The organism is Vibrio sp. F13, from assembly GCF_020806305.2.
Lineage (GTDB): Bacteria > Pseudomonadota > Gammaproteobacteria > Enterobacterales > Vibrionaceae > Vibrio > Vibrio crassostreae_C.
This window is the reverse complement of record NZ_CP170176.1, coordinates 230,686-346,028: the sequence shown is the minus strand read 5'-3', so window position 1 is coordinate 346,028 and position 115,343 is coordinate 230,686. Positions and strand designations below refer to the sequence as shown.

Here is a 115,343-nt window from a genome sequence, read left to right as displayed (position 1 = left end):
CGTAAAGCGCGTATTGAAATACAAGCTGACCATGGTTGGTTCTGATGGTTTACCAAATGACCCGCATCCACATCCAAGATTGTGGGGCACTTTCCCGAAAGTCTTAGGCCACTACTGCCGAGATGAAAAACTGTTTGCGCTGCCAGAAGCGATTCACAAAATGACCGGAATGTCTGCGAAGCGCTACAACCTCGCGGGAAGAGGTGAGATTCGCCAAGACGCATTTGCCGATTTAGTTTTATTTGATCCAAAGAATATTAAAGACACAGCAACATTTGAAAACCCTATTTCAGTTGCTGAGGGAATCGAAAGTGTATTTGTAAATGGTGAGTTAACTTACCAAAAAGGAAAAGTAAAAAATAATCGTTCAGGCGTTTTTATTTACCGTAATTAGAATTTAATTATTTTATTAAATATACAGTAATAAGAAAACGACGAATTAATTTAAATATATTGGAACAGAACCAATATTATCTATAAAGAAGTGGAGTTAAAAAATGACTATTAAACGTTACGGTGTTGAAGGCGGTACAGGTACAGGCGGACAACATTTACCATTTGCACGCGCAACTGAAGCGGGTGGTTTCCTATACGTTTCTGGCCAGACACCGATGACAGGTGGTGAAGTGGTAGAGGGTGGCATTGTTGACCAGTCTCGCCTAGCGATCCAAAACTGTGTCGATATCATGACTGAAGCGGGCTACGGCCTAGAAGACGTAATGCACGTAAAGGTTGTGCTAACGGATTCTCGTTACTTCCAATCTTTTAATAAGGTATTCAAAGAGTTCTTCGGTGCTAACCCACCGGCTCGTATCTGCATGGTCTGTGACCTAGTGGTAGACGTGAAGGTTGAAGTAGATGTGACTTGCTACCGCGCGGATCGCGTTTAGTAATAACCTAATCACAATTACCTACTTAGAGAGTATTAGGGGTTAGTCATCACTGTTATTATCCTTTAATACTCTCACCCTACATTTATAAAAATTACTTTAATTAAAATAGATAAAATCAATAAAGTAATTATATGAAATATAAAAATGAATGAATCATAAATAAAGTTCAAGAATGAACTCAATATTTCACTGAGAGGTGTCAAATGAACAGCACACTTTTTCTTACAGGCTTCGGCGTGTACGTATGTTTTCTAATTTGGTTAGGCTGGTTTGTCTCGCGTAATCAAAAATCTGGCGAAGATTTCTTATTAGGCGGCCGTGGCCTGCCATTATTCTTAGTACTTGGTACAACGGTTGCGACTATGGTCGGCACGGGTTCAAGTATGGGCGCGGTTGGCTTCGGCTACGCAAATGGCTGGGCAGGTGCTCTGTACGGAATTGGCGGTGCTGTGGGCATCCTATTGCTTGCACTTTGGTTTGCTCCGGTTCGTAAACTGAACTTCATGACCATGAGTGAAGAGCTGGCTTATTACGTTGGCGCTAACCGAATCGTAAAAAACGTGGTTGGCCTACTTATCTTTATCGCGTCAATCGGTTGGTTAGGTGCGCACATTCTAGGTGGCGGCATGTACCTAGCGTGGATTGCAGACATCGACCTTAACCTTGCGAAAATTATTATTGCTGCAGCTTTCACTATCTACGTTGTTATCGGTGGTTACACAGCAGTTGTATGGACCGATACGATTCAAGCAATCATCCTTTTTGCTGGCTTCATCCTAATGGCGGTAATGTCTGTTGATCACATTGGTGGCATGGACAACCTTTACGCTGCGATGGACCCTGCTGCTACAAGCTTTTTAGCAATCGATAAACTGGGCATTCTGCCTGCTGTTTCTCTGGCTGTGGTTATCGGTGTGGGCGTACTTGCAACACCTTCATTCCGCCAGCGTATCTACTCTGGTAAAGATGTTTCAACTATCCGTCGCTCATTTGTCGCTTCTGGTGTGTTGTACCTTTTCTTCTCTATTATTCCAGCAATCATTGGTATGGCTGCGCACGCAATCGACCCATCATTGGATAACCCGAACTACTCGTTCCCATACGTAGCTGCAACGGTTCTTCCAGTTGGCGTAGGCATGATTGTTCTTATCGCAGGTCTATCTGCAACCATGTCGAGTGCAAGCTCAGATGCGATTGCCGGTGTATCTATCCTACTGCGTGACGTGTACGTGATGTTCACAGGCCGCGTACCAAACAAAGAATCAATGTTGAACTACTCTCGTCTAGCTTTGGTTGTGGTGATTGGCTTCGCACTACTGTTCGCACTGACGTCAAACGACATCATTGGCTACATCACTAAGATGATTTCAACGGTTATGTCGGGCATGTTTGTGTGCGGTATGTTGGGTAAATTCTGGAAACGCTACAACTGGCAAGGTGCGCTTGCAACACTAGCGGGTGCTTCTGTAGCTTCATTCGTAGTAATGTTAAACGCTGACTACACAGCCTTCTGGGGCAACCCAGTTATCCCATCATGTCTGTTTGCTCTAACGGCAGGTGTGGTTGTGAGCCTAGTGACTCCGGCTAACCAAGTAACACCTGAAATGGCAAAAGCGATTCTTGATGACGAGCGTGCTCTGATGGAGATGGAAATGTCTGAGACTGGCGTACTTGAAGAAGAAGCGGCACCTCAACGTCCTGCAAATCAAACAAGCTAAACCTAGTCTCCACAACTGGTTTGCTTAATTCAGGCCCTGCTTAACGGTAGGGCCTTTTCTAAAGTCAATTATCTCTATTTTTAGGAGCGGCTATGTCGGCATCTTCTCTGTTCAATATTGCTTTCTTCGGCGAATGTATGGTCGAAATCAGCGGCTCTCCATTAACCAAAAAGTTTGGCGGTGACACACTTAATACCGCACTTTACCTTTCTCGCTTAACTCAACATCAAAACCTCTCTGTGCACTATGCGACAGGGCTTGGCAGTGATGAGCTGTCTCAAAATATGATTGATAGCTGGCAACTAGAAGGCATTCAAACCAATTTCGTCGAACGCATTGCGAACAAGCTTCCTGGACTCTACATGGTTGAAACCGACGAGACAGGCGAGCGACACTTTCATTACTGGCGCAACGACGCGGCAGTCAAATCTTACTTTCAAGCTAGTGATCTGAATAAGCTTGAAATCGCCCTGACCGAGAAACAAGTCGATGCGGTTTACATCAGCGGTATCAGTATCGCGATTTTAGATGACGCCTATCGTGAGCGCTTATTCAAAGCTATTAGCGTGTTCTCAAATCAAGGCGGCAAGCTGATTTTTGATAACAACTATCGCCCGCAACTTTGGACGACTGAACAAGCTCAGCATTGGTACGCCAAGTTACTACCATTGGTCGACATTGCACTGATTACCGAAGACGACGACCTGCTGGTTTGGGGCAATGGCGAGAGCGTTCAACAACGCTGCCTTCGCTTAGGCTGCCAAGAGATCGTCATCAAACGTGGCTGTGAGCCATGCAAGATTGTTCAAGTTGAACAAGGCGATGTTGTTGAGAGTTATGTATCCGCGACTCGTGTTTCTAACGTGGTCGACACCTGCGCAGCAGGTGACTCCTTCGCTGCGGGTTATCTGGCGGCGCGTCTTACAGGTGAGAGCACCAATGATGCAGCTGAACTGGGTCACCAACTGGCTTCTACCGTTATTCAATACTCAGGCGCGATCATCCCGGTAAGTGCTATGAATCACTTAATTAAAAAATAGAAAAACAAAGCGAATTTATTATGTCTCAAGAAATGATCAACACACTTAAGCAGTTCAAAGTTATCCCTGTTATTCAAATCAACAAGGTGGAACATGCGATTCCACTAGCAAAAGTGTTAGTAGAAAACGGCCTGCCAGTCGCAGAAGTGACGTTCCGTACCGAAGCGGCAGCGGATTCGATTCGTGCGATGCGTGATGCCTACCCAGAGATGTGTATCGGTGCTGGTACAGTATTAACGCCAGCGCAGATCGACCTTGCGAAAGAGGCGGGCAGCGAATTCATCGTAGCACCGGGCCTGAATCCAAACACCGTAAAACGCTGCCAAGAGATCGGCATGCCAATCGTTCCGGGCGTAAACAACCCAAGCCAAGTAGAGCAAGCGCTAGAGCTTGGTCTTAACTTCTTGAAGTTCTTCCCTGCAGAAGCGTCTGGCGGCATCAACATGGTGAAATCTTTACTCGCACCTTACGTTGATGTGTCGCTAATGCCTACTGGTGGTATCGGCAAACACAACGTTAATGACTATCTAGCTGTGGATCGCGTGGTGTGCTGTGGCGGTACTTGGATGGTATCTCCGAAGATGATCGAGAACGAACAGTGGGACGAGATCGCGGAGTTAGTCCGAGAAGCGGTCGCTCTTGTGAACTAACGAGAAGCGTTTGGAATAAAGATAAGTGTTTTAAATAAAGATAAACAACAGCAGTGGTTGATGGTTCTGTTTTGTGAATTGCCTCCGATAAACAAAACAGAACGCCCGTTATATAGGAAAACTAATAATGAAAAAAACTATATTGTCTCTATTGATTTCAAGTTCAGTAGTGTCCCCAATGGCGTTAGCAATGGCTCCGAATACCGATCTAAATTTAATGCCGTATCCACAAACAGTCGAGCTGCAAGCTGGGCAAGTTAAGGTCGACGGTAACTTCAAGGTTTACATCAAAGGCTTTAACTCTGATCGCGTTGAATACACCGCGAAACGCTTTATCGATCGCCTAGAGCGCCAAACTGGCGTGCCGATTCTAAACTGGCAGGTTGATAGCGCAGACGAAGCGAACCTGATCATTGATATCGACGCGGCGCCAAAGTCTGAAGTACAGAACATCGACTCTGTAGAGTCTTACAAAATTACGACTCAGGGTGAGCAAATCACGCTGAGCGCACCAAGCCCATATGGCGCTATTCACGGCATCGAAACCCTTTTACAGCTCGTTGAAACCACAGCAACTGGCTACCATATTCCTGCCGTAACCATTGTTGATGAGCCCCGCTTTCGTTGGCGTGGAGTCTCTTACGATACCTCGCGTCACTTCATTGAATTTGATGTGTTGATTCGTCAGCTAGATGCGATGGCTTCTGCGAAAATGAACGTGTTCCATTGGCACTTCTGGGACGATCAAGGTATCCGCATTCAAACGGAATCTTGGCCACGTTTGTGGTCTGAAACCGCTGATGGTAACTACTACACCAAAGACCAAGTCCGTTACTTAGTGGAATACGCTCGTAATCTTGGTATTCGTGTTATTCCAGAAGTTTCACTGCCGGGACACTCTTCTGCTGTGGCGCACGCTTACCCACGCTTGATGTCGGGTGGTGAAGGTCAAAGCTACGAACAAGAACGTGGCTGGGGTGTATTTGAGCCATTGATGGACCCACTTAACCCAGAGCTCTATGAAATGCTGGGCGACGTGTTTGATGAAGTGACAGAACTGTTCCCAGACGAGTACTTCCACATTGGTGGCGATGAGCCGAACTATGCGCAATGGAAAAACAGCGAAAAGCACCAACAGTTCATCGAAGAGAACAATATCGATGGCGAGCGCGGCTTACAGTCTTACCTCAACGTAAAAGTTGAAAAGATGCTGGAAGAGCGTGGCAAGAAGATGACGGGTTGGGATGAGATTTGGCATAAAGATCTGCCAACTTCTATCGTGATTCAAAGCTGGCAAGGACACGACAGTATCGGTCGTGCGGCGAAAGAGGGCTACCCAGGTATTCTGTCTACGGGTTACTACCTAGACCAACCTCAGCCAACCAGTTACCACTATCGCAATGATCCAATGCCAAGTGGCATCACGGTTGACGATAAGCTGCACAGTGGTGAGAAGTTTGTGACTTACCAATGGCAAAAGCCTCGCTCTAAAGGCAGCCCACGTAAGGGAACACTGACTATCATTGAAGCGCAAGACGGTACTTTCCGCGCGTTCAGTGATTACAACGGTAAGTCTCGTGAAGAGATCTACATCCTTGATTATGTGCCGGGTAAAACCTTTGTCGGCCACTTCGATAACTTCATGTCGTATACCGAATTCAACCTGAACTTGAATCCAAATGGGTTTGCGGAAGGCAGCTATCAGTTAATTGGTAACGTGCGCTGGCCAACCACAGGCGAAGTGATTGCGAGCAGCGATGTAGAAGGCAGCGTGATCCCTGAGCCAAACGGAGGCTACCCCGCGGAGCTAACCGACAAAGAAAAAGAGCTGATTTTAGGCGGCGAGATCACCATGTGGCTAGAAAACAAAGGCAGCCTCACGGTCGAAAACTACCTATGGCCTCGCAGTTATGCAATTGCAGAACGTTTCTGGTCGGATGCAGAACTGACAGACGAACGCAGTATGTATAAGCGCATGAAAGCAATGGATACATGGTCGGAAGTATCGGTAGGGCTACGTCATCACGCAGATGCTGATATGCTGTTGAAGCGCATTGCCAAAGGCCAAGATATTCACGACCTGCGCGTGCTAGCGAAATACACCGAGCCGGCTCAATACTATGCTCGCAACTGGGAAAAGTGGAACTCCACTGAACCTAAGGGCACCTTGTACAGCCAATACGAGCGCCTAAATCGCTTCGTGGATGCTTTGCCAGTAGAAAGCTACGCGGTGTATGAGATGCAAGACTTGGTCAATGAAGTGGCGACAGGCAATCAGCAGGCGCTAGAGCAACTTGCAGAGCATTATCAGCAAGCAAAATCAGCTGCACTAGCGGCGGAAACTGTCTTCGCTGGTAACGTGTCTTCGGTAGAGACTGTGGTGGTTGCAGAGAAAACCGTTGAAGTTGCAGATTTAGCATTAACTTTGATTGCTAAAGCGCAAGCTGGCGAGAAGGTAAGAGAAGCTGACGTGAATGCCTACCAAGCGATACTGTCTGATTCAGCGAAAATCTACGATGAATCGATCATCGCGATTGTGCGCCCAACAGAACTGTTGTTGAAGCAGTTAGCTGAGTAAGTCGTTAACGGATTAGTGAATAAGTCACACGCCAATAAGTGAATCAAAATCGCCCTCTGTGGGCGGTTTTTTAGTTCTAGCGCTTCAATAGAATGTGGAGTTCAAGGTCTGTGTAAGTAACTACTCACTATCGCTATTGTTTAGTGTTAACGTAAATGTCATGCCTTGGTCTGAATTGTTCTTCGCTATTAATGTGCCTTGCATATCGCGCACGTTGTTCGCTGTGATAGCCAACCCGAGCCCCAAGCCTTCGCCCATCTTTTTGTTGGTATGAAATGGTTCGAAAATGGTTTCGAGTTGATCTTCAGACACACCACAACCGTTATCTTGAACCTTGATGATCACGCGTTGTTGCTCGGTATGAGCGCTGATCACAATGGTTGCTGGTTTCTGATTCTGCGTGGCATCGACAGCGTTTCTAAGCAGGTTACCAAGCACTTGACGAAGTCGCGCCTCTTCTCCCATTACCATCGAAATATTGGAAGCGACACGCACGCGAATATCGACGTTTTCCAGTTCGGCTTGATGAATTCGCAAGGTTTCTTGCAGTGCGTCTGTCAGTGAAACTGGGTAAGGCTTTTCAAGTCTTTGGAAGGCGAACGACTTCAATTGGCTGGTCATGTTAGCCATTCTGTCGATCAGGCTCATGACTAAGTCCATGTTCGCTTTCAACATCTTGGTCTCGCCTCTTTCCATCAGCAACTGGTTACTCGAAAGTAGGGTTTTTAGGCCAGTAAGCGGCTGATTGAGTTCATGAGTAATCGCACTCGACATCCGCCCTAGTGCAGCCAGTTTGCTAGATTCGACAAGTTCTTGCTGCGCATCTTTTAGATCTTGAGTTCGCTCTTCGACCCGCAGTTGTAGCGTTTTATTGGCGTTTTGCACCGCAATTTCGGCTTTCTTACGTTTGCTGATATCGATTACGGTACACAGGTAGTAAGTCGTCGCATGCCAAGGAAAGGCGCTAATAGAGAATAAAACAGGGAAGTAGCTGCCATCGCTGCGTCTTGCCATGGTTTCGACGCTAGTTATCTCGGCCAGCTCTTGATGCTGCTCTAAGTTTTTGAGCAGTTGCAAGGTGGTTGAATTCGGGTTACCTGCCTCAAATAACTGCCACGCCTTGATGTTATTGATCATTGAATCAGATAGTGAAAAGTAGTTCTTCGCCATCAGGTTGATATCGTGAATGCGTCCGTGTTTATCGATCAGTATTAACCCAACATGGGTTTTATTGATCATCCCAGACAGTCGTTTCTCAGACTCTTCGATAAGCTTTTGGATTCTCAGATTGCTGAGCTTTTTCTGGCGTCTTTGGTAAAGAATAACCAACAGTAACAGAATGAAAAGACAGCCAACCGCCACACTCCAGCTGATCCAGTTCGTGGTCTGGTTGAGGCTGGTTAATGGCGTTAGGTAGGTTAAACGCCAATTCAGATCGTCTAACTTGATGGACTGAATTAGGTAATCTTTATCTTGCAATCGCCACACGCGAATATGGGTTTGGTCATACAGCTCACGTTTTGTCGCTGTGGGCTGAGAATTGAAGGTGTCATTGAACCAATCGGCACTCAACCTGTTGTCACTGGAGAGAAAGAACTGATCGCGAGGGTTCTGAAACAGTATCGCCTCACCATCGGCAAACCATTGATCGGTTAACAATGACAAATCGATTTGCACCGCGACAATGCCAACCACATCAGAGGCTCGATATACGGGTGCCGCTATGAAGTAATCGGGTGTCACGCCTTTGTTTTTTGTCACCACTGAAATCGCACCACCTTGTTGGTGGATCTTCGAAACAATTGTACTGGCGTTCTTATTGCTCAGTTTGCTTCTTTCAACACTCGATACCAACAAGTCCCCTTCGCCAGAAAGCAGATACCAGCCCTTGGTGTTGGCGGCTTTATCCAATTGAATCAGCTGCTTCTTAATGCGTTTTTCTAGGCGGGCTTCACCATCAATGAAGCGCACACTGGTTTCATCATTGGTTACTAGGTAGGGCAGATAATAGAAACGCTTAAGGGTTCGCCTTGCTTCGGCAATGTAGCCAAGGAAGCGCTGTTCGGCATAGCGTTGGGCTTGTTCAAGCTTCCACTGGCTGATGCCATTCTTGGTGGTGACCTGCACCAAACCAATCAATAAACAGGTACACAGGAATAACCAATATCGATTGTTATTCATCATTTCTGATCAAATCCCTTTAAAATTAGTGGCTTGCCTCTTTGAGCTAGTGGTTTGACAAGGTTTTATGTTTGCTTTTTAAGCGAATGGAGAATGAGACAAATCGAAGCTAACAAACATTATTAAACTGTTAAAGGAGTGTTATTCAAAGTGGGAGCTAGCTCCTTTTCGTCTGAGGTTTTTTTACATACCGTGGACGATATTAATCAGATGTAGAGTGGCGGAACCAAACTATGCAGCGTATTGCTTTAATTGAAGATGACGCGATTGTGCGTCAAGCAACCAGCCAATGGTTGCAGCTGGCGGGCTTCGATGTCACCGCATTTGAAGTAGGACAAGATGCGTTAAACGCCGTAGAGCAGGGTGATTTTCAAACCATTATCACCGATGTTCGTTTACCTGATATTGATGGTGTTGATCTGCTAGGGCGTTTCAAAGGTCTTGTGCCAGATGTGCCTGTTATTTTGATTACTGGGCATGGTGATGTCGATATGGCGGTGAAAGCCTTACAGCGAGGTGCCTATGACTTCATTGAGAAGCCATTCGACCCAGAGCGTCTGTCTCAAACGGTATCGGAAGCGGTAGATAAACATCAAAGTGGCCAAGACAGAAACAGTCGTCAGAACTATCTGGATAACCTTAAGGGCATTGAACAGGTGCTGATCGGTCGCAGTAAAGTGATGTGTGAACTGCGCGAGCAAATCCAGAAAGTCGCTTCCATAGACACCAACGTGATCATCTATGGTGAAACGGGTTGTGGTAAAGAGCTGGTCGCCTCTTGCTTACATGAATTCAGCCAACGTAAAACCCATCCGTTTGTTCCGCTCAACTGTGGCGCAATCCCAGAAAATCTCTTTGAAAGCGAGCTGTTTGGACACGAAGCCGGAGCGTTTACTGGTGCGGCCAAACGACGCATTGGTAAGCTGGAATTTGCCGACAAAGGCACAGTGTTCCTTGATGAAATAGAGAGTATGCCGCTGTCGATGCAGGTAAAAGTGCTGCGCACCTTGCAAGATAATGTCGTCGAACGCGTGGGGGGGAATCAGCAACAACATGTTGATCTACGAGTGGTCTCTGCCTCGAAAAGCGATCTACTGAATCACCCCGACTTTCGCCAAGATCTATTCTATCGTTTGAATGTTGCCCAGCTGCATTTGCCTCCACTCAGTGAGCGTGAAGAAGATGCCTTACTTTTGTTTGAACACTTCACCCAAGAAGCCAATTCCGAAACACGTATAGCCAGTGAGGCTGATCGCTATGCACTGCTCTCGTATGCGTGGCCGGGCAATGTGCGTGAACTGCGTAATGTTGCGATTCGTTTTGCATTGGATGAAAGCTTGACCGTTGGGGATATTTTGGCGTGTCGTCCCAATTCTGTCACAGAGTCCACAACGGCGGGCATCCCTTTGGCGGTTCAAGTACAGAGCTTTGAAAGGAAAGTGATTCATGATGCCTTAGTTCGTTATAAAGGGCGTATCAATGACGTGATGCAAGATTTGGATTTACCTCGTCGAACATTGAACCAAAAGATGGTGCGTTATGGGTTAAATCGAAGTGACTATGTTGACCCTTAGAGAGCGGCTTCATCGCAGTGCTTGTTGATTTTTAATGAGCAATAAATGGCTCATTGCATATTTATCAATTTACATACATTGATCACACAACTGCAACATGGTGTGACTTGCTTCCCGATCTACAGGTGTTAATTCCGGTAGCCGATAAGCCAAAAATGGCTTACTTAATAACAGGGGAATAAGCAAAAAACGGCTTATTTTGAATAGGCTTTAAAATAAAAATAAATTAAAACAAATAGTTAAAAACTGGCATTACGCTTGCTATCTATTGTTGTTAACAAAAATATAACGTGAATAACCCTACATGGAGAGTAACAATGAAATACAACAAGCTGGTTAAAACTTTAGCGCTAGCAATGGCTTCTCTTGGCCTTATCAGTAATGCGTCAGCTGAAGAAGATCGCAGCTATATTTTAGCGACGGCTTCAACGGGTGGTACCTATTATCCAGTGGGTGTGGCCTTAGCGACATTGAGTAAAGTTAAGCTTGCGCCTAAGCAGCATTTTTCTTTAGCGGCTATCAGCTCTGCGGGCTCGGGTGAGAACGTAAAGTTGTTGAACGAGAACGAAGCTCAGTTCGCAATTCTACAAGGTTTGTATGGTGCTTGGGCTTGGCAGGGTTTGGGGCCATATGAGAAATCTGGCAGACAAACTCAACTGCGTTCAGTTTCCATGTTATGGCAAAATGTAGAACACTTTATTGTGCGTTCAGATCTAGCAAAAACAGGTACGGTAAGCGATCTAGAGAACCTAAACGGTAAGAAATTCTCTATCGGTAAGAAGAACTCAGGCACTGAGAATTCAGGACGCCAGATCATGCAGGGCCTATCGGTTAACCCAGAACAATTTAAACTCGCCTTTATGGGTTACGGTGGCAGTGCTAGTGCACTACAAAACGGCACGATTGATGGCATGAATACGCCTGCTGGTGTGCCTGTTGGTGCGGTAACACAAGCCTTTGCTGCCTTGGGTGAAGATATTCAAATCCTGTCGTTTACCGATGCGCAGATCAAACAAGCGAATGGCGATTACAATATCTGGACCAAGTACGAGATCCCAGCAAACACTTATCCAGGTGTCGACAAACCAATTACTACGATTGCCCAACCTAACTTCCTAGCAGTTCGCGAAGACATTTCTGAAGACGATGTGTATCAACTGACCAAAGCTATCTATGAAAACCTACCTTTCCTACAAGGTATCCATAAAGCAACCAAAGCAATGGCACTTGAGAAAGGGATCGCAGGTCTGCCTGTTCCTCTTCACCCAGGCGCTGCACGTTATTATCGAGAGATGGGCATCGAGATCCCTTCTGAGTTGATCGTTAACTAGCTTATCTTTTGTCAGGTAACTATTGGTTCGTGAGCTAATGATTTGTCGCGAACTAGCTGTTTGTCATCAACTAACCCCTTCGTGACTTAATTGCTTGGTGCACGTTCGCTCAAGAATGTGTTCGTGCACCTCCTCACTTTATGGATTTTCTCTTCGTGTTTGCTGCGGAGAGCAGGAGTTTTCTATGAGCGATTCGCTGCAGCAGGAACTGAAAAAATTTGAACTGCCGACCCGAACGGATTTTCCGTGGGTGGGCAAAGCAATAACGACAATGGGAGTGCTCCTCTCGTTGTTACACATTTGGTTTAACACCTTATCTACCTTGCCTGAGCTTTGGATCTCGGCGACCCACTTCGCTGGCTTTGCGATCATTTGTGCACTCTGGTATCCCGCTCATATCTCGCTGAAAAATAGCAAGATAGCGCTGGCTGTCGACATCGGAATTGCCTTGGCGGCTCTGGCTTGTCTTATCTATATCCCCTTCGCAGAAGACGCCCTTTATGACCGAGGCGTAAAATTTATCGCCAGTGATTGGTTTTTCTCTATCTTGGCGATTGCCATCGTCATCGAGCTGATTAGACGCACTATGGGCTGGTTCATTCCAGTGCTTATCTTAGTGTGTTTAAGCTATGTAGTGCTTTGGGGACAATGGACCAGCGGTATTTTTCATTTTCCGGGTTTAAGCCTTGAGACGTTACTTTATCGAAGCTTTTATTCATCAGAAGGGATGTTTGGTTCGATCTCAAGAATCAGTTGGACCTTCGTGTTCATGTTCATCTTATTTGGCGCATTTTTAGTTCGATCTGGTGTCGGCGACTACATTATTGATGTATCCCGTGCCGCGGCGGGCAAAGTGATTGGTGGCCCTGGTTTCATTGCCGTTATTGGCTCCGGCTTGATGGGCTCAGTCTCCGGGTCGAGCGTAGCAAACACAGTATCGACGGGCGTGATCAGTATTCCCTTGATGCAAAAGGCAGGTTTCCCTTCGCGCTTCGCGGCAGGTGTTGAAGCGGCTGCATCTACTGGCGGGCAGCTGATGCCACCTGTGATGGGTGCGGGCGCGTTCATCATGGCCTCTTACACGCAAATTCCTTATGTCGATATTATTGCGGTTTCCTTCGTTCCTGCGCTTATCTACTTTTTGTCTGTGGCATTCTTCGTGCGCATCGAAGCAAAACGCAGTGGTGTGCAAAAGGTGACTTCTGGCTGTGAGCCTCTATTGAAAGTATTGCTGTCGGGTTGGCACAACCTGATCCCATTAGCGGTGTTAGTGACTCTGTTGGTGAAGGGCTTTACGCCGACTTACGCTGCGGGCATCTCGATTCTGTCTGTCGTGGTGGCTTCATGGTTCTCTAAAAATCACAAAATGGGTCCAAAGGCGATCATCGAAGCGCTTTCTCAAGGCGCAAAAAACATGGCGACCACGGCTGTGTTGCTAGTGGGTATTGGTCTAGTTGTTAATGTCATTAGCACTACGGGAATTGGTAACACCTTCTCTTTGATGATCAACAGCTGGGCGAATGGCGAGTTACTGGTGATGATCGCCTTAATTGCACTGGCGTCTTTGATTCTGGGCATGGGCTTACCAGTAACCGCGGCTTATATCGTGTTGGGTACTCTGTCTGCACCAGCTTTGTATAAACTGATTGCTGAAAGTCAGTTGCTCGACCTGTTGGTTTCGGGACAGTTACCGGAACAGGCGAAAGCTATCTTCATGTTGGCTGCGCCAGATAAGCTTGATTTGCTGAACGCGCCAATGGCACTTGAAACAGCCAAAGAGATGATTGCGTTAGTCCCTGCTGATTTTGTGGAAACTCTGCTTGAACAGAGCCTTGGCTTAGAAGCGATCAGCCTTGCACTGCTTTCTGCCCACTTGATCATTTTCTGGCTATCGCAAGACAGCAACGTGACTCCGCCTGTTTGTTTAACTGCATTTGCGGCTGCAACCATTGCTAAAACACCCCCGATGAGAACGGGATTAATGGCATGGAAGATAGCCAAAGGCTTGTATTTAGTACCATTGTTGATTGCCTACACTAACTTGGTAAGTTGGGATGTGATCTCCGTGTTAGTCACGGGTGGCTTTGCTGTTATTGGTACTTACGCGTTTATCGCGGCGATTGAAGGTTATCTAGAGAGCGAAGTTAATATTATTACTCGAGTAGCGTTGGTTGCGGTAGGTATAGCTCTAGTATGGCCTGATGTTTCAGTCGTGATCCGTTTGGTATGTGTTGCCATTTTTGTTGGCATCTTTATCTACAGCGGTCGTAAATACGATGCTAATCAAGTGAAAATGGAATCAGAAAGTGAGGAAAAAAAGTTACCTCAAACCGGGTCTAACACTGTCGCGTCTTCCCTATAATTAAAAGGATTGAATGTAGGAATATTATGAACTCAATATACGACTATATTATCGTTGGTGGCGGCATTGTTGGCGTGTCGACGGCTTGGCAATTACAGCAAGCTCACCCTGATAAAAGTATCCTTTTAGTCGAGAAGGAACGTGGTTTCGCGCAGCACCAAACTGGCCATAATAGCGGGGTGATTCATGCTGGTGTTTACTACGTTCCGGGCAGTTTAAAGGCGGATTTTTGTAAACGCGGCGTAGAGCGCACCATCGCCTTTTGTAGCCAACACGATATCCCCGTCGAAAACTGCGGTAAGTTGTTGGTCGCGACCAATGAGCAAGAAGTGGAGCGAATGAATGCGCTCTATCAGCGTTGCCACGATAACGATATTGATGTTGATTTGTTGGATCAAGCTCAGCTCAAACTTGCCGAGCCAAATATCACGGGTTTGGGTGCGATTTATGTCAAAACCACCAGTATCGTCGACTACAAAAAAGTCACCGAAGTGATGGCTCAAGAGTTTGTTGAGGCGGGTGGTAAGCTTAGCCTTGGTACGGAAGTGATCATGGCCGATGAGCAAGAAGATGAAGTGCAGTTAACGTGCAAAGTAGATGGTCAGACTCTTCAACTGAACAGTCGATTCTTGATCACGTGTTCTGGCTTGATGGCCGATAGAATGACCAAGATGTTAGACATCGAAACCGACTTCCAAATCGTGCCTTATCGCGGTGAGTATTATCAGTTAGACGCTAAGCACAACCAAGTGGTGAATCATCTTATCTATCCGATCCCTGACCCAGAACTGCCTTTCTTGGGCGTGCATTTAACACGCATGATTGATGGCTCCGTAACAGTAGGGCCAAATGCAGTTCAAGGCTGGAAGCGAGAAGGTTATGGCAAGCTTAACTTTAGCTTCAAGGACACTTGGCAGATGCTGAGCTTTGTGGGTTTTTGGAAAGTGACTGCGAATCACTTGAAAACGGGTTTGGTCGAGTTTAAGAACTCGTGGTGGAAACCGGGATATCTAAAGCTAGTGAACAAATACTGCCCGAGTATTACGGTTGATGATTTTAAGCCTTATCCTGCTGGGATTCGTGCTCAAGCGGTACTGAAGGATGGCACCTTGGTCCATGATTTCCTGTTTGCCGAAAGCCCAAGAAGCTTACATGTATGTAACGCGCCATCACCGGCTGCGACCTCTGCAATGCCGATTGGTGAGTACATCTGTGGCAAGGTAATGAAAAAGACGGCTTGATGATAACTAAAGGTTATTAAGTTGAGATGCTCTCCGAAGACAATAAAAAATCCGCAAGCTCCAATCTATTTATGATCGTGGGCTTGCGGATTTTTAGTTTTAGCCGTGTTTGCTAGGTTTAATTGTTAGTCAATTAACCAACCTTAAAGCCAATCAGGAACGAAGTTAGCGACGATGGTGACATCACTAAAGTTACGGTAACCGCGCACCATGATGCTGAATTCACCCGCTGGCTTGTTCAATACACACTGTTCGTTGCTGCTGTTCTGGTATGGGCGGCAGTCGTAGTTCGCTTTCGATACGGTGCCGTTGTGTTTCACATATAAGTCGGCATCGCCACTTCGAGGGCCGGTTAATGTTACCGTTAACTGACCTGCACTTTGAGTCGTAAATGTGAAGAACTGCTCTTCACCATATCCTGCAGTAAGTCCTTTAACAGGCAAGCCATTTTGCAGCTCTTTAGGGCCTGCAACGGGTGAATCAAGGCTGGTTTCGACAAGGTAAGCAATGGCTAGTTTGGCGAACTTGGTCGCGTGTGTCGCCGTAGGATCGGAGTTCTCAAGCGTGTCGTGCTCAGTGTGAATACTTGGGTTGTAATCATTGAACATGCTTTCGAATGGCATGGCAGCTGGGTAGCCAACATTGTGCCAAGAGGCGTGGTCAGAACAGGCATAGCCACAATCATCGAAACCGTAACTGATGTCGCTCGCGTAAGTGTCGATCAGCTCGCTTAAATAGGCGGTGAGGTTGCTGTCGGTGTAGTCCGTGATGAAGGTGATATCGTGCGCTGAACCGTTGTAGTTGGTCATGTCTAATTGCAATACCGATACAACGTTGGCTTGCTCATCTTTTAAAGCGTTGGCGACATCTTGTGAGCCTCTCAATCCCACTTCTTCGGCTGCATAACCATAAAATTTAATGGTCTTGTCTGGCTGAATACCACTGGCGATCATCAGGCGAAGCGACTCTGTTACCGTTGCAATGCCTGACGCATCATCATCGGCTCCTGGTGAGATGGTGCCTTCGCTTGTCCAAGAACCAACCGTTGAATCAAGGTGTCCGCCAACCACGACGATCTCTGCAGGATATTTCGCGCCAAGCAGTGTCACTTCAACAGATTTTTGCGGATATTCAGCATGTGTGATTTGGCGTGCAGACGCATACGGCACGTCTTTAATTTCTGTTTCCCAACGCTCTAAAAGCCAATCCGAAGCAGCAACACCAGTAGAAGTAGTATAAAAACGGTTGGTGAAGTTGGTTAGATTTTCGATGGTCGTGACCATGTTGTTCGGCTCGACCTGAGCGAGTAGGTCGTTCACCGTATCTTGATGGCTGATAACTGGCTTTTCGAAGTTGCTCATGGTCAGTGGCATAGCTGCCGCTTTGAGTGCGCTTGCTTTGTCTTCGTGCACCATGTAGCCACCACAACGGTGGGTTTCTTCGTGCATGTGGCTAGATAGTTTCGCCAGCTCTTTCTGGTTGATTTTCGCGACGATGGAATGCTTGTTTCCGGTCACGCTTGGATAAACCGTTGCGCCATGCTGAGTCATTATATGCTGTGCGTCAGCATCGGTGGTGATCCAAACTTCTTCGTTCGCTGGTGGTGTGATGCCTAGGGATGCGTAAGCCGAAGTACTGTTGATTAAGGCTAAAGAACCTCCGAGTACAGCCAAAGCTAGCATGCTTTTTTGAATAGCCATTTGTAGTCCTTTTTATGGTGAGTATTGTTATGTTGATGGGGGTGATTTTTGTGTAATACGTGGATGTTTTTGTGTAGATGTTTCATTTTCTGAACAGTTAACCGCGAAAAGGGCCCCTTTCGGAGCCCTGAATTTACTATCGATTATTGTGTTTTAATGAAACGGTAATGCTTGGTTTCTGAACAGATATCGCTTGAGGTACATACTTGGTACTCAACATCTACTGTGCCGTTGTGACGGAACTTGTCGACGTATGAGTTGAAGTCTGTAGCGCCAACATTTTTGCCATTACGCTTAATCACAAAGTAGTCATTGGTGTCGTAATCCCATGCCAGCTTAACGCGCGCCTTACCGTTCGGATTTTTGTTACCAAACTTCAGTTTTAGTGGGAAGCCTTCCGCAGAGTCACCTTCAATCGTGATCGACTTGCTTGTTGATGTTGCAACGCCTGCATCGTCAGTCACGGTCAGAGTCACCACGTAGTCGCCAGCTTCAGCGTAGGTATAACGAGCCACTTCACCGGTTTGTGTGTTGCCATCGCCAAGGTTCCATTGGTAAGAAACGATTTGACCATCGCTGTCTGAACTTGTGCTGCGTAGCTCGACTTCTTTACCGACAATCGTGTGTTCGAAAGAAGAGACGGGCGGCACGTTAGCGCTGCCTGATTCGTACGACGCTTTCAGATTTGCACCTGCGTAATCTGAGTAACCTAGAACGTTAACCGTGTAACGACCTGCGGTTGGGTTTTCAATCACACACACTTCATCGGTCACGGTTTCGCTCTTACAGATATTCTCCTGAGAGCTTGGCGCATAATCTAGGCCGACATAAATATCTGGGTCACCCGTAGACACAGCAAGATCAATCGTCAGTTTCTCTTGGCCTGATGGTACTTCGATATCAAAGTAAGTTTTCGAACCTGTTTCACCAGCAACTGCGGCTTCAACACCATTTTCAAGGCGTTGATATTCCGGTTCTGGTGGCAGTGGTGGCTCTGCACATGGGGTAACACCCACAAGACCGAACGCAGAAACAACGTCATCGGCATTGTAGCCAAGGTCTGTTGCCGAGTTTTTCACGCCACAAGCACCCTGCCAGAAGTCACTGTTTTCTGACCAGTAGATTTGGTTGGATAGCACGAAAAGCTCGAACGCTTTTTTAGTATCCCAGCCTTGCGTGGTTGCAAGGTGGTAGAAGGCCTTGTTGAACACGCCCGAACTGTAGTGCACATTCAAGCCATCGTAGTACTCGGATGCATTATTGATTGAAGAACCATCTCGTGATGGATCGTCCATGTAACGTAGAGCTCCGTCGCCTTTAAAGATATTACGGCCGACCATCCAGTCGTTGGTGCCTTTCATATAGTATTCTGCGGCTTCACCGGCCATGTCAGAGAAGGCTTCGTTCATACCGCCCGATTGGTTTGCGTAGATCAAACCTGAGTTTTGCTCAGTGAAACCGTGGCTCACTTCATGGGCTGATACATCTAGGCTAACAAGCGGGTAAAAGAAGCTCTCCCCATCACCAAAGGTCATGGCTCTGCCGTCCCAAAATGCATTCTCGTAGTTTTCACCGTAGTGAACACGCATCATGAGCTTGAAGGAGAGTGGCGCTGTGTCGAACCAGTTTTTATACATATCGAACACGATGTTGCCAAAGTAATGGGCATCGTTGAGTGGTGAGAATGCGCCGTTCACGGCTTTATATTCGTTACGAGGACATTCATAGCTGTAAGTGGTGTCGCCGTCTGTCGCACCATTTAGGTCAACGGTAACGACATTTTCAGACTCCATCACACACTCTGTGCCATTTTCTGCCACATCAAGGTAGTGGTAGTCGGTGCCGTATTCGTACATGCCGGTTTTTTCGTTGCCGCCAGGGCCAGTACCGATCTGAGCATGGGCAATACCTTCCCAGCGGTCGATGACTTCGCCTGTGTGCGCGTCTAGCATGGTGAACGGTCGAGTCGGCTGTTCACTGCCTTCTACTAGGTAAGAGACAACGTACACTAGTCGTGTTTTATCTACGCTTTGCTGTCCGATGCCTTGCTTCACAGAGCCTTGATAGATAAATAGCTGATGTTGAACGTTGTCTAGAGATTTGCTGGTTAAGCCTTGAGTCTTTAGATCTTTACTTGCGAGTTCAACCGCTTGAGCGCTGTTGATTGATGGCTTAACAAAAGATCGCTCTAAGGTCGTTGTTTTAAGGTAGCGACCTTGAACGGACTTAAGTGCGCCACCTTGGACACTTTGGGTGGCATTTAGGTAATGTCCCCATACCGGTGTTCCCCAGATGTTCTGCTGGATCTTAACTTTATAGATACCACGCTTTTTCAGGTTTACTTCTTTCACCATCTTGAAGCTAGAGGCGTTACTGACTCCTAACTGAGCGTTTAACCCAGAGAAGCTAGTAAAGTTGATCGGTTGATCGATTTGAACGGATTCACTTGCATGCACTGACAAAGACATAGCACTGGCTATAGCAACGGCAACTAAACGTTTTCTTATTTTCATTGTTGTTTTCTCTTTCCATGTAAAATCCAAGAAAACGTAACAAATTAATCACAGCGAATTTACATCATTCGATCTGATTAATTAGTAGCATGGCAATGATCTCTTTTATTCATGAAACTTATATTTCTCGTATTTACAGATAGTTATCATTTCTGTTTATTTTTGAACGCACCTATATGTTTATTTATAAAATCGTGACACTTTTATTAAGTGTTTATTTCTCTTGGAAATTAAGATTTTCGAGTAAATTGATCTGTGCCTCAATTAACGGATTCTGGGTTGATAGAAGGATCAACGATTTGAAAGTGTCACTTTAAACAGAAGGCCATTTAGCGAATTTAGGGGCAATTTTGATAAGAAATCGAAGACTTTTCGGCTTATTTTTCGAATTGTTAGTTAAAAGAGGGAAGGGGAATCGGGCACTTGTTTGGCACAGAGCACAAAATCTGCTGGATGAAAAAAGCCAGCGACGGGTCACTGGCTTAGACTAACTTAGTTTGTGCAGGCTACTGAATATAGGTAGGCAACTGCGACACTTAATTATGGTACGTGGCTAACGTCACTATAGCGAATTACTGCTTTTTACCGCCAACTTGTACGTAGTCGATACCGATAATACGGTTGATGATACCCAGAACAGAGCTCGTATCAGAGTTTGTTGAGCGAATCGTATCAACCGTTGCACCTTCAGGTACTAATTCCATTGCGCGGTCTTGAGTGTTACCTGGCACTTGGAAACCGACAATGTTGAAGCTCTCTGCGTGCGCTGTGTACACTTCTTCGTTGTGGCTGATACCAGAACAACCCGCTAGAGAAACAATGCCTAAAACAACTAATAACTTTTTCATACAAACACCTTAAGAAAGATTGGAATTTAGATTCAATAGGTTCATTGGGAGACAGCATCTCCCGACCGATGTTGAACATTATTCCAGAGGTGTTTTGTAGTTACTGTATGGGTTTGTCAGCTGAATCATTACACAGCTGAATGGTAATTGTGAATACCGCACCCTTTAAGGCTTGGCTCTGACCTACCTCCACGGTAGCGCCGTGTTGAGCACAGATCTTCTCGACGATAGACAGCCCTAAACCATGGCCGCTCTTGGCTTTGTTACGCGCTTTGTCGCCAACGTAAAAGGGTTCGAACAAGCGAGCTTGATGTTCTTGAGCCACACCATCACCGTCATCGTGTACCGCAATCTGTAGCTGATCTTGATGCACGGTCGCTGCAATCGACACTTGTGAGCGTGCGAATTTCATTGCGTTACGCACTAGGTTATCTAGTGCTCGGTTAAATAGCGTTTCATCCGCCATTATTGAGCTAGGTTGCTCTGGTAGCGATAGGTCGATGTTGAGCTGAGTGTCTTTGTTCCAACGCGCCATTGCGTGGTCGAGAAAGTCTCGAATCTCTAATGGCTTTTTTAAGTTTTCTAGGTCAGTGCTATCGAGTTTGGCGTAATACAATAGTTCATCGACCATCTTTTCCATCTCTTCCGTGTCTTCGACAATACTCTCAATCGTGCTTTCTTGCTCTGCGTTTAGCTGGGTGTCTTTCAACATTTCAGCTTGCCACTGAATACGGAATATTGGCGTGCGCAGTTCATGAGCGACAGCATTAGTGAGTGAGCGATTACTTTCTACCAAGCGATGAATTCGGTCGGCCATTAGGTTGAAGGATTTGTTCAGTGAACCAATCGCAATACCACTTGAAGTCTCGGCTCGTGTCGAGAGATCGCCCTCCGCAAAACGCAGAGTGGCAGCCTCAAGCTTTTTAACTCGGCGGAAGATAATAAATAGATGACATAACCCATATAAGATAAAGCTCGCTAAAAAGAACAACCAAATGAGGTCATCCTCCAACTCTATTTTTTGCCTAACGAACGCTTCACTGTTGGGGAGGTAGTGATAGGTATTGTCACTGCTTGCTAAGCGAAACCATAGGTCCCGTTCATCATCGTGAAAAACAAAGGTATTCGGATTCGTGCTGAAGAACTCTGAAACGGGGCTGGGTATTTCATCGTCTGGGCTGAATGTAACCAATTTATTTCGTGTGGTTTCTACAAACTGGTTTATCGCTTGATGAGCCGCTTCAAGGCCTTGATTTTTAGCGATGTTCTCGATCAATTGCTGGTGGGCAGCCGCTTCGTAATCTTCCAGTACGTATTCGTAGTCGGTATTGAGCTGATAGACGCTAATCTCGTAGGCGACAAGGCCGGCCATAAAGCAAACTAACAGCCCTATTAAGGACTCCAAAAAGATACGTCGCATAATCGCTCTCTTTTATTACGCTCGTATTGAGCGAGGTTAACGCCAGGCGGTCGAAACAAATAAGTAACCCTTCCCGCGAATGGTCTGAATTTTCTCTGCTGGTGTGTGGTCGTCGCCCAAAATCTTCCTTAGACGTACAACCTTGTTGTCAATCGTCCGGTCTATTCCGTCGTACTCAATCCCGCGCAATGTTTGCGTCAAGTAGTCACGAGATAACGGCGTGTCTGGGTTGCTTGCCAATAACCAAAGTAGGTCAAACTCGCTGTCAGTGAGTGATAAAACCGCACCATAAAGTTCACACTTCTTATAAGTGTTTTTCAGAACGAGTTGATCGAACTGAAGGGTGTCTGAGTCATCGACTGAAGCGGTATTGGTGTCTTGGCGGCGTAATAGCGAACGAACTCTGGCCAGCAGAACTCTTGGTTTGATTGGCTTGGTGACATAGTCATCAGCCCCTGTCTCTAAACCAGCGACGTGGTCAAAGTCGTCATCGCTAGCAGTGAGCATCAAGATTTTACCTTTATAGTGCGTACGCGTCTGTCGGCAGATTGTAAGTCCATCAGTTACAGGAAGCATCAAATCCAGCAGTACGATGTCAGGTTGCTCCGTGAGGATGGTGTGTGCGGCATCACTGCCATCGTCCAACACCGTGACATCAAAATCTTGCGCGACGAAGTAGTCCTGCAACATTTTCTGAAGTTTCAAATCGTCTTCCACGATGATCATTTTAGGTTTTGTCATTCCATTATCAGCCTTGTCGTTCGTTTCACTTATTGAGATTAGGTGAGCGAGTCTTCGTCGTGATGAACCATTACGATTATACGCTATTGCATATAAGTTCAGATGCTTCGCCAAATACCTAAAGCGAATGATTAAACACTTTATAAGTTAGTTCAATGATGAATTGGCATTTATAGGAAAATAAAAAACATCGTTCAAATAGGCTCGACATTCTCATACATTTCCACGACAGATAAATTCAGCGCTAAACAATAGAATTTTCTCATCAAACATTTTGGGAATAACGGTATGAACGACTATAGAAATGCATTACTGGCGTTACCTTTGATTCTGTTAGCGGGCTGTAATTCAAGCTCTAACTCAGGTAAAGCTGCCACCAAAGTGCAAGCAAAACCTCAAGCAGATTACGTATTTTCATCAGCGAAACTGGGTGAGTTGTATAAAGAGCGACAAGAGGTCCAAGAATCCATAAAACTTGATTACAACGGTGTGCAGTATGAAATCGTTCTGTTTGCGGAAGATATTAGTGATAAGCAAAAAGTGGTTAGGCTTGCGGATAGTTTAGGTCAGAGTGTGGATCTGTATCTCCCTGATGCAGGGGCTGACGATTGTGCGATTTACAGTGAGGGTAAGTTTTTTGATTCATTTGATTGTGGTGTTGCTCAACGTTCAATCGGCAATGACACCACGTTAATTAACACGACGACGAATACTCATAAACCCGTCGAGCTTGAGTATCACAATGAACTGGTTCAATACGTGACTAGCCTTGGGTCTACCATTCTGAGTAACACTAAAAGTGGGAACAAGGTAACGATAACCACCTCGTTTGCTTTCAACGCTTTTTACCGTGATGTGCTCAACGAGACTGGCGCTGTTGATCGCATTACTTCCACTCTAGGCGCATCAACCTATTCTCAGCTTTTTGATATCGTGAAATTGTATCAAGGCAGTGAGATGACGTTGAAGTTTACCAACCATATTGGTGGAAGTGCCGACGATGATATCAATATGTACACCGGTCGCATGATCCACAGTAACAACATGACGACGATCGTAACGCCTACGGGGTCGGTGTTCTCTGGCGGCACGGATCTTTTCGCTGCGGGTAACCCACGAGTTTTGCAACGAGCAGATACCACTAAAGCCATTGAGCTTAATAAGCAGGTTGGTGTGCACAGTTGGGCTGAGGATGATAAAACAGCCAAAGACTTCCCATACACGAACGAAAGCCATCGCAAGCAAGCGACCTACTTTAAAAAGGTAATGGGAGACAAAGGAATCGACTTCTATATCTTCACGTTGGATTCTGCTCCGGCTTCTGGCGAACACTGGGTGACTAAGGCTGAGTCAGATAAATACGACTTCATCACTCGCATTGAGTAGTTTAGGCTTGCAATAACATTAGAAACGACTGAGAAGGTTGGTGATGACGCTGTTGTCGCCAACCTTTTTTGTTCATTTTTTGATTCGTTACCTGTGTTGATTGTGGATTTCCTTGTCTTAAATTTCAGTATGAAAATTCCTTGATACTTCCTTTCCACTCCCTCCCCAAAAAGTTTCTACAAGGACTCTCACTGATTGATTCTTGAACTTTCTAAGCAAAAACATTTGACCAATAACTATCACACCTCAAATCTTTAATTGTTTTCGTTAGTGCTCTAAATGATATTTAATTTATTGTTTTATAATGGTTTTTTTTGATTTGAATGCTGTATTGTTACGAGTTTGTTTTAAATAATCATTTGAACCCTAACTAAATTTCTGTCATTTTATATTTAACTGAACGTTCAATATAAAATAAAAGGACTAAGAAATGCCGAAGGTTGGGATGCCTGATATACGTAAACCACAGCTTGTTCAAGCCACCATGACGGTGATTGATCGAGTGGGTTTGCATGCCGCGAGTATTGCGTTGATCAGCAAAGAAGCGGGAGTCTCCACTGGCATTATTAATCACTATTTTGGTGGAAAGCATGGGCTGCTAGAAGAGACCATGCGTGAAATCCTTCGCCAACTTTCCAATACCATCACCACGTCACTAAAAGCACTTCCTGTTGATGCTCACCAACAGAGAATTAACGCGATCATCGATGGTAACTTCGAAGGTTACCAAGCAGAAAATAAGGTCGCGAAGGCGTGGTTGGCATTTTGGTCATATTCAATGCATGACGAGCAGCTGAAAAGACTGCAACGTGTGAATGAAAAACGTTTGATTTCACACTTACGTCTTGAGTTGAAAGGTATTTTGAATCATGAACAAGCGGATCTCGTTGCTCACGGGATTGCGTCTCTGATTGATGGTTTGTGGCTGAGAGGCACATTAAACCCAGATGGTATCGATGCTCAAAAGGCGCGTGCCATCATCAATGATTATCTAGATAAACAACTTACGTTCTACTCGTGTCACAGCAAATAGATCGCAGTGGTAGCGCTAGACGTTGAGCTAGAGCAAGAGCAAGAGCTAGAACGACCACTATTCGCACCTAATACTCACATATAGACCAGTAGAGTCTAATAACAATAATTAAGTCAGAATCTCAAATGGAAATGAACTCGTTATACATCGATGGCGCAGCGGTTAAAGCAACCTCTGGTGAAACCTTTGATAGCATTAACCCTGCAAACGGTGAACCTATCGCGACGTTAGGCCAAGCATCTTCTGCGGATGTCGACAGTGCTATTGAATCTGCGAAACGCGGATTTGCGGTATGGTCAGCAATGACCGCTGTGGAACGCAGCCGCATTCTTTTGAAGGCAGTGGAAATACTTAGAGCTCGAAATAATGACCTTGCAAATCTTGAGGTTGTTGATACGGGCAAGCCTCTGCAAGAAGCGATTGAAGTGGATGTGGCGTCTGGCGCTGATGTTATTGAATACTTTGCTGGCTTGGCTCCAACGCTACAAGGCGACCAACAGCCGCTGAGCGAATCTCAATTTTTCTACACTCGCCGCGAGCCGCTAGGCATTTGTGCGGGCATTGGCGCGTGGAACTACCCAATTCAAATCGCGATGTGGAAATCGGCTCCGGCATTGGCCGCGGGTAACGCGATGATTTTCAAACCTTCAGAAGAAACGCCGCTAACGGCGCTCAAGCTTGCAGAGATCTTTACCGAAGCTGGTCTTCCTGATGGCGTGTTCAACGTGGTTCAGGGCGATTACCGTGTAGGTCAAATGCTAACGGCGCACCCAGATATCGCGAAAGTGTCGTTCACGGGCGAAACCGGTACCGGTAAAGCGGTAATGGCAGACAGCGCTAAGACGCTGAAATCAGTCACCATGGAACTTGGCGGCAAGTCACCAATGATCGTGTTTGATGATGCGAAATTGGATGATGCAGTTTCCGCTTCGATGGTGGCTAACTTCTACACCCAAGGCGAAGTGTGTACTAACGGTACCCGTGTTTATGTACACGAAAACATCTACAACGCATTCATCGATCAACTTAAAACACGCACTGAGAAGCTGATCATTGGTGATCCAATGGACATGGAGACTCAGATCGGCGCGTTGATTTCTAAAGAACACCTTTCAAAAGTTCTCGAAGCGATTGAGCTGGCAAAACAGTCAGGGGCAACTCTGCTGACGGGCGGCTATCGAGTGACAGACAACGGCTTAGCGAACGGCAACTTTGTTATCCCAACCGTGTTTGTAGATTGCGAAGACAACATGCCTCACGTTCAACAAGAGATCTTCGGCCCTGTAATGTCAGTGTTGAAGTTTACGGACGAAGACGATGTGATTCGCCGTGCAAACGACACCAAATATGGCCTTGCGGCTGGTGTGTTCACGCAAAACCTTTCTCGTGCGCACCGTGTTATTCATCAAATGCAGGCAGGTATTTGTTGGGTGAACACGTGGGGTGACTCACCAGCAGAAATGCCGGTTGGCGGTTACAAGCTTTCGGGTATTGGCCGTGAAAATGGACCAGAAACCCTACTTCATTATACGCAGACTAAGAGCATTCTTATTGAACTTGGCGACTACGCCAGCCCTTATGCCTAACGCGTAACACTCAATTTTATGGGTTAGCTTAACAGAGCTAGCCCCACTGACTTATCTCAGGGAAATCAAAACATGGAACAACGCTACGATTATATTATCGTCGGCGCGGGTTCGGCCGGCTGTGTGTTAGCGGATAGGCTAACGGAAAGCGGTGAACATAGCGTTTTATTACTGGAAGCTGGTGGTACGGACAAGAGTATTTTTATCCAAATGCCAACCGCGCTTTCTTACCCAATGAATACTGAAAAGTACGCTTGGCAATTTGAAACAGAGAAAGAGCCGGGCCTTGATGGACGTGAACTGCACTGCCCACGTGGCAAAGTGTTAGGCGGCAGCTCATCGATCAACGGTATGGTTTATGTTCGTGGCCACGCGTGTGATTTTGACCAATGGGAAGAAGAGGGCGCTGCGGGTTGGAACTATCAAGCATGTCTGCCTTATTTTCGCCGTGCTGAATCATGGAACAAAGGTGGTGATGAATACCGTGGAGACAATGGCCCTGTCGGCACTTGTAATGGTAACGATATGGAGCTCAACCCGCTTTACCAAGCGTTCATCGATGCAGGTAAAGACGCCGGTTACCCAGAAACACAAGACTACAACGGCTACCAGCAAGAAGGCTTCGGCACTATGCATATGACGGTAGACAAGGGTGTTAGAGCCTCAACCTCTAACGCTTATTTACGTCGAGCATTGAAGCGTTCAAACCTGACCTTGAAGAAAGGTATCGTGGCGCGTCGTTTCTTACTTGAAGCACAAGACTTAGAAGGTCAATCAGGCTTGAAAGCGGTTGGTGTCGAGTTTGAAAAGTCAGGCAATACCCAGGTGGCTGTGGCGAACAAAGAAGTGATCTCTTCTGCGGGTTCTATTGGCTCGGTTCAACTGCTGCAGCTTTCTGGTATCGGCCCGAAAGCCGTGCTTGAAAAGGCCGGCGTTGAAGTTAAACACGAACTAAGCGGTGTCGGTGAAAACCTTCAAGATCACCTAGAAGTGTACTTCCAATATCACTGCAACGAACCGATCACACTCAACAGCAAGCTTGGCTTGGTGAGCAAAGGCATGATTGGCGCGGAATGGATTCTGACTCGCAAAGGTCTGGGTGCTACTAACCACTTTGAATCGTGTGCGTTCATTCGCTCTCGTAAAGGATTGAAGTGGCCAAACATTCAATATCACTTCCTGCCAGCAGCGATGCGTTACGACGGACAAGCGGCCTTTGATGGTCACGGTTTCCAAGTACACGTTGGGCCTAATAAGCCAGAAAGTCGCGGTACGGTTGCGATCACTTCTGCTGATCCGCATGCCAAGCCAGAGATCATTTTCAACTACATCTCGACTGAGCAAGACCGCCAAGATTGGCGCGATTGTATTCGTCTAACGCGTGAGATTTTGTCTCAACCAGCAATGGATGCTTACCGAGGTGAAGAGATTCAGCCGGGTCTAAGTGTGACTTCCGATGAAGCAATCGACGAATGGGTTAAACAGAACGTGGAAAGTGCGTACCACCCTTCATGTGGCTGCAAAATGGGCGCTGATGATGATCCAATGGCAGTGCTTGATGAAGAGTGTCGCGTTCGCGGCATTGATAATTTACGCGTTGTCGATTCGTCTGTTTTCCCTGTTATTCCAAACGGCAACCTTAACGCCCCGACCATTATGGTGGCTGAGCGTGCTTCCGATTTGATTTTGGGTAAGCCAATGCTCAAAGAGCAGGACGTTCCAGTGTGGATTGCACCTGAGTGGCAAGAGAAGCAAAGAATAAATAAACCAGTAAGAGAAGCGTAAGTCTCTGTTATTAGTTAAAAAATAGAAAATATTTCAAAAATAGAAAAAGCAAAAAGTAACAACAAAAATTAGTCAAAAGTCAGAAGAACTGCTCTCTATCGGTGTTGATATCGAGCAGAAAAAGGAAAGATAAAAAGGAACCATTATGACGACTCTAAATATTCAGAACATGACCACGAAAACGTTAACAGCACTAGCCATTAGTTCATTTGCATTTGGTGCTAACGCTTCTATTGAACCACAGCAATGTGAAAACGTTCGCTTCGCTGATGTCGGCTGGACTGACATTACCGCAACAACCGCCGTTACTTCTGAACTATTAAAAGGCCTTGGTTACCAAACCAAAACCGACCTACTTTCAGTACCGGTGACTTACTCTTCAATGGCGAACGGCGATATTGATGTATTCCTAGGTAACTGGATGCCAACCATGGAAGGCGATATTGCTAAGTACCGTGAAGCGGGCACGGTTGAAACCGTTCGTGCCAACCTTGAAGGCGCAAAATACACGCTAGCCGTACCAAAATACGTGTACGACTCTGGCGTAAAAAGCTTCGCCGACCTAGCAAAACATGCCGACAAATTTAAAGACCGCATCTATGGCATCGAGCCGGGTAACGACGGTAACCGCCTAATACAATCAATGATTGATTCAGACGCGTTTGGCTTGAAAGATTTCAGCCTAGTGGAATCAAGCGAAGCGGGCATGGTGTCGCAAGTATCTCGCGCTGCTCGTCGTAGCCAGTGGATCGTTTATCTAGGTTGGGCGCCGCACCCAATGAACAGCAATGTTGAGATGGAATACCTATCAGGTGGTGACGACTTCTTCGGCCCTAACTACGGCGGCGCGAATGTTTACACCAATGTTCGTTCAAACTACCTGTCTGAATGTGCAAACGTCGGTCAACTTCTGCAAAACCTAGAGTTCACACTAGAGATGGAAAACCAGTTGATGGAAGAGATTCTTAACCAAAAAGTGAAGCCAGAAAAAGCGGCTCAACAATGGTTGAACAATAACCCTCAACAAGTTGAAGCTTGGTTAGACAACGTAAAAACGCATAAAGGTGAATCAGCGACTCAAGCGGTTACTGAATACCTAAAACAAGTTAAAGCTTAGTTTTACCTACCTATCGTTCTATTTATCAAAGCTCTATAAATAAAAAAGGTGGGCTTGCCAATTGTCTATTGGTTTGAAGTAGCCCACCCATAATAAAAGGCAATATTGTGAATTTTATTACGGAAAACAAAGTCCCTGTTGGTCAATGGATGGAAGCGGGTGTTGATTGGCTAACAATCAATGCAGCAGGACTCTTTGACGCTATTTCGATTTTTCTAGAAACCGTCATTATGTTTTTAGTCGATGTATTTAAGTGGATGCCACCGGCTTTACCAATCGTGATGACCGCGGCGATTGCATGGTATTTACACCGTAAACCCTCGCTTGTGATTTTCGTGGTTGCAGCTTTGCTGACTATTTTAAACCTTGGCTACTGGCAAGAAATGCTGGAAACCTTTGTCCTCGTGTTTGCAGCGACAACGATTTCCGTATTAATTGGCGTACCAGTTGGCATTATGGCCGCGCATCGCCCTTGGTTGTATACGGTGCTTAGACCCATTCTTGATTTAATGCAGACGGTTCCAACGTTTGTGTATCTGATTCCGACTTTGGTTTTATTCGGCTTGGGCATCGTTCCTGGCTTAATCTCGACCATCATATTTGCCATTGCCGCGCCAATTCGTTTGACCTACTTAGGTGTAACCAAAGTGCCTGAAGAGTTGATTGAAGCGGGTAAAGCGTTTGGTGCAAGCCGCATGAAATTGCTGATGAAGGTCGAATTACCGGCGGCTCTACCAAGCATCATGGCGGGTGTAACTCAATGTATTATGTTGTCGCTTTCGATGGTGGTTATCGCCGCCCTTGTCGGAGCTGACGGACTTGGTAAACCTGTTGTTCGTGCATTGAACACAGTGAACATCTCACAAGGTTTTGAAGCCGGGTTGGCGATTGTATTAGTCGCTATCATTCTTGATCGCTTGTGCAAAACACCAAACCAGAAGGAAGCTTAATCATGTCTTTAGTAAATAACGCTATGTCTCAAGAAAGCAAAGCCGTACCTCAAGAACATAAAGCGAATTCTCAAGAGCAGACTGCAGTGGACGCGATTACCATCAAAAACCTTGATGTCGTGTTCGGTAATAAAGCCAATCAAGCACTTGAACTTCTAGACCAAGGTAAAACTCGCCAAGAGATTATCGATGAGACTGGTCAAGTTGTTGGTGTGGATAATGTGTCGTTGACGGTTAAAGAGGGCGAGATATGTGTATTGATGGGTTTGTCGGGCTCGGGTAAATCTTCACTGCTTCGCGCTGTAAACGGTTTGAATGAAATTAGCCGAGGTTCTTTAGCAATCAAAGATGGCGATAAACTGGTGGACTTAGGCGAGCAATGTGACGAAGCGACTCTTCGTCACTTACGTACTCACCGCGTATCAATGGTATTTCAAAAGTTTGCACTGATGCCTTGGTTAACCGTGTTAGATAACGTGGCATTTGGTCTAGAAATGCAAGGCGTAGCCAAAGATGTTCGTCGTGCTAAAGCGCGTGAACAACTTGAAATGGTGGGTTTGGCAGAATGGGAAACCAAATTTCCACATGAGCTTTCTGGCGGCATGCAGCAACGTGTTGGTTTGGCGCGCGCGTTTGCAATGGACACCGACATTCTGTTGATGGATGAACCGTTTTCGGCGCTTGATCCACTGATTCGAGCTCAGTTGCAAGATGAACTGATCACACTGCAAAGCAAACTCAACAAAACGATTTTGTTCGTGAGTCACGACCTAGATGAAGCACTGAAGATTGGTAACAACATCGCGATCATGGAGTCAGGAAAGCTGATTCAACACGGTAAGCCTGAAGAGATCGTATTGACGCCAAAAACAGAATACGTAAAAGACTTCGTTGCTCATACCAATCCATTGAATGTGCTTAAAGGTCGCTCTTTGATGCAGCCTCTTGATTCACTAACGCAAGAGAATGAAAGCTGGAAGATTTGCGATTCTAAAGATCTCTGGATTGAACAGAGCGAAGGTGCTTTATCTGTGAAAGGTGAATCTGCTTTGGCGCTTGTTGAGTGGAGTGAGTCTGACGACTTAACTGCGATCAACGAGTCGAGTGTAGTTGTGGCAAGCCCGGAAATTGGCATGCGTGATGCGATTAAACTGAAACAGCTAAGTAATCACCCGATTTTGCTGGTGGAAGACAATCAACTGGTCGGTATTCTGGATAACAGCGAGTTTTACAACGCACTAACGGGTAATTTTCAGATGAATACAGCCGCGTAAAATTTCGTTTTCCAGCTTGGCGATTAGGGCTGGTTTTTTATTAGGTGGAGAGGGTTAAGTCTCTCTACCTCTATGATTATTAAAATATATTATTCTTTGAACTTGTATTCTCTGACTCGTTATTTTTGCCTTCATTGAAGCTTTCATTTCCCCTTCATTAAGTAAAAGTGCCGTACCACGCAAGTTTAGTGGTATAGAAAAGATTGAGAATAGTATGAACATCAGTACAATGCGGAAAAATCAATGAAGTAATTTATCAATTTACAGTGTAATTCGAGCTCACCTGACGTAAATAATCAGGACATATCATCGCTTCGACGCTGTAAAACCATTCACAGTATATTAGTACAAAGGTCTGCATCTTGGACAAACATGACGAAATCCTGGTCGCTATTCGCCAAATTATTCGCGCTATCGATTTACATTCGAAAAAGCTGAGTAAAGAGTATGGTTTGACTGGCCCTCAATTAATCTTAATGAGAGCAATCCAAGAAATGGGTAATGTGACGATCAAAGAATTGTCTAATCACACCAATGTAAGCCAAGCCACCACAACCACGATCATCGATCGCTTGGAACTGAATGGCTATGTACAACGTGTTCGCAGCTCGTCAGATCGCCGCAAAGTACACGCAAACCTGACTGAAAAAGGTCAAGAGTTGCTAAACAATGCGCCACCACCGCTGCAAGATAACTTCGTTAAAAAATTCCAAAACCTAGAGCCGTGGGAGCAAAGCTTACTGCTTTCTTCAATGCAGCGAGTATCATCAATGATGAACGCAGAAGACATCGACGCCGCTCCAGTACTTCAACTTGAAGGCATTGCAAACGTAGCCAAGAGCTAACCTTATTTATAAATTGTTTATTTAGAACAACAACTTAAATAATTTTCAAATGGTCGAACTAAGCGGCCATTTTTGATCCTGCCATTTAAAATTCTCTATTTGCCTTGCGTGTTAGCTACGCCTTCTTATTTTAAATTCCCCTGACTTTTTGCCCCGTTTGTAGCCGCCTCATTGGATTGTAATCAAAACTCCATTGACGATTCTTTGACAATAAAATTCCAGACCGACCGGTCTGTTGTGTATTATTGTGTGTTCATCTTAACCACGAGGTGATGTATGAAACACGAATTGACGCCAACACAAATGACCATGACGTTGAACAGCATGCAGGGAGCTTTTGCACAGAAACCGATGCCAGCGATATCGGAGAGAATTGAGCAGCTGCTCGCACTTAAATCTGCGCTAATCGATTACACAGATCGTTTGTGTGTAGCCGTGAGTGAGGACTATGGTCACCGCAGCCGACAAGACACTTTGATGGCTGACATATTGCCTTGTATCGGAAATATTGATCACAGCATTGAGTGTTTACCTCATTGGTCGACATCTTCGATTCGTCATTCCGGCCCATTGCTTTCAACCTCTCGTGTTGAAGTGGTTTATCAACCCAAAGGCGTCGTCGGGATTATTGCTCCGTGGAATTTCCCTATCATGTTATCCGTCGGCCCACTTATTTCGGCGCTGGCTGCGGGAAATCGCGCCATGATCAAGATGAGCGAATTTACCCCAGCGACGAACCAAGTATTAACAGCGCTATTGGCGGAAGTTTTCCATGCCGATGAGGTGTGCTTGGTTGAAGGTGAGGTAGAAATCGCAGCCGCATTTTCGGCGTTGCCGTTTGATCATCTTCTATTTACAGGGTCAACCCAAGTGGGTCGCCAAGTGATGAAGTCAGCGGCTGATACGCTAACCCCAGTCACGCTAGAGCTGGGTGGAAAGTCGCCGGTTATCGTGGCAGAAGACATGCCGATTGATATTGCGGTAGAGCGAATTATTTATGGTAAAAGCCTAAACAACGGCCAAGTATGTGTCGCTCCAGATTACGTGCTACTCCCTGAAGATAAGCTCGAAGCCTTCATTTTGGAGTACAAAAAACAATATCAACAGCTATTTGATGAAGGGATCTACTCTGAGAGTTTAACCTCGCTCATTAACCCTCGCCAATGTGATCGTATTGCTGGTCTGTTGAATGAAGAGCAGGAAGCTGGGACACGAATCGTTGCTTGCCATGACGAATCGATGGACCTAAATACTCATCGGTTGGTGACACATTTGATCGTTGAACCAAGCCTGTCATCCAAGGTGATGAACGAAGAAATTTTCGGCCCATTATTACCTTTGATTACGTATCGCAATGTCGAAGAGGCGTTCCAAGTCATCAATAGCAAACCAAGGCCGTTAGCACTCTACCTGATGAGCTTTGATTTGAGTTTACAGGCTCAGGTTAAGCACCAAGTTCATTCCGGTGGAATGTGTATCAATGACTGTGTTTTTCATTTAGCGGTTGATGACGCGCCGTTTGGTGGCATTGGTGAATCAGGGCAGGGCAATTATCACGGTAAAGAAGGTTTCCTTACTTTCTCCCATGCCAAAACAGTCTTGGAAACGGGCTTAGATCATCGAGTTAAGCATCTGTTTTCAAAAGAAGACAACGAATTAAAGACCGCAGTGATGAGCATGCTTGGCAAGTAAATCATTTCTGTCATTACCCAATTTATCTACAAGAAGTTATTTATAAGAAATTATTTTTACGGCGTTATTTTAAGAGGTTATTTTTATGTTGGAACGATTTTTTGAACGAACGATGAAAGCGTATTTGATGGTTACAGGATTCTTAACCGCAACCGCTTTCTCTACTTTCCTTGCGCCTGATTGGAGTATGCAAACGCTGTTCTCGTACAACGATACGATGATGGTGAACAAAGAGTATCTTATGGGTACCTATCAACACTGGGGAGTCATGGTTGGCTGTATTGGTGTGTTGTTGATGTTCTCGGCGAAGTACAAATCGCTGCGTACTTCGACCATGATTTACAGTGCATTTGAGAAGTCGATGTTTGTGGGCATATTCTTATACAACGTGTGTATCAACGATTATGAGTGGTTTTATGGTTGGAGCGGTGTATTTGCGCTCGATGGATTTGTGACTGTCTACTCTTTAGTTTACCTGTATTACTACCTCACTAGAGACAAAAGCAAGGTGCCAGCTCATCTTCGTTAATAGTTAATAGTTAATAGTTAATAGTTAATAAGTTGCTCATGGTGAGTCAATGACACTTATTTAATGATCACTCACTTATTACTACAGCCCGCATTTGCGGGCTTTTTTCGTTTTGGGGCAATGATCCATAAAGATCTTAATTGACATATCTTTGACATTAACACTCTAGACCGACCGGTTTGTATTGGTTGTTGTTTAGTCATCAACTAGAAATGAGGTAAATACCATGACAACCAATAATTTTAACTTTCAACTTAAAACCATTGTTCATGCTCAAGAGAATGGCATTGAAAATATCCCTTCTCTTTTTGGTCGCTTAGGTGCGCAAAGAGTCGTGCTCTTTTCTGATAAAGGCTTGGAGTCTCTTGGCTTTGTTGAGCAGTTCTCGGCGTTGTTTGTAAACCAGAATGCGAATCAGGAAGCGAACCAACAAGCGGTTCAGCTTGTTGGTGTGTACACCGATATCGCGCCAGACGCGACTTGCGACAACATCAACGCCGCAATTGAGTTTGCAAACAGCGTCAATGCTGATGCGATCTTGTCTGTTGGCGGCGGCAGCGTGATTGATGCTTCTAAAGGTGTGAAATACGCATTTCATAAGAAGATAGATGACATTCGCACCGTAATTGCAGGTGGTGGTCATATGGATGTATGGCCAAACAATGAAGATATTCGAGTGCCCCACATTGCGGTTCCGACAACGGCTGGTACTGGCGCAGAAGCTTCTCCTATTGCTGTTTTTTACAACGAACATGAAAACATTAAGGCAAGCCTAGTCGCATCGGGGTTGGAAGCTGATATCGCAATTCTTGATCCAACGGTGACCACTAAGCTGCCTGCTCACCTGACTCGTTCTACAGCCATGGATGCGCTAACACACGCTGTTGAAGCGATTGTTTCGCCAATGAGTAATGCATTCACCGACGCTTACGGCATTCAGGCTGCAAAACTGATTGTTGAAAACTTACCCTTGGCATTGAAAGAGCCAGAAAACCTAACGGCACGTGGCAATCTTCTTCAAGCAAGTACCATGGCGATCTCTGCATTTTATTCGTCTTTAGGCGGTATTCCGATTCACAACTGCGCTCACGCTTTTGGTGCGATTAGCCACATTCCACATGGTGATGCCAACACGGTATTAATGCCGGTTGTGATTGAAGCACTGCCAGAGTTCTACATGCCGAATGCGGCGAAGTTAGCTCAAGCATTCTCTGTCGACAGCACGGGAGCCGATGAAATGATTTACCTACGCGTGTTGGATTTCTTAAATAACTTCCAAACCGGTGTCGGTGCGATGAAGCGTTTCAGCAGCTGGAAGTTTGATGAGCAAGAGAAGAGCAACATTGCAGAAGCGATTGAAAAAGACATCTGTTTTCAGTTCTACCCAATCTCGAAACAGACGATTGAAACCATCATAGAGAAAGCGATTTAAGTCTCTGTCTTAATCGACTGAATGTTATGACCATTTAATTCAGTCGATGATTCAGTCCCTGATTCACTCAACAATCATTACTCGAGAGCCAATTATGAAAATCGAAAACGTATTGCTATCAAGCTTGTGCATCATCGCGCCATTCCTACTTTTCACCTAATTCATTCAACAGGGACGTCGAGACCTTTATTCCCGAGGAGGAAATAAATGCTCAATAAACGTTTAACTACCGTGATTTTGGCGGGTGTTTTGGTTGTTCTGTTTTTTGCCAAGGCAAGCTTTGGAAGCGAGAGCTTTGAGAATGAAGCCACCATGGATCAATCGCAGCAGCATCAAGACGTCGTGCAATTGTTGGATGAAGCTTATCAAGGGCAATTGGATGCCCAGCTCTCTGTCGCTTACTTATATCTGAGCGGAGAGGGCGTAGAACAGGATGATGAAAAAGCCGCGGAGTGGTTCGTCACCGCAGCCAATAATGGTAGCCCTGAAGCTCAAACACAGCTTGGGTTGATGTATATCTCTGGAAGTGGCGTTCAAGCCAGCCAAGCGGAGGCTGTCACCTGGATTGGCATGGCAGCAGCTCAAGAGTATGACCCTGCGCTCGACTTATTACATTGGATGTCGCAAGCCGCGCATTAATTCAAATCTTAACTCAGGTTACTCACAGAAAAAGTTACTCGCAGAAAAGTTAATTACTGAAACAAGTTAATCACAGAAATTGGAGAACGTCTTATGCAGACATTCAAGAAATCTTTAGTGTTCACGGCAATGGCGGCGGCAAGCAGTGCTGCTCTGGCGGCTGAATCAGAAAAACCGAATATTGTTGTAATTGTTGGCGATGATGTGGGCTTTGCCGATACACAGCCTTATGGTTCAGAAGCGGATACCCCAAACCTAATGGCGCTGGCTGAAGAGGGGTTAAGTTTACTAACTTTCACGCGTGCCCAACGTCATCGGTAACGCGCTCTATGATGCTAACCGGAGCAAACAGCCATGAGGTTGGGCTAGGCACCTTCGACTATGCCGTCTATCCGGGCGCGATTGGTAAGCCGGGTTATGAAGGTTATCTCACCAAGAAAGGTGTTACGGTCGCAACGCTGCTTGAAGAGAGCAGCTATAACACTTACCTCTCTGGTAAATGGCATTTAGGACACGAGGATGGCTTCTTACCTGATGATCGAGGTTTTGGTGAGAGTTACGGTATTTTAGCGGGCGGTTCGAATCACTTTAACCGAGATATGATGTTCCCGGCCAAAAACGCTGCGACAGCGGATGCGCTGCAAAAAGGCGATATTCCCGGCGTCGAAGTTGAGCCAACTTACCGCAACGGTGAAGTGGTTGAGGATAAATACAAAGGCGAATACTCAGACCAAGTTTACACCAACGAGATCATCAAGATGATCGACAGCAAAAAAGACGACGGTAAGCCTTTCTTCGCTTACGTCCCATTCACCGGTATTCACCTGCCACTGCAAGCGCCTGAGTCTGCTTATCAAGATAAAGTCGATTACTACGTTGAACATGGTTGGGACTCGGTTCGAGAAGATCGTTTCGAACGCATGAAACAGATGGGCGTGATTCCTAAAGAGGCCGAGATTTCAGGACGCAATTCATTAAGCCGCCCTTGGGACTCGCTCTCAGAGAAAGAACAAAAGTGGTACGGCAAGAAAATGGCTGTGGCGATGGGCATGATGGAAATGCAGGACCAACAAGTCGGTCAGATAGTCGATTATCTGAAAGAAATCGGGGAATACGATAATACCTACATCATGTATCTAGCGGATAACGGCCCAGAAGCGGAGGATATTACCGGTGAAAACATCAGTGACCTGATCCGAACGTGGACCGCTCATCACTTCGATAATTCGACCGAAAACTTAGGTAAGGCGAACTCCAGTGTGTCACTTGGTCCTGAGTGGGCAAGCGCTTCAACCGGCGGCCTATCTTGGTACAAAGCTTACACAGCAGAGGGCGGTATCCGTGTGCCGTTTATCGTTAAGCCAGCCAAAGCGCTTTTAGAAGGTGAAGATGCGTTACAGCCGGGAACTCAAACAGATGACTTATCCCAAGTGAAAGACATTGCAGCCACGATTCTTGAAATTGCAGAGGTAGAGCATCCAGGAACGGAATATCAAGGTCGAGAAGTCGCGCCGATGAGTGGTGTGAGCTTGTTGCCTTACTTCAAAGGGGAAACGGCAGAGGTGCACAGTGCCGATAATGCGATTCCATTTGAATTGTTTGGTAGCGGGATTTTGCTAAAAGGTGATCATAAGATCATTCGAATCTCTACGGGAATGGGTGGCGACAGTGAGTGGCACTTATACAACACTAAGAAAGACCCAGCCGAGCAACATGACTTGAGAAATGAAATGCCAGATCTGTTCCTTGAAATGGTCGCTGAATATCAAGAGTACGAAAAAGCGCAAAACATCGTCCCGGTTGACGAAGCGTGGAACCCGTTTGAAAACGTGAAATAGAGGAAAAAATCACTCGGCCAACCTAATGCCATCAAGCTTGGTTGGCCGATGAACACCGTGTAAAGGAATTGCGAATTGTTTTGGCTAATACAATAACTTTTACATCGAGGCACTCTTCATGACGACATTATCGCAATCAAATTTGAGTTCAGTTCCGCAGTTCAATGGCAAAGCACACAGCAAACTTCAGGCGTTAGCAAAACCGATTGGGGCGGTGTGTAATATCAGTTGCACCTACTGTTATTATTTAGAAAAACAACAGCTGCTTGATTACCCAAAAGGCTCTCAATATACGATGGATGAAGTTCTATTAGAGCGTTATATCAAGCAGTACATAGAAGGGCAGAATACGCCTGAAATCATCTTTTCTTGGCATGGTGGAGAACCTACTTTGTTGGGGCTTGAGTACTTTCAAAAGGTCGTCGAGCTGCAGAAAAAATATTGTCCTAGCTACAGTAAGATCAGCAATGACCTTCAAACCAACGGCACGTTACTGAATGATGCGTGGTGTGAGTTCTTCAAGAACAATGACTTTATCATTGGCGTGAGTATTGATGGACCAGAGCACCTACATAATCACTACCGAACTAACCGTGCAGGCAAAGGCACTTTTTCTCAAACAATGCGTGGCATTCGCTACTTGAAACAACATAACGTCGAGTTCGCGACTCTAAGCTGCGTGAATGATGTGACAGGTAAGTATCCATTAGAGGTCTATCGCTTTCTACGCGATGAAGTGGGTTCGAAGCAATTGCAGTTTATTCCTGTCGTCGATAAGCGCGAAGCTCACACCAACAATAAATGGTTGAGCAACCAACAAGCGGTCATTCCCGTATCAGGCGAGGTTGAACCGTGGAGTGTCGGCTCTGCGCAATGGGGACAATTCCTCACTACCGTTTTTGATGAGTGGTTTGAACACGATTTTGGTCGAGTGTTAGTGCCGTACTTTGAAAATTTTGTCGGTGTATGGATGGGCAGAGAAAGCACCATGTGTACGCTGAGTGAGATCTGCGGAAAAGGGTTAGCAGTTGAACCTAATGGCGATGTGTACTCATGTGACCATTATGTCTTTCCTGAATTTCAGTTAGGTAATATTCAGGAACAAGCACTTTCAACTTTAGCCTTTTCGCCAAAGCAGCAGAGTTTTGGGTTCGCCAAACAGAAGTCTCTGCCGAAACAATGCCAAGCCTGTGAGTTTTAATTTGCATGTCATGGCGAATGCCCCCAAAACCGTATCATCACAAGCCGAGATGGTGAGGCGGGGTTAAATTATCTCTGTGAAGGTTGGCTGAGCTTCTTCAAGCATATCGACCCTGTTATTAAGGACTTATTCAAAGCCAATAATATCCCGTCTCGTCTGGGGTAACGGAGTAAGCGTGAATGGATTCAATCTAGATTTAAAGTTAGATAAAAGGCTCGCTAAATTGTGCGAGCCTCTTGGTATTTGGTATTTGGTATTTGGTATTTGGTAACGGGTATCTAGTCAGCCGATTCTTGGGCTGGGCTCATGGCGAGAAGAGTCTCTTCCATGGCATTGTTTAGAATCGAACGGTTACGCTGCATGGCGGCCATGAGCGTTGAGCCAAGCCATAAACCATAAAGCGTTCGAGATAGCGATTCGGGCTCTGCGATAGTGAAATCACCGGCCTCATTGCCTTCTTCAAACAGCTTTGCCATACGCAGGATTATCTTTTCTGCGCCTTCTGCCATGGTCGATTGCAACGGGTTTGCAGACCCAGATACTTCTCCCGCCAGTTTTACGACAAGACATTGGATATTGAAGTCTTCAGTCAGTTTCGACGCACACCAAAACTCGAAATAGGCTTTAACGCGGTCACGACGAGAAAGCGATTCATCACTTAAAAAGTCATCCAGCTTAGCGAGATGCTCATCAAAGTAGTTAGTAAGAAGGATCTCACCAAAGTGCTCTTTGGATTTAAAGTAGTGGTAAAAAGAACCCTTCGTGCCTTCCGCTTGGTTGATGATCTTCATCAGGCCAACACCAGCAAACCCGTGTTCATTAATAAGGCTAAATCCTGCATCGAGCATAGCTTGTCGCATGTCTTTCATTGCTCTTACTCTTTATGCTGAGAATGAGGAATAGTGTAACGAGCAACATACCAACCGTCCAGTCTAGCGCGTTAGGACGCGGTCTATAATTGACTCGTTTCGTCAAAGTAACTTTTTCTCTTATTGGCACTTCTAAGCGACAAAACTTTTTTCAAGATAAGCACATCCTATAAATCGAAAATAACAACCTTAAAGGGCCTGTTTGGTGCCTTAAAATGGCTAAATTTGGGTGTTTTAAGTTGCTGTTTTTGTTCGTTTTTAATTTGGTGTTTTCTTAAGATCGCAATGGTAGTCTTAGCTTAATTTCTTTAGGGGGCTAAATGGACACCAATAACAGCACTTATCATCACCACAATTTTGCTCAGCAAGACTTATCAGAGCTTACATTTACAGCCTGTACGTTTATCCGTTGTGATTTCAGACGTTCGAACTTACGTGATGCAACGTTTATTAACTGTAAGTTTATCGAACAAGGCGATATTGAGGGATGCCACTTCGATGTTGCAGATTTGCGTGATGCAAGTTTTCAGAACTGTCAGTTGGCGATGGCGAATTTTAGCAACGCGAATTGCTACGGTATTGAGTTACGTGATTGTGACCTGAAAGGGGCGAACTTTACTCGTGCTAACTTTGCCAACCAGGTAAGCAATAGAATGTATTTTTGCTCCGCGTATATTACGGGCTGTAACCTGTCATACGCCAACTTGGAGCAAGCTTGTTTAGAGAAGTGTGAGTTATTTGAAAACCGCTGGATAGGTACTTACCTTGGGGGAGCGTCACTAAAAGAGTCTGATCTCAGCCGAGGCGTGTTCTCGGAAGATGTATGGGGGCAATTTAGTATGCAAGGGGCGAATTTATGCCATGCTGAATTAGAAGGGTTAGATCCTCGCAAAGTAGATACAACAGGAATCAAAATTGTCGCGTGGCAACAAGAACAACTGCTTGAAACCATGGGTATTGTGGTAATGCCTGATTGATAGCTGTAATTTCTAACTACAGGCTATTTGGAATATGTAAGAATTCGCTATAGAAGAAAAGCCCAAAGCTAATAACTTTGGGCTTTTCCGTATTTGGTAACCAGCATTTTATAATGAATTTTTAAAAAGAGAATGCTTGGTGATAGAGAACTGATTGGTTGATTAATGCATGCCTGAGCGCATTTTGTCGGCGAGCGCAAAGAAGACAAAAACGACGAAACAGACTAGAGCAGCACACAGTGAAGTTAAGATGGTTGTGGCGTCTTTTGAAATCAATGGAATGGTGATAGAAGCTAGCGCTATCAACATAACAAGGATATGAACAATTCGACCCGGAATTGGATTTTTATGACAGAATGAAGCCCAGAGGTAACGCATTTTCAACACCAGTATAAAATTAGTGGTTTTATTCTATTTTCTTAGTGAGTATTTTGTAAATAACAATTGGTTACAATTGGTTGTAAATATGATCTAAGTCGAATTAGTATTAAACCAGTTAAATAACAGAAGTTTATTGATCTTTTATTGAATTTTAACTTTCAAAATGAACATCATAATATTCCGTATTCTTTGGAATGCTAAGTCAAATATTATTCGAATTTTTGTTTTTTGACTTAAGATCTCATTTATTGAGTGTTCTGTTAAGAGACGCGTTTGCGTACAGGTATTGGTGGCGTAACTATCAAGCGAATTAGAGTCATCCTAGAGCCTGTTATTCGTTTTATGTTATTTATCAAAGTGACTCCTCAAATTGAGAGCGAAGTAATCTTGTGAATTTTTCGGTTTGATATACTCAATATTCATTCGATAAAGATGATGGAGATGATATGTCGAAAACCGCGAAGATCATTAATGAAGATAAGCTGGTAAAAAAAGCAGTTGAAGTCGGTTTTAAGATGGCTAAGCTACAAGGTTTTGATTTGCCAAATTCATCCCAACCGATAAAGGTTAAAGCGGTGTACTTGTTCCTTGTTGAAGTCAATCAGATCACACCGTTACCGGACGATAAGCTTGATGGCGCGAACATCAAGAAGCGTTTAGCACTCTGGCTTCATAAGGCACTGCCGGACAATGACCCGCTGAAGTAAACCTTTTCCAAGTTGATATTTCTGGACTCGTTTCCTCTGAGTTCATTATTCATCGATATGTTAGATAAGAAACCTAGCGAGCTCTCGCTAGGTTTTTTTGTTTTTGAGGCCGATATTTTAATAGTGGATAGCGAGTCACTGCCATTCGAAGCGTTGTTATCTACTCGATAGAATGTTCAACACTGAGAGTGTTGGTGATTTATGCCGCTTGATTGGCAATCTGAGCACATAATTTACTAATGACTCTAACCTTCTTTTGACGCTTATTCGGTTAAAGACATTTTCTTAAGATCTCCACCAATCAAATACATTAGAACTCAAAGTATTATTTAATTCATGTTGACCGCTATTAAATGTGATACAGATCACTAATTTTTGTTTTTTAAAGTTAAGGTGTTGATCTTAGTAGGGGGTAAATGCTCATAATAAAAAGGAATTTAATTAGAGTTCAAAGGAATTTCTCCGTATGATTACATCAGCGCCTTGGGTGTTGTGTCCAGAAGTGATAGAAAAAACGAGTGAAGAATGGAGTTTTCGCGAGCCCAAAGCTTCAGATGGCAACGACATTTATCGACTGATTTCAGAATGTCCGCCACTAGACACCAACTCGTCATATTGCAATTTTTTGCAATCCACTCACTTTAGTAAAACTTGTATTTTGGTTGAGAACAAAGGTGAGCTTGCGGGCTTTATCTCGAGTTATCAAAAACCGAGTGAGCCTAATGTTCTCTTTATTTGGCAAGTTGCAGTTGCCCCTCGATTTAGAGGTCACTCTTTAGCTTACAAGATGTTGAACAGCTTACTTCGTCGAGAGTGGCTGAAGAGTATAGAAGCTATTGAAACAACCATTACTAAGTCAAATCAAGCGTCTTGGGCACTCTTTAAAAAGCTAGACGCAAAAAATAGTAGCACTGGAAAAGTGACCACTTTCTTAGATGAAAATGTTCATTTTAAAGGGCTGCACGATACTGAGTATTTGTATCGAATACCCCTTAAATAATCATTAACTTATAGGAATCAAATAACGGCCTTATCATGGATATTTTTAAAAAGCAGGAATCTAACGTACGTTCATACTCGAATAGTTTTCCAGTCACTTTTGCTAAATCAAAAGGCTGCTGGCTTGAAACAAAACAAGGTGATCGTTACCTCGATTTTCTTGCTGGAGCAGGATCTCTCAATTACGGTCATAACAATCCAATACTTAAGCAAGCTTTACTTGAGTATATTGAAATGGATGGAATTACACATGGCTTGGATATGCATTCAGAAGCCAAAGCTGAATTCCTAGAAGCTCTTAGTCGCTTTATTTTGGAACCTCGAGCATTAGATTACAAAGTTCAATTTACCGGCCCGACAGGAACAAATGCGGTTGAGGCAGCGATTAAGTTGGCGAAAAAAGTAAAAAGTCGAAGCAGTATTGTTGCATTTACCAATGGTTTTCATGGTTGTACGGCGGGTGCATTGGCTGCTACAGGCAACCAACACCACAGGCAAGGTGCGGGCTCAAATCTCAACAACGTTACGCGTTTGCCATTTGAAGGTTACGCTGGAATCGATGGTTTAAAATTATTTGAAACGATGTTAACCGATAATTCCGCTGGTATGGATAAACCTGCTGCCGTTTTATTGGAAACGGTTCAGGGTGAAGGTGGGTTAAATGTCGCTTCAAATGAGTGGCTACAGAAGTTAAGCAAAATCTGTAAAGCCCACGATATCCTACTTATTGTGGATGATATTCAAGCCGGTTGTGGTCGAACAGGAACGTTTTTTAGCTTTGAACCTTCAGGTATAAAACCAGATATCGTTACGCTATCTAAGTCGATAAGTGGTTATGGCTTACCGATGGCTGTGGTTTTATTAAAGCCTGAACTAGACAAGTGGGAGCCGGGAGAACACAACGGCACCTTCCGTGGTAACAACCATGCGTTCATTACTGCTGCTAAAGCGTTAGAAATGTATTGGTCAAATGATGATTTTGAAAATCATATTCAACGTAGCTCAAGCATGGTCGATGATGTCATTCAACGCAATCTCAAGCGTTTCCCTGAGCTATTTGTTCAACGCAAGGGACGCGGAATGATGATTGGCATTGAATGTAAAGATGGGAACACAGCTGATGAGATTGCAAAAGTGTGTTTTGACAAGGGCATGGTAATTGAGACCGCAGGTCCAAACGATGAAATCTTGAAGTTCTTTTGTCCATTAACCATTTCAGAATCGGAATTGATGCAAGGTTTAACTATTTTCGAAGACTCAGTTGAAGTGGTAGCAACCAAGCATTTCAAGAAAGCATCGTAATAGGGAGAGTAAAATGATTGTTAGAACACTTGATGAATGTCGTAATAGTGAAAGACGTATTGTATCGGATAACTGGGAAAGCACTCGCATGTTATTGAAAGATGACAATATGGGATTTTCTTTTCATATCACAACAATTTACGAAGCGACAGAAACACATATCCATTACCAAAACCACTTGGAGTCTGTGTTTTGTATGAGTGGTGAAGGGGAGATTGAAGTCGTTGGTGGTAAAACTTACCCAATCAAACCCGGTACGTTGTACATCCTAGATAAGAATGATGAGCATTATTTACGCGCATATAAAAACAAAGAAATGACAATGGCTTGTGTGTTTAACCCACCAATTACTGGCGCTGAAGTACACGATGAAAACGGCGTTTATCCACTCGTTGATTAACCCATATATTCAGGGGTGATATCTCACCCCGCTCCCTATTATTTAGTCTTTAATCTCTTCAAGAACAAAAGGTCTTTTATGACATTTACCGTAGAAAAAATCGGCGGTACATCAATGACAGCATTTGATGCTGTGCTCGACAATATTATTCTCCGCCCTCAAAATCCTTATAACCGAATCTTTGTTGTGTCCGCTTACAGCGGTATGACGGATGCATTGTTGGAATGTAAAAAAACAGGTAAGCCTGGTGTCTATCAATTGATAGCGATGCGTGACGATTCGTGGAAGGATGCTCTATCTTATATTGAACGCCGCATGCTATTGACCAATGAGCATATTTTTGCGGATCCAATGAATCGTATGAGAGCAGATAAGTTCATCCGGTCTCGTATTTCAGAAGCCAAAAACTGTATTACTAACATTCTTGAAACGTGCCAATACGGACAGTTTTCACTGAGACATTATTTACCACAGATTAGAGAGTTTCTTTCTTCAATTGGAGAGTCACATAGTGCATACAACACGGCTCTTAAATTAAAAAACATTGGTATAAATTCGACCTTTGTTGACCTTTCTGGTTGGGACAACAAAACCCCTCAAAGTTTGGACGATACGATTAGAGAGGCTTTCTCTGACATTGATGTTACTGAGGAGCTTCCCATAGTAACTGGTTATGCGTATTGCAAAGAAGGTTTGATGCATACTTATGATCGTGGTTACAGTGAGATGACGTTTAGTCGTATCGCTACTATTACTGAGGCATCATTGGCGATCATCCATAAGGAGTATCACTTTAGTTCGGCTGACCCAAAAGTCGTTGGTGTAGGTTCGGTTAAACCGATTGGGGCAACTAATTATGATGTTGCCGATCAACTGGCTAACCTTGGTATGGAAGCTATTCACTCTAATGCGGCTGCTGGGTTACGAGAAAGTGGCATAGAACTGCAAATCAAAAACACCTTCGAGCCAGAACATGAGGGAACACTGATTTCTTCTGATTACCGACCAGACACGAATCACATTGAGATCATTGCCGGAAAACAGAAGGTATATGCGTTACATGTTTTTGACCAGGGAATGGTCGGTAAGGCGGACAATGTTAGTTATGAGTTAATGGAGATTATCGCAGATGCTAGAGTGAACCTTATTGGTAAAGAGATGAACGCCAATTCTATTACCTATTATCTAGGTGGTAGCACCGAGAGTTTAAACAAGGTGTCTTATAAGGCTGAGAAACGTTACCCTCAGGCATCTATTTCAGGTCGAATGGTCGCTATAATCTCAGCGATCGGTTCTCAAATTGATACCAATAAAACGCTCGCTAATGGTGTATTGGCTTTGATGAACCATAGTGTTACGCCTATTGCATTACATTCGTCTATGAGAAACGTAAATGTGCAATTTGTTGTGAGTGATGACAAGTATCAACAAGCGATTTGCGCGTTGCATGAAGAATTCTTTGACCAAGATAAAAGAACCGAGACATCGGTGAATGCAGCATAAAATTTAACAGTGGAGGGCTCACCCTCCACTGTTAAATTTTCATGGAAAAGCAAAACATCAACTGCAAATTAACGATCGCCTGTATCTATTTTGATCACACAGCAACATCAGATATGAGTATTACTACTCTTGATACTTATCGAGCTTGTTATAAAGCGTTTTGATGCTGATTCCCAAGTCTTGTGCTGTTTCCTTTTTGTTGCCTTCATTTTCTTCGAGCGTATTGATAATCGCCGCTTTCTCAATCTTCTCAAGAGAAACACCCGCCGGAACCATATCCTCAACGGTAGTCCCTGTTTCTAAAGGAGGAGTATCAAAAATTAGGTGTTCATCTTTAATCGTCTCATCTGCCAATATAAAAGCTCTTTCAATACAGTGTTTTAATTCCCTGACATTCCCTGGCCATGCATGGGCTGATATTTTTTGAAGCGCTGATGTGAAAATGGTCTTCGCAGTGGTTTCATTTGCGTTGCGATGAGCAATAAAATGTTTTGCTAAGCCGACGATGTCGTCGCCTCTTTCACGCAATGGAGGGACATGTATGGGGAAGTGAGCCAACCTGAAATAGAGATCCTCTCTCAAAAACTGTTCTTCAATAGCGACTTGTGGATCTCGGTTTGTCGCTGCAATGACTCGAGTATTAGCGATACTCGTTGCATTACTGCCTACAGGGCGATATTCACCTGTTTCTAAAACTCGTAGTAATTTGACCTGGTGTTCAAGTGGCATTTCGGTGATTTCGTCGAGAAACAATGTGCCACCTTCTGCTTGCCTAAACACCCCTTGGTGTGTGCGATTCGCCCCTGTAAAAGCGCCTTTTTCATGACCAAATAATTCACTATCAACTAACTCAGGGCTGATAGCACCGCAGTTGATCGCAATAAAAGGTTGGTTTTTACGATCACTGGCAAGGTGAATCGTTTGTGCGACTAATTCTTTACCTGCCCCACTTTCGCCGACAATCAAAACATTGGTGTCAGTCTTCGCGACTCTTCTTAAAGTTCGATACAGCTTATGCATGGGCTTAGAAGAACCGACTAACATACCGAACTGGTCTAAATCGCTGGTGGACACTTTACGCCCTTCTTCCTGCTTCTGGAGGAAGTATTGACTGAAGTCTGCAAGGGTATCTTCCAATATTTGCATGTCGACGGGCTTTCTATAATGGAAGATTGCGCCATGGTTCATCATCATGTCTAAATTTTTGTTTGGCGTACCTGTACTGATAATAATCAAGTCCATTTCGTCCAACCCTGTTGCACTCGATAAGGACTTAAAATCATCGTTAGTAAATCGAGAGACTTCAACAATAGCAGTATCTGGTTGCAGTTGTTGTAGCTTGTCAATCCAATGAACATCCATAGTACTTTGAATTATTTCAAAGCTTGATAATTCATCTAGAGAGTTTATTTTAGACCGCAATAATTCATCTTTTAACTCTATAAAAAGTGTCGGTAATGACATGATTTAACTCTCTTTTTGTACGACAGAAAACGACCTTGATAATAACATAATGTCCTTCAAATACGAATCTATCATTTACTATACGCCACCTTTTAAATGTAGTTACAATATTACTGATAGTAGAAGTGGCTAATTAACAGTATTGATATTAATTATTCTAGGATCTCCATTGATGATAATTTTTACAAAATACTCGTGTAATTAATACACCTCCGATTATTTTACCAATGGTAAATTTTCAAAATTAAAGTGTAAATCCTTTATTTTCAGTCAGTTAAAAAGTTGGCATGCTGGTTGCAATTGTACAAGTGTCAGTTAACTAGAGGAGATAATTAATGAGAAATACTGCAAGTAAAATATTATTAGCTACTTTGATTGCAACTTCTTCATCAACTGTTTTTGCTAATAGCATGTGGGAAAAAGAAACTTTCGATGCGTGGATTGATGGAAAAGCAGAAACGACTTTATTACTGAATACTAATTTAAACTCATTTGACATCAACACCTACGTTAAAAATCGAGTGGTTACTTTAACTGGCTCGGTTAAAAATGAAACAGAGAAAGATTTGGCAGAAGAGTTAGTGCTAAGCCTAGATGACGTTAAGTCTGTAAAAAACGAACTTACAGTGATTGATGAAGACAAAGAAAAAACACCCGCAGCCGTACAAGCTTTGACTGATGCTCACATAAAGACACTGGTAATCACTCGTTTATTAATGAATACCAATGTTAGTGGTAGCGATATTCAAGTTGAAACCGAAAACAGTGTGGTTATCTTGAAAGGTTCAGTTTCATCAAGCAGTGAACACGACTTAGCTTTATCTATAGCAAATAATACCCCGAATGTAGAGAGAGTGGTGGATAAATTAAATATTATTTAACCTCTCTACAATTGGTAATTTATTAAAAATTGGGGAATAACGATGATTCGCTGGTCGCTAATATTTTTTATTGTCGCAATTATTGCCGCCCTATTGGGATTTAGTGGTATCGCTGGGGCTGCTGCGACAGTAGCAAAGATCATATTTTATATATTTGCAATATCACTACTGGTTTCAGTGGTAATTATGTTGCTGAATAAAAACAAACATTAGGAGTTTATATGAACATCAAATCGAACGCTTACCGTTTTTTAACTATTGTGGGTATTACATTTGCACTTGCGGCATGTAGTGATGAAGGTCCGATGGAACAAGCCGGGGAAAATGTAGATGAGGCTGTAGAGGATACTCAAAACGCAATAGAAGATAGCTGTGAAAATATTAAAGAGCATTTAGATGCGAAAGATGAAGATTGCTAGAACTGTCATCTAGAGTGCAATGAGATGCCAAAATCCTCATAAAAATAAACCAATGAAGTAGGAATTAGACATGAAAAATATATTTGATGTGCTCAAAGACAGTCATGAAAAGCAACGACTTTTGATGGATGCGTTACTCCAAACTTCGGGAGACACACAAGCTAGGCAAGAACTCTATGTTAACCTTAAGGATGAGTTAACCAAGCATGCGATTGCAGAAGAGCGCCATTTTTATGCACCTTTGATCGAGAGTGATCAATCCATTGACATGACTAGACATGGAATCGCTGAACATCATGGAATCGACAAAATACTCGCTCAACTCGATGATACAGAGATGTCTTCACCAGCTTGGCTTGTTTTAATGAAAACATTAAAAGATAAGGTTGAACATCATTTAGAAGAAGAAGAGCAGCGTTTTTTTCAAACCGCAGGTCGAGTCTTAGATACTGAACAAAAAGAAACATTAGCTCGTAAATATGAAAAAGAGGTTGCTTGAATCACGAAGTAATCAAATTCTTTAAATAAGTATAAAACTGCTTTGTTATCAAGCTAAGGGCTCATTCTTGAGCCCTTCTTTTATTTAATTTAGAGATAGATAAATTTACGGATAAATATATTTAAATTCACGGATAAATTAAGGCGTAACATGTTTATTATTAAATATTATATGCTTCTTGCTATAGCTTGTTTTTTTGCTGCTGCTCTTATACCACAGCTAATAATCCGTGGTGTTTTTGCCTGGTGTAGTTTGTCGATGTTCATCGTTAGTGTTGCCTACATCTTCGATATGCCGTCAATATTTAGGAAGACTAGCGATGGGAAAATAGTGTGGTGGATTAGATGGATCTTCATTCCATTCTTCTTAGGTGTTCGACTGTACAATGCATGGGCAATTAAAAGAGATAAAGTTGAACCAATACAGAAGGTTGGAAAAGGTTTATATGTATCTCGTCGTTTGTTCCCTTCAGATTTATCGTTCTTAGAATCTCAAAACATCCATTGTATTGTAGATGTTACAGCTGAGTTTTCTGGTTTAGAAAGTGCAATGACCGGTGATCAATTTCGCTATTTAAACACCCCGGTTCTTGATCATAAAGTCCCTAAAATGCATAAGCTTAAACATGCTATAAATTGGATCGATACCCAAATCCATCAATCTAGATCGGTTGTTGTGCATTGTGCTCTCGGTCGAGGACGTTCTGTCTTTGTCGTAGCTGCCTATCTTTTAGCAAAAAATCCGTCACTTACTGTAGAGCAGGTCTTGAAAAGTATTAACGACGTGCGAAGTACAGCCCAATTGAACCATCTACAACTAAAAACACTTCAAGCAATCAGTGATAAAGGTTTGCTCACTCTTGGCCATAAAGCTTGCCTTATTGCCAACCCTGTTGCAGGTGGTGGTAAATGGTTGGCGAATGAACAACAGGTTATTCGTGAACTTACGAGAAAGTATAGTTTAGATATTTTTCTTACTAGCCAAGAAGTATCAGCAGAAATATTAGCTAAGCAGGCCAAAGACCGGAATACTGCGCATATTATCGTTGCAGGTGGCGATGGGACGGTTAGTGAAGTCGCAAGGCAAGTTAGGAAGACTGATACACAACTCGGGATTATACCTTTGGGTACCGCGAACGCTCTATGTCATATGCTTTATGGATTGACCTCGAAAATATCGCCTGTTGAAAAAGCGTGTGAGGCTATTTTATCTGGCAACTCAAAAAGAATCGATCTGGCGTTCTGTAATCAACAACCAATATTACTGCTTCTTGGTATTGGGTTTGAAGAACAGATGATCGATTACGCACATCGAGAACAAAAAAATGAAAAAGGGCAATTCGCGTATTTGACTGGGTTCTTCAATGCAGTAATCACCGACGATAATCAACACTTTCAAATTTCAATCGATGACCAACCATCACAAAGTATGAAACTACAAAGTTTGGTCGTGGCGAACTCTTCCCCTTTTAGTACTGTGCTTGCTCAAGGGGGACAGCCTCCTAGGCCGGATGATGGGAAGCTGCATATTACCTATTTGGAAAACACAAATTCACTTAGTAAACGAGCTATCGCTCTATCTGATCTGTTGTTATCGAGTCTCGGAGCGAAAGAACAAGCTAGTTACTTTACTTATGCTTCGGCACAGCTCGTTAAAATTGATTCTGACCGACCTATTTCATACGTGATTGATGGAGAGACGTATTTGGCTGATTCACTGGAGATAAGTATTGATAAGCAAGCCTTAACGGTTTGTATTCCATGAATGTATTGAATAATCCGCATATTGAATAAGAAGGAGACACCATGGAAATGAATCTCTCTTTTAACTTAGAGAAGTTTCAGCATCTGATAGAGGGTAAGTTAGAGCATTGGTTAGTTGAAGCAATTAAACTTATCCCTAACCTGATTGTTGCTTTTGTTACGTTTCTTATTTTTATCTTTGTTGCCAACATAAGCGGCAAGTTGTTTAAAAGATTGAGCAATAGAGTTGTCGACTCTCAAGAAGTCATTAACTTACTGGCTTCTATTGTTAAGGTTACCATTGTTACTATTGGATTTTTTGTCGCGTTAGATTTTGTTGGGCTCCAAGGTACGGTTACATCGTTGCTTGCCGGTGCCGGTATTCTAGGTTTAGCTATCGGTTTTGCTTTTCAAGATATGACTGAGAACCTCATTTCAGGTATTACAATGAGTATTCGTAAACCTTTTAAAATTGGCGATGTTGTTGGTTCCAACGATGTCATGGGTACCATAGTCAAAATAAACTTACGAAATACACTGGTTGAAACGTTCTCTGGTCAACACGTCATGATTCCCAATAAGATGGTTTTCCGAAATATTTTGACGAACTACAGTCGAAAAGGACGAAGAAGGGTCGAGATCCCTGTGGGGATTTCCTACGCAGACTGTCCCAAAAGAGCCGCTGAGGTGATAACCAAAGCGATAAACCAAAAGTCTTATGTTAGTCGGAAAGAAGATACGACGGTTTACGCTTCAAGCTTTTCTGATAGTAGCGTTAACTTATTGGTTTGGTTTTGGATTGAGTACCCAGGAGGTTTTGGTTATATGGACGCAAAGCACGACGGTATTATAGCGGTTAAAGAGTCATTATCAGAGGCTGGAATGACAATACCGTTTCCGATTAGAACACTTGATTTTGATCCCAAAGGCGGTAAAAGTCTGTCTAGAATGATGACTGGGGCTGTCGATGACGCTTCCTAGAATAACATAGCGGTCCCTCTCGTAAAAAAGCGTCAAGGCAATATGCCTCGACGCTTTTTATTTTGAGTGATGTCAGAATTAGATCAGAATTAAACCTAGATTATTCCCACTGTTTAATGATTGTGTTGTAGGCTTTGATTCTCTTCTCAAGTTAATTAATCGTATCTATTTTAGATGGGTTATATCTGTTACAAATGCTTTGCTATCTCATCATTTTCAACTTGCAACGCCGCAACCCAATAGGAGAAAAAAGCAGACATATGTTGATTGTTAAACTTTCTAATAGTGTTTTTGAGGTAAGAAATTAGGCTTAAATTACTCTGGTACATATCGTTATAACTAACAATTAACGCAGGGGGCTGACTCAATATGTCATTGTCATTAACTTCATTGTTAATGCAGAACTTGGTGTTTACTTCGTTTATTAATGAACGTTCAACTTTTATAAATCGATTTGCAGCTCTTGCAATGTTCCCATGTGCTTTCTGTTCAATTAGGTCAACACATGAGAAGTAGTGATCTTTCAATGTACATAGTATTTTTTCTATGCCTTTATAGTGAATTACCTCAAGGGGATCATTGTCCTTTTTAAACAACATATCATTACTCCTTTTTATCTCAGTAGTATTTATAATTTCAGTTGATTTATAATAATTAAAATAAGCCTTTTCTTTGATTCTGATTTCCAACCATCATTCGCTAATAACTAATTCTGACGCATGTTGTGTATTTGGTCTCGACATGATTCCATTTCATTTTTTACCACTTTTAATCTTCTTCTCCCTTCTAAATCAGGGTTAGTTTCTAGCAGTGATTCAATGTCGGAAATGATCTTTGTCTCGACACCTTCTAGGTGCTTTAAATAGAGCTCTTGATTGTTTTTACCTTTTGTATCTTCCGCTTCAATACAGCGCTCTCTGGCATTTATCGTATAACTAGCGGGTATCTGTTCTTGATGTATTTTTGAGTAGTAAGTTAAAGATTGTAACTTTAACTCTACACATTTCTTTACCGTGTAGATATCAAAAAGATTTTTTGCCATCTTTTCACTTCTTATGTTGGATATCGCTTTTTCGTAAATAATATTTCCACTTTTTATCAGGTTAACAATAGATAATATACTTTGGTTTCTCATGAATCCTCATTTGGTTCTAAGCTGTATTTGGTTTATTGCATTTTTTATGCCAATTAATAACCCTATATTCAGCTTGTTTCGTCTAAGGTTTTACTTTGTTTTTGTAAAAAATACATTAATAGATGTTTTCTAGTGAAATTATTACATTGATTAATGCCATTTATTAATGATATGGGAGCTTATCTTCAATTATTCTGGTACTTGTGAAAGTTGGCACGATGCTAGCATTGATTATTAAAGTAGCTAGAGATTAATAGTATTAATATTATTCTCTGGCTTATGATAATCAAATAAGGAGAAAACTTATGCCAAAGTCAAACGCTAAAAATTCAGAAGCCAAACAACAAATTGAAGAAACTTATGAAAAAGCTGAAGAGGCCGCAGTAGAAGTTATCGAAAATGTGAAAGAGGCGGTCCATGAAACTCTCGAGGCCAGCTCTGAAAGTGTGAAGAACACGTCTGAGAAAGCGGAAAACATCATTAAAGAGCGTCCATTATTGAGTGTTGGCTGTGCGTTTCTCGCTGGTTGGGCTGTCTCGAAGTTAATCAAATAGCCATATATCAACATCGCAATTGAGAGAGCACCGTTATGCAGGTAAATAGTCAAAATGATCCAGTAAACTCTGCCAATGATAAATCGAGCGATCGTAAGGTGGATGATCTTAAACGTTCTGCTTCTGAGTTAAATGGATTGTGGAAAGACTTAGCTATATTACAGACACATACCCAGCAATGGTCTCAATCGACCTTAGAGCTTTTCTTATTGGAGTTTCGCAATAGTGTTGATGCATTTAAAAAGCGTCTTGTGTTTCAGCTCCTCTTTGTTGCGTTGTTACCGCTGTTTCTTTTTAGTATCGCCGTCGGTGCTGGAGTAGTGATCTACTACTTCACTTTGAATCTGTTAGCGGGTTACGGCGCGTTTATATTCACACTCGGTTTGATTCTAATATGCTTGGTACTTCGTTCTAGTTACTTAAAGCAATTTATAGGTTTTGAATGTACGAAAGAGCAATTGAAGGAGGGGTTACATGTCAGCACTCAAGAATCGACAAAGACAGATTCAAATGAAAAGACTTGAGGGGAGAAGTAGAGCTCGTCAAGTTGCACTTTGTATGGGACTTATTCGTCACAAAGGAAAAGAGTTTGTTCACAAGTACCCCTTGTATGCTCTTGGCATCACAGGCCTTGGTGTTGTAATTTTGAATCGAACTCATCGTTTTAAATCGTCTGTTTTTGGTTATAAACAGCTATCGCTAATACTTAATTTACTTAAGTAACCATCATTTTTAATTCAAGTTAGTGTTGGCTGACGGTATCGAGTGCCTGATTCAAATTGACGAAGCCTCAAAAACAAAACCTCCTACTCATAGGAATAAAATGACATCAAAAAAATACAGTATTCTTAGACAACGAAGTGTGTTGCAAACTAGTTTTATGCTCCTTGCTGTTCTCATGATGTCTATTTTTACATTACATATCGCCAAGCCATTTTTGTTGCCAATCATCTTTGGTGCTTTTATTTCTTTGCTATGTAGCCCTCTAGTTAACTACCTTACTCGCTTCGGTATCCCTCGAGTCATTAACGTAATGGCTGTACTTATTGGTTTTATTGGCTTTGTTGTGATTAGTTTGAATATGTTGAGTGAGCCCGCTCAGCAATGGTGGTCAAAATTACCAATGTTGGTTGAGAATGTATCTAATGAAGTGAGTGAGGTTACTCAAAACAGTCGCTTAACTGACGCCACCGGGTTCTCCATGAGTAGTACTGTTACCAATGATGGGCTTACCAATAACACGGCTTTTTCCATTATAGAATCAGTGCTTACGACAACACCAACCATTGTTACTCAGTTGTTGGTTGCGTTTCTTATGGCGTATTTCATGATGAATTACGGTCGAAAAATTTATTCTCAAAGCTTATCTCTTTTTGAATGCTTTTCAGATAAGCGTAGGGCTGTTGAATTGGTTAAAGTTGTTCAAAAGGATTTGTCTCGTTACATAGGCGCCATCACCATCATTAATGTTTGCTTAGGACTCACTGTTGGCTTTGCTTTTTATATGATGGGATTGCAAGACCCTTTCCTTTGGGGCGCTTTTGCAGGCTTAATGAATTTTATCCCCTATCTTGGCCCGATGGTTTCAGTTACGTGCTTTGCTTTAGTCTCTTTTATACAGTTTGAGTCGTTTAGCTACGCATTGACGGTCGCTGCGATCTTCCTGGCGATTAATTTGATAGAAAGCCAATTGGTTACTCCTACATTACTGGGGAAAAGGTTTAGTCTCAATCCGCTGATTTTATTTGTATGGCTTGTATTTTGGGGTTGGCTATGGGGCTCTATGGGAATGCTAGTAGGGGTCCCATTACTTGTCTGTGTGAATGTATTTTTTGAACAGTTAAGACATCCAAGGTTGAATGCTCATAAAGGTCAGTAGAGCAGAAGTAAGCCTTGATAACCACTCAGCGTCACTTCTTTCTGTGAGTGTTAGTTCTGTTGCTTTATGACTCCTTTTTGGACAGCTGGCTGAGGTTAAACTCTGTGTGAGATCAAACTAGTATCGCTATAGGCTTCAAAAGCAATAGTTGCTGGTTCTATTTCACTTAGAAAGGTTAAGAGTCGGTTGCGACGAAGCGCCTCCACCTCACAACGGTTATGTGCGATAGCATAGAAGCAATGTTTACCTAGGTCGATACCTAAAGTATGGATAGAAGATATTTGGTTCACCTCACTCTGAGAGCCGACTCTAAGCTTAAGGGCTTGAGAGTGAGGCGGATCATATAATTAAGCCTCACCAAAGTGCTGTGGCTTTATTGTTAGAAATTAAACAGGCTCTGTTTACCTGAATGACATAGACTAGTGATTCACCTGCTCAACAATCTCGCGTGTTAGGCGTGCGATCTCGTCCCACTCCCCGTTTATAACCAGCTTCTTGTCCACCATCCATGTACCACCGCAAGCTAATACTTGAGGCACTGCTAAGTAGTTATCGATGTTTGATGGCGTGATACCGCCTGTAGGCATGAGTCGAATATCGCCGTATGGGCCAACGAGCGATTTCACCATGCTGATGCCGCCAGATGCTTCTGCTGGGAAGAACTTCAAGGTTGTTAGGCCCATCTCTAATGCCGCTTCAACGGTGCTTGGATTGTTCACACCTGGAATGATATCGATGCCGATCTCTTGGCATGCTTTAACTGTGTTCGGATTAAAGCCCGGTGAAACCACAAACGTTGCGCCCGCTTCTTTTGCTGCGAGTGCTTGCTCACGGTTCAAGATGGTGCCCGCGCCGATCAGCATGTCAGGCTGAGCTTCTCGAAGCAGTCGGATAGCTTCAACAGCGGCGTCTGAACGGAACGTAATTTCAGCGGCGGGAAGCCCATTCTCAGCCAATACTTTGCCTAGAGGGATAATATCCTCTGCGTTATCAATGGCGATAACAGGGATAACTTTAAGTGCGTTTAGCTGTTCGTTAATTGTAGACATGTGTACTTCTTAATATCAGTTTGAAAGAGTGTCGGTGATGGATTTTGGGATGATTGCGCCATTATGTTGAATCACCAATCTGGCTAATGCATTACCTTGATGGCAGGCTTCTTCAATAGAACCTCCAGCGAGATAGCAAGATAAGAAACCGCCGTTAAAAGAGTCGCCAGCAGAGGTGCTATCAACCACAGTCTCGACAGGTGTCGTTGTGATTTTTACTGGCTCATTTGCGGGGTTTTCGCTGATCAAGCAGCCTTCAGCACCAAGCTTGACAACAACGGTTTTGACACCGAGCGTATGCAGCCTTGTTATGGTGTCTTGTGGCGTTTGATCGCTCCACAACAGTTGTTCATCATCGAATGTGACTAGGGCTATATCGGTCGTTTTATAGCCTAATAGATAGCATTCTTTAGTTGCGGCCTCTGAGCTCCACAACTTTGGTCGGTAGTTACTATCAAAGGCGATGGTAACGCCACGTTCACGCAGGCCTTCAATGATAGTGAGCAACTTTAGCTGATCGCTGTGTGGCAGTATCGCGAGGGAAATGCCACTCAGAAACACCATATCAACATCGTGAAGTTGGTTGGCTATCTTATCGAAATCGGGGTGCTGTACCATGTAGCGAGCCGCCGAATCGTTGCGCCAGTATAGGAAGGTGCGCTCACCAACATCGTCGAGTTGAATGAGATAGAGCCCGGGTGAACGCTGCTCGTCAATAAGCACGAAGTCGGTTGATAGTCCTTCATCTTGCCATCGGTTAAGCATCTCTTGGCTGATAGCGTCAGAGCCAAGCGCCGAGACATAGCTAGTTCGCATCGCTGGATTCGCAGTGTTATTGCAGTTCATGGGGTTGCTAACCGCAGCGCTGCGGTTCAAGTAGATTGCCGCGTTTAATGTGTCTCCACCATAGCTTTGATGCATGTCGCCAAATGGAGCCCCATTCAGTTCAATCATGCACTCACCGATGATTGCGATGTGGGTCATAATATAGCCTTAGAAAGGAAAGGTTGGGTTTGTTCGTATTGAGGAAAACATGACCATAATGAGATATGGTCATGCTTTTTCGATTCTAATCTTACGGGAGTGAGACTAGCCGATTACTTGTTGTCTAGTTTTACGAACAACATCGTTAGGACGAAAGACAGTGCAAACACACCCACCACGCCCATCAGTGCTTGAATGAAGTTTTGCGTACCGCCTGCAAGGTAAGCTGGCAAGCTGAATACAGAAGAAAGAATGTAGCTTGTTAAGTGCGTATCGATTGTTACCGAGATAGCACCGAACACGCCTGCAGCCAAGCTCGCGGTCATCATCGCTTTGGTGTATTTCGTGAGTACACCGAACAGAGCTGGTTCTGTGATACCTAGAATCGCAGTAACACTTGAGCCCATCGTAATTGAAGATTGCTCTTTAGAAACCGTTTTACGTTGCTTGTGCCAGATAGCCATTGTCGCGCCAGCAATTGCCATGTTACCCAAACACATGATTGGCATAAGTAGATCCTTACCATACAGTGCAAAGTTGTTCAGGCCGATTGGCGTCATGCTGTGGTGGATACCAAATACGATGGTGATCGGGCGAGTTAGACCAAACACAAAGCCTGTTAACGTCGGAGAGATTTCCAGTAGTGAGCTCATCACCCAACCTGCGCCATTACTTAGCCAGATACCAGCAGGGCCAACAAATGATAGCGTGATGGTCGAAGTTACCGTAAAGGCAAGCAGTGGTGTAAATACAGGCTTCGCAGAAGAAGGAACTAGGCGGTCAACTAACGGAGTCACTTTAGACAATAACCAGATTGCTAGAATCGCGGGAACAATCGCGCCGCCGTAGTTGAGCAGCTCAATAGGAACCACGCCAAGAACGGTCAGCTCCGGAGCAGCGCCTGCGTCTTTTAGCATTGTTGCTTTATCAACAAGCAGAGGCGCTAGCATTGCTGAAGAGACAGCAAGCGCAATGTATTCGTTTACTTTGAATACCTTAGCAGCAGAGAAAGAAACCAGCATAGGTAAGAAGAAGAACACAGCAACAGAGATCGAGCGGAAGAAATAAACTGTGTCTGAGGTTTCAGAGATAACATTGGTTGCAATAAGACCAGACAACAGGCCCATCAACATACCCGCGCCAGCGATTGCGGGTACAACCGGACCAAAGATGCCTGCGACAATACGCATCACGCCTTGGAACAGCTTGCCTTTCTCTAGTTCATCAGCCGGATTAGCGTCAGCTTGTTGAGTGTTTGATAGCGCGTTGAACCACTTCTCGACCTCAACACCGATGATGACTTGAGTTTGGCCTTGTTGAAGTACCACACCTTTCACATCTGCGATCTGCTTGATTGCTTCTTCGTCTACCAGCGACTCGTCTGCTAATTTGAATCTCAGCCTTGTCATACAGTGCGTGATACTCACGATATTGTCTTCACCACCAAGTGCAGTGATTAATAACTGTATATTTTCTTTGAAATTTTTCTTCTTCGATGATGACTTCGAGTTATTAATAACGGCATCACTTTTTTCTACCATTTGCATACTACACCTGTTATTGGAATATATTTAACTCGAGCAATCATAACGACAACCAATTTAAATCCAACGGAGTAAAAAGAGATCTCAATCACACTTGAAATCCGAAAAATTATTTTTTCACCGTTTTTGGCCAATTGGTATGTTTTGGTTATCAAAAAAAATCACTTAACGTACCAATTATTTTTACGCAAAATTAGCGCTTGAAATGTGGTTTTTAAAGCGGTTAGATAATAGGAGTTGACTTAAGTTTAGGTTATTTAATTGTGAAAGAAACTATTATATCTGATATCCATTGTATTATTACTAAACCAGACAGACACAACCTCATTACCGTGGTAGTTGAAACGAATGAAGGCGTGACAGGGTTTGGTTGTGCGACATTCCAACAAAGACCGCTTGCTGTAAAAACAATGGTCGATGAATATTTAAAACCTATTCTTATTGGTAAAAACGCCAATAATATTGAAGACTTATGGCAAATGATGATGGTCAACGCTTATTGGCGAAATGGCCCTGTTATCAATAATGCAATTTCCGGTGTTGATATGGCACTGTGGGATATTAAAGCCAAATTGGCGGGTATGCCGTTACACCAGTTATTTGGTGGTAAGTCTCGTGATGCTATTCCTGTATACACACACGCGACGAGCGACACGATGGAAGGGATTTATGAGCTGGTGGAATCTTTCCTAGACAAAGGCTACAAGCACATTCGTTGTCAGCTTGGTTTCTATGGCGGCGTTCCAACGGATTTGCATACCACTCAAAACCCGACTGAAGGTTCGTACTACGACCAAGATCAGTACATGGACAATACTCTAACGATGTTTAAGTCGCTGAGAGAGAAATATGGTAACCAATTCCATATTCTTCATGATGTTCATGAGCGCCTATTCCCGAACCAAGCGATACAATTTGCGAAGGAAGTCGAGCAATATAAGCCGTATTTCATTGAAGATATTCTGCCGCCAAATCAAACGGAATGGTTGGATAATATTCGCAGCCAGAGCTCAGTTTCATTAGGTTTAGGGGAGTTATTTAATAACCCTGAAGAGTGGAAATCATTGATTGCTAACCGCCGCATTGATTTCATTCGTTGCCATGTTTCACAGATTGGTGGTATTACCCCAGCTCTGAAACTCGGCCATCTATGTCAGAACTTCGGTGTTCGTATTGCATGGCATTGCCCGCCAGATATGACGCCAATTGGCGCAGCGGTAAACACGCATTTGAATGTGCATTTACACAATGCTGCCATTCAAGAACATGTCGAGTACAACGAGAATACACACAAGGTATTCCCGAACGCTGCAGAGCCAATTAATGGCTACTTATACGCTTCTGAAATCGCAGGTATTGGTGTTGAAATCGACCGAGAGGTTGCAGCCGAGTTCCCTGTTATGTATCGCCCCCACGAGTGGACTCAAAGTCGCCTTCCTGATGGCGCGATTCATACCCCTTAACTCGTATTTTTAATATCAAATGGTCGCTATAAGCGGCCATTTTCTTATTTAATATACTTACCAGATATTACGTATTATCTGGTAAGTATATTTCTAGTATCATTAAATTAATAATATTAGATGTGAAATAATATTAGTGGCTAATCTATAGAGTAATTAACTTATATCTATAAAAATTAACCATACTAAATCGAATTAAAAGGTTACTTCTTATCTCGGAAGCTCATGCTCTCATTGTTAAAAGGAGTGTGATAGGTGCATTGATATTTGATGTCGATGATATCGCTGACGATGAATAGATCCCCCGATGCTAAGAAACCTCGGTTGGTGATATTCATCGCCGCGGCATTTTTTTTGCAGCCGAGCAACTCCGCGTCTTCTTTAGATACGTTGATCGCTTGATACGTCGTTAAGTAGCTATCGATCTGAAGACCTTTCGCCAATGCATGTTTCTGGATTGAGCTTTCAATGATCTCGGCATTCATCTCTGGGAAGACACTGACAGGGATCTTGGCTTCTTCAATCTGAACTACTTTGTTGTTAATCAATCGAAGCCGTCTAATTTTCCAGATGTAGTCATTGTCGTCTAAAGAAAAAATCTGCTGTTCGTGGTTATCGGGTAGCGCTTTATTCAGTTGGAGCTTTTTATAAGAGATCTCTTCAAAACTGTTTTCAGTAATGGAGTTGTACACCAGTGGTGTACCAATGAGAGAAGTGTTGACGAAGTAACCAGAACCCACCTTAGATTTCACCATGCCAATAGCCTCTAGCTTGGCTAGCGCTTTTCGAATAGTAAATCGAGATAACCCATATATTTCAGAGAGTTCTCTTTCCGCGGGAAGCTTATGATTGATACTGTTTTGACAGATCTTGCTCACAATATCTTGGACAACTAACTCGTACTTTTTCATAGATCAATAACTTTAAAGTGTATTCACTGTGACTAAAGAATAGTGAACTAAATCAGGGATTCAGTACGCTCTGAATGACTCATAATTGTAACATAGAAGGTTAAGTGGGTGATGATAAATAGGGTTAGTTAGGGATACTAGTGACCACCTTTTGCGCTGACTTGATTACATCTTGTGATTCTAGTCCTCATTTTGTAAAACAAGATTATGAACTTTAACGTGCGGCATTTAATGTCTGTGTTGTTGCTATTTTAAGTGACTAATTCAGGAGTAGGGTATGAGTTCGAATCAAATCAAAATGTCGTATTTGATGTGGGTAATGTGATTGTGCGTTGGTCGCCGCTGGAAATTACTCAACTAACGTTTGGTAACATTGCCGACCCTGAAGCCCGAGCGCTTTCGATTTTCCAAAGTGCGATTTGGTCGGATTTGAACAAAGGGTTCTTAACCGAAAATGAAGCCAAACTTCGCTACCAACAAGAGCTCGATTTATCTTCATTAGAGTGCGACCGCCTGTTTTATTACGTTAAGAAAACGCAGATCTTATTGCATGGTTCTGTCGACCTTATCGAGCGCGTAAAGCGTGCTGGGTATGGTGTGTATGCACTTACCGACAACGTGGTCGAGATTGTTGAACACCTAAAAGCCACCTACGAATTTTGGCCTTTGTTTGATGGCGCAGCCGTATCCGCTGAACTTGGCATGCTTAAACCGCAGCCTGAAATCTACCAAGCGCTTTTATCTAATTATGGGCTCAAAGCTTCAGAAACGGTCTTCATTGACGATATGCCTTATAACGTTGAAGGTGCGAGATCTTTGGGTATGGCTGCTATCCAGTTTACCGATGCCGTTCAGTGTGAAAACAGCTTGCAGGCGCTTGGCGTTAATTTATTAGATTGACACCTTGGCGAGTGAGTTAAATTTGAGGGTGTAGAAAATGAAAAGATACCCACCTAAGTCTATCGTTGCATTCTTGTTTTTGACTATATCAGCGGTGGTTTTAGTTGCGGCTGTCGTGCTTCAAATTCGCGGTGAACAAGCGTGCGATAAAACAACGCTGATAATTAGATTAAGAGCCATGCTATTGAAACATCGCTCTTTTTTAGATTTGGATACGCGCTTTCTTGTTTAATCGCGAGTTTGTTCGGCATTCAAATGCCGAATCAACTTGGCTGGAGTGCCGCCGTACAGGCAATCTGGTGGTACATCACTGTTAACCACTGAGTTCGCTGCGATAACAGAGCGAGCGCCAATCGTAACGCCTTGGTTGATGACTGAGTTTCCACCAATCCACACATCGTCTTCGACTGTGATAGGTAGGCAGAAAGTTTCCCACTTACGGCGGCTGAGATAATCCAGTGAGTGGGAGGCTGTGTAAAACTGGGCACTTGGCCCTATCAATACATTGTTACCAATCTTGATATTCGCGCCATCAAGCATCACCACGTTCATGTTGATAAAGGTGTCGTCACCGATCTCGATGGTTTTGCCAAACTCGCAATGAAAAGGAGGACGGACAACGCTGCTTCCTACTTTACCAAACAGATTAGCCTGAAGACTTGGTAGTTGAGTATCGTCTGAACATTGATTCAAGTCTGATAGCGCCTTGCTGGCGTGAGTGCGCATGTGGTCTACCTCATGGTCTGCGCCATCAAAAATCTCGCCGGACAGCATTTTCTCGAGTTCTGTTTTCATTGTTTGCATCCCATTCGTCAACATCGATATTAGAATACGGATAATTGGACATAAAAAAAGAGAAAAGCCTCAGCCTTTCTCTTCCTATTTTGTACCTTTAAGCATTAATGCTAAGTGAGCCCAGCTATTCAGCAAAAGGCGCGCTTTACCAATTAGATTTGCTCAACGAAACCCATTAGGTGCTTCTTCACTTCGTCTGAAGCAAAAGCACTCTCTACAGAGTACTTGTAGATCTCTGCGTAGTCTTCTTGTGTTAGACCGAACGTTTCACATACACGTTTCACTTCGTTAGTCATGGTTGTGTTCGACACAGTGCGGTTGTCTGTGTTGATCGTTACAACGATGCCGTCTTTCTTGAATTCAGCAATTGGGTGGTCGCTGAATTTGTGAATACATTTAGTTTGCACGTTACTTGTTGGGCAAGTTTCAAGCGCAACCTGCTTCTCTTTAACGATGTTGTACGCGTCTTCGTTACCTTGGATGTGGACACCGTGGCCGATACGCTCAGCGTCAAGCAGTGTGACTGCATCGTAAACGTTCTGACCATGCCATTGCTCACCTGCGTGAACCGTCACACGGTAGCCTTGTTCAATAGCGTATTGCGTGTACTCAGGGAATTCAGCGCAGAAGCCCGGCTTTTCACCGCCTGCAATATCAAACGCAACCACGCCTTTACCAAGGTATGGTTTACCAGCGTCGATTACATCTTTGATTGAGTCTTTCGGGAACATACGAAGTACAGACATGATGTAGTTGCCCTTAATGTCGTATTTCTCTTCTGCACGCTTCATGCCTTTAACCGCACTTGCGATGATTGCATCAAGAGACAAGCCCTTGTTTACGTGAAGAATCGGTGCAAAACGAACTTCTAGGTACTTAACGTTTTCTAGTGCTGCGTCTTCGTAAAGCTCAAAAGAGATACGCTCAATCGCTTCTTCCGTTTGCATCACTTGCAGTGGCAGGCTAAAGCAAGCTAGGTACTCATCAAGGTTTTTGCAATCTTCAGGCACTGTTAGAGACTTTACTACCGCTTCACGGTCTTCTGGAAGTTCGATTCCGTACTGTTTCGCCAGATCAATAATGGTGTCTGGACGAACACTTCCGTCTAGGTGGCAGTGCAGATCAATCTTAGGGAGTGCTAGAAAGTTCATGAGTATTCCTTAGGTCTATTATTTTTTGAGTTATTAACTCATAGGTTACATGGGCTTAAATTAACAAGTTTGTGATATGATTTAAAGTGACATAAAGTCATCATTAATCTGAATCTAAGGAATATCATGGTAGATGTTAAAAGCTTACTCAAATGTGATATGAATTTACTGCTGTGTTTACACGTGTTGCTTGAAGAGCGCAGCGTGAGCAAAACGGCAGAGCGATTGTTCCTTAGTCAGTCTGCGGTGAGTAAACAACTCACTAAGCTGCGTTCTTTGTTTGACGACCCTTTGTTTGAACGTGAGTCAAAAGGCCTGTTTCCAACACCGAAAGCCACCTCTTTAGCGCCTAAAATTCATCAAATCCTTCTGCAAGTTGAACAGCTAACCGTGCCGGACATTTTTGAGCCGAAAGACAGCGAACGTACTTTTAATATCGATCTTGTTGAAACCGCTTATACCGCGATTTACCCTAAATTTATGCCTAACGCGCTAGCAGATGCGCCGAACATTACGGTAAACAGCACTACTTGGAGCAGCGAAACCTTTAAGCGCTTACTAAAGCGTGAGGTCGATTTCGGGATTGGAATTTTTGAGCTCGATGAAAGGGCTAGCACCCACATTCAAAATATCCCTGCCGAGCTAAACCACGTCGAGTTGCTGCAAGATTACTCTGTGTGCTTGATGCGAAATGATCACCCAGTACTTCAAGAAGAGTGGAATCTGCAAGCCTTCCTTAAATATCGTCATATTCAGTTGGTGACCGGTGGCGTTGGCGACTGGTTGCTACTGGAAATCTTGCAAGCCAAACAGCTTCAAATTAACAAAGCCGCCAACGTGTCGGACATCACCAGCGCAGTAAAGCTGTGCAAACAAAGCGATTTGCTGATGTGTTATCCGTACAACTCGGTTCGTGACTATATTGAGAGTGGCGAACTGGTGATGAAGCCGATTCCTATTGAGTTGGTTCCCGGTGGTTTGTTTTTGCTTTGGCACCGTTACTTTGATTCTGAACCAAGCCACAAATGGCTTCGCGACCTCATAGTCAATAAGACCCAAGAACCTCAGCTGTAAACCGCGAGCTACGATGATCAAAACGGCGAAATAAGTTTTTTAAATTTATTTCGTCTTTTTCGAATGAGCATTGTCTTATTACGGGTGCCAAATGCCCGCCAAGAATGAGATATCTAAATGAATCCAATGCCATCGATTCCGCAACAAGTCATTGAAGATGCTTGTGAGTGGGCAATTATGCACGGTTCGTCGCACCTTTGAACAACTGAGTTGTCAGCTTTCATCGGGTGATAACCAACGTTTGTTATTGCAAGATGTCGGCGCGGTTGATGTGGTGTACCTAAGAGCGGGCTACCAGTATTCAGATTATTGGGCTCCAGAGCTAAATGAATCGGTGTGTTGCCATACGTTAAGTCAGACTCGCTTGTTTATGGAGCAACACCATGTCGCAATGAACGCGACTATCAGCCAGCAATTAGCGACCAGCAAAACCATGCAAATGCTGCTGACCATGATGTCAGCAGCAGAATACGCCCGCTGGGGTTTAACGCGAGAAGAAGCCGAACTGGTCAAGAGTGTTCTGGCTGATATGAAGCCTATCACCAATGAAGCAATTGAATGGTTTAACACACAAGCTGATAAGCAAGAATGGGTGCTGAAAAACCAAGGTGAGGGCGGTGGTCATTGTGTCTTTGGTGACGACATCAGCGAACAACTGAGCCAGCTTAAACCAGAAGAGTACGACGCGTGGGCATTGATGCAGCGCTTGTACCCGCATGAACGTGACGTGCCGACCATTGCAGTGCGTGACACTCACCAAACGCTCGTGACAGACTTAGTCAGCGAAGTGGGTTTGTTCACCGTTTACTTCAAAGGTGAACCAGTAACAGAGCTAGACGGCTACGCGGGTTACTTGATCCGCAGTAAACCTGCCAGCGAAAATGAAGGTGGAATCCACAGTGGCAAAGGGATTCTCGATTCGTTGGTGTTGATTGATTAGTTGAATCGGCATTAAAAACCAGAACTCATGTTCTGGTTTTTTTGTATCTGAGCTAAGTAAAACTTCAGAGTTTGGATAACAATAATCACGCTGCTAACTTGGTAAAGGCCAACGGGGTTTGTCCGGTTTGCTGTTTGAAAAAGGCGATAAACGCACTGTTAGATGAGAACTCTAGCAAATGTGCCACATCACCGACTTGTCGGTTTTCTGAGAGCAGTTCAATCGCTTTAAACAAGCGCCATTGCTGTCGCCACTCTTGGTAAGTCATGCCTGTTTCGGCTTTGAATAATCGAGTAATCGTTTTGGTGCTTGCGCCAACCGAGTTCGCTAATGTCGAGAGGGCTGGGGCAAGAAAGGAAGCGGTTCGGACTTGTTTGCAAAAGCTTTTAAAGCGGCGATCTGTCGGTAGTGGCAAGATAAACGAGTGTTGGTTAGCACTGTAAAACTCTTCCCAGAATAGGTTGGCGGTATTGGTGGTTTGCTCGCGGGCAACATCCCAATCCCAGAAAGCCATCTTATTGATCAGGGCTTTTAAAAGCTCATTCACTTCCACAATTTCAATCGCTTCTGGGCAGGTGTAAATACTGCTATCAAAATAGAGCGACCGATAAGCAACCACATTGGTCATCTGCGCGCGATGTTTGGTATAAGGCGGGATCCACACGGCTTTAGTCGGCGGCAAAATGCAAATGGCGTTTTCTAAGGTCAAGGTGATGCAACCCTGCGGAGCATACAGCAACTGTCCTTTTACGTGGTGATGTATTCCTGAATCATGCTGACCTAGCTCTGCCGCAATCCCTATTACGGGCGCAGGTAAGCTGTCTGCATCAAACTCAATCGTTTCGCTGATTAATGCCATTTGTCCTAATCTTGTTGTTTTTGGTTTTAATGTTGTTAACGAGCCAAGGTTAGTTTCCCCTAGACTCCTCGTCAAGTTCACTGGTCTTGGAAAAATGATGAAAACAAAACCTTCTTTATGGCAAATGGTGCTATTGCTGATGTTCCCTCAAATCGCAGAAACCATCTATAGCCCGACTCTGGATTCAATATCGAAATCCTTTGATGTGAGTTACGCACAAGCGGCGCAAACCCTCTCGATCTACTTCTCAGCGTTTGCGCTCGGTGTTGTGGTATGGGGCATATTGGCAGACAAATGGGGGCGTCGACCAACCATGTTACTGGGCATGGGGTTATTCGCCTGTTCAGCACTTATTGCTATGCAAACCGACAGCTTTACGTGGTTGATGATAGCCAGAGCCATGGGTGCTTTCGGGCTTGCGGTGGGCTCGGTGGTGACACAAACCATGTTGCGCGATGCCTTTAGCGGCGCGGAACTGGCCAAGGTGTTTGGTTACATGGGGATGGGGCTGTCGATTAGTCCAATCATCGGGCTGCTTCTTGGCGGTCAACTAAGCCAAGCGGGCGGGCATCAATATGTGTTTATTGCCTTGTTTATTATGGTGTTAGCGTTGTTGGCACATAGCCTATGGTCATTGCCTGAAACGCAACAATCTAAGCAGCCATTGCAGTTAAAGTCACTCAGTATTCACATGATCAAAGATAGCAATATATGGATGTCTGCGTTGCTGGTTGCGTCGTTCAATATTGCACTGTTTTCCTATTATCAATTGGGTTCATTTGCCTTCATTCAACTTGGATTTAGCGTTGAGCAGTTTGGCTACAGCGGCATTGTGCTTGGGTTCGGGACTCTGTTGGGAAGCTTGGTGAACAAGACATTGTTGAAGAGACAAGTGTCTTCAATGTCTCTGATTGGTATCGCAGCAGGGCTTCAAACATTAGGTGCGGTGGGTGTGTATTTTTCACAACACACGATCTGGTTCTTGCTTCCAATGATGTTGGTGGTTATGGCGTTTGGCATTGCGATTCCCAATGTATTGAGCCGAGCGTTGGTACGTTACCAATCTCAAGCAGGAAGTGCAGGCGCACTGTTTGGTTTGATGTATTACACCTTGATCGGCTCAGGGCTCGCTTTAGCGGGAATGCTCCAAGATCTAGGTGTAGTGTTGGTACTTTGTGGCGCGTTATCTGTTCTGGTGACGATACGCAGTCGACTCCAGCTTAAACGCTAAGTCTCTCATCTGTATTGATAAATTCCGTGTCCTGTTTGGCGCGGAATTTATCATTTCTTGGTTTGTAAATTTGGATATTGACAGGGGTAGAGTGATCGTTCTACTCTGTAGGTAGAACAATCATTCTACCCTTTGTCGGGTATTGAGAGAGCACTATGTTGAGAGAACAGATTGCAGCAAGCTTAGAGGTGGCATTTAGCCAGCAAGGTTTTGCTGAGCCGAGCGTTGCACAGCTGAAAACGGCGTGCGATGTAAGCCTAAGAACCTTGTATAAACATTTCCCTTCAAAAGAAGCGATGATCGTTGGTGCCTTGGAATATCGACACCAACGCTACTTAGATTTCTTGTTGGAAACGTCGCCTGAAAAGGGGCTCGCATCGGTTACTCATATCTTCAACAAGCTCCAACAATGGTTAGAAGAGTATGCGCCACATGGGTGCATGTCGATGAATGCGATGGCCGCGTTTCCCGATAATGAGCTTATCAGCCAAGCGGTTACACAGCATAAAGAACAAGTTCGTTTGCTAATAGGCAAGCAGAGCCTGCGAGAGGATCTCGCGACACCGCTGTTTTTACTTCATGAAGGCGTATCAAGCGCGTGGCCAGTATTAGGCGAAGAAGCGGTGGCATCAGCACAGAATATGGTGACAAAATTACTCGAGGAAACACGATGAAATTCGAACTACCGAAAACAATGAAAGGCGTAGAGATGTTGGGTCACGGTGGAGCAGAAATGCTTGGCTACCGCGGAGATATCGCGGTTCCTCAAATCGAACCTAATGAAGTGCTGATCAAAGTCATGGCTGCAGGCGTTAATAATACTGACATCAACACGCGAATCGGTTGGTATGCAAAAAGTGATGATTCAGACGATGCCAGTTGGTCGGGTGAAGCGCTAAAGTTCCCTCGTATCCAAGGTGCTGACGTGTGTGGTTTTATCGTGGAAGTCGGCAATGAAGTCTCAGTTGACCGTATTGGTGAGCGTGTTCTGATTGAGCCTTGTTTGACCGAGGTTTATGGACGAGATCTGCCACAGCCATGGTATTTCGGATCTGAATGCGATGGTGGTTTCGCTGAATACACCAAAGTAGCAGCTAAGCACGCTTACGCGGTGAACAGCACCATGTCGGATGTTGAGCTAGCGTCTTTCCCATGTTCTTACTCAACAGCAGAGAACATGCTAACTCGTGCCAATGTGGCTGAAGGTGATCGCGTGCTTATCTCAGGTGCATCGGGCGGTGTGGGCTCTGCGGCTATTCAGCTAGCAAAAGCTCGCGGCGCGTATGTTATTGCCATCACTAGCCCAAGCAAGAACCAACAGTTACTTGAACTTGGCGCTGATGAAGTGATTGCCCGTGATTCAGATTTGGTTAACGCGCTAGGCGAAAGCAGCGTGAATGTGGTGATCGATTTAGTTGCTGGTGACAAGTGGCCAGAGTTTCTTGAAGTCCTAAAACCGCATGGCCGTTATGCCGTATCTGGCGCAATTGGTGGCGCTATGGTTGATCTTGATGTCCGAACTCTGTATCTCAAAGACCTTAGCTTTTTTGGTTGCACGGTTTTAGAACCACAGGTATTCCAAAATCTAGTCGACCGTATTGAGAAGCAGCAGATTGGCGCCATCGTCGCAGAGTCTTATCCGTTAGCCGATATTCATAAAGCGCAAGATGAGTTTTTAAAGAAAAAACACGTTGGTAAGATCGTGTTGGAAGTGGCAGAACGCTAGTTTTAGTCAGCTTCACGGTTTAGATTTATGGAAGAGCGAGCAAGCGTTATGTGCTCGCTTTTTTGTTTCTGGCGAATGCTGGCGGGCTCAGTCTTGCAACCCGTTGAGTAACAGATCCTATACAGCTGAAAGTTAATGATTCATTTATCATTGTGTGGTTTATGAATTAACTGTGCGATAATTACCGCCATTATATATCCCTATCTATGTTGTATTTATCTAGGAGCCGTATTGATGTTTAAAAGGGTATTGCAGGCACTATTCTCACCTTTTGTTGATTCAAAAAACAAACCCTCTGCAGAGCCTGCCCAACAAGAGCAACAACAAATCGTTGCTACTGATTCTGTTCAGTCTTCAATCTTTGTTCCGCCGTCGTCCACTCAGCCATCATCATTAATCGTCGATAATACGCTTAGCCTTCACGATGGTGAGTTCCTTGATTATTTGTTTGGAGAGTCTCGCCTTCGAACGGAGTCAGACCCATTTAGTGATTTTGTCGCTTGTCAGATCGAACGTTTGATTCGCTCTCCAAAAGCCCTGCTTAATGAACTGCCAGTGATGCCAGCCTCTGTAACCACGTTAATGGCAGAATTACAGAGTGATGAGTTTGATGTCGATGCACTGTTAAGAGTGATTGAGCGCGAGCCGAGTATGGCTGCCGATGTGATTAAACTGGCTAACAGCGCCTTCTACAAACGCAGTGAAAAACAAGTTACTGACTTAAAAACTGCTTTCCTCAATATGGGTTCACAAGGGCTCGTTGAAGGGGTGGTGAATAGCTACATGAAGAACTTCACGCCGGGGAACAATATTTACTGGCGTCACTTCGGTGAGAAAATTTGGAATCACAGTGTTCAAACCGCGTCGTTTTCTAAGGAGTTGATGAAAGACTCTTCATCTCAAGAAGAGCAAGCAGCGGCGTATTTTGTTGGGTTAATTCGCAACTTAGGCAAGATGATCATTTTCCAGATGATGGTAGAAGCCTTCAAGCATGTTGATCCTTCTGTTCCACCTAACTCGTTAGCATTGAAGCGCCTGATGAACAGCTACTCCATTCGCCTGACTTACACCATTGCTAAGTTCTGGGAACTGCCAGAGTCTGTGTTGACCGCGATTGGCTACCAAGAGTCTAGCCGATACGAATGCACACCACTTGGTCAAGCTGTGTTTGAAGCTAACTACTTGAGTGAATTGTGCTATTTACGGGAAGAACAAACGATTGAAGTCGAGCAATTTAAGCGTAGATGCAAAGAGACACTGATGTCTCCGGCTGCATACAAAGTGGCTAACCGTATCTATAAAGAGTCTGAATTGGCGCTAGTGAGCTAACCCTTAGCCTATTCGACCTACGCTGTGACTGAACATAATGATTGGTTGCAGCTTGGTTGGGCTAGGTTGTGAAATACATTCAGCTACGAAATACGCTTACAAATGGCTAATCCACAGCTTGTCGAGCTCACACCAACCGAAACCATTTACTTGTGCGCCGTGTATCTTTTCAGAAACCTCTAAGTTGAACGCCTCTTGCTTGAGCTCAGTCACAACCCCAGATTCATGCAACCAATGCCGGAGCGACAACAGTGCATTCATCGCTAACTCAAAGTCTGGTTGGTTTGTTATTGAAGCTAAGCCTTGTTCGATTGTCTCTAGCATCTCAGCAGGCAGCACTAAGTCCTCAAATGGGAAGCGAGTGAAAAAGCTTAACCACGAAGTGAAGGTGTCGTTCTCATCAATAATGCTACACAACACGACGTCTTTGGTAGTTAGGTAGTTAGTTTGGTAGTGACCATATTCCACGCTGGTTTTGTGGTCGCCGGATACTGATAATTGCTCGAAAAGGGTTTGGCATTCAGAGGTGTCTTCAACGGTGAACTCCCGCTCTGTTTTCGACAACGCTGGGTTTTGAATTTTGAAGAAGGTTGAGCCGAATTCCGGTTGGGAAGCATGGCCATCGCAACGCACAGTGGTCGTTTTCTCGGGCAGTTTCACGCACACCTGATTTTGAGCGCAGGCTTTGCTTTGTGCCCATTCTGGATAGACCCACAACTCGACTCGATTGAGAATCGGCGTGCTGTGTGAATAGGCGCTATTACGGCTCAATCTCAACATCTTGCTTGAGAATATGTCTAATGAGAACGCGCCAGATCCAATCAGCCTATCAGTTGGTGATGAGTGATCAAATACGGAAGCTTCAGCTCTGGCAAGTAGGCGTGGTAAATGCCAATCAGGTTGATTCAGTTTCACGACAACCACATTGCCTGCCGAGACAGAGACCTCATCAATATGCTGATAACAACGACGCCATATTTTGCTTTGGCAGAGCGAGTTAAGGTTGCGCGCTATGTCTTGAGGTTCGAGTGTTCTTCCGTTATGAAACTGAACACCATTACGAATTTGAAAGTGCCACTGTGTTGCATCTTGATGAGCCTGCCAATGATAAGCCAGATCGCCGCTGAGTTTGCCGTGCTTAACGGAGGTTAGGCGTTGGCAAACTTGCATAACTAAGAAACGTTCGGTGCGTCTAAGCACGCGTTGAGGGTGAAGCGCTTCGAGTTCTCGGTGAAACGGGATGTACGCGATATTCTGCGCCGACGGATTGGTATTGCTTAGAAAGGCTTGTAACTCAGCGCTAGCATTGCGGCCACTCAATCCAACCTTGTGCTGTCATCGCTTTGAGTAAGGTCTGAACGTGACGTTCACTCACGTGCAGCAGTGTGGCCAGTTGGTTGACCTGACAGTGTGATACTCCAGGCCCAAAAGCCTGAAATATCTTTTCATACCGTTCAAGCTTGCGCTTAAGGTTGCCCAATTTGCTTTTCCTAACGACGAGGTTGAGTTAAATGTGAATAGCCAGAATCAATCAGTGCGTTTTCCATCGTATCGAGAACTCGAGAGGTTATCTCTGAGCTCAGGATATTCGATTCAGTTTTGCCTTGAAGCACCAAATCTGAAAAATGGTCGATTTCAAACTCGAATCCATTCCCTGTCACTCGGTAGTTAATGGTCGACTTTTTGCCTTGATGTTCAATCTCAATAAAGGCCGGATTCCACCATTTTTCGTGAATGGTGATTTTGGTTTCAGGTCCACTCAAGTGTGCTGATCGGGGAAGGTTTTGCACTGTTGATGCCGATATCTTACCGCTTATATCACCAGAGAATGTAAAGCATGCATTGGTATCAACATTCGCTCCCTCATAAAGACACGACATCTCTACCTGAGGTTTTGAAGGGTTCACACCCAGTGTTCGGCATAGATCGTAAAAGAACCAAAGTCCATAGACCCCAACATCGAGCGTTGATCCGCCTGACAAATCCGGATTGAAGATAAACAAATCGGGCTCATAGTCGTGATGGTTACCAAAGCTGGCTTCGATTGAATCTATCTGAATGTTGTTATCGACCAAGAATGATTGGAGCTCACGATATGCGGGAAACACCACGGTTTTCATTGCTTCTAACAGCATCACGCCATTTTGCTTCGCGAGAGCTTTCATCTCAAGCCAGTCAGCAAGGTTGGTAAAAGCCGGCTTCTCGACCAATACATGTTTTTTATTCTTTAGAAACAACTCAGTGAGTGGCTGGTGGTATGGGTGAACCGTAGCGATGTAAACCGCTTCAACACTTGGGTCATTCGCCATCTCTTCATAAGAACCATAAGCCTTGTCGCAAGCAAACTTGTTGGCGAACGTGGCTGCGCGTGAGTGATCTCTGGCGGCAACCGCATCAAGCTCACCATGCAGAGAGTGCTCTGTGACTGCGGTTGCGAATCGATTGGCGATATTGCCTAGCCCTGCGATGCCCCATTTTATTTTGCGTTGCGTGTCGCTCATCTGTTGCTCCAAATCGTTGTTTTGTATCAGTGTACTCAGAGACGTCACATACAAATAGAGAACAGATTTCTCAACCTGTTCTCTATTTATTTTATTCTAGTTGAAGCTCAGGATTAGCTCTGTATTGAGTGTTTCCAATCGGCTAGGGCTTTAATGTGTTTTGGCCCGATGCCACAACAGCCACCGATAATATTCGCGCCCAGTGCATGCCAGCGTTTAGCGTAAGTTAAGTAACCTTGGCCATTCAGCTCACGCATCTCCTGAAACATATCATTCGCTTCATGTTCGTTGCTGATAGGCGCAAAATTGTTGGCATAGACACCAACTTCTAAATCACTGCCTAGCTCATCGATCACTTTCTTGGCATCGATAATGGCTTGATCCATCACTTCAGGCACTGAACAGTTAAACATAATGCCTGTCGCGTTTGATTGGCAGGCAAGTTTGATGGCGTCTGTTACGCTCTCGCCAGAACGAATATTGGCAGAATCGCCCTTGGTATCTTCCAAACTGAACGCGTAGTAACACGGCTTATCTGACTGCTTAAGAACCGCATGAATGGATTCGAATTCTTGCAGGCTACAGATGGTTTCCGCGATCCAAAGATCGATGTTTGGAGCCTGGGCATCGTAAAGCGTTTGGATGATTGGCGCCGCCTCTTCTACCTTAAATAAGTCTGGTCGGTAGCTGCCAAATGGCGGTGGAATCGCGCCTGCTACTTTCACCGTGTGGGTAGCATTGTCTGCAACTGCTTTAGCCAGCTCACCAGACAGTGTGGCTAGTTCAAAACCGCGTTGCTCGAACAGCTCTTCACCCAAATGAAAAGGCACACAGGCGTAGCTATTGGTGATTAGGATTTCAGCACCTGCATCGACAAAGTTTTGATGCGCTTGGCTAACAAATTCGGGTGCTTCAATCAGCGCTTGAGCACTCCAAAGCGGTTGAGAAAATGGCGCGCCAATTTCTTTGAGTTCTCGGCCCATGCCGCCATCAAGTATGGTTAGTGTTTTCATATTTAATACTATCTAAAACAGTTGCTGAAGTTCTGCCGTCACCATATCAGACAACCTTGTCAGACAGAAGCCATCAAGCCAAGGTTCAACTATCGATGAGGGAGTTTCGTTATAAGCCGTCTAGCGGGCTAGTCGTGCCACTAAAGTGTTGCCCAATAACGTGAGTGTAAATCTGAGTTGTCTTAACATCACTGTGCCCCAGTAGCTCTTGAACCGTTCTGATATCGGAGCCTGACTTTAGAAGTTGCGTAGCAAAACTGTGCCTGAAAGTATGACAACTAATTCGCTTGTGGCGCAATTTATTAGAGTTAGTCGCCTTCTTCAGCGTTTTTCGGAGTACCGAATCATGTAGGTGGTGTCGGCATACGATCCCCGACTCAGAGTGTTGAGTGACGGATTTTGATGGGAATAGGTACATCCAAGCAAGTTGTCGATAGGCACTAGGGTATTTTTTACCTAATCGGTGAGGCAAAGATGGCCCAAACCCATTCAAGTTATCTTTAGCGAGCAGAACTGCAACTTGTGAAATTTTGTCTTGTATAGCTTCAGTGAGTGAAAAACTTAAAATTGTCACTCGGTCTTTATTTCCTTTCCCATTGTGAACAGTGAGAGACCCTTGTTTTAGATCTATATCTTGTACTCGAAGCCTCAGGCATTCCGATACTCTCAAACCTGAACCATACAACAAGCGAAAAAACAGTTGATATTTAGGATCTATTTCATTGATCACCGAGATAGCTTCCGCATGATTGAGTACGCTAGGAATTTTTCGAGACCGAGTCGCATAGCTAAACCCTAAGTCTCCTAGAGGTTGCTTAATAAATTGATTGTATAAATAGGCTAGAGCATTGAGAGCTACCTTTTGAGTATTGATGGCTACTTTTTGTTGATTAGCTAAATGAGAAAGAAAGGAGACAACTTCAGCGGCATGCATCTGTTCAGGGTGTTTAAGCTTATGAAAATGAATGAAGTATTTTATCCAGTAACAGTAGGCTTTGATTGTCTTGCGACTATAGCCTCGCATCGTCATATGTTCGCAAATTGCCTGCATGAATTGACTCGCCATATATTCCCCTCACAAAATCTGTACATACAGACAGTTTATTGCTTGTTGAATAATTAATGACTTAAAAAAGAGTGGTTTTTAACTCTGATTGAGCACGAATTTAACGAGAGGCTTATTTTAAAATATTGATTATACTGCAGATTTATGGGTGGTTAAGAATGAGGCCGAGCGTTACATAGTCGGCAATATGTGCTTGCACGTTTTCACACTTATTGTTTAGACCCACTTTTATATTAAATGCATAGCATTCAGTTGGTTATGAGTGACCTTTTTGATATGTTAAGCGGATGGATTCGTGCTTGCACAATATTAAAATGTTGTGCGTACTGAGTCCGAAATTTTTTGCACGGTTCATCAATAGGATCGCGACTTTCATAGTTTTGGCTTAGTAAGCGTTCCTTTCTTCTTTGTTGCCTTTTGGTTTCCGTTATTATCAGGTTCGGCAAATTAGCCCTTATTTTCCTAAGTTCAGGCGTTTCAGCGGCTATTTTACGCTTCAATTGTTCTTTGGTTATGCCTCATTTTAGTTTGCATCAGTGTTTTGCTCGCAGCATTTTTAATCCCAATTGTGGTTAGGATATTTGGTTTATAAGTTCCAAACTAGCTGAAACCAAGTCGTTCAAATGGCGTAAAAATGTATCTGTTTTCCATTTACTTAATCACGCAATTTAAGAACATTTTGTTCGCTTAATTGCTATCGGTAAATTAGAATCAGGGCTTAGAAAATCTTGGCAGGGCAGTTCTTTACCAAGTTGGCCAAGCCGAAAGTAAGCACGCACAACAATCGCATCAACACGATTTATTACATTCGGCGTTCTGGGTTTGCCTTGGGTTTCGTGATTAAGGCGGTTAATTCAGGTTGGTTTGCATAGTAATAAACGTGTTATGCCAGCGTTATGTTTTCGGGAGGAATTAAATGAATCCAAATATCCAATCAGCTCTGAGTTCGAAGGACAATATTCAAACCAAGATAAATGTTGGTGAGCGATATAGGTTGATGCACAAAAAGATAAAATCAGGAAGCCTTTGGATTGAAGTACAAAGGGAAGCGTATCGAGTCAAAGTTACAGGTGACGTTAAGCTTAAGCTACAAAATTTTATCACTAAGTTAGTCGAGTCCGAACCAAGTGATGATCAAGGTAATCCAGTGTGGCACGTACCATTTGGTAGCAGCCTCAAAGCTATTATATGTGAGTACAATCGATTGGCTTAGGCTACAAACATAACAAGGCTACATGGATTCCCCCGGTTGTCAAACATCCGCTAAACTTATGTTGATGGGTTTTGGACTGCCGCTCTACATTCGGCCTACTTATCGACGATTCGCATACGTCGTGGCCCTGATGACTTTGCGCGACTGCGGTGCCTTATTCGTTAGATGACATCTAGTGTGTCCGCCGCATTAACAGGCTCTCCGCAAGTGGTCTTAACCTATCTCCATCATTAGCGTCTGCAATGACCCGGTGGGTTTAACTCTCTATGCTGCTTAGGTTTCTACTTAAGCAGCATAGTTTTCATATTCTGTTTGATTGTGTAAAAGCGACCATATAATTCGTGCGTTCTTCGCGGCCAGTGCCACTATTGCTCGGTTCATTCCTCTTCGTTCTAGAACGCCGCGACACCACTGACTTAACTTATCTTGCTTGTCGCCAAGGTTGGCAATCACGGTCCTTGCGCCATGAACTAATAGTGTTCGTAAGTATTTATCACCGTGTTTGGTTATTCGGCCTAAGCGAGGTTTTCCTCCTGTGGAATATTGCTTTGGTACGAGTCCTAGCCAAGCAGAGAAATCACGGCTTTTATCAAATTGAGAACCATTGCCTATCGAAGCAAGTATCGCAGTAGCGGTTTGCGGCCCAATACCTCGAACTTTCATCACTCGTTGAACATTAGCGCTGACCTTAGCAAAAGAGTCGAAGACTTGTTCAGTATCGGCGATACGTTGATTCAACTCTCCAAGGTGGTGATAAGCATCGGCAATCACCGTTCTTGCGCGATGTGGCAGTTCATTTTCTGCATCTTCAAGCATTAAGGGAACGTGTTTCATTAATGAAGAGCGGCCAACAGGAATGATTAACCCGAACTCAGAGAGTAGGGCGCGCATGCTATTCATAAGCGCGGTGCGCTCACGAACCCAATGCTCTCTCATTCTATGTACCGATAAGATGGCTTGTTGCTCGGGGGATTTTACGGGTACAAAGCGAGTTGATGGACGCTGAACAGCTTCGCAGATAGCGACTGCATCATTAAGGTCGTTCTTCCCTTTAGTTCGATAAGGAACCACGTATTTAACGGCCATGATACGGGCGTCGTGCCCAAGTTTATTGAGTGTTCTTGCCCAATAATGTGCACCACCACACGCTTCAACGCCTATACGCATGAGTGGCATATTTGCTATTGTAGTCAGTAGTTTAGAGCGAGTTACCGACTTATGAAGTATGACCTTACCATTTTGGTCTACGGCATGAAGACTGAAGTGGTTTTTAGCTAGGTCGATACCGCAGAAATAAGAATAATCAGACATGGTGCCTCCGATGCATTTAAGTACCCCATAAGTGTGGCAGATCCTCGGTAGGGGGAATCCATGTCATTCGTTATATGCTTCAAGGATGATGATGAAAAAAGTAGTACTTTCAATATATTGCTTAATGGCGTTTAGTCAGGCTAATGCTGACGTCAAGCTAGACTTTCCCTTCAAGAAAAAGTTTGAAGTGTATGAGATTAGCGGGAATAGTGTTGAAGAAATTGAGCGTTCATTTAACGCTAGACCTGAGTTTCTCGTAAATGAAGGCTTTGACGGTTACACCGCGTGGAAATACGACTTCCATACGGATGATGATTCTTGCGAAATTCATGAATTTGAGCTTGAAGTTACCTATACACTTCCGAAGTTCGAAATGCCTAAGACTTCAGATGAGTCAGCTGAGGAGTTTCGTCCATATCTTGAGAAGCTCTATCGTCATGAACAGATTCATTGTGCGCTTGCAGTTAAGTCGATGCACGAAATGTATTTAGCCTTCAAACGAGGGCAGCGTGGAGGGTGTAGTAGCGCAAATGATAGAGTCATTGAGCTTGAAGGTGATTTGGTGGAAAGTAATGCTCTGTTTGACGTTTATACGTCGCATGGAGAAATTGAATTAGCAGAGTCTCCTTTTGGTGAGGGGCCTTACTTGAAAATATGCGAAATACCTTTCGCGCCAATGTCACCACGCATATAACAATAAATTTAAGAGTGATTCACAACGCTCGGCGCTTTCACTTCAAGCAAGTTTAGTGTTTATGGCGCAATGCTTTAGGTAGGGTTGTTGGCGTTGTTCACACCTTAATTTGGCGTTGTGCGTACTGAGTCCGAAATTTTTTGCACGGTTCATCAATAGGATCGCGACTTTCATAGTTTTGGCTTAGTAAGCGTTCCTTTCTTCTTTGTTGCCTTTTGGTTTCCGTTATTATCAGGTTCGGCAAATTAGCCCTTATTTTCCTAAGTTCAGGCGTTTCAGCGGCTATTTTACGCTTCAATTGTTCTTTGGTTATGCCTCATTTTAGTTTGCATCAGTGTTTTGCTCGCAGCATTTTTAATCCCAATTGTGGTTAGGATATTTGGTTTATAAGTTCCAAACTAGCTGAAACCAAGTCGTTCAAATGGCGTAAAAATGTATCTGTTTTCCATTTACTTAATCACGCAATTTAAGAACATTTTGTTCGCTTAATTGCTATCGGTAAATTAGAATCAGGGCTTAGAAAATCTTGGCAGGGCAGTTCTTTACCAAGTTGGCCAAGCCGAAAGTAAGCACGCACAACAATCGCATCAACACGATTTATTACATTCGGCGTTCTGGGTTTGCCTTGGGTTTCGTGATTAAGGCGGTTAATTCAGGTTGGTTTGCATAGTAATAAACGTGTTATGCCAGCGTTATATGCTTGAAAGGATTAAAATTAATAAGGAGATTGACGTGATCATTAATCATATTTCTATTGGTACAAAAGACGTAGTAGCGGCAGTGGCATTTTATGATGCAGTATTTGAAACTCTATCAATAAAACGCTCCCATTATATTGATGGAATTGCAGCTGCTTATGGTGATAGTTTTGAATTTTGGGTTGGTTGTCCTTGTGAAAATAGTCCGACTAATGGTAATGGCTCTCATGTTGCTTTTAATGCCCCAAATAGTGAATCAGTCGATAATTTCTATAAGGTTGCAATTAAAAATGGAGCCACTTGTTCTGGTAAGCCTAATCTAAGACCTGAATATGGTGAAGGTTATTATGCAGCTTATGTTCTGGATTTAGATGGCAACAAAATAGAAGCTGTTTTTAACCAATTTTAAGAACGCATATAACAAATGCATCAACACGATTTGCTACACTCGGCGTTGTCAGTTTGCCTTTAGTTTCAGTGATTAAGGCGTTAAAATTCAGCTAGGTTTGTATGGTAGCAAACGTGTTATGCAGGCGTTATGTTTACTTGTATTTCAATGGCTTAAAAATTCTTCGATCTATGTTCTTTGTCCCTTTGGCAGTTCGTCCTAGTTGCCTCAGCAAATCCGCATTGTCGGCCCAATTTCGTGAATTTCTCAACCCGTAAAACATGTAAATATTCGTGGGTTGCTTCATTTACAGGTCGTGGTGGTTGGTTTCAAATCTCACTGGCTCTAAGTCGCTTTGAAGGTATTTGCCAAGTAGCATGTCAGCTTGGCAGTTGCCTCGGCAATTTGCCATTGTTCTGCGCTTTGGTTGGAAAGAGAGGGCGCTTGTTGAAGCTAAGTCGGGTTGCCTCATTGGGCAGGGAAGTGGACTTACGCGTTTTATGTTTCGTGCCTCTGGCGGCCAAGTGAGTTTGGGCGTGTGACTGACTTCTTGAAATGCGGTCAACAGTGCAGTTCTTTGCCAAATAAATCAGTCATTTGTGGTAAAACATAACAAACAATTCAAGCAGACCCTCAACGCTTAGCACTTTTGGTTTGCGTTGAATTTAGTGTTTACGGTGTTATGCGGAAAGTGAGCCAGTGCGTTTCGGGCTACTTAATTGGGCTACATGGACTCCCTCTTTTGTCAACAATAGCTCCCGCTGACAACAGTGGATCGGACAGCAGCTCTACATTCGGTGTTTAATCGGAATCGTTCCGTCACCTTGATGATATTCGCTTGATGCCAGCCTCATTCGTTAAACAGTATTTATTACTTCCCAATTAAACAGGTTTAGGCATCTCGGTCTGGTCGTATTGTCATCATTTGCTATTGCTTTGACTCGGTGAGTGTTAACCGTTTACATAGTTAATCTTGTACTCTTTTCCTGTTGTTAATAATGCCCATATTATACGAGCGTTTTTTGCTGCTAGGGCGACAGCTGCTCGTTTATAACCTCGTCGTTCAACGAGTTGATTTAACCAAATACTGTTGCGATCGGTTTTCTCTTTACATCGTGCAATAACGGCTCTTGCGCCATGAATAAGTAGAGTGCGAATGTGTTTTTCGCCTCTTTTGCTGATGCGACCAAGATGAACATGACCACCTGTTGAGTATTGTCTTGGAACCAACCCTATCCAAGCGGTAAATTGGCGGCTAGAGCCAAATTGTTTGGCGTCATTGACGGTTGCGACAATGGCACTTGCACTGTGTTCACCGACACCTGGAATATCCATGAGCGCTTTGGCTGAAGCCATCTCACGAACTAAAGCAGAGACTCTACGATCATAGTGCAATACTTCTAGGTTAAGGTGTTGAATCTTGTTCGATAGATCTTGAAGTAGCTCTCGAGCGAGTATAGGCAAACCATTTTCTGCATCTTCAAGGACACTACCAATAGTGTTTTGAGCCGAGTAGCGCCCCTGAGGCATCACAATACCAAATTCGGAAAGCAAACCTCTGAGCTGGTTAATAGTCGCCGTTCTTGTTTTAATTAGCCCCTGTCGAATACGGTGCAGGCAAAGCACAGCTTGTTGCTCTTCACTTTTTATAGAGACAAATCGTGTTTTGGGTCTAGATACCGCTTCACAGATGGCCTCTGCGTCATTGGCATCGTTCTTCTCATTTTGTCGATATGGAATAACGAATTTGGACGCCATAATTTTCGGGTTATGACCTAGTTTCAGTAGCTCTCTCGCCCAGTGGTGTGCACCAGAGCACGCCTCCATACCGATGAGTCAGGGAGGTAACTTCGCGAATGTGTCTAAGAGTTTGTTTCTTTTGACAGTTTTGCGTAGGACGCACTTGCCATATGCATCAACGCCGTGAATACTGAATACATTCTTGGCGAGGTCAACGCCAATAGTTTGAATGGTGGACATAGTAACCTCCAGTTCTTCAGCGTGTACTAAGTAAGTATGGCACGCAGAGTGTCAGGTAGAGGGAGTCCATATCATTCGTTAGGTGTCAATTGATGGAGTGTCAATTCAAGGAGAGAATATGAAGTGTCCATATTGCGGTGTGAGAGTTAGCTACTTTAAAGCATGGAAAATTAGTCGTTGGAAAAACCATGTCTGTCTAAATTGCGGTGGTGAATCTAGCACAACGACAGGCAATGTTGTCTTGATGGTGGCTTGTGTATTGGTGCCTCTATTTTCGATAGACATGTTGTTTTCGAGCCTGCAACAACCGTTGCACCGAGGCCTGTATCTTGCTCTGGCAATATTATTATCTTACATAGCCCATAGATATATTGGGAAGCTTCAAAAAAGTAAGCAACAAAACACCTAACAAACGCTTCAAGAGGGACAGCCAACGCGTGGCATTTTTACTATGCGTTGGTTTTTGTGGTTACGGTGTTATGCGGAAAGTTCGTAGTGGCGTTGGCTGCCCCTTAAGCGGGCGTTATGTAACAAAAGGTAATGGTCAAAGTCACTGTAATTTCAGTTATTTTGACATCTATTGATGCCCATTAATTTGGTATAGAATAAAAACGTATTAAATGATGGAGGGTATCATGGCCAAGCAAGAGTATTGTTCAATCAAAGGATTTGAACCAAGTAATAGAACAAAAGAATATATCGAACAAATGGAGCACATTACTGATATGTCTTCGGTGCTGGAGAAGATCCTGTTTGCTATTCCCTTCTTCCAAATTTTTGCAGGTAGAGATTCTTACAAAGGAGTAGCTTTAGCATCTGCTTCTTATAATGTTTCAACGTATGATTGGCAGTTGTATGAAAGTGCAGTAAAAGCGATTGCTCCAATTGAAAGAGAACGCTTAGAAAATGTAGCTATGAGAGCAATGTTAGACACAAGTGGTGAGGAACGTAAATTTTGGGAGTGTGTATACAATGCATTATAAAGCTATATTATTAATTGTTAGTTGTATATTTTCGTCTTCTGTCTTATCTGAAAGTTGGGCTGAATTTTTAAAAAAAGATCTTAGCTATAAGTACCAAGCTTTAAATGTAAAAGTAGATGCTTGTAGTAAGCTGCGTGAAAGCTTTGTATTAAAACCAATAAAAAGTGATTGGTTTGGTACTTTGACAGATCAACAAAAGAAAGATGTTATTTTATTTGCAAGTGATTATGCGAGTAAGCAATGTTATAAATTGGAAGAATTAAGTTTTTCAAACGCTCTTTTACGTTATACCGCAGAGACCGGAGATAAAGAGCTTCTGGATAATTGGCTTGGTTTAAATAAATCTAATAAATATACAATTGAAGGCGTGGACTCTGTTGGTGCTGAAAATGTAATTGAATTTATAAATCAAGAGTTCACACAACCATTTCAGCCAATTGAGCTTATTAAATATTTAAAGTTATATTAACAAAATTGGAAAGTTACATAACAATTGCATCAACACGATTTACTACACTCGGCATCTTAGGTTGCCGGGTGTTTCTCGTTTTAAGGCGTTAATTTTAAGTATAATTGCATAGTAGTAAACGTGTTATGCAGGCGTTAGCCGAATCTATTAATCCGATATGTAATATTGTTTCTAAGGGGTATTTATGAGTCTTATATCAGTCAAAGTGAGTTCGAAAGCATTAGAGCATATTCGTTCTTCTACTAGTAAGAATCAAGAGCAGATGGCGCTTAAAGTTATATCTGGCGACCTATTTCATATTGTTGATACTATAAATAAATCTCGTAAAGTTCAATTAACAATGGCAGACCAATTAGCTCTCACTTTAGGTGATACTTCAGCAATTTGGCGTGCTCATCAGGAAGATGCAACCGACTTTGACATATTGTTTAATATGCTAAGCAGTAAGCCAGATAAAGAGTTTGTTTTCTCTTATAAGTTGATCGGCTAACAAGAGCTTTAAACGGAACTAAAACAGTGGGTTAGGTTTCGCTTCGCTACACATTTTAACCCACTATTTTAGTCCGCTTAAGCAGGCGTTATAAGTCACATGGAGTTTGATTTAGTATGAAGAATAGAGAGTGCCCTAATTGTCAACAGAAGATTTCACTTAGTTGGTTTTTATTTAGTGGAAATAGGACAAAGTATCGCTGTACCCAATGTTCAGCTTTGATCGAATGGACACCAAGACGATCCTATTTAGGCATGTTTGTTGGCGGTTCATCAGCGCTGAGTTTTACATTACTTGAATCGTTGATTCCCTCAATGAGTATACGAGTGATAATGATGTTAATTTTGGCAGTCATACTGGCATTTTTAGTACCGAAGCAGTTCAGAATCATTGACGAAAGTGCCTTATAACAAGTCATTTAAACGGAACAAAAACAGTTGGCCGTCGCTTCGCGATTTTAGCCAACCATTTTTGTCCGCTTAATGAGGCTACATGGATTCCCCCGGTTGTCAAACATCCGCTAAACTTATGTTGATGGGTTTTGGACTGCCGCTCTACATTCGGCCTACTTATCGACGATTCGCATACGTCGTGGCCCTGATGACTTTGCGCGACTGCGGTGCCTTATTCGTTAGATGACATCTAGTGTGTCCCCCGCATTAACAGGCTCTCCGCAAGTGGTCTTAACCTATCTCCATCATTAGCGTCTGCAATGACCCGGTGGGTTTAACTCTCTATGCTGCTTAGGTTTCTACTTAAGCAGCATAGTTTTCATATTCTGTTTGATTGTGTAAAAGCGACCATATAATTCGTGCGTTCTTCGCGGCCAGTGCCACTATTGCTCGGTTCATTCCTCTTCGTTCTAGAACGCCGCGACACCACTGACTTAACTTATCTTGCTTGTCGCCAAGGTTGGCAATCACGGTCCTTGCGCCATGAACTAATAGTGTTCGTAAGTATTTATCACCGTGTTTGGTTATTCGGCCTAAGCGAGGTTTTCCTCCTGTGGAATATTGCTTTGGTACGAGTCCTAGCCAAGCAGAGAAATCACGGCTTTTATCAAATTGAGAACCATTGCCTATCGAAGCAAGTATCGCAGTAGCGGTTTGCGGCCCAATACCTCGAACTTTCATCACTCGTTGAACATTAGCGCTGACCTTAGCAAAAGAGTCGAAGACTTGTTCAGTATCGGCGATACGTTGATTCAACTCTCCAAGGTGGTGATAAGCATCGGCAATCACCGTTCTTGCGCGATGTGGCAGTTCATTTTCTGCATCTTCAAGCATTAAGGGAACGTGTTTCATTAATGAAGAGCGGCCAACAGGAATGATTAACCCGAACTCAGAGAGTAGGGCGCGCATGCTATTCATAAGCGCGGTGCGCTCACGAACCCAATGCTCTCTCATTCTATGTACCGATAAGATGGCTTGTTGCTCGGGGGATTTTACGGGTACAAAGCGAGTTGATGGACGCTGAACAGCTTCGCAGATAGCGACTGCATCATTAAGGTCGTTCTTCCCTTTAGTCCGATAAGGAACCACGTATTTAACGGCCATGATACGGGCGTCGTGCCCAAGTTTATTGAGTGTTCTTGCCCAATAATGTGCACCACCACACGCTTCAACGCCTATACGCATGAGTGGCATATTTGCTATTGTAGTCAGTAGTTTAGAGCGAGTTACTGACTTATGAAGTATGACCTTACCATTTTGGTCTACGGCATGAAGACTGAAGTGGTTTTTAGCTAGGTCGATACCGCAGAAATAAGAATAATCAGACATGGTGCCTCCGATGCATTTAAGTACCACATAAGTGTGGCAGATCCTCGGTAGGGGGAATCCATGTCATTCGTTATAACGCAGGAGAGCTATGAGTACACAAGACTTATCCAAGATGGGTTCTGCTAGAGTATCTATTAAGACTTTAGGCGGGGTTAACTGTGTGCTCAAGCAAGGCGCATCAGAAGTGGAGATACATTTTTACCAATCAGCCGCACCGAAATTAAAGGGGATAAACACTCCAAGATTGTTAAAAATAGACAGAAACCATCTATACATAGAACATATTCCAAATAGTATATCGCTCAAAGACTTACGAACTAAGTCTGATTTATTTTCTCAATTGGCAGCCCTTCATTGTTCTGAATATACTCCGACTTTTGAAGTTAAGAAGCATGAATGGACAGCCTTCGCTACTGACGATGCCCTTAAAATATTGAATCTTCCCGATGTTGTGGAATCTTCAATAAAACGGATACAGGCACTCTCCGATAGTATCTTTGAATGCAAGGTGCTGATATCTGGTGATACTAATGACGGTAACTGGGGAACACGAGCTAACGGAGACCTAGTGTTGTTTGACTGGGAGCGTTTTGGTCAAGGTAGCCCAGCTATTGATTTGGCACCTTTAGTTAGCGGTCTTGGTAGCATCGCTGAATACAAGGAAATTGTTACTCAATACATCAAATACAACCCAGCACTATCCAAAACCGAGCTTCTTGAGCATCTTATTATCGCTAAGTGCTGGATAGTTATAGAAGTTGTAAACATTTTAAATAGCCGAAACAACCCAGAACAAGGAAAGTACATAAATTGGTATAGGGCTAACATTCCCAAGTGGTTAGCTTCAGTGGAAGATGCGTTATAACAAGCAATTTAAGAGGGATTCACAACGCTTGGCATTTTTGCTTCTACTTCGAATTTAGTGTTTATGGCACAATGCGTTAGGTTTGGGTGGAGGCGTTGTTCACCCCTTAATTGGGCGTTATGTTTCAGAGTAAAAATAGGCATAGGTATACTCAATGAGTACAGTAAAAACAAGCCATAATCTCGTTGGCTTGATAGATGAATTTGACCGGTTAATTTCAAATCTTGAAGAATGGCTTAAAAAGGTTAGACCTAGAACAAATGTTTTGAATACTAGGTTTGGTCATCTCCGTCGTGATCTTGACAGTATTTTTGAACTTGAACCTCTAGAAATGGCTAAGATTTCTGAAATTATAATTAAGCTAAACCAGTTGAATGTGATCTTTGATAACGGTATTAAATTCAATGAAGAAGATATACTGAAGTTTATTGAAGGGAAATACGATCTTGCCAACGATGACAAAGAAAAATACCATGATTTTGTCTTTGAGTTTCTTATGGGTGTCAGGTTTGTTTTAGCTCTTCGTGAGGGTGATAGAGTAAGCTTATCAGGTCAAGGTGATGTAACAATCGGCAATGAAATTGCCATTGAGTGTAAAAATATCCGCAGCGCAAAGAACTTAGTAAAAAATGTTGATAAGGCTAAAGACCAAATAGAGAAAAGAGCTATCAAAGAGGAAGTTAAGTTTGGTTTTATTGCTTTGGATATCTCAAATATTTTCCCAATGGAGAAAGCCCAGAACTTTGTTCAGGAAATGTTCGAAACATTCGCTGAAAATCATGCAAAGCTGAAAACATTCCAGCGATTAGATCAAAGTGTAATAGACAGCGTTCTTGACGATAGAAATTTTCAAAATTTAATCCAAAGTTACATTATGCATGAAGCAGAAACATCACTCTATAGTGCTTTGCCTCTTCGTTATGCCATGGGGAATTCTGTTTTCGGTATTATGTTTCAAGTTAATAAGTGCTTTGTTATCACATATGAAGAGCAATATGTGCCAATCCCAACTAGAGGTATGACTTACCTCCTAAATCCAGCTCTTCCTGATAAAAGCTACAAAAGAGTACAGCAATATATCCATGGGTTGGCAGTAGGGTTTTAGAAAAAAATAACAAGCAATTTAAGAGGGATTCACAACGCTTGGCACTTTTGCTTCTACTTCAGTTTTAGTGTTTATGGCACAATGCTTTAGGTTTGGGTGGAGGCGTTGTTCACTCCTTAATTGGGCGTTATATGCCTTAGTCAATTTAGGAAGTCGCAAGGATGCATTTGAGAGAAGCAAAAGTTCATGAGCTTGACGCTATTTACGCTATCGGCTTTGATGCGTGGAGTGACGGGCTTTCCTATGAAAAATATTTATCCGCTTGTCGTGGCAGCAAAAAGTATCAAGCTGGAACTTGGCATGTGCTAATAGAAAATGAGCAAATTCTATCGTCCCTCGTTATCTATCAGAATTTATTTGGCCTTAAAGGCGGTTGCTTTGGTATAGGCTCTCTCGCTACACCTCAAAGCTTTCGAGGCAAAGGTTATGCTTCCCACTTGATTAACCTTGTGAAAGCAGACTTGTTCGCAAATCAGAACTGTACAGCCATATTTTTACATAGCGATATTGACCACCAGTTTTATAGCAGGCTTGGCTTCATCACAATTGAGGGGGCCAATTGCATGTATGCCCCAAGTGACTCTTTTGGTTTTGACGGTTCGATACCAAGTTATTTCTAGGTGTGGGTTCAGCATATAACAAAGCATTCAAGAGGGATTCACAACGCTTGGCAGTTTTGGTTTGAACTGGCTTTAGTGTTTACGGCACAATGGTTTAGGTTAGGTGGTGGTGTTGTTCACCCCTTAATGCGGCTACATGGATTCCCCCGGTTGTCAAACATCCGCTAAACTTATGTTGATGGGTTTTGGACTGCCGCTCTACATTCGGCCTACTTATCGACGATTCGCATACGTCGTGGCCCTGATGACTTTGCGCGACTGCGGTGCCTTATTCGTTAGATGACATCTAGTGTGTCCGCCGCATTAACAGGCTCTCCGCAAGTGGTCTTAACCTATCTCCATCATTAGCGTCTGCAATGACCCGGTGGGTTTAACTCTCTATGCTGCTTAGGTTTCTACTTAAGCAGCATAGTTTTCATATTCTGTTTGATTGTGTAAAAGCGACCATATAATTCGTGCGTTCTTCGCGGCCAGTGCCACTATTGCTCGGTTCATTCCTCTTCGTTCTAGAACGCCGCGACACCACTGACTTAACTTATCTTGCTTGTCGCCAAGGTTGGCAATGACTGTCCTTGCGCCATGAACTAATAGTGTTCGTAAGTATTTATCACCGTGTTTGGTTATTCGGCCTAAGCGAGGTTTTCCTCCTGTGGAATATTGCTTTGGTACGAGTCCTAGCCAAGCAGAGAAATCACGGCTTTTATCAAATTGAGAACCATTGCCTATCGAAGCAAGTATCGCAGTAGCGGTTTGCGGCCCAATACCTCGAACTTTCATCACTCGTTGAACATTAGCGCTGACCTTAGCAAAAGAGTCGAAGACTTGTTCAGTATCGGCGATACGTTGATTTAATTCACCAAGGTGGTGATAAGCATCGGCAATCACCGTTCTTGCGAGATGTGGCAGTTCATTTTCTGCATCTTCAAGCATTAAGGGAACGTGTTTCATCAATGAAGAGCGACCAACGGGAATGATCAACCCGAACTCAGAAAGTAGGGCGCGCATGCGATTCATAAGCGCGGTGCGTTCACGAACCCAATGCTCTCTCATTCTATGTACCGATAGGATGGCTTGTTGCTCTGGTGATTTTACGGGCACAAAGCGAGTGGATGGTCGCTGAACAGCTTCGCAGATAGCTACTGCATCATTAAGGTCGTTCTTCCCTTTAGTTCGATAAGGAACCACGTATTTAACGGCCATGATACGGACGTCATGACCCAGTTTATTGAGTGTTCTTGCCCAATAATGTGCACCACCACACGCTTCAACGCCTATACGCATGAGTGGCATATTTGCTATTGTAGTCAGTAGTTTAGAGCGGGTTACTGACTTATGAAGTATGACCTTACCATTTTGGTCTACGGCATGAAGACTAAAGTGGTTTTTAGCTAGGTCGATACCGCAGAAATAAGAATAATCAGACATGGTGCCTCCGATGCATTTAAGTACCACATAAGTGTGGCAGATCCTCGGTAGGGGGAATCCATGTCATTCGTTATAACACAAAATCAGGCTATTGCTCAAAATTGCTATTTGAACTATTATTTGTACATTAAATTGTACCATAGGGAGTTCAACATGAGCCGCATCCATTTTGATCAAGATATTCAGCCTTTGTCTGAATTTCGTGCTGGCGTGACGTCATTTATTAAACAGATTAACGAAACTCGCAGACCACTAGTTATCACACAACGTGGTAAGGGTGTTGCGGTTGTCCTTGATGTTGCAGAATATGAAGCAATGCAAGAGAAGATCGAGTTACTGGAAGAAATGCGTACTGCTGAAGCACAATTAGCTTCAGGTTTAGGTGTTTCCAATGAAGACGCTCGTGCTCAAGTATTGGGGCGCATTAAGAAATGAAAGTAGTCTGGTCACCACTAGCATTACAAAAGTTAGGTGATGCAGCCGAGTTTATTTCGCTAGATAATCCAGTGGCGGCAGAAAACTGGGTTAATGAGGTATTCGATAAAACAGACCTTCTCTCAAGTATGCCTGACATGGGACGAATGGTTCCTGAGCTACCTCATACCAATTACCGCGAAATCTTGTTTGGTCACTATCGAATCATATATAGCCTCAGCCATGAAATTCGCGTCCTTACAGTACGAAATTGTCGTCAGATACTAACGGAAAGTGACGTGTAGCAATTGTGTTATAACAAGCAATTTAAGAGGGATTCACAACGCTTGGCACTTTTGCTCCTACTTCAATTAAGTGTTTATGGCACAATGCTTTAGGTTGGGTGGAGGCGTTGTTCACCCCTTAATTGGGCTAGTTGCCCAGAGGAAGTAATCAATCCATTGGGAACTTTTGTTTCTGGTGGAGCACGCGCATAATTCGGATAATGTCGCCTTCGATCCAATAGGAGACGATCATTGAAATCTCAGGAATTATAAGTAATCGCCCACGAATGCCGTCTCTCTGTACACCCATTAGAGGCTGCTCAAGCAAGTTTTCTACTTTTGTTTCAATGAGGTTGTCAGCGTTTTCTGCCGCATCAGGGTTGAAGTCATAGATAAACTCAAAGATCCTTTCACGATCATTGAGTGATTCTTCTTCCCATAAAATCATTGCTTACCTCGATTACGTATTCTGGCTTTGCGTTCTTCCATTCGAGATTTAGCAGTTTGGTGTTCAACGAAAACGGATTCTCCTGAGTCAAACTTCTCAAATGCTAGGTTTACTTGTTCAGTTAGCCATGCATCGTGAGATAATGTCTGTCTTTGTTGCTCAGCGAGTTGCTCAGTAAGCTCACGGCAAGCACCACTCAGTGTGCGACCTTGGCTCTCAGCCATCTGTTGAGCTAGGCGTTTTGTTTCTTCATCAACACGAAATTGAATTCTAGTGTCCATGATGTATTCCTTTATTGGTGTGTGTACAAATGTTAGCACTCACCTTTGAGATGGGCAACTGACAAGCTACTATGGCGCCAATAACTAACTTTTGGTGCTATGTTTCATCGCACATAGTCCCATATCTCATCAACCATTGCAGAACGTTAAATGATAGGTCACCACAATCTGTAGAGGAAAGTGCATTGAAGTTAACCAATAAACTCGTACGTTACCCGCACATTGATGTTGATCGTGCGTTTGAAAAAGAAGCTGAATTATTGCAGCAAATTCAGGCGGGTGAGATTGGGCAAGCCTTAATGTTGTGGCAAGCAAAAGCGCCGACACTTGTTTTGCCCGCAGGTAAAAAGTGGCCTGTGACCGTAGAGTCTAGAAAACAACTCGCGGCACAAGGTTGGCAACTCACCTCACGTAAAACAGGCGGCGCTCCCGTTCCCCAACTGCCGGGGATCATTAACTTATCGCACATTTACCATTGGCCTCGTGATGAAGCCTACAACATCCAAAAAGCGTATCTACATCTGTGCAATGTCTTAACCCTGTTTTTTAAAGAACTGGGCATCGATGTGGATGTACACGCGACTCCCGGTTCTTATTGTGATGGTGACTACAACCTCAATATCAATAAACAAAAAATAGTGGGCACGGCGCAGCGTGTTTTGCTTAAACAAGGGGGCGGCCAAATCGTACTTTCGCAAGCTTGTATCTTGTTGGATGTCGACCTAGAGAACATCGTTGCACCCGTAAATTTTTATAATCAAGTTTGTGGCAATCCAACCGTGGTGGACGCGCAAGTTCATACTCCGTTGTCCGCACATCTGACAACTCTACCCAACGTAGACTCACTCTTTCAGCAGTTAAGCCAAGCTTTCATCAAGCATGCGTGATACCAACCTTTCGTTAACGCCATGCTAATTTGTCGGATGGGTTGAACTTAAGGCGGTGAGAACTTTATAATGTTACTTGTAACATAATAAAGAGTTCAAATAGTTATGACAGAACAGCAGAAGAAAACTCGAACCACACTTCAAGATGTTGCAGACAAAGTGGGGGTCACAAAGATGACCGTCTCTCGTTACATGCGCAATCCCGATTCAGTCGCAGCCAAAACTCGCGTTAAAATTGCAGCGGTTATTGAAGAGATGGGATACATCGAAAACAAAGCGCCAGCTATGCTCTCTAAATCGTCGAGTAAAGCGATCGGTATCTTGCTCCCTTCGTTATCAAACCAAATCTTTGCCGCGTTTGTTCAAGGTATCGAAACGGTTACTAAAGAGAATGGCTACGAGACGTTGCTTGCTCACTTTAGCTATGATGCTGTGGAAGAAGAGGAAAAGATTGCTTCGCTGCTTTCGTATCAAGTTGATGGGTTGATATTGACGGAAAGCCACCACACCCCCCGCACGTTACAGATGATCAAGAATTCAGGTGTTTCTGTTGTTGAAACGATGGAACTCCCAACCAATCCGATCGATATGGTTGTTGGCTTGGACCATATTGATGCTTCTTACCATGTCGTGAAGCGAATGATTGAAGCTGGTAAACGCTCTATTGCTTACTTTGGCGCTCGATTGGATGCGCGAACCAAGTTGCGTTTGCAAGGCTATGACAAAGCGATGTATGAGGCTGGATTAGAGCCTAAACACGTGTTGACTGAACAGCACTCTAACTTCTCTTTGGCTGAAGATCTGCTTGATCGCGCTCTTGCGGATTACCCAGATCTAGATGGCGTGTTCTGCACCAATGATGACATCGCGATAGGTACCTTGCTCATTGCCCAGCAACGTGGAATCCAAGTGCCGCAACAGCTATCTGTGGTGGGCTATAACGCGTTAGATATTGGTCAAACCATACGCCCAAAACTGACTAGCGTGGATACGCCACGTTATGAAATAGGTAAGAAAAGTGCCGAGCTACTGCTTGCCCGATTGAAAGGTGAGCCAGTTACGGAAACGGTAGTGGATATGGGCTATCGCATCACGGATGGCGAAAGCGTTTAACCAAGTATCGTGGAAACTGAAAGGGGCATCGAAATGATGCCCCTTTTGCTTTTACATTTAAGCGATGACACAGCTAGACGATAAAACTCGCCCCTTGTTCTGCACTCGAAACGCTTTGGCGCATCACGCTAAATAGGTTGCGCCCCATGGTTTGCTGGTTAGCGTCTACCTCAAACACTCTCGCTTGGCGAGATTGCATGTCGTTGAGGTTATTGAGTTCGCCACTCGCGCAATCTAAGCGCAGGATATCGCCTTCGCGAACAAGCCCAATAGTTCCGCCTCGAATAGCCTCTGGTGAGACATGAATTGCGGATGGAATCTTTCCTGAGGCTCCAGAGAGGCGACCATCAGTAACCAGAGCCACTTTAAACCCTTGTTTCTGAACATTACCTAGAATCGGCATAAGCTTATGCAGTTCAGGCATACCGTTCGCAGCTGGTCCATTATTTATCACCACAACAATGCAATCTTTGTTGAGTTCACCTCGTTGATACGCGGCTTCCACCTTATGTTGGCAATCAAAAACTGCCGCGGGTGCTTCGATAACGCGTTGCTCTTCCGCAACCGCTGACACCTTAATCACCGCATTGCCAAGATTCCCTGAAAGGACTCGCGTTCCGCCTGTGCTTTGGAATACCTGTTCTTGGCCTGCAATTACCTCTGCATCTGCCGACTGTTTGCACTTTTTCCACGTTAGCTTTCCATTTTCAAGTTCTGGAATACTCATTTGATCTTCAAACGAGCCAAAGGTAGGTGTGACATCTCGGTGCAGTAAGTTGGCTTGATCTAAACGGCGTAACAGCGCGGGAACTCCTCCTGCCGCTTGGAACGCATTCATATCTGCTGGGCCGTTGGGATAAACTCGAGCAAGTAAAGGCACCACATCGGATAGATCGCTGATGTCTTGCCAAGTCAGAATAAATCCTGCTGCGCGTGCTACCGCGACCATGTGAATGCTGTGGTTGGTACTGCCACCTGATGCGAGTAGGGCAACAATGCCATTGATTAAGCTTTTAGCGGTAAAGACTTCAGAAAGTGGGCGGAAGTTTGCGGCTTGTGGTGTCATTGAAGCAATTTCAATGGCGGCATGCTGAGTGAGTGATGCGCGCAATTCAGAGTCAGGGTGAATAAACGCTGAGCCCGGAAGCATCAGCCCCATCGCTTCAAATACCAGCTGATTGGTATTGGCTGTGCCGTAAAAAGTGCAGGTGCCTGCTGAGTGATAAGCGTTGCACTCCATATCCAGTAAGGCACTTTTTCCTACCTTACCAGCCGCGTATTCTTGGCGAATATGTACTTTCTCATCATTGCTGATGCCCGTTGCCATCAAGCCCGCCGGAACAAAAGCGGTGGGTAGATGTGCAAAAGAGAGCGCGCCCATCAGTTGTCCTGGAGCTATCTTGTCGCAAATACCAAGTAATAGGGTTGAATCAAACACGTTGTGACTCAGTGAAAGAACGGTCGATTGAGCAATCAAGTCCCTTGAAAACAAAGACATATCCATGCCTGGTTGGCCTTGAGTTACCCCATCGCACATCGCGGGAACACAGCCCGCTACTTGAGAGGTGTGGCCGAACTTAGCTAACGCCTTTTTGATCTGATCTGGATAGTGTTGATACGGCTGGTGAGCGCTTAACATATCGTTGTAAGAGCTGATTAACGCCACATTGGATTTAGTGAGATCAAGAATCGAGCGTTTCTCATCGGAGCAAGAAGCTGCGACAGCATGAGCCAAGTTGCCGCAAGAAAGCCCTTTACCACCTTTGCCAGCAGAGGCTTGGTGTTGGGTTCGGTTTAGAAACGCTTCATGAGTCTCTTTGCTTCGTTCAATTAATCGTTGAGTCACCGCTTGGATGGTTGGAAGGGTCATGCTGTTTCTGCCTCATCAGTCATTGAAAGCACAATCGCAGCACAGTCCACAACGTCATCAATATCGCCATCAATGCTGATGACAACCGTATCTGGCTCGTGATCGGGTCTTTCTAATGTTTCGAACTGGCTTTTAATCATGTTCTCTTTCATGAAGTGGCCTTGGCGCTGACGCATTCGATGCAAGATCAGGTCAATGTTGCCATCTAAAAAGAGAAAGGTGAGGTTTTTGTTCCCTTCGCGAATTTGGTCGCGGTACTTCTTCTTCAACGCAGAACACACAATAATGCCGTGCTCATTTTTACTTTCTAGGCTGTACGCTGCATCACGAACGCGTTCCAGCCATGGAATGCGATCATCATCATTAAGAGGTTGGCCTGACGCCATTTTTTGAATGTTTGCTCGAGGATGAAGGTCGTCACCATCAATGAACTTACGCCCAAGTTTTTTTGCCAACTGCTCGCCTATCGTGCTTTTCCCACAAGCACTGACACCCATGACGATGACACTACTACCAGCCATAACTCAATCCTCTTAACAAATTTGCGCGTGATCTCAATTTTGAACATCGCTTGTAAATATGGCTTTATCTTATAAGCGTTACCGGTAACATGTTACCGGTAACTTAAGGAAGTGTGATGAAGGACACAAAACAACAATTCACAACAATTGTGATTGTTTTTGCATCCTACTGACGGAAAATTAGTCACATCTCACTATATTCGCGTTTAAAAATCACTGGAAAGAGATCTTTGGGGGATAAAATGGCCAACGATTACCGCGCAATTGCGAAATCTGTTGTTGAGCATCTTGGGGGCAAGACAAATGTGGCTGCCCTAACACACTGTATGACTCGACTACGATTCGTTTTACACAGCCAAGATGGCGTCGATATTAACAAGCTAAAAGCACTGAAAGGTGTGATGGGTGTTGTTGATAATGGAGACAAAGTACAAGTTATCATTGGTAACGAGGTATCGTATGCATACAAAGAAGTGATGGCGCTTTGTGAGCTATCCACTGTATCTGAGTCAGAGGTTCCTGCTAAAAAAGAGAAGCTAACGGCTAAGTCAATTGGTGCGAAAATGTTGGACGCACTGGTTGGTACCATGTCGCCTCTTATCCCAGCAATCATTGGCGCTTCAATGGTCAAACTGCTCGCCATGGTACTTGAGATGCTGGGCTGGGTTGAGCCAAATGCACCTACCTTGATTATCTTGAAAGCGATTGGCGATGGCGCCTTCTTCTTTCTACCGGTTATGGTTGCCGCTTCCGCATCGATCAAATTCAAGACCAATATGTCTCTTTCCATTGCGATTGCCGGTGTCTTAATCCACCCGAACTTTATGGAATTGATGGCGCAAGCAGCAGAAGGCAAGCACGTTGATTTCTTCGGTATCCCAATCACGTCAGTGAAATACACCTACACGGTTATTCCTGTACTTGTGATGACTTGGGCTCTTTCTTACATAGAACGTTGGGTAGATAGCATTACCCCTGCTGTGACTAAAAACTTCCTGAAACCTATGCTTATCGTATTGATTGCAGCTCCGGTTGCTATCGTACTTATCGGTCCATTTGGTATTTGGGTTGGTACTGCACTTTCAGCGCTTGTTTACACAATTCATGACACATTAGGTTGGTTGTCGGTTGCTATCATGGGCGCACTGTGGCCTCTACTTGTTCTTACTGGTATGCACCGTGTATTTACTCCAACGATTATTCAAACCATTGCTGAGACGGGTCGTGAAGGTATGGTTATGCCTTCAGAAATCGGTGCCAACCTCGGTATGGGTGGTGCGTGTCTGGCTGTTGCTTACAAAACCAAAAACAGCGCACTAAAGCAGACATCATTAGCCGCAGGTGCTTCAGCTATCTTCGCCGGTATCTCTGAGCCTGCATTGTACGGCGTGCTTGTTCGTCTGAAACGTCCACTTATCGCAACAATGATTACTGGTTTTATCGTAGGTGCATTAGCGGGCATGGGTGGCCTTGCGAGTCACTCGATGGCAGCACCAAGCTTGTTTACGAGTGTTCAGTTCTTCGATGTGAATGACCCAATGAGTATCGTTTGGGTGTTCGGTCTGATCGCATTGTCTATTGTTCTGTCATTTGTTCTAACCCTAGTTTTAGGCTTTGAAGATGTTCCAGAAGATGATGCCGATGAGAAAGCAACTTCAGAGTCAGCAAACAAAGAAGCTGGTAAGGCAGAAGACAAGCCGACAGTAGTGTCCGCGTCTTAATTAGAATTGATTAATTTATTCAGTCACCTTACTTCAGCGTAAGGTGACTTTTATTGTTTCCGAGGTATTCGATGTCAAACATTCAATTTCCCGAAGATTTCTTATGGGGTGGCGCTATTGCTGCAAACCAGTCTGAAGGCGCTCACTTAGCGGGTGGTAAAGGCCTAACAACCGTAGATATGATCCCTTATGGTGAGAACCGCATGCCAATTAAGCTTGGTCAGGTTGATAAGGTGACGCTCAGCGAAGACGAGTTCTACCCAAGCCATAACGCGATAGACTTTTATCACCGTTACAAAGAAGACATCGCCTTGCTGGCAGAGATGGGATTTAAAGTCTTCCGCGTATCCATCGCTTGGAGCCGAATCTTTCCAAAAGGTGACGACCTAGAGCCGAACCAAGCTGGCTTAGATTTTTACCGTGATGTTTTTGAAGAGTGTAAGAAATACGGTATTGAGCCGCTCGTTACCTTGTGCCATTTCGATGTGCCTATGCACTTGGTCAACGAGTATGGTTCGTGGCGTAATCGTAAGATGATTGAGTTCTTTAGCCGTTACGCGAGAACCTGTTTCGAAAACTACAAAGGCTTGGTGAAATACTGGTTAACTTTCAACGAAATCAATATTTTACTAGCGAGCCCGTTTTCTGGTGCTGGATTGTTGTTTCAGGAAGGCGAAAATCACGATCAAGTGAAGTACCAAGCAGCTCACCATGAGCTAGTAGCAAGCGCTTTGGTAACCAAGATTGCCCATGAAGTTGATGAGCAAAACCAAGTGGGTTGTATGCTGGCGGGCGGTAACTTCTATCCATATTCATGTAAGCCAGAAGATGTGCTGATGGCTATGGAAAAAGACCGCGAGAACCTGTTCTTTATCGATGTTCAATCGCGTGGTTACTACCCATCTTATGCTCAAAAAGTGTTTGATAACAAAGGTGTGGTGCTTGAAACACAAGAAGAAGATTTCGAGATTCTGAAAAATACTGTCGATTTCATTTCTTTCAGTTATTACGCTTCACGCTGTGCTTCCGCTGATATGAATGCAGGAAATACGAGTGCAGCGAACGTCGTTAAGTCCATCAAAAACCCTCATCTTCCAGCAAGTGATTGGGGCTGGGTCATTGACCCTACAGGTCTTCGAATTACGATGAACACACTCTATGACCGTTACCAGAAACCACTTTTCTTGGTAGAAAATGGCTTAGGTGCTCGTGATACCTTGGATGACAATGGAGAAGTGAACGATGATTACCGCATTGATTACCTTCGTCAGCACATTGTTGCGATGCATGAAGCAATGGAAGACGGTGTACCATTGATGGGTTACACACCTTGGGGTTGTATCGATCTTGTTGCGGCGTCGACCGGAGAGATGAGCAAGCGCTATGGGTTTATCTACGTGGACAGAGACAACCTAGGCAATGGTACGTTAAATCGTATTCCTAAAAAGTCATTCCACTGGTACAAAAAAGTGATCGCAAGCAACGGCAGCGACTTGGCTTAATTTGTCTGTTTGATAATGAGAGAAATGAACAATGAAAACAATTGAACAGCGACTCAGAGATATTCGCATCGTTCCGGTGATCGCCATTAATGACGTTGCTCAGGCTGTGCCGCTTGCGAAAGTACTGGTTGAAAATGGCTTGCCTTGTGCTGAAGTGACATTTCGTACAGAAGCGGCAGCAGAGTCGATTCGTTTGATGCGTGAAGCTTACCCTGAGTTACTGATTGGCGCAGGTACTGTGCTGACTACAGAGCAGGTGGATACTGCCATTAATGCGGGTGTTGATTTCATTGTCAGCCCAGGTTTGGATCCAACCACAGTCAAATACTGTCAGCAAAGAGGGGTTACGATTGTTCCTGGAGTGAGTAACCCAAGCTTGGTTGAACAAGCAATGGAAATGGGGCTTAAGACACTAAAGTTCTTCCCTGCCGAGCCATCTGGCGGTGTCGCAATGTTGAAAGCGTTGACGGCTGTTTACCCGGTTAACTTTATGCCTACAGGCGGTGTAAGCCCAGCGAACGTTGAGTCTTACTTAGCACTGAAATCAGTCGTTGCCTGCGGTGGAACTTGGATGGTACCGACAGACAAAATGGACAAGGGTGATTGGGATGGAATCGCAGAATTAGTCCGAGCGGTCGGCTCCAGATAGTTCGATAGAGAGATACATAGCTAGAAAATGAAAGGGCCAGCTGACACTGGCCCTTTTTGTGGCTGCTTCAAACGATGTAGAGGTTACTCGTTACCAAGCAAAGGTTTTAATGACGTTTTGCTTAGTGATTGGGTTATGCGCGATGTCTTGATTAATCTTATCAAGAAACGGCTTACGAGCCTGAGGCAACATGCCACGCATTGGTGAGATGTTATTGCCGTGGTCACCCCAGTAGTAGCAATCGAAATCTTCTAGGTTTTCGAGCAAGTATTTTTCTTCTTCCAGAATCTGCAATGGCGTTGGTAAAACAAACTCGCCACGGTTTACTTCTTTTTCCAATACCGATCCCGGTTGAACGGCTAAAGCCATCGGTGCAATCGCATCTGGCTGCATGATGTTCAACAAGCTGGTGGTATTAATCGCATGCTCTATAGAACGCTCTTTGCCGCCAAGGCCAAAGATGAAAGAAGCCAGTACCTTGATGTCTGCTTCACGGGCTAGGTTCATTCCTTCAATCGCATGCTCACGCGTCATGCGCTTTTAAATGCGTTCAAGCACAATTGGGTCACCGGACTCCAAGCCTGAATAGGCCATGCTTAAACCTGCCGACTTAATCTCTTTTAATTCAGACAAGCTCTTACGACGGAAGTCATTGAACCCCGAATACAGAGAAATGTTCTTGCTCTCTGGGAAGGTGATCTTGATGTAATCCAGAATCGAAATCAGCATCTCGGTTCTAATCGCCATCACATTACCATCGACCAAAAAGATAGATTCAACATGCGGGTAGATTTTTCTCGCCGCATCAATATCTTCAAAGATGTCTTTGATGTCTCTTACTTTGAAACGCTTATCATCAAACATCGTGCAGAAGGTACACTGGTTATTACTGCACCCCAATGTTGTCTGGATGAGTACGCTCTCTGCTTCCATCCAAGGACGATAAACTTTACCTTCAAAACGCATAAATGCTCCTCGGCCGTAGCCTGTGTTGTTTCGACGGGGGCAAGTTTAGCAATCTGCATCTTGGGTGATAATTGGGCAAAGCGGGGAATCAGTATTAAAGAAATCTTAATAATCGAAAGAGCGCGCAGTTCTTTGTCTGTATAGATAGAACTGCGGCTTGGATTGTGTGTGTGGTGGTGGGGGGGAGTGTTAGTGGTATTTTTATTAATTAATGATCAGTGCGTAACGCACAGCTTTTTTTCGAGTAATTGATTAAGCACTGTCACCAGCTTGTGGTTCTTAGTGTTGTCTAATGCGTCGGCGTGCGGGTCTTTGAACAACCCAGAATCATTATCAAAATATTGACCAGAAGCGTTGGCAAACTCATCACTGAGCGCAGCACGACAAAGAATATCGGCACCAATCGCCAGATCGTTTCCATCAACGCCATAAGCATCTTTCACCAGTTTACTGCCAAGGAAAGAGGCTGGGTTTACAGGGATAATTGCGGTGCCTTTGTCTAAAAGAGTATTGGCTAATTCGATGGACCACATCGTTAGCGCCAGCTTACTTTGCGCGTAAACCGGACCATCAAGTTCACCCGCACTCGGGCTGATTAATGCCTCTAAATCGACGGGTGCTTGGGCTGCTGAAGATAGGTTGACGATACGACCTGTCGCATCAAAAAGAGGAAGCAGCTTTTGTGTCAGTAGATACGGCGCAATGGTGTTTACGACAAAACGCACATCAAGATTGTCTGGAGTGGTGATGTCCGACACCTTATACACACCTGCGTTGTTAATGAGTATATCGAGTCGTTTGTGATCGCTTTTGATTTGGGTTGCGAGCGCCTCAACTTCAGAGAGCGTCGATAGATCTGCGATGTAGCTTTCGATGATTGCATTCTTAGACAGGCGAGACAAAGCGGTCACGACTTTATTGACCTTAACTGGGTTGCGGCCATGAATCAGAACATGGTGCCCTTGCTGCGTTAGTGCTTTTGCGGTCTCTAAACCAATGCCATCCGTGGCACCTGTGATCAGAATTATTTTTTGCATATTCCGTCCTTCAAAAAATAGTTTGAACAACGTTATAACAAAGATTAATGACACATAGTTGCATTTGGCTCACAAGCTGAAGACTCAAATGTGAGTCTATGGGGCAAATAATGACCATTTTAACACTTGGTGGTTAACCGTTGGCGTTTAACGATTAAGTAAGACAATGGGTCAGTTTGTGACTGACCCAAATTAAGAGAAGTGACCGAGTTATTTGATGTCTTGAACGTTCATAACCAGAGTTTCCCAGTTACGTTGGTTTTCCATATCGTGCTCTAGGCCTTGCTCATCGGCAATTTGGAAGCGCTTAACCGCAGGGGTTTTGCTCGTAGCTTGATACAACTAATAAGCTTCCGCTTTGAGTGCTTCGGCTTCGTCAGCATCAAAGTCTCTTGCCCTTGAACATTCACAGTACCGAAGTCAAAAGTGACGGTAAGAATTCCATCCTCGGCTTGAGCTTTAAACGTTGTATAACCTTGATATACCATTTCCATATTCCTTCTGAGAGATTTCATTTCAGCCTATTCAGTGTGAATGCGACCTAAATTCAGGCTAGCGAGGAATGTTCGAACCAACAATTAACCATTAAACGAAACACTATTAACGAATTATTAAGAGTGTTGGCGCGTTTGATAATTTCAATTTATTCAGTGTCTTAGATGGATACTTTAACGTTGAAGGTATCTTGCTAATTCGATTGTCAACGAAATCTAAAAACTCATTCCTTGTCTGGCGCTCTTATCCTTTTCATTTAGCTTCGTATACTGCTCAACTAGGTAATTAGCCCCAAGGTACAGACAAGAGTGAACCGACTTATGCAGATGAGATCCGCGACTTTGAAAACCATCATTGAGAAAACGCTGCCACTGACGCTGGGTGTGTTTGCGATCATGATGGTTCAATTGGTCGATTCGATCTTTATTGGTCAGCTAGGGGTGAATGAGTTGGCGGTTCACGGTATCACCTTGCCATTTCAAGCGGCGTTTACCGGGGTTCAAGTGGGCATCGGTGTGGCGGCAACGTCCATTATTTCTCAAGCGGTAGGGGCAAAAGAACAACGTAAATCTACTTCAATTGCGACGCTGTCGGTTGGATTTGGAGTGTTGGTGATTGCTTTGATCTGCATAGGGCTGATTGTTTTTAGCGATTCTGTTTTTGCGTCGTTTGTGAATGATGTCTCTGACGCTCAATACCAATCCATGCTGTCTATTTTTAATGTGTACTGGCCACTGTGGTTGTTCAGTGCATTGATGGTGGCGGTGCTTTATCTGGCCACCTGCGTTTATCGTGCCAATGGCGATACCAAAACAACCGGAAGCATGTTCTTGGCTGCTAGCGTGATTAACCTAATTCTCGACCCTATTCTGATCTTTGGATTGGATATGGGCATCGCAGGGGCGGCGATCGCATCGAGCATTGGCTACGCTTTCGGCGCAATCTACATGCTAATCAAGTCTCGCGGCAAAGGTTGGTTTGGCTTCAATGGCGCGTGCAGTAACCGAATCAAAGGCTACAGTTTTGAGTTATTCAAGACGGTAATGCCAACCACTGCGAATCAGATATTACCTGCGGTCAGCGCGTTCTTCTCAATGCTATTGATTGCGAGAATCGGAACCGATGAGATGGCTTTTTGGAGCTTACTCGCCCGTGTTGAAAGTTTTATGCTGGTGTTTTCTCTTGCTCTGACGATGTCTATCCCGCCTATGATTGGTCGTTACCTAGGGGCGCAGCAGCGATGCAAAATCCCTGAGCTATTGAATACAACAGCGAAGTTCTTATTGGTTTTCCACACCGTGATGGCAACATTGTTGGCGCTGTTTAGTGGCTGGATTATTCCTGTTATCTCGGAAGAACAAAGCATACGCAGCTGGTTTGAAGTGACCTTGTTATTTATACCGTTCAGCTATGGGCCGCTTGGGCTTTGCATGTTGGTTGCGTCGGTCTTTAATGCCTTGGGTGTGCCGCGTAAAGCTTTGAATGTCTCTTTCCTACGCTTGTTTGTTTTCTACATTCCCGCTTTATGGATCGGCTCGATAACCGGAGACATGGTCAATGCGGTTATTGCTGCGACAGTCGCCAATGTTTTAGCGGGCGCTTTTGCATGGTTTAAGCTTAATGCCTATATTAAAACTCACATTATTCCCCGTGCCGCTGCGGCCAATAAGCAGCGTGTACTCAGCGCAGGCTAGCCATTATTGATGAACATTGAACATCTAAAATTGTTTGTGCGACTCGCGTCTACGCACAATATAGGTCAAGCAGGACAAGAGCGTGGGTTGTCACCTCCGGTAGCCAGTATTCATATCGGAAAACTCGAAGAGAGCCTAGGTGCTATCCGCGTCGATCACGGTGAAGCGGTAAGGGATGTATGTGTCGATGGCTTGGGCATTGCCATGTGCGCGAGTTGGATAGCATACAAGCAGCTCGCGGAAGGTTCGCTGGTTGAGGTGTTGCCGGATTACCCTTTAAAGGATGAGGCGGCTATCTGGGCGGTATACCCGAGTGCTCAGTTACTTGCACCAAAGGTGCGCGTATTTATCGATTACTTTGTTCAATATTATGGTTCACCTTCTTATTGGGATTGCGACGTAAACGGTCAAGCTGAGTAGCTATCAGCTTCAGTAAGAGTAGCGTTCAAGAAGCACTCATTGATAACAAATAAGAAAGCCCCGACCAAAAGGTAGGGGCTTGTTTTTATGTTCTTTATAGAACGTTTTTCTAGCTAACTGCTGTTGTTTTTATTTAGTGTATCTGGCGTTTAATGAGCGTGTACCGCTGAATCTTGGTATAGCTCTGCATCAACTTCTTCGCCTTTGTTTGGACGCGGTACAATCTCAAAAGAGGTGTCAGCTTCTGTCAGTGAAGACAGCAGTTTGTTAAGTGATGTCTTATCACCTTTCACGCCTGCTTGTCCGTCTTCTAACAGTTTTCCTAGGCTTGTTTTCTTAAGCACGATGTCAGACACGTCAGACTTATTGATGATCAGTGTTGTATCGGCGTCTTGTAGCTCGCTCACTTGAATATTGTTCAGGTTACCGTTAGACATTTCAACGTAGTAGAACTCTTGCACGTCTGGTAGCTGAATATTCAACGTAAATGGTGTTTCTTGTGCTTTTAGCGAATCCACTTTAACTGCTAAGTAATCCAACAAGTTCTCAATGGTCATGTTCGCTAACACATCCGGAGATGCAGTTTTCGGTGCGCCCGGTTGTGTGCCAATACGAAGCTCTTGAGCGCCGGTTAGGTAGATGTTTCTCCAACCTGCACCTTCTGATTGATAACCCAACTGCTCGTATGTATCTGCCAATAAGCCACGTGCAACTTTGTTCTCTGGCTCAGCTTGAATCACCTTATTCAGTGCTGTTGCAATGAAGCGGTATTCACCTTCTTGGAAATCTTGCTGCGCTTTTTCAATCACAGCGTCGCTGCCGCCCATGTACTCAACAAACTTCACTGACTCTGGCTTGATTGGTAGTGGGTTTAGGTTAGCTGGGTTCATGTCGAAGTAACCAAGATACATGTTGTACACAGCGCGAGCATTGTGAGAGTAAGTACCGTGGTAACCGTTGGTGTGCCAAGACTGTTGGATGCTGTCTGGCATGACCTTGTAAATCTCGTCACCGATGTCTTGCAGAACCACGCCGTTATTGGCTAAGCGAAGCGTTTGGTTATGAGTAAAACCGTAAGCGTCACGCTGCATTTTTAGGTAATCAGAGATCTCTTGTTCGCCCCAGATTGGCGATGAGTGAGACGCAAACAACACCTCTGTTTCTTCACCCCAAGTGATTAACATCTCGTTGATCTTCTTAGACCATTTCAAGCCGTCACGTACTTTAGCGCCACGCAGCGTGTACAGGTTGTGCATGCCTTGGTAGGTCAGTTCGCCAGTCCAAAGTGCTTTCATGCTTGGAATATACGTCACCATTTCAGAGGCCGCTTCGGTACCTGAAGCATCCATGAATTGCATTTCTAGGCCGTCAATAACCAGAGTTTCAATCTCTTCGTTATGGTTCAGCTCGTAGTCTGGCAGTACGTAAGTAATGCTACCGGTTGATAGGCCTTTCGACAGTGCAGCATCAACAATACCGTGCTCGTGTCGGTTCAGGGTTGCACCATACTGATAAGCGGTACGACGAGACATTGCATTACCCGCCAATACGTTTTCGTCGACGATCTCTTTAGTAATGTTTTTCGAACCGTACACTTTTACATCTGGGTATGCGTCTTTGATTGCTCTTGCGCCACCAAAGTGATCAGCGTGCGAGTGAGAGTAAATCATAGCAACGACGGGCAGTTCGCCGCCATCAGGCACATTGCTCTTGAAGAATTTGAGTGATTTAGCGGCCGCTTCTTTGGTAAGAAGAACGTCGTAAGCGATCCAACCGTTGTCACTACGAATGAAAGAGATAGACGCTAAGTCAGCACCTCGAACTTGGTAAACTTTACCCGGAACAACTTCATATAAGCCTTCTGCTGCTTGGTTCAATACCGCTTGGCGCCACAGTGAAGGGTTTACTGAATCTGGTGCTTGGTCTGCATTCGTCACACTTGGGTCGATAAAGTTAAAGCTATTGCGAATGATGTCGCCCGTCTCTTGGTCGAAGCTAGCAATTAGACCTTTGTTGTTATTGTCGAAAGCGCGAGTGTCGGCAAAGTTAAGTGTTTTTGCGAACTCTTGGTTTGCTTTGGTCGTCATCTCGGTTGCGCTTTTGCCACCTTGGTCGCCAATTTCGCTGAAGTGTGCGTGGTCATGGTTAGCTGCAATTGCCGGGAATGCGAGCGAGATAGCCAGGAACAGTGATGCATTTTTGAACGTGCGAGAAGTTGTCATAAGATCCTCTTCATTTCAGAATTTTGTTTCGTTGAGGCGATTATAGGAATAAGACATATAGCAAAAAATAAAGTAAGCTTTATTTAATACATCACGATTGGCTATGTATTGAATCATGCAATGGTTGGGCGACGAAGACGAATCCTGACCTATGATTGATTAAGACCACATTGACAGGGAGAGTAACGGTGAGCGACGTGGAAAAGTTGGATTTAAATCTATTGAGCGTGTTCTTAGAAGTGTATCGATTAAAGTCGATCACGCTTGCATCAGAATCGCTTGGTATGACTCAGCCTGGGGTTAGCGGGGCATTGAAGCGATTGCAATCTCAGCTTGATACCGACCTGTTTATTCGTGAAGGGCGTGGGATTATTCCGACTAACGCTGCGGTGCAATTGGCAGACCGAGTAGAGCCTGCTCTAGAAGGGATAAGCAGCGCAGTAAGCACTTTAAAGACATTTGATAATCAGCAGCATCATGTGTTTCGTATCCTGGTGAATGAGATTGGATTAACCAAGCTTCAACCTCTCGTCGAGCAAGATGAGACGTTGGGCAATATCTCGATTGAATTCAATATGGTGCCGAACAACGAAGAAGAATTATTGCAAGGCTTGAGCATGCAACAAGCTGATTTAGCGATTGATATCCATTACCCGCAAGTTAACGGCTACATGAAGCAGCCGATGATTGAAGATGAGTTGGTGCTGATAGCTCGAAAGGGGCATCCGAGAATCAATGGCTCTGTGACGCAAGAGCAATATTACAACGAAAAGCATGTTACTTTTAGAATGCGTCGAACCCGTTTATACACGGCAGATTATTTTACCAAGTCGCCACTGAAACAGAGAAAAGTGAGTGCCGAGTGTGACTCGCTGATGACCATGTGTGTGCTGGTATCGGGCTCAGATTGTGTCGGCAGTACATCGCGTGATTTTGCCAATCAATTTTCCGAATCCTTCCAGCTTCAAGTCCTTGATCAGCCGTTTGAAATCTTACCTATGCAGCAATACATGATTTGGCATAAAAGAACCGATTTGAACCCTGCTCATCAGTGGCTGAGAAACAAGATTCAGCAATATATGGCTGATTAACGAGCCGCTCTTGCTGCTCGTTTCTGTTTGGCGCTCTCTATCATCTTAGAAGGCGTCATTCCTGTCACCAACATGGTGCCGGTGATAACCAGAATTGAACCAACAATCGTATTGATGCCAATTGCTTCATCTAAGAATAAGTTACCCCATAGAATACCAAATACCGGAATGATGAAGGTCACGGACAGGGCTGAAGGTGCGCCGAGTTCAGAGACGAGATTGAAGTAAAGTAGATACGCTAACCCAGTACATACCGCGCCTAATAAGACAACCGATGTAGTGATCGTAACGTCGGGTGTTTCTCTCATCGGAATAAAGAATACAAACGGCAAAACCAGCAATACCGCAGCCCACATGCTGCCATGAGCATTGTTGAATGCCTCAACTTTAGGGGCTTGTTTGGTATAGTTTGACGCTATTCCGTAGCTAAAGGCCGCCATCACTGCTGCAAAGATAGGAAGCATAGCCTCACGGCCAATGTTCATCGCATCCCAACCGACTAACACGCCAACTCCTGTTACCCCAATCCCAAGTCCCAATAGAACTTTCGCCTCGAGTGCTGTTTTGGTCCATATTGCACCAATGATTGCCGCCCATATTGGCGCGGTAGAGTTCAAGATGGCGAGTGTCGAGGCGTTAAGTGTCTGCGCGGCATAAGCGAAAAGCAAAAAAGGAAGTGTGGTGTTAAACAGGCCGAGAATGAAGAAGTGTTTTGCGTGATCATGAAAAGAGAGCTTCTTTTTTAAATAGAAAGAAACTAAAAGCAGAGTAAGTGCTGCAAACAGAACTCGCGCTTCAATTAAGACTGCGGGCCCTAATGGATTGGCGGCCATTCTCATGAAAAGAAACGAGCCTCCCCATATAGCCGCAAGTAGTATCAGTTTTAAAAAGCTCACAGTTTGAATCTCAGATTGTGTAAAACCTGACTATGGAGGAAAGATAACTATTACACAAACATAGATGCCAATACTGTGCAGTTATGGACATAAAATCGAGCCCGTTAATCAGGAACAATTTCGATGAATTTCGTTCTGTTTATTGTTCCTTATTTGATGAGTAATCTAGCGTTAGACATCAAACTTAGGCAAACAAAATGAAGATTGAACACATCGCAATTTGGACCAAACAACTCGAAGTACTGAAGCGATTTTATGAAGATTATTTCGGCGCGACATTGAACTCAAAATATCACAACCCAACCAAAGGGTTTTCTTCATACTTCCTCTCATTTGAGACTGGAAGCCGACTAGAGATCATGGAAATGGACTCGGTGCCTGAATCGAAAGATGACATCTATGATCAGTTTACAGGCTTTGTTCATATGGCGATTTCACTCGGGTCGGAACAAGCGGTCGATGCACTCACTCAACGCTTGGTCGAAGACGGCTATGAGCGCTTAGATGGCCCAAGAAGAACAGGCGATGGCTATTATGAGAGCTGTGTACTCGATCCGGATGGTAATCGTTTGGAACTTACCGTTTAATGTAGAGACTTAATTGAGTTACTCATCTACTAACGGAACTGAGGTATGACAATGATGAAGCTTGCTGTGACTTTCCTTTTTAGTCTTGGGCTTATGGGATGTGCTACCTCAGAACCGGTGTATGAGCAGGAGGCGGACTCAAAGCCTGAACCATCACAACCCATAGGTTACCTCGGTTTTAAAGCTCACCAAGAGTGGGCGATTCAATTCAATGATTGCACGGTCTACGATTTAATCGGTGCACAACCTTACCAGTGGTTTGATCGCACTTCAGCCTCTGTGAGCTGTTATACGTTTAAGCCAAACGATGCCATCGAGCCTTTATCTGTCTATGCCGACGCAAACTTCGACAGCAATAAGCTAGCCCCGATTAACCTATTTCAAGAGCTGCAGGTATCAGAGTCTGGCTGGGGCAAGTTTCCTACCGTCTATGAGACCAACGGTACCAATTGGCTGAAAGTCAAAGAGGGTTGGATTCACCTCACACTAGCCGATCAGACACTCGTTCAGTTCTACCCTGGCACTCAAGACCAATCTGGCAAATCACTGCATGATCAGTATTTTGAACAGCATTGATCGTAATGCTGACTGTTGATTAGTCTTTAGATCGATCAAAAAAGATCTTTTAACTGTTGCTGAAACCGGTTTCAATCTGTATCTTTGCTTTTATTGAAATCGATTTCAGAGTTGTAATTGCAGCTCAAATTCTGATCTTTTTCACGAATAACTTGTAGTGAGTAATGGTATGAACAACGAATTTTCGAACGATTTTTTATGGGGCGGTGCAGTAGCAGCGCATCAACTAGAAGGCGGCTGGGATGCGAATGGTAAAGGTGTCAGTGTTGTTGATGTATTAACAGCGGGCGCTCATGGTGTACAACGTCGAATCACCGATGGCGTGATTGATGGCGAAAACTATCCTAACCAAGTCGCAGTGGATTTCTACCATCGCTACAAAGAAGACATTAAGTTATTCGCTGAGATGGGCTTTAAGTGTTTCCGTACCAGTATCGCGTGGACGCGTATCTTCCCAAATGGCGATGAAGCTGAACCGTGTGAAGCGGGTTTAGCGTTTTACGATGATCTGTTTGACGAGCTGTTGAAATACGACATTCAGCCTGTGGTAACACTGAGCCACTTTGAAATGCCTTACCATCTAGCTAAGGAATATGGCGGCTGGATGAACCGCAAAGTGATCGACTTCTTCGTTAAGTATTCAACTGCAGTGATGGAACGATACCAACACAAAGTGAAATACTGGATGACGTTTAACGAGATCAACAACCAGATGAACACCTCGGCAGATATTTTCGGTTGGTTATGCTCAGGCGTGAAGTTTCCACAATGCGAAAAGCCGCAAGAGGCGATGTATCAAGCGGTTCACCATCAGTTTGTTGCAAGTGCTTTGGTGGTTAAGAAAGGTCACGAGATCAATCCAGATCTTCAAATCGGCGCAATGTGTGCGATGGTGCCTTTCTATCCTCGTTCTTCTAAACCGGAAGACATTATGGTGGCACAACAAGCGATGCGTGACCGTTACTTCTTCTCAGATGTGATGGTTCGCGGTCATTACCCAAATTACGCTACGCGTGACTGGGCAATCAAAGGCTTCAACATTGAGATGCAGCCTGAAGATGAGCAGATCCTAAAAGAAGGTAAGGCTGATTACTTAGGCTTTAGCTACTACATGTCGAATACCTTGGATTCTTCTTCTCACCAATCTACAGAAGAAGCGATGGACGGCGGTCATGAAAATTCGGTCGATAATCCGTTCATCCAGTCTAGCGATTGGGGCTGGCCAATTGACCCAACCGGTTTGCGTTTCTGTTTAGCGTCTCTGTATGAACGTTATGAAGTGCCATTGTTCATCGTTGAGAACGGTTTTGGCGCTGTTGATACCATTGAAGAAGATGGCAGCATTAATGACGACTACCGTATCGCTTACCTTGGCGACCACATCAAAGAGATGAAAAAAGCCGTTGCGATTGATGGTGTTGATTTGATGGGTTACACCCCTTGGGGCTGTATCGACTTAGTTTCGTTCACCACGGGCGAGATGAAAAAACGCTACGGATTCATTTACGTAGATAAGCACAACGATCAATCTGGCTCACTAGAACGCAAGCGCAAGAAGTCTTTCGAGTGGTATAAAGGTGTGATTGCATCTAACGGTGCCACTATTTAGAATGCATTCCCAGCGCAGTTATGTGAACTGTGAGCTGTCATTTTGCAATGAATTAGTCGGCCTATGTCGGCTAATTTTTTATAAAGGAAAAGAAGCGAATGGTAACCATGCTTGATGTCGCAAACCGCGCAGGCGTATCTAAATCGACCGTTTCTCGTGTCTTAAATGGCAAGAACATCGTGCGCCCAGATGTGGTGAAAAAGGTATTTGATGCGATTCAAGAAACAGGTTATCGACCGAACTTGTTGGCTCAGCAATTGGCGACCAAGAAGACCAACTTCATCGGCTTTGTTATCACCAATGAGTTGTTCAATGGCCCTTACTTCTCTTCCTTGATGTATCACGCGGCTTCTTATAGCGAAAAGTCGAATCACCAACTGGTGATCACCGATGGCAAACACAGCGCTGAAGACGAAATAAAGGCGATCAACTTCCTGCTGGATATGAAGTGCGCGGGCATCATCCTCTATCCGCAATGCTTAACCGAATGTGAGATTGCAAAGATCATCGACAGCACCGACACTCCGATTCTGGTACTCAACCGTGAAATGCCGTCGAAGCCTGAGCATGCTATCACCACAGACCATTACCAAAGTGCTTGTTTGATGGTTGAACACATCATCGAGCAAGGCCATACAGACATTGCAGTGATTCGTGGTAAAGCCGGTTCTTCGACCGATGAGCTGCGTTACCAAGCCTATCAAGATGTGTTAACTAAACATGGTGTTGCATTGGATGAGTCCAACGTTGTTCAAGGTGATTGGACGATGGAGAGCGGTTATCACGCGGCTCAGGCTTTGGCAAAAAGCAGAACCACATTCACTGCTATCTTGTCTGAAAACGATGATATGGCGATTGGTGCGATTAAGGCGTTAACCGAACTTGGGTACTCATTGCCTCAAGATGTTTCGATCGTCGGCTTTGATAACAGCAAAGTGGGGGCGTTTTTAACGCCAAGCTTAACGTCTGTGAGTGTGCCATTAGAGCAAATGACGCAAAAGGCGATCCTGCAAATTGTCGGTGAAACAGAGCAAGCGACCACCATCAATACCACTGGTAGTTTGGTGTTACGTGATTCGATAGCGAAGCTAAATTAGCACTGTTCGAATTTCATATTTTACCTACAAAAAGTGACGAGATGCGCATCTCTTAAACCAAGCTCAAACACTCCTTATTCACTGTTATTTAGATGTGCGATATTGCGTTTTTGGTCGATGAATTGACCACCATTAGTTAAGTAATGTGAAGCTAGATAAGTAATATGAAAATAGCTAATTGATGTGAGAACAGGTAAGTAACGTGAAAACAGAAAAACAAAAAATGCTAGCAGGTGAACCTTATCAGGCTTGGGATAAAGAGCTTTATGCAGCTCGTATCGAATGTCGCAAGGTGCTTCAAAAACTCAATAACAGTATTCCTGGCACATCTGAATGGGAAGCAGCAACGCAAGAGCTCATTCCGGACTGTGAAAATGCGCATTTAGAACCTCCATTTCGTTGTGACTACGGCTCGAACATCAAGCTAGGCAAGAACTTCTACGCTAACTTTAACTGCGTGATTTTGGATGTGGCTGAAGTGACTATTGGCGACAATGTGCTGCTTGGTCCGAACGTTCAAATCCTGACTGCAGGTCACCCACTCGATGTGAAAGGCCGTGTAGAAGAAGGCGTTGAGTTTGGCACACCGATTAATGTTGGCAACAATGTTTGGCTTGGCGGTGGTGTAATTATCTGCCCCGGTGTCACCATTGGCGAAAACAGCGTGATTGGCGCGGGCAGTGTCGTAACCAAAGACATCCCAGCCAATGTGGTTGCAGTCGGTAATCCATGTAAAGTGCTGAAAGCGATCGATAACGAGTAATAATCAGATTGAATTGATAAAGCCCGAACCTAGGTTCGGGCTTTGTTTTTTCTATTCTTGCTAGATGCTAGATGCTAGATGCTAGATGCTAGATGGAACAGCTTGTTGTGCTTGCTTCTTATCTAACGCACCACTGAATCGAGTCAGAACAAGAGCGATCAAAACGATCACAGCACCTACCCAAGGGGTGTTCATTAATCCAGATTTCGCGACAATCAAACCACCACCCCATGATCCCAATGCAATACCGACGTTGAAGGCTGCAATGTTCAACCCAGAAGCGACATCGACGGCGTCAGGTGTGTATTTCTCAGCCAGTTTCACAACATACACTTGTAGCCCCGGAACGTTCCCGAATGCAAATGCACCCCAAACCAAAATAGTCGCAACGGCTGCGTAAGGGTTTACAGCGGTAAAGTTGAATACCACCAGTACCGCGGCTAAACCAGAGAAGATAACGGTCAGTGCTTTAATCGGGCCCATCTTGTCGGCCATTTTGCCGCCCCAGATGTTACCTACCGCTACTGACACACCGTAAACCAACATGATTAAGCTGATTGAGCTCGAATCAAACCCTGATACGTTTTCCAGTATTGGAGCAAGGAAGGTAAACGCTGTGAATGTGCCGCCATAACCTAGTGCTGTGATAGCGTAAACCAACAGTAAGCGTGGTTGAGTTAGAACCTTTAGTTGTGCCGAAATCTTCGCCGCTGGTGGTTGCTTAAGGTTGCTTGGAACCAAGATAGCGCTACCGATAAGAGCAATAAGACCAAGCAGAGCAACGATCAAGAAGGTCGCTTGCCAGCCAAAGGTTTGGCCGATATAAGTGCCCAGTGGTACGCCGGTTACCAAT

The 115,343-nt window shown here is 44.1% G+C and carries 102 protein-coding genes and 7 pseudogenes (2 of these 109 only partly in view); 73 read left to right on the top strand and 36 right to left on the bottom strand.

Annotated elements, in window-relative coordinates:
• The 6 genes from LMH68_RS16520 to LMH68_RS16495 all read left to right on the top strand — a co-directional run.
• A protein-coding gene (locus LMH68_RS16520) for an N-acyl-D-amino-acid deacylase family protein (protein ID WP_017065165.1) crosses the window boundary here: on the top strand, positions 1 to 394 show its 3' portion. 1,040 nt of this gene lie to the left of the window's left edge; 394 of the gene's 1,434 nt are visible here — the last part of the coding sequence; its start codon lies off the left edge, out of view; its stop codon occupies positions 392 to 394.
• A gap of 103 nt (positions 395 to 497) precedes the next feature.
• Positions 498 to 890: a RidA family protein gene (locus LMH68_RS16515; RefSeq protein WP_229647598.1), complete on the top strand. Its 393-nt coding sequence runs from the start codon at positions 498 to 500 to the stop codon at positions 888 to 890.
• 206 nt (positions 891 to 1,096) lie between these two features.
• Positions 1,097 to 2,611, top strand: a complete 1,515-nt coding sequence (locus LMH68_RS16510; RefSeq protein ID WP_048660497.1) for a sodium:solute symporter family protein — start codon at positions 1,097 to 1,099, stop codon at positions 2,609 to 2,611.
• A 92-nt stretch (positions 2,612 to 2,703) separates the two neighbouring features.
• Entirely contained in the window at positions 2,704 to 3,651 is a 948-nt protein-coding gene (locus LMH68_RS16505) for a sugar kinase (RefSeq protein WP_017065168.1), read from the top strand.
• Positions 3,652 to 3,671: 20 nt separating this feature from the next.
• Positions 3,672 to 4,301, top strand: coding sequence for a bifunctional 4-hydroxy-2-oxoglutarate aldolase/2-dehydro-3-deoxy-phosphogluconate aldolase (locus tag LMH68_RS16500; RefSeq protein WP_017070148.1), 630 nt, complete (start codon positions 3,672 to 3,674; stop codon positions 4,299 to 4,301).
• A gap of 127 nt (positions 4,302 to 4,428) precedes the next feature.
• Positions 4,429 to 6,879, top strand: a complete 2,451-nt coding sequence (locus tag LMH68_RS16495; RefSeq protein WP_229647599.1) for a family 20 glycosylhydrolase — start codon at positions 4,429 to 4,431, stop codon at positions 6,877 to 6,879.
• Positions 6,880 to 6,999: 120 nt separating this feature from the next.
• Here LMH68_RS16495 and LMH68_RS16490 read toward each other — a convergent pair whose 3' ends face one another.
• Complete coding sequence (locus LMH68_RS16490; protein ID WP_017065171.1) at positions 7,000 to 9,063, bottom strand: sensor histidine kinase; 2,064 nt, start codon at positions 9,061 to 9,063, stop codon at positions 7,000 to 7,002.
• 230 nt (positions 9,064 to 9,293) lie between these two features.
• Here LMH68_RS16490 and LMH68_RS16485 point away from each other — a divergent pair, with 230 nt between their 5' ends.
• The 4 genes from LMH68_RS16485 (at position 9,294) to lhgO (ending at position 15,568) form a co-directional block, all read left to right on the top strand.
• Positions 9,294 to 10,634, top strand: a complete 1,341-nt coding sequence (locus LMH68_RS16485) for a sigma-54-dependent transcriptional regulator (RefSeq protein ID WP_229647600.1) — start codon at positions 9,294 to 9,296, stop codon at positions 10,632 to 10,634.
• Positions 10,635 to 10,951: 317 nt separating this feature from the next.
• The gene (locus LMH68_RS16480) at positions 10,952 to 11,965 is read left to right on the top strand and encodes a TAXI family TRAP transporter solute-binding subunit (RefSeq protein WP_017061064.1); all 1,014 of its coding nucleotides are present in this window, start codon (positions 10,952 to 10,954) and stop codon (positions 11,963 to 11,965) included.
• Positions 11,966 to 12,149: 184 nt separating this feature from the next.
• The gene (locus LMH68_RS16475) at positions 12,150 to 14,327 is read left to right on the top strand and encodes a TRAP transporter permease (protein ID WP_229647601.1); all 2,178 of its coding nucleotides are present in this window, start codon (positions 12,150 to 12,152) and stop codon (positions 14,325 to 14,327) included.
• A gap of 26 nt (positions 14,328 to 14,353) precedes the next feature.
• Positions 14,354 to 15,568 carry an L-2-hydroxyglutarate oxidase gene (gene lhgO / locus LMH68_RS16470; RefSeq protein WP_229647602.1) on the top strand — a complete coding sequence of 405 codons (1,215 nt, stop codon included), beginning with the start codon at positions 14,354 to 14,356 and terminating at the stop codon, positions 15,566 to 15,568.
• 143 nt (positions 15,569 to 15,711) lie between these two features.
• Here lhgO and LMH68_RS16465 read toward each other — a convergent pair whose 3' ends face one another.
• The 5 genes from LMH68_RS16465 to LMH68_RS16445 all read right to left on the bottom strand — a co-directional run bounded on the left by LMH68_RS16465 (position 15,712) and on the right by LMH68_RS16445 (position 22,790).
• Positions 15,712 to 17,268 carry a M28 family metallopeptidase gene (locus tag LMH68_RS16465; RefSeq protein ID WP_229647603.1) on the bottom strand — a complete coding sequence of 519 codons (1,557 nt, stop codon included), beginning with the start codon at positions 17,266 to 17,268 and terminating at the stop codon, positions 15,712 to 15,714.
• Between the two features lie 143 nt (positions 17,269 to 17,411).
• On the bottom strand, positions 17,412 to 19,781 hold the full coding sequence (locus LMH68_RS16460) for a M4 family metallopeptidase (RefSeq protein WP_229647604.1): 2,370 nt from the start codon (positions 19,779 to 19,781) through the stop codon (positions 17,412 to 17,414).
• 572 nt (positions 19,782 to 20,353) lie between these two features.
• Positions 20,354 to 20,629: a hypothetical protein gene (locus LMH68_RS16455; RefSeq protein WP_017065177.1), complete on the bottom strand. Its 276-nt coding sequence runs from the start codon at positions 20,627 to 20,629 to the stop codon at positions 20,354 to 20,356.
• Positions 20,630 to 20,729: 100 nt separating this feature from the next.
• Positions 20,730 to 22,049 carry a sensor histidine kinase gene (locus LMH68_RS16450; protein WP_102333556.1) on the bottom strand — a complete coding sequence of 440 codons (1,320 nt, stop codon included), beginning with the start codon at positions 22,047 to 22,049 and terminating at the stop codon, positions 20,730 to 20,732.
• A gap of 36 nt (positions 22,050 to 22,085) precedes the next feature.
• Complete coding sequence (locus LMH68_RS16445) at positions 22,086 to 22,790, bottom strand: response regulator (RefSeq protein ID WP_017065179.1); 705 nt, start codon at positions 22,788 to 22,790, stop codon at positions 22,086 to 22,088.
• Positions 22,791 to 23,078: 288 nt separating this feature from the next.
• Here LMH68_RS16445 and LMH68_RS16440 point away from each other — a divergent pair, with 288 nt between their 5' ends.
• The 14 genes and pseudogenes from LMH68_RS16440 (at position 23,079) to LMH68_RS16375 (ending at position 40,262) form a co-directional block, all read left to right on the top strand.
• The gene (locus LMH68_RS16440) at positions 23,079 to 24,176 is read left to right on the top strand and encodes an alpha/beta hydrolase (RefSeq protein WP_229647605.1); all 1,098 of its coding nucleotides are present in this window, start codon (positions 23,079 to 23,081) and stop codon (positions 24,174 to 24,176) included.
• Positions 24,177 to 24,606: 430 nt separating this feature from the next.
• Positions 24,607 to 25,209 (top strand): transcriptional regulator BetI, encoded by a 603-nt coding sequence (gene betI, locus LMH68_RS16435; protein WP_004732441.1) that lies wholly within the window; start codon positions 24,607 to 24,609, stop codon positions 25,207 to 25,209.
• A 125-nt stretch (positions 25,210 to 25,334) separates the two neighbouring features.
• Positions 25,335 to 26,795 carry a betaine-aldehyde dehydrogenase gene (gene betB, locus LMH68_RS16430; RefSeq protein WP_017066481.1) on the top strand — a complete coding sequence of 487 codons (1,461 nt, stop codon included), beginning with the start codon at positions 25,335 to 25,337 and terminating at the stop codon, positions 26,793 to 26,795.
• Between the two features lie 72 nt (positions 26,796 to 26,867).
• Positions 26,868 to 28,580, top strand: a complete 1,713-nt coding sequence (betA, locus tag LMH68_RS16425; RefSeq protein WP_229647606.1) for a choline dehydrogenase — start codon at positions 26,868 to 26,870, stop codon at positions 28,578 to 28,580.
• Positions 28,581 to 28,725: 145 nt separating this feature from the next.
• Positions 28,726 to 29,697, top strand: coding sequence for a choline ABC transporter substrate-binding protein (locus tag LMH68_RS16420; protein WP_229647607.1), 972 nt, complete (start codon positions 28,726 to 28,728; stop codon positions 29,695 to 29,697).
• A gap of 107 nt (positions 29,698 to 29,804) precedes the next feature.
• The gene (gene choW / locus LMH68_RS16415; protein ID WP_229647608.1) at positions 29,805 to 30,647 is read left to right on the top strand and encodes a choline ABC transporter permease subunit; all 843 of its coding nucleotides are present in this window, start codon (positions 29,805 to 29,807) and stop codon (positions 30,645 to 30,647) included.
• A 2-nt stretch (positions 30,648 to 30,649) separates the two neighbouring features.
• Positions 30,650 to 31,921, top strand: coding sequence for a choline ABC transporter ATP-binding protein (gene choV / locus LMH68_RS16410; RefSeq protein WP_229647609.1), 1,272 nt, complete (start codon positions 30,650 to 30,652; stop codon positions 31,919 to 31,921).
• A gap of 362 nt (positions 31,922 to 32,283) precedes the next feature.
• Positions 32,284 to 32,766, top strand: coding sequence for a MarR family winged helix-turn-helix transcriptional regulator (locus LMH68_RS16405; RefSeq protein WP_017061075.1), 483 nt, complete (start codon positions 32,284 to 32,286; stop codon positions 32,764 to 32,766).
• A 276-nt stretch (positions 32,767 to 33,042) separates the two neighbouring features.
• Complete coding sequence (locus LMH68_RS16400) at positions 33,043 to 34,458, top strand: coniferyl aldehyde dehydrogenase (RefSeq protein ID WP_229647610.1); 1,416 nt, start codon at positions 33,043 to 33,045, stop codon at positions 34,456 to 34,458.
• 85 nt (positions 34,459 to 34,543) lie between these two features.
• Positions 34,544 to 34,987, top strand: coding sequence for a hypothetical protein (locus tag LMH68_RS16395; RefSeq protein WP_004732424.1), 444 nt, complete (start codon positions 34,544 to 34,546; stop codon positions 34,985 to 34,987).
• A gap of 226 nt (positions 34,988 to 35,213) precedes the next feature.
• Positions 35,214 to 36,419 carry an iron-containing alcohol dehydrogenase gene (locus LMH68_RS16390; protein WP_108099921.1) on the top strand — a complete coding sequence of 402 codons (1,206 nt, stop codon included), beginning with the start codon at positions 35,214 to 35,216 and terminating at the stop codon, positions 36,417 to 36,419.
• Positions 36,420 to 36,626: 207 nt separating this feature from the next.
• Entirely contained in the window at positions 36,627 to 37,058 is a 432-nt protein-coding gene (locus LMH68_RS16385) for a tetratricopeptide repeat protein (RefSeq protein ID WP_017081369.1), read from the top strand.
• Positions 37,059 to 37,151: 93 nt separating this feature from the next.
• Positions 37,152 to 38,896 (top strand): annotated as a pseudogene (locus tag LMH68_RS16380) (arylsulfatase).
• Positions 38,897 to 39,014: 118 nt separating this feature from the next.
• A pseudogene (locus LMH68_RS16375) lies at positions 39,015 to 40,262 on the top strand (anaerobic sulfatase maturase).
• Positions 40,263 to 40,375: 113 nt separating this feature from the next.
• On the opposite strand, the gene LMH68_RS16370 reads toward LMH68_RS16375, so the two are convergent.
• A complete protein-coding gene (locus LMH68_RS16370) occupies positions 40,376 to 40,966 on the bottom strand; it encodes a TetR/AcrR family transcriptional regulator (RefSeq protein WP_102458015.1) in 591 nt (196 codons plus the stop codon).
• A 320-nt stretch (positions 40,967 to 41,286) separates the two neighbouring features.
• On the opposite strand from LMH68_RS16370, the gene LMH68_RS16365 reads away from it, so the two are divergent.
• Positions 41,287 to 41,943 (top strand): QnrS family quinolone resistance pentapeptide repeat protein, encoded by a 657-nt coding sequence (locus LMH68_RS16365; RefSeq protein ID WP_229647611.1) that lies wholly within the window; start codon positions 41,287 to 41,289, stop codon positions 41,941 to 41,943.
• A 162-nt stretch (positions 41,944 to 42,105) separates the two neighbouring features.
• Here LMH68_RS16365 and LMH68_RS16360 read toward each other — a convergent pair whose 3' ends face one another.
• Entirely contained in the window at positions 42,106 to 42,321 is a 216-nt protein-coding gene (locus LMH68_RS16360) for a hypothetical protein (protein ID WP_029235681.1), read from the bottom strand.
• 449 nt (positions 42,322 to 42,770) lie between these two features.
• On the opposite strand from LMH68_RS16360, the gene LMH68_RS16355 reads away from it, so the two are divergent.
• From LMH68_RS16355 to LMH68_RS16335, 5 genes are all read left to right on the top strand, one after another.
• Positions 42,771 to 43,031 (top strand): DUF5062 family protein, encoded by a 261-nt coding sequence (locus LMH68_RS16355; protein WP_017061084.1) that lies wholly within the window; start codon positions 42,771 to 42,773, stop codon positions 43,029 to 43,031.
• A 466-nt stretch (positions 43,032 to 43,497) separates the two neighbouring features.
• The gene (ectA, locus tag LMH68_RS16350; protein WP_010431975.1) at positions 43,498 to 44,031 is read left to right on the top strand and encodes a diaminobutyrate acetyltransferase; all 534 of its coding nucleotides are present in this window, start codon (positions 43,498 to 43,500) and stop codon (positions 44,029 to 44,031) included.
• A 35-nt stretch (positions 44,032 to 44,066) separates the two neighbouring features.
• Positions 44,067 to 45,332, top strand: a complete 1,266-nt coding sequence (gene ectB / locus LMH68_RS16345) for a diaminobutyrate--2-oxoglutarate transaminase (RefSeq protein ID WP_010431972.1) — start codon at positions 44,067 to 44,069, stop codon at positions 45,330 to 45,332.
• A gap of 13 nt (positions 45,333 to 45,345) precedes the next feature.
• Positions 45,346 to 45,732, top strand: a complete 387-nt coding sequence (locus LMH68_RS16340) for an ectoine synthase (protein ID WP_010431969.1) — start codon at positions 45,346 to 45,348, stop codon at positions 45,730 to 45,732.
• A 78-nt stretch (positions 45,733 to 45,810) separates the two neighbouring features.
• Positions 45,811 to 47,235 (top strand): aspartate kinase, encoded by a 1,425-nt coding sequence (locus LMH68_RS16335; RefSeq protein ID WP_010431966.1) that lies wholly within the window; start codon positions 45,811 to 45,813, stop codon positions 47,233 to 47,235.
• Positions 47,236 to 47,358: 123 nt separating this feature from the next.
• Here LMH68_RS16335 and LMH68_RS16330 read toward each other — a convergent pair whose 3' ends face one another.
• Complete coding sequence (locus LMH68_RS16330; protein ID WP_010431963.1) at positions 47,359 to 48,699, bottom strand: sigma-54 interaction domain-containing protein; 1,341 nt, start codon at positions 48,697 to 48,699, stop codon at positions 47,359 to 47,361.
• A 335-nt stretch (positions 48,700 to 49,034) separates the two neighbouring features.
• Between LMH68_RS16330 and LMH68_RS16325 the strand changes: the two genes are divergently transcribed.
• The 6 genes from LMH68_RS16325 to LMH68_RS16300 all read left to right on the top strand — a co-directional run bounded on the left by LMH68_RS16325 (position 49,035) and on the right by LMH68_RS16300 (position 53,221).
• The gene (locus LMH68_RS16325) at positions 49,035 to 49,580 is read left to right on the top strand and encodes a BON domain-containing protein (protein WP_017065851.1); all 546 of its coding nucleotides are present in this window, start codon (positions 49,035 to 49,037) and stop codon (positions 49,578 to 49,580) included.
• A 42-nt stretch (positions 49,581 to 49,622) separates the two neighbouring features.
• A complete protein-coding gene (locus LMH68_RS16320) occupies positions 49,623 to 49,793 on the top strand; it encodes a DUF1328 domain-containing protein (RefSeq protein ID WP_010431958.1) in 171 nt (56 codons plus the stop codon).
• 8 nt (positions 49,794 to 49,801) lie between these two features.
• Entirely contained in the window at positions 49,802 to 49,999 is a 198-nt protein-coding gene (locus LMH68_RS16315) for a hypothetical protein (protein WP_010431955.1), read from the top strand.
• A gap of 70 nt (positions 50,000 to 50,069) precedes the next feature.
• Positions 50,070 to 50,498, top strand: coding sequence for a hemerythrin domain-containing protein (locus tag LMH68_RS16310; RefSeq protein ID WP_010431952.1), 429 nt, complete (start codon positions 50,070 to 50,072; stop codon positions 50,496 to 50,498).
• A gap of 150 nt (positions 50,499 to 50,648) precedes the next feature.
• A complete protein-coding gene (locus tag LMH68_RS16305; protein WP_017065852.1) occupies positions 50,649 to 52,262 on the top strand; it encodes a diacylglycerol kinase family protein in 1,614 nt (537 codons plus the stop codon).
• A gap of 41 nt (positions 52,263 to 52,303) precedes the next feature.
• On the top strand, positions 52,304 to 53,221 hold the full coding sequence (locus tag LMH68_RS16300) for a mechanosensitive ion channel family protein (RefSeq protein ID WP_016797856.1): 918 nt from the start codon (positions 52,304 to 52,306) through the stop codon (positions 53,219 to 53,221).
• Positions 53,222 to 53,409: 188 nt separating this feature from the next.
• Here the strand turns inward: LMH68_RS16300 and LMH68_RS16295 are convergent, their stop codons facing one another.
• The gene (locus LMH68_RS16295) at positions 53,410 to 53,820 is read right to left on the bottom strand and encodes a hypothetical protein (protein WP_010431943.1); all 411 of its coding nucleotides are present in this window, start codon (positions 53,818 to 53,820) and stop codon (positions 53,410 to 53,412) included.
• Between the two features lie 107 nt (positions 53,821 to 53,927).
• Complete coding sequence (locus tag LMH68_RS16290; protein ID WP_229647612.1) at positions 53,928 to 54,356, bottom strand: DUF2383 domain-containing protein; 429 nt, start codon at positions 54,354 to 54,356, stop codon at positions 53,928 to 53,930.
• 305 nt (positions 54,357 to 54,661) lie between these two features.
• On the opposite strand from LMH68_RS16290, the gene LMH68_RS16285 reads away from it, so the two are divergent.
• From LMH68_RS16285 to LMH68_RS16270, 4 genes are all read left to right on the top strand, one after another.
• Positions 54,662 to 54,910, top strand: a complete 249-nt coding sequence (locus LMH68_RS16285) for a hypothetical protein (protein WP_010431939.1) — start codon at positions 54,662 to 54,664, stop codon at positions 54,908 to 54,910.
• A gap of 35 nt (positions 54,911 to 54,945) precedes the next feature.
• Positions 54,946 to 55,434 carry a hypothetical protein gene (locus LMH68_RS16280; RefSeq protein WP_010431936.1) on the top strand — a complete coding sequence of 163 codons (489 nt, stop codon included), beginning with the start codon at positions 54,946 to 54,948 and terminating at the stop codon, positions 55,432 to 55,434.
• Complete coding sequence (locus LMH68_RS16275; protein ID WP_016795981.1) at positions 55,421 to 55,633, top strand: hypothetical protein; 213 nt, start codon at positions 55,421 to 55,423, stop codon at positions 55,631 to 55,633. Before LMH68_RS16280 ends, LMH68_RS16275 begins: the two co-directional genes overlap by 14 nt.
• Before the next feature lie 100 nt (positions 55,634 to 55,733).
• Positions 55,734 to 56,789, top strand: a complete 1,056-nt coding sequence (locus LMH68_RS16270; protein ID WP_010431932.1) for an AI-2E family transporter — start codon at positions 55,734 to 55,736, stop codon at positions 56,787 to 56,789.
• A gap of 419 nt (positions 56,790 to 57,208) precedes the next feature.
• Here LMH68_RS16270 and LMH68_RS16265 read toward each other — a convergent pair whose 3' ends face one another.
• The 3 genes from LMH68_RS16265 to LMH68_RS16255 form a co-directional block, all read right to left on the bottom strand.
• A complete protein-coding gene (locus LMH68_RS16265; RefSeq protein WP_229647613.1) occupies positions 57,209 to 57,838 on the bottom strand; it encodes a bifunctional 4-hydroxy-2-oxoglutarate aldolase/2-dehydro-3-deoxy-phosphogluconate aldolase in 630 nt (209 codons plus the stop codon).
• Between the two features lie 15 nt (positions 57,839 to 57,853).
• Positions 57,854 to 58,822 carry a sugar kinase gene (locus LMH68_RS16260; protein ID WP_229647614.1) on the bottom strand — a complete coding sequence of 323 codons (969 nt, stop codon included), beginning with the start codon at positions 58,820 to 58,822 and terminating at the stop codon, positions 57,854 to 57,856.
• 113 nt (positions 58,823 to 58,935) lie between these two features.
• The gene (locus LMH68_RS16255) at positions 58,936 to 60,369 is read right to left on the bottom strand and encodes a PTS transporter subunit EIIC (protein WP_229647615.1); all 1,434 of its coding nucleotides are present in this window, start codon (positions 60,367 to 60,369) and stop codon (positions 58,936 to 58,938) included.
• A 260-nt stretch (positions 60,370 to 60,629) separates the two neighbouring features.
• Between LMH68_RS16255 and LMH68_RS16250 the strand changes: the two genes are divergently transcribed.
• Positions 60,630 to 61,829, top strand: coding sequence for an enolase C-terminal domain-like protein (locus LMH68_RS16250; protein ID WP_004732372.1), 1,200 nt, complete (start codon positions 60,630 to 60,632; stop codon positions 61,827 to 61,829).
• 203 nt (positions 61,830 to 62,032) lie between these two features.
• Here the strand turns inward: LMH68_RS16250 and LMH68_RS16245 are convergent, their stop codons facing one another.
• Positions 62,033 to 62,740: a GntR family transcriptional regulator gene (locus tag LMH68_RS16245; RefSeq protein ID WP_017065208.1), complete on the bottom strand. Its 708-nt coding sequence runs from the start codon at positions 62,738 to 62,740 to the stop codon at positions 62,033 to 62,035.
• Between the two features lie 255 nt (positions 62,741 to 62,995).
• On the opposite strand from LMH68_RS16245, the gene LMH68_RS16240 reads away from it, so the two are divergent.
• On the top strand, positions 62,996 to 63,640 hold the full coding sequence (locus LMH68_RS16240) for an HAD family hydrolase (protein WP_324295268.1): 645 nt from the start codon (positions 62,996 to 62,998) through the stop codon (positions 63,638 to 63,640).
• A 37-nt stretch (positions 63,641 to 63,677) separates the two neighbouring features.
• Complete coding sequence (locus LMH68_RS16235) at positions 63,678 to 63,872, top strand: hypothetical protein (RefSeq protein ID WP_229647616.1); 195 nt, start codon at positions 63,678 to 63,680, stop codon at positions 63,870 to 63,872.
• On the opposite strand, the gene LMH68_RS16230 is transcribed toward LMH68_RS16235, so the two are convergent.
• A complete protein-coding gene (locus tag LMH68_RS16230) occupies positions 63,869 to 64,435 on the bottom strand; it encodes a sugar O-acetyltransferase (RefSeq protein WP_102321248.1) in 567 nt (188 codons plus the stop codon). The genes LMH68_RS16235 and LMH68_RS16230 overlap by 4 nt on opposite strands.
• 152 nt (positions 64,436 to 64,587) lie before the next feature.
• A complete protein-coding gene (add, locus tag LMH68_RS16225; protein ID WP_017071685.1) occupies positions 64,588 to 65,586 on the bottom strand; it encodes an adenosine deaminase in 999 nt (332 codons plus the stop codon).
• A 126-nt stretch (positions 65,587 to 65,712) separates the two neighbouring features.
• Here add and LMH68_RS16220 point away from each other — a divergent pair, with 126 nt between their 5' ends.
• Positions 65,713 to 66,660, top strand: a complete 948-nt coding sequence (locus LMH68_RS16220; RefSeq protein ID WP_017061092.1) for a LysR family transcriptional regulator — start codon at positions 65,713 to 65,715, stop codon at positions 66,658 to 66,660.
• 181 nt (positions 66,661 to 66,841) lie between these two features.
• Positions 66,842 to 67,600 (top strand): annotated as a pseudogene (locus LMH68_RS16215) (glutathione synthase); the annotation flags it as partial.
• An 85-nt stretch (positions 67,601 to 67,685) separates the two neighbouring features.
• Here LMH68_RS16215 and LMH68_RS16210 read toward each other — a convergent pair.
• Positions 67,686 to 68,459 carry an AraC family transcriptional regulator gene (locus LMH68_RS16210; protein ID WP_102428899.1) on the bottom strand — a complete coding sequence of 258 codons (774 nt, stop codon included), beginning with the start codon at positions 68,457 to 68,459 and terminating at the stop codon, positions 67,686 to 67,688.
• Between the two features lie 97 nt (positions 68,460 to 68,556).
• Between LMH68_RS16210 and LMH68_RS16205 the strand changes: the two genes are divergently transcribed.
• From LMH68_RS16205 to LMH68_RS16190, 4 genes are all read left to right on the top strand, one after another.
• Entirely contained in the window at positions 68,557 to 69,690 is a 1,134-nt protein-coding gene (locus LMH68_RS16205; protein WP_102428900.1) for a multidrug effflux MFS transporter, read from the top strand.
• Between the two features lie 155 nt (positions 69,691 to 69,845).
• The gene (locus LMH68_RS16200; protein WP_065583851.1) at positions 69,846 to 70,364 is read left to right on the top strand and encodes a TetR/AcrR family transcriptional regulator; all 519 of its coding nucleotides are present in this window, start codon (positions 69,846 to 69,848) and stop codon (positions 70,362 to 70,364) included.
• On the top strand, positions 70,361 to 71,416 hold the full coding sequence (locus LMH68_RS16195) for an alcohol dehydrogenase family protein (RefSeq protein WP_229647617.1): 1,056 nt from the start codon (positions 70,361 to 70,363) through the stop codon (positions 71,414 to 71,416). The genes LMH68_RS16200 and LMH68_RS16195 overlap by 4 nt, the downstream gene beginning before the upstream one ends.
• Positions 71,417 to 71,650: 234 nt before the next feature.
• Complete coding sequence (locus LMH68_RS16190; protein WP_229647618.1) at positions 71,651 to 72,745, top strand: HDOD domain-containing protein; 1,095 nt, start codon at positions 71,651 to 71,653, stop codon at positions 72,743 to 72,745.
• A gap of 96 nt (positions 72,746 to 72,841) precedes the next feature.
• Here the strand turns inward: LMH68_RS16190 and LMH68_RS16185 are convergent.
• The 4 genes and pseudogenes from LMH68_RS16185 to LMH68_RS16170 all read right to left on the bottom strand — a co-directional run bounded on the left by LMH68_RS16185 (position 72,842) and on the right by LMH68_RS16170 (position 77,325).
• Positions 72,842 to 74,225: pseudogene (locus tag LMH68_RS16185) on the bottom strand (ABC transporter substrate-binding protein).
• A gap of 10 nt (positions 74,226 to 74,235) precedes the next feature.
• Positions 74,236 to 75,246: a Gfo/Idh/MocA family protein gene (locus LMH68_RS16180; protein WP_229647619.1), complete on the bottom strand. Its 1,011-nt coding sequence runs from the start codon at positions 75,244 to 75,246 to the stop codon at positions 74,236 to 74,238.
• Between the two features lie 113 nt (positions 75,247 to 75,359).
• Positions 75,360 to 76,259 carry a homocysteine S-methyltransferase family protein gene (locus LMH68_RS16175; protein ID WP_229647620.1) on the bottom strand — a complete coding sequence of 300 codons (900 nt, stop codon included), beginning with the start codon at positions 76,257 to 76,259 and terminating at the stop codon, positions 75,360 to 75,362.
• A 109-nt stretch (positions 76,260 to 76,368) separates the two neighbouring features.
• On the bottom strand, positions 76,369 to 77,325 hold the full coding sequence (locus LMH68_RS16170; protein WP_017067063.1) for an integron integrase: 957 nt from the start codon (positions 77,323 to 77,325) through the stop codon (positions 76,369 to 76,371).
• A gap of 916 nt (positions 77,326 to 78,241) precedes the next feature.
• Here LMH68_RS16170 and LMH68_RS16165 point away from each other — a divergent pair.
• Positions 78,242 to 78,538 carry a hypothetical protein gene (locus tag LMH68_RS16165; RefSeq protein WP_229648435.1) on the top strand — a complete coding sequence of 99 codons (297 nt, stop codon included), beginning with the start codon at positions 78,242 to 78,244 and terminating at the stop codon, positions 78,536 to 78,538.
• Positions 78,539 to 78,823: 285 nt separating this feature from the next.
• Here LMH68_RS16165 and LMH68_RS16160 read toward each other — a convergent pair whose 3' ends face one another.
• Positions 78,824 to 79,849, bottom strand: a complete 1,026-nt coding sequence (locus tag LMH68_RS16160; RefSeq protein ID WP_413756039.1) for an IS110 family transposase — start codon at positions 79,847 to 79,849, stop codon at positions 78,824 to 78,826.
• 91 nt (positions 79,850 to 79,940) lie between these two features.
• On the opposite strand from LMH68_RS16160, the gene LMH68_RS16155 reads away from it, so the two are divergent.
• Both LMH68_RS16155 and LMH68_RS16150 read left to right on the top strand, forming a co-directional pair.
• Positions 79,941 to 80,543, top strand: coding sequence for a DUF922 domain-containing protein (locus LMH68_RS16155; RefSeq protein WP_065583845.1), 603 nt, complete (start codon positions 79,941 to 79,943; stop codon positions 80,541 to 80,543).
• A 732-nt stretch (positions 80,544 to 81,275) separates the two neighbouring features.
• Positions 81,276 to 81,650, top strand: a complete 375-nt coding sequence (locus tag LMH68_RS16150) for a VOC family protein (RefSeq protein ID WP_005424175.1) — start codon at positions 81,276 to 81,278, stop codon at positions 81,648 to 81,650.
• Between the two features lie 930 nt (positions 81,651 to 82,580).
• Here LMH68_RS16150 and LMH68_RS16145 read toward each other — a convergent pair.
• Positions 82,581 to 83,609: pseudogene (locus tag LMH68_RS16145) on the bottom strand (IS110 family transposase).
• A 635-nt stretch (positions 83,610 to 84,244) separates the two neighbouring features.
• On the opposite strand from LMH68_RS16145, the gene LMH68_RS16140 reads away from it, so the two are divergent.
• The 3 genes from LMH68_RS16140 to LMH68_RS16130 all read left to right on the top strand — a co-directional run bounded on the left by LMH68_RS16140 (position 84,245) and on the right by LMH68_RS16130 (position 85,551).
• The gene (locus tag LMH68_RS16140) at positions 84,245 to 84,592 is read left to right on the top strand and encodes a hypothetical protein (RefSeq protein WP_054776246.1); all 348 of its coding nucleotides are present in this window, start codon (positions 84,245 to 84,247) and stop codon (positions 84,590 to 84,592) included.
• Entirely contained in the window at positions 84,582 to 85,061 is a 480-nt protein-coding gene (locus tag LMH68_RS16135) for a hypothetical protein (RefSeq protein WP_229648417.1), read from the top strand. Before LMH68_RS16140 ends, LMH68_RS16135 begins: the two co-directional genes overlap by 11 nt.
• A gap of 184 nt (positions 85,062 to 85,245) precedes the next feature.
• On the top strand, positions 85,246 to 85,551 hold the full coding sequence (locus LMH68_RS16130) for a hypothetical protein (RefSeq protein WP_017067214.1): 306 nt from the start codon (positions 85,246 to 85,248) through the stop codon (positions 85,549 to 85,551).
• A 755-nt stretch (positions 85,552 to 86,306) separates the two neighbouring features.
• Here the strand turns inward: LMH68_RS16130 and LMH68_RS16125 are convergent.
• Positions 86,307 to 87,332, bottom strand: a complete 1,026-nt coding sequence (locus LMH68_RS16125) for an IS110 family transposase (protein ID WP_413756039.1) — start codon at positions 87,330 to 87,332, stop codon at positions 86,307 to 86,309.
• Positions 87,333 to 87,420: 88 nt separating this feature from the next.
• On the opposite strand from LMH68_RS16125, the gene LMH68_RS16120 reads away from it, so the two are divergent.
• The 3 genes from LMH68_RS16120 to LMH68_RS16110 all read left to right on the top strand — a co-directional run bounded on the left by LMH68_RS16120 (position 87,421) and on the right by LMH68_RS16110 (position 89,922).
• Positions 87,421 to 88,197 (top strand): phosphotransferase family protein, encoded by a 777-nt coding sequence (locus LMH68_RS16120; RefSeq protein ID WP_229648418.1) that lies wholly within the window; start codon positions 87,421 to 87,423, stop codon positions 88,195 to 88,197.
• A gap of 154 nt (positions 88,198 to 88,351) precedes the next feature.
• A complete protein-coding gene (locus LMH68_RS16115) occupies positions 88,352 to 89,302 on the top strand; it encodes a hypothetical protein (RefSeq protein ID WP_229648419.1) in 951 nt (316 codons plus the stop codon).
• Positions 89,303 to 89,463: 161 nt separating this feature from the next.
• Complete coding sequence (locus LMH68_RS16110) at positions 89,464 to 89,922, top strand: GNAT family N-acetyltransferase (protein ID WP_065584560.1); 459 nt, start codon at positions 89,464 to 89,466, stop codon at positions 89,920 to 89,922.
• Between the two features lie 399 nt (positions 89,923 to 90,321).
• Here LMH68_RS16110 and LMH68_RS16105 read toward each other — a convergent pair whose 3' ends face one another.
• A complete protein-coding gene (locus LMH68_RS16105; protein ID WP_372172344.1) occupies positions 90,322 to 91,347 on the bottom strand; it encodes an IS110-like element ISVisp6 family transposase in 1,026 nt (341 codons plus the stop codon).
• A gap of 153 nt (positions 91,348 to 91,500) precedes the next feature.
• Here LMH68_RS16105 and LMH68_RS16100 point away from each other — a divergent pair, with 153 nt between their 5' ends.
• Together LMH68_RS16100 and LMH68_RS16095 are read left to right on the top strand one after the other, a co-directional pair.
• Positions 91,501 to 91,782, top strand: coding sequence for a type II toxin-antitoxin system Phd/YefM family antitoxin (locus LMH68_RS16100; protein ID WP_011080399.1), 282 nt, complete (start codon positions 91,501 to 91,503; stop codon positions 91,780 to 91,782).
• On the top strand, positions 91,779 to 92,066 hold the full coding sequence (locus tag LMH68_RS16095) for a type II toxin-antitoxin system RelE/ParE family toxin (protein WP_017064044.1): 288 nt from the start codon (positions 91,779 to 91,781) through the stop codon (positions 92,064 to 92,066). Before LMH68_RS16100 ends, LMH68_RS16095 begins: the two co-directional genes overlap by 4 nt.
• Before the next feature lie 148 nt (positions 92,067 to 92,214).
• Here the strand turns inward: LMH68_RS16095 and LMH68_RS16090 are convergent, their stop codons facing one another.
• Both LMH68_RS16090 and LMH68_RS16085 read right to left on the bottom strand, forming a co-directional pair.
• Positions 92,215 to 92,493, bottom strand: coding sequence for a type II toxin-antitoxin system mRNA interferase toxin, RelE/StbE family (locus LMH68_RS16090; RefSeq protein WP_017059447.1), 279 nt, complete (start codon positions 92,491 to 92,493; stop codon positions 92,215 to 92,217).
• Positions 92,490 to 92,774 carry a hypothetical protein gene (locus LMH68_RS16085; protein WP_017059448.1) on the bottom strand — a complete coding sequence of 95 codons (285 nt, stop codon included), beginning with the start codon at positions 92,772 to 92,774 and terminating at the stop codon, positions 92,490 to 92,492. The genes LMH68_RS16090 and LMH68_RS16085 overlap by 4 nt, the downstream gene beginning before the upstream one ends.
• 185 nt (positions 92,775 to 92,959) lie before the next feature.
• On the opposite strand from LMH68_RS16085, the gene LMH68_RS16080 reads away from it, so the two are divergent.
• Together LMH68_RS16080 and LMH68_RS16075 are read left to right on the top strand one after the other, a co-directional pair.
• Positions 92,960 to 93,661 (top strand): biotin/lipoate A/B protein ligase family protein, encoded by a 702-nt coding sequence (locus LMH68_RS16080; RefSeq protein WP_017059449.1) that lies wholly within the window; start codon positions 92,960 to 92,962, stop codon positions 93,659 to 93,661.
• A 105-nt stretch (positions 93,662 to 93,766) separates the two neighbouring features.
• Positions 93,767 to 94,774 (top strand): LacI family DNA-binding transcriptional regulator, encoded by a 1,008-nt coding sequence (locus LMH68_RS16075; RefSeq protein ID WP_017059450.1) that lies wholly within the window; start codon positions 93,767 to 93,769, stop codon positions 94,772 to 94,774.
• Between the two features lie 73 nt (positions 94,775 to 94,847).
• Here the strand turns inward: LMH68_RS16075 and edd are convergent, their stop codons facing one another.
• Together edd and LMH68_RS16065 are read right to left on the bottom strand one after the other, a co-directional pair.
• A complete protein-coding gene (gene edd / locus LMH68_RS16070) occupies positions 94,848 to 96,644 on the bottom strand; it encodes a phosphogluconate dehydratase (protein ID WP_229648104.1) in 1,797 nt (598 codons plus the stop codon).
• Positions 96,641 to 97,165 carry a gluconokinase gene (locus LMH68_RS16065; protein ID WP_017059452.1) on the bottom strand — a complete coding sequence of 175 codons (525 nt, stop codon included), beginning with the start codon at positions 97,163 to 97,165 and terminating at the stop codon, positions 96,641 to 96,643. The genes edd and LMH68_RS16065 overlap by 4 nt, the downstream gene beginning before the upstream one ends.
• A 242-nt stretch (positions 97,166 to 97,407) precedes the next feature.
• On the opposite strand from LMH68_RS16065, the gene ascF reads away from it, so the two are divergent.
• From ascF to LMH68_RS16050, 3 genes are all read left to right on the top strand, one after another.
• Entirely contained in the window at positions 97,408 to 98,886 is a 1,479-nt protein-coding gene (gene ascF, locus LMH68_RS16060) for a PTS cellobiose/arbutin/salicin transporter subunit IIBC (RefSeq protein ID WP_017064040.1), read from the top strand.
• Positions 98,887 to 98,957: 71 nt separating this feature from the next.
• Positions 98,958 to 100,388 (top strand): 6-phospho-beta-glucosidase, encoded by a 1,431-nt coding sequence (gene ascB, locus LMH68_RS16055; RefSeq protein ID WP_229648103.1) that lies wholly within the window; start codon positions 98,958 to 98,960, stop codon positions 100,386 to 100,388.
• 31 nt (positions 100,389 to 100,419) lie between these two features.
• On the top strand, positions 100,420 to 101,037 hold the full coding sequence (locus LMH68_RS16050; RefSeq protein WP_229648102.1) for a bifunctional 4-hydroxy-2-oxoglutarate aldolase/2-dehydro-3-deoxy-phosphogluconate aldolase: 618 nt from the start codon (positions 100,420 to 100,422) through the stop codon (positions 101,035 to 101,037).
• Between the two features lie 90 nt (positions 101,038 to 101,127).
• On the opposite strand, the pseudogene LMH68_RS16045 reads toward LMH68_RS16050, so the two are convergent.
• The 3 genes and pseudogenes from LMH68_RS16045 to LMH68_RS16035 form a co-directional block, all read right to left on the bottom strand.
• Positions 101,128 to 102,003, bottom strand: a pseudogene (locus LMH68_RS16045) (radical SAM protein).
• A 215-nt stretch (positions 102,004 to 102,218) separates the two neighbouring features.
• Positions 102,219 to 103,040, bottom strand: a complete 822-nt coding sequence (locus LMH68_RS16040; protein ID WP_229648101.1) for an SDR family NAD(P)-dependent oxidoreductase — start codon at positions 103,038 to 103,040, stop codon at positions 102,219 to 102,221.
• A gap of 210 nt (positions 103,041 to 103,250) precedes the next feature.
• Positions 103,251 to 103,409, bottom strand: a pseudogene (locus LMH68_RS16035) (enoyl-CoA hydratase/isomerase family protein); the annotation flags it as partial.
• A 446-nt stretch (positions 103,410 to 103,855) separates the two neighbouring features.
• On the opposite strand from LMH68_RS16035, the gene LMH68_RS16030 reads away from it, so the two are divergent.
• Together LMH68_RS16030 and LMH68_RS16025 are read left to right on the top strand one after the other, a co-directional pair.
• Positions 103,856 to 105,229 carry an MATE family efflux transporter gene (locus tag LMH68_RS16030; RefSeq protein ID WP_017064035.1) on the top strand — a complete coding sequence of 458 codons (1,374 nt, stop codon included), beginning with the start codon at positions 103,856 to 103,858 and terminating at the stop codon, positions 105,227 to 105,229.
• 9 nt (positions 105,230 to 105,238) lie between these two features.
• On the top strand, positions 105,239 to 105,649 hold the full coding sequence (locus LMH68_RS16025; RefSeq protein WP_229648100.1) for a LysR family transcriptional regulator: 411 nt from the start codon (positions 105,239 to 105,241) through the stop codon (positions 105,647 to 105,649).
• Between the two features lie 149 nt (positions 105,650 to 105,798).
• Here LMH68_RS16025 and LMH68_RS16020 read toward each other — a convergent pair whose 3' ends face one another.
• The gene (locus LMH68_RS16020; RefSeq protein WP_229648099.1) at positions 105,799 to 107,871 is read right to left on the bottom strand and encodes an alkyl/aryl-sulfatase; all 2,073 of its coding nucleotides are present in this window, start codon (positions 107,869 to 107,871) and stop codon (positions 105,799 to 105,801) included.
• A gap of 188 nt (positions 107,872 to 108,059) precedes the next feature.
• Between LMH68_RS16020 and LMH68_RS16015 the strand changes: the two genes are divergently transcribed.
• Positions 108,060 to 108,962: a LysR family transcriptional regulator gene (locus tag LMH68_RS16015; RefSeq protein WP_017059462.1), complete on the top strand. Its 903-nt coding sequence runs from the start codon at positions 108,060 to 108,062 to the stop codon at positions 108,960 to 108,962.
• Here LMH68_RS16015 and LMH68_RS16010 read toward each other — a convergent pair.
• Complete coding sequence (locus tag LMH68_RS16010) at positions 108,959 to 109,801, bottom strand: DMT family transporter (RefSeq protein WP_029235183.1); 843 nt, start codon at positions 109,799 to 109,801, stop codon at positions 108,959 to 108,961. The two genes, LMH68_RS16015 and LMH68_RS16010, sit on opposite strands and share 4 nt — an antisense overlap.
• 254 nt (positions 109,802 to 110,055) lie before the next feature.
• Here LMH68_RS16010 and LMH68_RS16005 point away from each other — a divergent pair, with 254 nt between their 5' ends.
• The 5 genes from LMH68_RS16005 to LMH68_RS15985 all read left to right on the top strand — a co-directional run bounded on the left by LMH68_RS16005 (position 110,056) and on the right by LMH68_RS15985 (position 114,490).
• A complete protein-coding gene (locus tag LMH68_RS16005; protein ID WP_229648098.1) occupies positions 110,056 to 110,445 on the top strand; it encodes a VOC family protein in 390 nt (129 codons plus the stop codon).
• Between the two features lie 51 nt (positions 110,446 to 110,496).
• Positions 110,497 to 111,021, top strand: a complete 525-nt coding sequence (locus LMH68_RS16000) for a hypothetical protein (RefSeq protein ID WP_229648107.1) — start codon at positions 110,497 to 110,499, stop codon at positions 111,019 to 111,021.
• A gap of 169 nt (positions 111,022 to 111,190) precedes the next feature.
• Positions 111,191 to 112,630 carry a 6-phospho-beta-glucosidase gene (locus tag LMH68_RS15995; protein WP_065583752.1) on the top strand — a complete coding sequence of 480 codons (1,440 nt, stop codon included), beginning with the start codon at positions 111,191 to 111,193 and terminating at the stop codon, positions 112,628 to 112,630.
• A 98-nt stretch (positions 112,631 to 112,728) separates the two neighbouring features.
• Complete coding sequence (locus tag LMH68_RS15990; protein ID WP_229648097.1) at positions 112,729 to 113,727, top strand: LacI family DNA-binding transcriptional regulator; 999 nt, start codon at positions 112,729 to 112,731, stop codon at positions 113,725 to 113,727.
• A 202-nt stretch (positions 113,728 to 113,929) separates the two neighbouring features.
• A complete protein-coding gene (locus tag LMH68_RS15985) occupies positions 113,930 to 114,490 on the top strand; it encodes a sugar O-acetyltransferase (RefSeq protein ID WP_017064028.1) in 561 nt (186 codons plus the stop codon).
• Between the two features lie 81 nt (positions 114,491 to 114,571).
• On the opposite strand, the gene LMH68_RS15980 is transcribed toward LMH68_RS15985, so the two are convergent.
• Positions 114,572 to 115,343, bottom strand: partial view of an MFS transporter gene (locus tag LMH68_RS15980; RefSeq protein ID WP_017062388.1) — the 3' portion only. Its footprint extends 416 nt past the window's final position; 772 of the gene's 1,188 nt are visible here — the last part of the coding sequence; its start codon lies beyond the right edge, outside the window — the gene reads right to left on this strand; the stop codon is at positions 114,572 to 114,574.

What these genes read in the sequence shown, in the direction of transcription:
- LMH68_RS16515 (WP_229647598.1), top strand. Translation starts at nt 498, where the DNA reads ATGACTATTAAACGTTACGGTGTTGAAGGCGGTACAGGTACAGGCGGA.
- LMH68_RS16510 (WP_048660497.1), top strand. Translation starts at nt 1,097, where the DNA reads ATGAACAGCACACTTTTTCTTACAGGCTTCGGCGTGTACGTATGTTTT.
- LMH68_RS16505 (WP_017065168.1), top strand. Translation starts at nt 2,704, where the DNA reads ATGTCGGCATCTTCTCTGTTCAATATTGCTTTCTTCGGCGAATGTATG.
- LMH68_RS16500 (WP_017070148.1), top strand. Translation starts at nt 3,672, where the DNA reads ATGTCTCAAGAAATGATCAACACACTTAAGCAGTTCAAAGTTATCCCT.
- LMH68_RS16495 (WP_229647599.1), top strand. Translation starts at nt 4,429, where the DNA reads ATGAAAAAAACTATATTGTCTCTATTGATTTCAAGTTCAGTAGTGTCC.
- LMH68_RS16490 (WP_017065171.1), bottom strand. Translation starts at nt 9,063, where the DNA reads ATGATGAATAACAATCGATATTGGTTATTCCTGTGTACCTGTTTATTG.
- LMH68_RS16485 (WP_229647600.1), top strand. Translation starts at nt 9,294, where the DNA reads ATGCAGCGTATTGCTTTAATTGAAGATGACGCGATTGTGCGTCAAGCA.
- LMH68_RS16480 (WP_017061064.1), top strand. Translation starts at nt 10,952, where the DNA reads ATGAAATACAACAAGCTGGTTAAAACTTTAGCGCTAGCAATGGCTTCT.
- LMH68_RS16475 (WP_229647601.1), top strand. Translation starts at nt 12,150, where the DNA reads ATGAGCGATTCGCTGCAGCAGGAACTGAAAAAATTTGAACTGCCGACC.
- lhgO (WP_229647602.1), top strand. Translation starts at nt 14,354, where the DNA reads ATGAACTCAATATACGACTATATTATCGTTGGTGGCGGCATTGTTGGC.
- LMH68_RS16465 (WP_229647603.1), bottom strand. Translation starts at nt 17,268, where the DNA reads ATGGCTATTCAAAAAAGCATGCTAGCTTTGGCTGTACTCGGAGGTTCT.
- LMH68_RS16460 (WP_229647604.1), bottom strand. Translation starts at nt 19,781, where the DNA reads ATGAAAATAAGAAAACGTTTAGTTGCCGTTGCTATAGCCAGTGCTATG.
- LMH68_RS16455 (WP_017065177.1), bottom strand. Translation starts at nt 20,629, where the DNA reads ATGAAAAAGTTATTAGTTGTTTTAGGCATTGTTTCTCTAGCGGGTTGT.
- LMH68_RS16450 (WP_102333556.1), bottom strand. Translation starts at nt 22,049, where the DNA reads ATGCGACGTATCTTTTTGGAGTCCTTAATAGGGCTGTTAGTTTGCTTT.
- LMH68_RS16445 (WP_017065179.1), bottom strand. Translation starts at nt 22,790, where the DNA reads ATGACAAAACCTAAAATGATCATCGTGGAAGACGATTTGAAACTTCAG.
- LMH68_RS16440 (WP_229647605.1), top strand. Translation starts at nt 23,079, where the DNA reads ATGAACGACTATAGAAATGCATTACTGGCGTTACCTTTGATTCTGTTA.
- betI (WP_004732441.1), top strand. Translation starts at nt 24,607, where the DNA reads ATGCCGAAGGTTGGGATGCCTGATATACGTAAACCACAGCTTGTTCAA.
- betB (WP_017066481.1), top strand. Translation starts at nt 25,335, where the DNA reads ATGGAAATGAACTCGTTATACATCGATGGCGCAGCGGTTAAAGCAACC.
- betA (WP_229647606.1), top strand. Translation starts at nt 26,868, where the DNA reads ATGGAACAACGCTACGATTATATTATCGTCGGCGCGGGTTCGGCCGGC.
- LMH68_RS16420 (WP_229647607.1), top strand. Translation starts at nt 28,726, where the DNA reads ATGACGACTCTAAATATTCAGAACATGACCACGAAAACGTTAACAGCA.
- choV (WP_229647609.1), top strand. Translation starts at nt 30,650, where the DNA reads ATGTCTTTAGTAAATAACGCTATGTCTCAAGAAAGCAAAGCCGTACCT.
- LMH68_RS16400 (WP_229647610.1), top strand. Translation starts at nt 33,043, where the DNA reads ATGAAACACGAATTGACGCCAACACAAATGACCATGACGTTGAACAGC.
- LMH68_RS16395 (WP_004732424.1), top strand. Translation starts at nt 34,544, where the DNA reads ATGTTGGAACGATTTTTTGAACGAACGATGAAAGCGTATTTGATGGTT.
- LMH68_RS16390 (WP_108099921.1), top strand. Translation starts at nt 35,214, where the DNA reads ATGACAACCAATAATTTTAACTTTCAACTTAAAACCATTGTTCATGCT.
- LMH68_RS16385 (WP_017081369.1), top strand. Translation starts at nt 36,627, where the DNA reads ATGCTCAATAAACGTTTAACTACCGTGATTTTGGCGGGTGTTTTGGTT.
- LMH68_RS16370 (WP_102458015.1), bottom strand. Translation starts at nt 40,966, where the DNA reads ATGAAAGACATGCGACAAGCTATGCTCGATGCAGGATTTAGCCTTATT.
- LMH68_RS16365 (WP_229647611.1), top strand. Translation starts at nt 41,287, where the DNA reads ATGGACACCAATAACAGCACTTATCATCACCACAATTTTGCTCAGCAA.
- LMH68_RS16360 (WP_029235681.1), bottom strand. Translation starts at nt 42,321, where the DNA reads ATGCGTTACCTCTGGGCTTCATTCTGTCATAAAAATCCAATTCCGGGT.
- LMH68_RS16355 (WP_017061084.1), top strand. Translation starts at nt 42,771, where the DNA reads ATGTCGAAAACCGCGAAGATCATTAATGAAGATAAGCTGGTAAAAAAA.
- ectA (WP_010431975.1), top strand. Translation starts at nt 43,498, where the DNA reads ATGATTACATCAGCGCCTTGGGTGTTGTGTCCAGAAGTGATAGAAAAA.
- ectB (WP_010431972.1), top strand. Translation starts at nt 44,067, where the DNA reads ATGGATATTTTTAAAAAGCAGGAATCTAACGTACGTTCATACTCGAAT.
- LMH68_RS16340 (WP_010431969.1), top strand. Translation starts at nt 45,346, where the DNA reads ATGATTGTTAGAACACTTGATGAATGTCGTAATAGTGAAAGACGTATT.
- LMH68_RS16335 (WP_010431966.1), top strand. Translation starts at nt 45,811, where the DNA reads ATGACATTTACCGTAGAAAAAATCGGCGGTACATCAATGACAGCATTT.
- LMH68_RS16330 (WP_010431963.1), bottom strand. Translation starts at nt 48,699, where the DNA reads ATGTCATTACCGACACTTTTTATAGAGTTAAAAGATGAATTATTGCGG.
- LMH68_RS16325 (WP_017065851.1), top strand. Translation starts at nt 49,035, where the DNA reads ATGAGAAATACTGCAAGTAAAATATTATTAGCTACTTTGATTGCAACT.
- LMH68_RS16320 (WP_010431958.1), top strand. Translation starts at nt 49,623, where the DNA reads ATGATTCGCTGGTCGCTAATATTTTTTATTGTCGCAATTATTGCCGCC.
- LMH68_RS16315 (WP_010431955.1), top strand. Translation starts at nt 49,802, where the DNA reads ATGAACATCAAATCGAACGCTTACCGTTTTTTAACTATTGTGGGTATT.
- LMH68_RS16310 (WP_010431952.1), top strand. Translation starts at nt 50,070, where the DNA reads ATGAAAAATATATTTGATGTGCTCAAAGACAGTCATGAAAAGCAACGA.
- LMH68_RS16305 (WP_017065852.1), top strand. Translation starts at nt 50,649, where the DNA reads ATGTTTATTATTAAATATTATATGCTTCTTGCTATAGCTTGTTTTTTT.
- LMH68_RS16300 (WP_016797856.1), top strand. Translation starts at nt 52,304, where the DNA reads ATGGAAATGAATCTCTCTTTTAACTTAGAGAAGTTTCAGCATCTGATA.
- LMH68_RS16295 (WP_010431943.1), bottom strand. Translation starts at nt 53,820, where the DNA reads ATGTTGTTTAAAAAGGACAATGATCCCCTTGAGGTAATTCACTATAAA.
- LMH68_RS16290 (WP_229647612.1), bottom strand. Translation starts at nt 54,356, where the DNA reads ATGAGAAACCAAAGTATATTATCTATTGTTAACCTGATAAAAAGTGGA.
- LMH68_RS16285 (WP_010431939.1), top strand. Translation starts at nt 54,662, where the DNA reads ATGCCAAAGTCAAACGCTAAAAATTCAGAAGCCAAACAACAAATTGAA.
- LMH68_RS16280 (WP_010431936.1), top strand. Translation starts at nt 54,946, where the DNA reads ATGCAGGTAAATAGTCAAAATGATCCAGTAAACTCTGCCAATGATAAA.
- LMH68_RS16275 (WP_016795981.1), top strand. Translation starts at nt 55,421, where the DNA reads ATGAAAAGACTTGAGGGGAGAAGTAGAGCTCGTCAAGTTGCACTTTGT.
- LMH68_RS16270 (WP_010431932.1), top strand. Translation starts at nt 55,734, where the DNA reads ATGACATCAAAAAAATACAGTATTCTTAGACAACGAAGTGTGTTGCAA.
- LMH68_RS16265 (WP_229647613.1), bottom strand. Translation starts at nt 57,838, where the DNA reads ATGTCTACAATTAACGAACAGCTAAACGCACTTAAAGTTATCCCTGTT.
- LMH68_RS16260 (WP_229647614.1), bottom strand. Translation starts at nt 58,822, where the DNA reads ATGACCCACATCGCAATCATCGGTGAGTGCATGATTGAACTGAATGGG.
- LMH68_RS16255 (WP_229647615.1), bottom strand. Translation starts at nt 60,369, where the DNA reads ATGCAAATGGTAGAAAAAAGTGATGCCGTTATTAATAACTCGAAGTCA.
- LMH68_RS16245 (WP_017065208.1), bottom strand. Translation starts at nt 62,740, where the DNA reads ATGAAAAAGTACGAGTTAGTTGTCCAAGATATTGTGAGCAAGATCTGT.
- LMH68_RS16235 (WP_229647616.1), top strand. Translation starts at nt 63,678, where the DNA reads ATGAAAAGATACCCACCTAAGTCTATCGTTGCATTCTTGTTTTTGACT.
- LMH68_RS16230 (WP_102321248.1), bottom strand. Translation starts at nt 64,435, where the DNA reads ATGAAAACAGAACTCGAGAAAATGCTGTCCGGCGAGATTTTTGATGGC.
- add (WP_017071685.1), bottom strand. Translation starts at nt 65,586, where the DNA reads ATGAACTTTCTAGCACTCCCTAAGATTGATCTGCACTGCCACCTAGAC.
- LMH68_RS16220 (WP_017061092.1), top strand. Translation starts at nt 65,713, where the DNA reads ATGGTAGATGTTAAAAGCTTACTCAAATGTGATATGAATTTACTGCTG.
- LMH68_RS16210 (WP_102428899.1), bottom strand. Translation starts at nt 68,459, where the DNA reads ATGGCATTAATCAGCGAAACGATTGAGTTTGATGCAGACAGCTTACCT.
- LMH68_RS16205 (WP_102428900.1), top strand. Translation starts at nt 68,557, where the DNA reads ATGAAAACAAAACCTTCTTTATGGCAAATGGTGCTATTGCTGATGTTC.
- LMH68_RS16200 (WP_065583851.1), top strand. Translation starts at nt 69,846, where the DNA reads ATGTTGAGAGAACAGATTGCAGCAAGCTTAGAGGTGGCATTTAGCCAG.
- LMH68_RS16195 (WP_229647617.1), top strand. Translation starts at nt 70,361, where the DNA reads ATGAAATTCGAACTACCGAAAACAATGAAAGGCGTAGAGATGTTGGGT.
- LMH68_RS16190 (WP_229647618.1), top strand. Translation starts at nt 71,651, where the DNA reads ATGTTTAAAAGGGTATTGCAGGCACTATTCTCACCTTTTGTTGATTCA.
- LMH68_RS16180 (WP_229647619.1), bottom strand. Translation starts at nt 75,246, where the DNA reads ATGAGCGACACGCAACGCAAAATAAAATGGGGCATCGCAGGGCTAGGC.
- LMH68_RS16175 (WP_229647620.1), bottom strand. Translation starts at nt 76,259, where the DNA reads ATGAAAACACTAACCATACTTGATGGCGGCATGGGCCGAGAACTCAAA.
- LMH68_RS16170 (WP_017067063.1), bottom strand. Translation starts at nt 77,325, where the DNA reads ATGGCGAGTCAATTCATGCAGGCAATTTGCGAACATATGACGATGCGA.
- LMH68_RS16165 (WP_229648435.1), top strand. Translation starts at nt 78,242, where the DNA reads ATGAATCCAAATATCCAATCAGCTCTGAGTTCGAAGGACAATATTCAA.
- LMH68_RS16160 (WP_413756039.1), bottom strand. Translation starts at nt 79,849, where the DNA reads ATGTCTGATTATTCTTATTTCTGCGGTATCGACCTAGCTAAAAACCAC.
- LMH68_RS16155 (WP_065583845.1), top strand. Translation starts at nt 79,941, where the DNA reads ATGAAAAAAGTAGTACTTTCAATATATTGCTTAATGGCGTTTAGTCAG.
- LMH68_RS16140 (WP_054776246.1), top strand. Translation starts at nt 84,245, where the DNA reads ATGGCCAAGCAAGAGTATTGTTCAATCAAAGGATTTGAACCAAGTAAT.
- LMH68_RS16135 (WP_229648417.1), top strand. Translation starts at nt 84,582, where the DNA reads ATGCATTATAAAGCTATATTATTAATTGTTAGTTGTATATTTTCGTCT.
- LMH68_RS16130 (WP_017067214.1), top strand. Translation starts at nt 85,246, where the DNA reads ATGAGTCTTATATCAGTCAAAGTGAGTTCGAAAGCATTAGAGCATATT.
- LMH68_RS16125 (WP_413756039.1), bottom strand. Translation starts at nt 87,332, where the DNA reads ATGTCTGATTATTCTTATTTCTGCGGTATCGACCTAGCTAAAAACCAC.
- LMH68_RS16120 (WP_229648418.1), top strand. Translation starts at nt 87,421, where the DNA reads ATGAGTACACAAGACTTATCCAAGATGGGTTCTGCTAGAGTATCTATT.
- LMH68_RS16115 (WP_229648419.1), top strand. Translation starts at nt 88,352, where the DNA reads ATGAGTACAGTAAAAACAAGCCATAATCTCGTTGGCTTGATAGATGAA.
- LMH68_RS16110 (WP_065584560.1), top strand. Translation starts at nt 89,464, where the DNA reads ATGCATTTGAGAGAAGCAAAAGTTCATGAGCTTGACGCTATTTACGCT.
- LMH68_RS16105 (WP_372172344.1), bottom strand. Translation starts at nt 91,347, where the DNA reads ATGTCTGATTATTCTTATTTCTGCGGTATCGACCTAGCTAAAAACCAC.
- LMH68_RS16100 (WP_011080399.1), top strand. Translation starts at nt 91,501, where the DNA reads ATGAGCCGCATCCATTTTGATCAAGATATTCAGCCTTTGTCTGAATTT.
- LMH68_RS16095 (WP_017064044.1), top strand. Translation starts at nt 91,779, where the DNA reads ATGAAAGTAGTCTGGTCACCACTAGCATTACAAAAGTTAGGTGATGCA.
- LMH68_RS16090 (WP_017059447.1), bottom strand. Translation starts at nt 92,493, where the DNA reads ATGATTTTATGGGAAGAAGAATCACTCAATGATCGTGAAAGGATCTTT.
- LMH68_RS16085 (WP_017059448.1), bottom strand. Translation starts at nt 92,774, where the DNA reads ATGGACACTAGAATTCAATTTCGTGTTGATGAAGAAACAAAACGCCTA.
- LMH68_RS16075 (WP_017059450.1), top strand. Translation starts at nt 93,767, where the DNA reads ATGACAGAACAGCAGAAGAAAACTCGAACCACACTTCAAGATGTTGCA.
- edd (WP_229648104.1), bottom strand. Translation starts at nt 96,644, where the DNA reads ATGACCCTTCCAACCATCCAAGCGGTGACTCAACGATTAATTGAACGA.
- LMH68_RS16065 (WP_017059452.1), bottom strand. Translation starts at nt 97,165, where the DNA reads ATGGCTGGTAGTAGTGTCATCGTCATGGGTGTCAGTGCTTGTGGGAAA.
- ascF (WP_017064040.1), top strand. Translation starts at nt 97,408, where the DNA reads ATGGCCAACGATTACCGCGCAATTGCGAAATCTGTTGTTGAGCATCTT.
- ascB (WP_229648103.1), top strand. Translation starts at nt 98,958, where the DNA reads ATGTCAAACATTCAATTTCCCGAAGATTTCTTATGGGGTGGCGCTATT.
- LMH68_RS16050 (WP_229648102.1), top strand. Translation starts at nt 100,420, where the DNA reads ATGAAAACAATTGAACAGCGACTCAGAGATATTCGCATCGTTCCGGTG.
- LMH68_RS16040 (WP_229648101.1), bottom strand. Translation starts at nt 103,040, where the DNA reads ATGCAAAAAATAATTCTGATCACAGGTGCCACGGATGGCATTGGTTTA.
- LMH68_RS16030 (WP_017064035.1), top strand. Translation starts at nt 103,856, where the DNA reads ATGCAGATGAGATCCGCGACTTTGAAAACCATCATTGAGAAAACGCTG.
- LMH68_RS16025 (WP_229648100.1), top strand. Translation starts at nt 105,239, where the DNA reads ATGAACATTGAACATCTAAAATTGTTTGTGCGACTCGCGTCTACGCAC.
- LMH68_RS16020 (WP_229648099.1), bottom strand. Translation starts at nt 107,871, where the DNA reads ATGACAACTTCTCGCACGTTCAAAAATGCATCACTGTTCCTGGCTATC.
- LMH68_RS16010 (WP_029235183.1), bottom strand. Translation starts at nt 109,801, where the DNA reads ATGAGAATGGCCGCCAATCCATTAGGGCCCGCAGTCTTAATTGAAGCG.
- LMH68_RS16005 (WP_229648098.1), top strand. Translation starts at nt 110,056, where the DNA reads ATGAAGATTGAACACATCGCAATTTGGACCAAACAACTCGAAGTACTG.
- LMH68_RS16000 (WP_229648107.1), top strand. Translation starts at nt 110,497, where the DNA reads ATGATGAAGCTTGCTGTGACTTTCCTTTTTAGTCTTGGGCTTATGGGA.
- LMH68_RS15995 (WP_065583752.1), top strand. Translation starts at nt 111,191, where the DNA reads ATGAACAACGAATTTTCGAACGATTTTTTATGGGGCGGTGCAGTAGCA.
- LMH68_RS15990 (WP_229648097.1), top strand. Translation starts at nt 112,729, where the DNA reads ATGGTAACCATGCTTGATGTCGCAAACCGCGCAGGCGTATCTAAATCG.